Annotated in this window: 98 protein-coding genes, 3 pseudogenes and 1 riboswitch; of the genes and pseudogenes, 69 read left to right on the plus strand and 32 right to left on the minus strand. The window is 71.4% G+C overall.

The window, feature by feature from the left end; translation table 11 throughout:
- Positions 1-272 precede the first annotated feature (272 nt).
- From murG to ACNAYW_RS10200, 11 genes are all read left to right on the plus strand, one after another.
- A complete protein-coding gene (gene murG / locus ACNAYW_RS10150) occupies positions 273-1,370 on the plus strand; it encodes an undecaprenyldiphospho-muramoylpentapeptide beta-N-acetylglucosaminyltransferase (RefSeq protein WP_415849580.1) in 1,098 nt (365 codons plus the stop codon).
- Positions 1,371-1,414: 44 nt separating this feature from the next.
- A complete protein-coding gene (murC, locus tag ACNAYW_RS10155) occupies positions 1,415-2,854 on the plus strand; it encodes a UDP-N-acetylmuramate--L-alanine ligase (RefSeq protein WP_415849712.1) in 1,440 nt (479 codons plus the stop codon).
- On the plus strand, positions 2,851-3,555 hold the full coding sequence (locus ACNAYW_RS10160; RefSeq protein ID WP_415849581.1) for a cell division protein FtsQ/DivIB: 705 nt from the start codon (positions 2,851-2,853) through the stop codon (positions 3,553-3,555). The genes murC and ACNAYW_RS10160 overlap by 4 nt, the downstream gene beginning before the upstream one ends.
- A 180-nt stretch (positions 3,556-3,735) precedes the next feature.
- Positions 3,736-4,896: a cell division protein FtsZ gene (gene ftsZ / locus ACNAYW_RS10165; RefSeq protein ID WP_415849582.1), complete on the plus strand. Its 1,161-nt coding sequence runs from the start codon at positions 3,736-3,738 to the stop codon at positions 4,894-4,896.
- Between the two features lie 60 nt (positions 4,897-4,956).
- Complete coding sequence (gene pgeF / locus ACNAYW_RS10170) at positions 4,957-5,700, plus strand: peptidoglycan editing factor PgeF (protein WP_415849583.1); 744 nt, start codon at positions 4,957-4,959, stop codon at positions 5,698-5,700.
- 122 nt (positions 5,701-5,822) lie between these two features.
- The gene (locus tag ACNAYW_RS10175; RefSeq protein WP_415849584.1) at positions 5,823-6,521 is read left to right on the plus strand and encodes a cell division protein SepF; all 699 of its coding nucleotides are present in this window, start codon (positions 5,823-5,825) and stop codon (positions 6,519-6,521) included.
- Between the two features lie 23 nt (positions 6,522-6,544).
- A complete protein-coding gene (locus ACNAYW_RS10180; protein ID WP_415849585.1) occupies positions 6,545-6,835 on the plus strand; it encodes a YggT family protein in 291 nt (96 codons plus the stop codon).
- 163 nt (positions 6,836-6,998) lie between these two features.
- The gene (wag31, locus tag ACNAYW_RS10185) at positions 6,999-7,826 is read left to right on the plus strand and encodes a DivIVA-like cell division protein Wag31 (protein ID WP_415849586.1); all 828 of its coding nucleotides are present in this window, start codon (positions 6,999-7,001) and stop codon (positions 7,824-7,826) included.
- A 35-nt stretch (positions 7,827-7,861) separates the two neighbouring features.
- On the plus strand, positions 7,862-8,452 hold the full coding sequence (locus ACNAYW_RS10190; protein WP_415849587.1) for a hypothetical protein: 591 nt from the start codon (positions 7,862-7,864) through the stop codon (positions 8,450-8,452).
- A gap of 273 nt (positions 8,453-8,725) precedes the next feature.
- On the plus strand, positions 8,726-11,842 hold the full coding sequence (gene ileS, locus ACNAYW_RS10195; RefSeq protein ID WP_415849713.1) for an isoleucine--tRNA ligase: 3,117 nt from the start codon (positions 8,726-8,728) through the stop codon (positions 11,840-11,842).
- 82 nt (positions 11,843-11,924) lie between these two features.
- Positions 11,925-13,280, plus strand: coding sequence for a DNA polymerase IV (locus ACNAYW_RS10200; protein WP_415849714.1), 1,356 nt, complete (start codon positions 11,925-11,927; stop codon positions 13,278-13,280).
- 56 nt (positions 13,281-13,336) lie between these two features.
- Here the strand turns inward: ACNAYW_RS10200 and ACNAYW_RS10205 are convergent, their stop codons facing one another.
- From ACNAYW_RS10205 to ACNAYW_RS10225, 5 genes are all read right to left on the minus strand, one after another.
- The gene (locus tag ACNAYW_RS10205) at positions 13,337-14,953 is read right to left on the minus strand and encodes an HNH endonuclease signature motif containing protein (RefSeq protein WP_415849588.1); all 1,617 of its coding nucleotides are present in this window, start codon (positions 14,951-14,953) and stop codon (positions 13,337-13,339) included.
- A 94-nt stretch (positions 14,954-15,047) separates the two neighbouring features.
- Positions 15,048-16,340: a hypothetical protein gene (locus ACNAYW_RS10210; protein WP_415849589.1), complete on the minus strand. Its 1,293-nt coding sequence runs from the start codon at positions 16,338-16,340 to the stop codon at positions 15,048-15,050.
- Positions 16,316-16,624: a hypothetical protein gene (locus tag ACNAYW_RS10215; RefSeq protein WP_415849590.1), complete on the minus strand. Its 309-nt coding sequence runs from the start codon at positions 16,622-16,624 to the stop codon at positions 16,316-16,318. The genes ACNAYW_RS10210 and ACNAYW_RS10215 overlap by 25 nt, the downstream gene beginning before the upstream one ends.
- On the minus strand, positions 16,621-17,022 hold the full coding sequence (locus tag ACNAYW_RS10220; RefSeq protein ID WP_415849591.1) for an SRPBCC family protein: 402 nt from the start codon (positions 17,020-17,022) through the stop codon (positions 16,621-16,623). Before ACNAYW_RS10220 ends, ACNAYW_RS10215 begins: the two co-directional genes overlap by 4 nt.
- A 9-nt stretch (positions 17,023-17,031) precedes the next feature.
- On the minus strand, positions 17,032-17,667 hold the full coding sequence (locus ACNAYW_RS10225) for a hypothetical protein (RefSeq protein WP_415849592.1): 636 nt from the start codon (positions 17,665-17,667) through the stop codon (positions 17,032-17,034).
- A 378-nt stretch (positions 17,668-18,045) separates the two neighbouring features.
- Between ACNAYW_RS10225 and ACNAYW_RS10230 the strand changes: the two genes are divergently transcribed.
- The gene (locus ACNAYW_RS10230; RefSeq protein ID WP_415849593.1) at positions 18,046-19,194 is read left to right on the plus strand and encodes a CaiB/BaiF CoA transferase family protein; all 1,149 of its coding nucleotides are present in this window, start codon (positions 18,046-18,048) and stop codon (positions 19,192-19,194) included.
- Positions 19,195-19,201: 7 nt separating this feature from the next.
- On the opposite strand, the gene ACNAYW_RS10235 is transcribed toward ACNAYW_RS10230, so the two are convergent.
- The 3 genes from ACNAYW_RS10235 to ACNAYW_RS10245 are packed head-to-tail and all read right to left on the minus strand — an operon-like array spanning position 19,202 to position 22,200.
- Positions 19,202-19,876 (minus strand): potassium channel family protein, encoded by a 675-nt coding sequence (locus ACNAYW_RS10235; protein WP_415849594.1) that lies wholly within the window; start codon positions 19,874-19,876, stop codon positions 19,202-19,204.
- The gene (locus tag ACNAYW_RS10240) at positions 19,869-21,230 is read right to left on the minus strand and encodes a TrkH family potassium uptake protein (RefSeq protein ID WP_415849595.1); all 1,362 of its coding nucleotides are present in this window, start codon (positions 21,228-21,230) and stop codon (positions 19,869-19,871) included. Before ACNAYW_RS10240 ends, ACNAYW_RS10235 begins: the two co-directional genes overlap by 8 nt.
- Positions 21,231-21,255: 25 nt before the next feature.
- Positions 21,256-22,200, minus strand: a complete 945-nt coding sequence (locus tag ACNAYW_RS10245) for an asparaginase (protein ID WP_415849596.1) — start codon at positions 22,198-22,200, stop codon at positions 21,256-21,258.
- 102 nt (positions 22,201-22,302) lie between these two features.
- Between ACNAYW_RS10245 and ACNAYW_RS10250 the strand changes: the two genes are divergently transcribed.
- Positions 22,303-22,800, plus strand: a complete 498-nt coding sequence (locus ACNAYW_RS10250; protein ID WP_415849597.1) for a WKL family lipoprotein — start codon at positions 22,303-22,305, stop codon at positions 22,798-22,800.
- 29 nt (positions 22,801-22,829) lie between these two features.
- Here ACNAYW_RS10250 and ACNAYW_RS10255 read toward each other — a convergent pair whose 3' ends face one another.
- Positions 22,830-23,810, minus strand: a complete 981-nt coding sequence (locus ACNAYW_RS10255; RefSeq protein ID WP_415849598.1) for a hypothetical protein — start codon at positions 23,808-23,810, stop codon at positions 22,830-22,832.
- 27 nt (positions 23,811-23,837) lie between these two features.
- On the opposite strand from ACNAYW_RS10255, the gene lspA reads away from it, so the two are divergent.
- The 9 genes from lspA to dnaE all read left to right on the plus strand — a co-directional run bounded on the left by lspA (position 23,838) and on the right by dnaE (position 35,559).
- Positions 23,838-24,419, plus strand: a complete 582-nt coding sequence (gene lspA, locus ACNAYW_RS10260; RefSeq protein ID WP_415849599.1) for a signal peptidase II — start codon at positions 23,838-23,840, stop codon at positions 24,417-24,419.
- On the plus strand, positions 24,412-25,338 hold the full coding sequence (locus ACNAYW_RS10265) for an RluA family pseudouridine synthase (RefSeq protein ID WP_415849600.1): 927 nt from the start codon (positions 24,412-24,414) through the stop codon (positions 25,336-25,338). The genes lspA and ACNAYW_RS10265 overlap by 8 nt, the downstream gene beginning before the upstream one ends.
- Entirely contained in the window at positions 25,335-26,003 is a 669-nt protein-coding gene (locus ACNAYW_RS10270; RefSeq protein WP_415849601.1) for a hypothetical protein, read from the plus strand. The genes ACNAYW_RS10265 and ACNAYW_RS10270 overlap by 4 nt, the downstream gene beginning before the upstream one ends.
- A gap of 36 nt (positions 26,004-26,039) precedes the next feature.
- A complete protein-coding gene (locus ACNAYW_RS10275; RefSeq protein WP_415849602.1) occupies positions 26,040-26,264 on the plus strand; it encodes a DUF1731 domain-containing protein in 225 nt (74 codons plus the stop codon).
- Positions 26,265-26,355: 91 nt separating this feature from the next.
- A complete protein-coding gene (locus tag ACNAYW_RS10280; protein WP_415849603.1) occupies positions 26,356-26,994 on the plus strand; it encodes a TetR/AcrR family transcriptional regulator in 639 nt (212 codons plus the stop codon).
- The gene (locus tag ACNAYW_RS10285) at positions 26,991-28,724 is read left to right on the plus strand and encodes an ABC transporter ATP-binding protein (RefSeq protein WP_415849604.1); all 1,734 of its coding nucleotides are present in this window, start codon (positions 26,991-26,993) and stop codon (positions 28,722-28,724) included. Before ACNAYW_RS10280 ends, ACNAYW_RS10285 begins: the two co-directional genes overlap by 4 nt.
- A complete protein-coding gene (locus ACNAYW_RS10290) occupies positions 28,721-30,550 on the plus strand; it encodes an ABC transporter ATP-binding protein (protein WP_415849605.1) in 1,830 nt (609 codons plus the stop codon). Before ACNAYW_RS10285 ends, ACNAYW_RS10290 begins: the two co-directional genes overlap by 4 nt.
- A gap of 99 nt (positions 30,551-30,649) precedes the next feature.
- Entirely contained in the window at positions 30,650-31,924 is a 1,275-nt protein-coding gene (locus tag ACNAYW_RS10295) for a serine/threonine-protein kinase (protein ID WP_415849606.1), read from the plus strand.
- Positions 31,925-32,004: 80 nt separating this feature from the next.
- A complete protein-coding gene (gene dnaE / locus ACNAYW_RS10300; protein ID WP_415849607.1) occupies positions 32,005-35,559 on the plus strand; it encodes a DNA polymerase III subunit alpha in 3,555 nt (1,184 codons plus the stop codon).
- A gap of 21 nt (positions 35,560-35,580) precedes the next feature.
- Here dnaE and ACNAYW_RS10305 read toward each other — a convergent pair whose 3' ends face one another.
- Positions 35,581-36,111, minus strand: a complete 531-nt coding sequence (locus ACNAYW_RS10305) for a MutS-related protein (protein WP_415849608.1) — start codon at positions 36,109-36,111, stop codon at positions 35,581-35,583.
- Positions 36,112-36,608: 497 nt separating this feature from the next.
- Here ACNAYW_RS10305 and ACNAYW_RS10310 point away from each other — a divergent pair, with 497 nt between their 5' ends.
- A complete protein-coding gene (locus ACNAYW_RS10310) occupies positions 36,609-36,776 on the plus strand; it encodes a hypothetical protein (RefSeq protein ID WP_415849609.1) in 168 nt (55 codons plus the stop codon).
- Positions 36,777-37,062: 286 nt separating this feature from the next.
- Here ACNAYW_RS10310 and ACNAYW_RS10315 read toward each other — a convergent pair whose 3' ends face one another.
- Positions 37,063-38,577 carry a MutS-related protein gene (locus tag ACNAYW_RS10315; RefSeq protein ID WP_415849610.1) on the minus strand — a complete coding sequence of 505 codons (1,515 nt, stop codon included), beginning with the start codon at positions 38,575-38,577 and terminating at the stop codon, positions 37,063-37,065.
- 127 nt (positions 38,578-38,704) lie between these two features.
- A complete protein-coding gene (locus ACNAYW_RS10320) occupies positions 38,705-38,956 on the minus strand; it encodes a hypothetical protein (protein WP_415849611.1) in 252 nt (83 codons plus the stop codon).
- 80 nt (positions 38,957-39,036) lie between these two features.
- Between ACNAYW_RS10320 and aroC the strand changes: the two genes are divergently transcribed.
- From aroC to aroB, 3 genes are read left to right on the plus strand one after another with little or no spacing between them, the layout of a single operon-like run.
- Positions 39,037-40,242 (plus strand): chorismate synthase, encoded by a 1,206-nt coding sequence (gene aroC / locus ACNAYW_RS10325; protein WP_415849612.1) that lies wholly within the window; start codon positions 39,037-39,039, stop codon positions 40,240-40,242.
- Positions 40,242-40,859: a shikimate kinase gene (locus ACNAYW_RS10330; RefSeq protein WP_415849613.1), complete on the plus strand. Its 618-nt coding sequence runs from the start codon at positions 40,242-40,244 to the stop codon at positions 40,857-40,859. Before aroC ends, ACNAYW_RS10330 begins: the two co-directional genes overlap by 1 nt.
- Positions 40,860-40,862: 3 nt before the next feature.
- A complete protein-coding gene (gene aroB, locus ACNAYW_RS10335; RefSeq protein ID WP_415849614.1) occupies positions 40,863-41,975 on the plus strand; it encodes a 3-dehydroquinate synthase in 1,113 nt (370 codons plus the stop codon).
- Between the two features lie 9 nt (positions 41,976-41,984).
- Here aroB and ACNAYW_RS10340 read toward each other — a convergent pair whose 3' ends face one another.
- A complete protein-coding gene (locus tag ACNAYW_RS10340) occupies positions 41,985-43,667 on the minus strand; it encodes a DUF7373 family lipoprotein (RefSeq protein ID WP_415849615.1) in 1,683 nt (560 codons plus the stop codon).
- Positions 43,668-43,769: 102 nt separating this feature from the next.
- Positions 43,770-44,447, minus strand: a complete 678-nt coding sequence (locus tag ACNAYW_RS10345; RefSeq protein WP_415849616.1) for a TetR/AcrR family transcriptional regulator — start codon at positions 44,445-44,447, stop codon at positions 43,770-43,772.
- A gap of 110 nt (positions 44,448-44,557) precedes the next feature.
- Between ACNAYW_RS10345 and ACNAYW_RS10350 the strand changes: the two genes are divergently transcribed.
- From ACNAYW_RS10350 to nusB, 5 genes are read left to right on the plus strand one after another with little or no spacing between them, the layout of a single operon-like run.
- Complete coding sequence (locus tag ACNAYW_RS10350; RefSeq protein WP_415849617.1) at positions 44,558-45,025, plus strand: nitroreductase/quinone reductase family protein; 468 nt, start codon at positions 44,558-44,560, stop codon at positions 45,023-45,025.
- Positions 45,026-45,067: 42 nt separating this feature from the next.
- Complete coding sequence (locus ACNAYW_RS10355) at positions 45,068-45,604, plus strand: YceI family protein (protein WP_415849618.1); 537 nt, start codon at positions 45,068-45,070, stop codon at positions 45,602-45,604.
- A 46-nt stretch (positions 45,605-45,650) separates the two neighbouring features.
- Positions 45,651-46,733: a M24 family metallopeptidase gene (locus tag ACNAYW_RS10360; protein ID WP_415849619.1), complete on the plus strand. Its 1,083-nt coding sequence runs from the start codon at positions 45,651-45,653 to the stop codon at positions 46,731-46,733.
- Positions 46,734-46,748: 15 nt separating this feature from the next.
- Complete coding sequence (gene efp / locus ACNAYW_RS10365; RefSeq protein ID WP_224646583.1) at positions 46,749-47,312, plus strand: elongation factor P; 564 nt, start codon at positions 46,749-46,751, stop codon at positions 47,310-47,312.
- Positions 47,313-47,810, plus strand: a complete 498-nt coding sequence (gene nusB, locus ACNAYW_RS10370) for a transcription antitermination factor NusB (RefSeq protein WP_415849620.1) — start codon at positions 47,313-47,315, stop codon at positions 47,808-47,810.
- A 4-nt stretch (positions 47,811-47,814) separates the two neighbouring features.
- Here the strand turns inward: nusB and ACNAYW_RS10375 are convergent, their stop codons facing one another.
- Entirely contained in the window at positions 47,815-49,812 is a 1,998-nt protein-coding gene (locus tag ACNAYW_RS10375; RefSeq protein WP_415849621.1) for an FAD-dependent oxidoreductase, read from the minus strand.
- Between the two features lie 69 nt (positions 49,813-49,881).
- On the opposite strand from ACNAYW_RS10375, the gene pyrR reads away from it, so the two are divergent.
- The 15 genes from pyrR to ACNAYW_RS10450 all read left to right on the plus strand — a co-directional run.
- Entirely contained in the window at positions 49,882-50,472 is a 591-nt protein-coding gene (gene pyrR / locus ACNAYW_RS10380) for a bifunctional pyr operon transcriptional regulator/uracil phosphoribosyltransferase PyrR (protein WP_415849622.1), read from the plus strand.
- Positions 50,469-51,425 carry an aspartate carbamoyltransferase catalytic subunit gene (locus ACNAYW_RS10385; protein ID WP_415849623.1) on the plus strand — a complete coding sequence of 319 codons (957 nt, stop codon included), beginning with the start codon at positions 50,469-50,471 and terminating at the stop codon, positions 51,423-51,425. The genes pyrR and ACNAYW_RS10385 overlap by 4 nt, the downstream gene beginning before the upstream one ends.
- On the plus strand, positions 51,422-52,735 hold the full coding sequence (locus ACNAYW_RS10390; RefSeq protein ID WP_415849624.1) for a dihydroorotase: 1,314 nt from the start codon (positions 51,422-51,424) through the stop codon (positions 52,733-52,735). Before ACNAYW_RS10385 ends, ACNAYW_RS10390 begins: the two co-directional genes overlap by 4 nt.
- A complete protein-coding gene (locus tag ACNAYW_RS10395; protein WP_415849625.1) occupies positions 52,732-53,223 on the plus strand; it encodes a PH-like domain-containing protein in 492 nt (163 codons plus the stop codon). Before ACNAYW_RS10390 ends, ACNAYW_RS10395 begins: the two co-directional genes overlap by 4 nt.
- The gene (gene carA, locus ACNAYW_RS10400; protein ID WP_415849626.1) at positions 53,224-54,357 is read left to right on the plus strand and encodes a glutamine-hydrolyzing carbamoyl-phosphate synthase small subunit; all 1,134 of its coding nucleotides are present in this window, start codon (positions 53,224-53,226) and stop codon (positions 54,355-54,357) included. It begins immediately after the preceding gene.
- Complete coding sequence (carB, locus tag ACNAYW_RS10405) at positions 54,357-57,686, plus strand: carbamoyl-phosphate synthase large subunit (RefSeq protein ID WP_415849627.1); 3,330 nt, start codon at positions 54,357-54,359, stop codon at positions 57,684-57,686. The genes carA and carB overlap by 1 nt, the downstream gene beginning before the upstream one ends.
- Positions 57,683-58,477, plus strand: coding sequence for an orotidine-5'-phosphate decarboxylase (gene pyrF / locus ACNAYW_RS10410; RefSeq protein WP_415849628.1), 795 nt, complete (start codon positions 57,683-57,685; stop codon positions 58,475-58,477). Before carB ends, pyrF begins: the two co-directional genes overlap by 4 nt.
- A 56-nt stretch (positions 58,478-58,533) precedes the next feature.
- A complete protein-coding gene (locus ACNAYW_RS10415; protein WP_415849629.1) occupies positions 58,534-59,016 on the plus strand; it encodes a cation:proton antiporter regulatory subunit in 483 nt (160 codons plus the stop codon).
- Positions 59,013-60,224: a cation:proton antiporter gene (locus ACNAYW_RS10420; RefSeq protein WP_415849630.1), complete on the plus strand. Its 1,212-nt coding sequence runs from the start codon at positions 59,013-59,015 to the stop codon at positions 60,222-60,224. The genes ACNAYW_RS10415 and ACNAYW_RS10420 overlap by 4 nt, the downstream gene beginning before the upstream one ends.
- Positions 60,225-60,553: 329 nt before the next feature.
- Entirely contained in the window at positions 60,554-60,868 is a 315-nt protein-coding gene (gene mihF, locus ACNAYW_RS10425) for an integration host factor, actinobacterial type (RefSeq protein WP_068520860.1), read from the plus strand.
- Positions 60,869-60,874: 6 nt separating this feature from the next.
- Positions 60,875-61,471 carry a guanylate kinase gene (gene gmk, locus ACNAYW_RS10430; RefSeq protein ID WP_415849631.1) on the plus strand — a complete coding sequence of 199 codons (597 nt, stop codon included), beginning with the start codon at positions 60,875-60,877 and terminating at the stop codon, positions 61,469-61,471.
- 68 nt (positions 61,472-61,539) lie between these two features.
- A complete protein-coding gene (gene rpoZ, locus ACNAYW_RS10435) occupies positions 61,540-61,812 on the plus strand; it encodes a DNA-directed RNA polymerase subunit omega (RefSeq protein ID WP_415849632.1) in 273 nt (90 codons plus the stop codon).
- An 11-nt stretch (positions 61,813-61,823) separates the two neighbouring features.
- The gene (coaBC, locus tag ACNAYW_RS10440; RefSeq protein ID WP_415849633.1) at positions 61,824-63,062 is read left to right on the plus strand and encodes a bifunctional phosphopantothenoylcysteine decarboxylase/phosphopantothenate--cysteine ligase CoaBC; all 1,239 of its coding nucleotides are present in this window, start codon (positions 61,824-61,826) and stop codon (positions 63,060-63,062) included.
- Positions 63,063-63,100: 38 nt separating this feature from the next.
- The gene (gene metK / locus ACNAYW_RS10445) at positions 63,101-64,324 is read left to right on the plus strand and encodes a methionine adenosyltransferase (protein ID WP_415849634.1); all 1,224 of its coding nucleotides are present in this window, start codon (positions 63,101-63,103) and stop codon (positions 64,322-64,324) included.
- The coding region (locus ACNAYW_RS10450) for a primosomal protein N' (protein WP_415849715.1) at positions 64,321-66,127 on the plus strand (1,807 nt) is incomplete at its 3' end. The genes metK and ACNAYW_RS10450, both read left to right, overlap by 4 nt.
- A 215-nt stretch (positions 66,128-66,342) precedes the next feature.
- Here the strand turns inward: ACNAYW_RS10450 and ACNAYW_RS10455 are convergent.
- Both ACNAYW_RS10455 and ACNAYW_RS10460 read right to left on the minus strand, forming a co-directional pair.
- Positions 66,343-67,584: a DUF7373 family lipoprotein gene (locus ACNAYW_RS10455; RefSeq protein WP_415849635.1), complete on the minus strand. Its 1,242-nt coding sequence runs from the start codon at positions 67,582-67,584 to the stop codon at positions 66,343-66,345.
- A gap of 52 nt (positions 67,585-67,636) precedes the next feature.
- Complete coding sequence (locus ACNAYW_RS10460; protein WP_415849636.1) at positions 67,637-68,311, minus strand: TetR/AcrR family transcriptional regulator; 675 nt, start codon at positions 68,309-68,311, stop codon at positions 67,637-67,639.
- Between the two features lie 62 nt (positions 68,312-68,373).
- On the opposite strand from ACNAYW_RS10460, the gene ACNAYW_RS10465 reads away from it, so the two are divergent.
- Positions 68,374-68,946: an ester cyclase gene (locus tag ACNAYW_RS10465; protein ID WP_415849637.1), complete on the plus strand. Its 573-nt coding sequence runs from the start codon at positions 68,374-68,376 to the stop codon at positions 68,944-68,946.
- A gap of 10 nt (positions 68,947-68,956) precedes the next feature.
- Here ACNAYW_RS10465 and ACNAYW_RS10470 read toward each other — a convergent pair whose 3' ends face one another.
- Positions 68,957-69,259, minus strand: a complete 303-nt coding sequence (locus tag ACNAYW_RS10470; RefSeq protein WP_415849638.1) for a hypothetical protein — start codon at positions 69,257-69,259, stop codon at positions 68,957-68,959.
- A gap of 108 nt (positions 69,260-69,367) precedes the next feature.
- Between ACNAYW_RS10470 and ACNAYW_RS10475 the strand changes: the two genes are divergently transcribed.
- Positions 69,368-71,188, plus strand: a complete 1,821-nt coding sequence (locus ACNAYW_RS10475) for a neutral/alkaline non-lysosomal ceramidase N-terminal domain-containing protein (protein WP_415849639.1) — start codon at positions 69,368-69,370, stop codon at positions 71,186-71,188.
- Between the two features lie 21 nt (positions 71,189-71,209).
- Here the strand turns inward: ACNAYW_RS10475 and ACNAYW_RS10480 are convergent, their stop codons facing one another.
- From ACNAYW_RS10480 to pdhA, 3 genes are read right to left on the minus strand one after another with little or no spacing between them, the layout of a single operon-like run.
- Positions 71,210-72,529 carry a dihydrolipoamide acetyltransferase family protein gene (locus ACNAYW_RS10480; RefSeq protein WP_415849640.1) on the minus strand — a complete coding sequence of 440 codons (1,320 nt, stop codon included), beginning with the start codon at positions 72,527-72,529 and terminating at the stop codon, positions 71,210-71,212.
- Positions 72,526-73,530, minus strand: a complete 1,005-nt coding sequence (locus tag ACNAYW_RS10485) for an alpha-ketoacid dehydrogenase subunit beta (protein ID WP_415849641.1) — start codon at positions 73,528-73,530, stop codon at positions 72,526-72,528. The genes ACNAYW_RS10480 and ACNAYW_RS10485 overlap by 4 nt, the downstream gene beginning before the upstream one ends.
- Before the next feature lie 3 nt (positions 73,531-73,533).
- Positions 73,534-74,661: a pyruvate dehydrogenase (acetyl-transferring) E1 component subunit alpha gene (gene pdhA / locus ACNAYW_RS10490; RefSeq protein ID WP_415849642.1), complete on the minus strand. Its 1,128-nt coding sequence runs from the start codon at positions 74,659-74,661 to the stop codon at positions 73,534-73,536.
- 154 nt (positions 74,662-74,815) lie between these two features.
- Between pdhA and ACNAYW_RS10495 the strand changes: the two genes are divergently transcribed.
- The gene (locus ACNAYW_RS10495; RefSeq protein WP_415849643.1) at positions 74,816-75,307 is read left to right on the plus strand and encodes an Lrp/AsnC family transcriptional regulator; all 492 of its coding nucleotides are present in this window, start codon (positions 74,816-74,818) and stop codon (positions 75,305-75,307) included.
- Between the two features lie 56 nt (positions 75,308-75,363).
- On the opposite strand, the gene gdhA is transcribed toward ACNAYW_RS10495, so the two are convergent.
- Positions 75,364-76,707, minus strand: a complete 1,344-nt coding sequence (gene gdhA, locus ACNAYW_RS10500; protein ID WP_415849644.1) for an NADP-specific glutamate dehydrogenase — start codon at positions 76,705-76,707, stop codon at positions 75,364-75,366.
- 105 nt (positions 76,708-76,812) lie between these two features.
- Positions 76,813-77,898, minus strand: a complete 1,086-nt coding sequence (locus ACNAYW_RS10505; protein WP_415849645.1) for an alpha/beta hydrolase family protein — start codon at positions 77,896-77,898, stop codon at positions 76,813-76,815.
- Positions 77,899-78,009: 111 nt separating this feature from the next.
- Between ACNAYW_RS10505 and def the strand changes: the two genes are divergently transcribed.
- The 4 genes and pseudogenes from def (at position 78,010) to ACNAYW_RS10525 (ending at position 80,845) form a co-directional block, all read left to right on the plus strand.
- On the plus strand, positions 78,010-78,555 hold the full coding sequence (gene def / locus ACNAYW_RS10510; protein WP_415849646.1) for a peptide deformylase: 546 nt from the start codon (positions 78,010-78,012) through the stop codon (positions 78,553-78,555).
- The coding region (locus ACNAYW_RS10515; protein ID WP_415849716.1) for a hypothetical protein at positions 78,555-78,636 on the plus strand (82 nt) is incomplete at its 3' end. The genes def and ACNAYW_RS10515, both read left to right, overlap by 1 nt.
- 15 nt (positions 78,637-78,651) lie before the next feature.
- Positions 78,652-79,490, plus strand: a pseudogene (locus ACNAYW_RS10520) (methionyl-tRNA formyltransferase); the annotation flags it as partial.
- Positions 79,487-80,845, plus strand: coding sequence for an RsmB/NOP family class I SAM-dependent RNA methyltransferase (locus ACNAYW_RS10525; RefSeq protein ID WP_415849647.1), 1,359 nt, complete (start codon positions 79,487-79,489; stop codon positions 80,843-80,845). The pseudogene ACNAYW_RS10520 and the gene ACNAYW_RS10525, both read left to right, overlap by 4 nt.
- Positions 80,846-80,909: 64 nt before the next feature.
- Here ACNAYW_RS10525 and ACNAYW_RS10530 read toward each other — a convergent pair.
- Positions 80,910-81,628, minus strand: a 719-nt coding sequence (locus ACNAYW_RS10530) for an LGFP repeat-containing protein (protein WP_415849648.1), incomplete at its 5' end; no start/stop codon positions are given.
- 374 nt (positions 81,629-82,002) lie between these two features.
- Here ACNAYW_RS10530 and rpe point away from each other — a divergent pair.
- From rpe to ACNAYW_RS10575, 9 genes and pseudogenes are all read left to right on the plus strand, one after another.
- Positions 82,003-82,680, plus strand: coding sequence for a ribulose-phosphate 3-epimerase (rpe, locus tag ACNAYW_RS10535; protein ID WP_415849649.1), 678 nt, complete (start codon positions 82,003-82,005; stop codon positions 82,678-82,680).
- Between the two features lie 8 nt (positions 82,681-82,688).
- A partial coding sequence (locus ACNAYW_RS10540; RefSeq protein WP_415849717.1) for a hypothetical protein occupies positions 82,689-82,780 on the plus strand: 92 nt, incomplete at its 3' end.
- Between the two features lies 1 nt (position 82,781).
- Positions 82,782-83,675 (plus strand): annotated as a pseudogene (ribD, locus tag ACNAYW_RS10545) (bifunctional diaminohydroxyphosphoribosylaminopyrimidine deaminase/5-amino-6-(5-phosphoribosylamino)uracil reductase RibD); the annotation flags it as partial.
- Between the two features lie 45 nt (positions 83,676-83,720).
- Positions 83,721-83,879, plus strand: a riboswitch (FMN riboswitch).
- Positions 83,880-83,934: 55 nt separating this feature from the next.
- Positions 83,935-84,567, plus strand: coding sequence for a riboflavin synthase (locus ACNAYW_RS10550; protein ID WP_415849650.1), 633 nt, complete (start codon positions 83,935-83,937; stop codon positions 84,565-84,567).
- A 2-nt stretch (positions 84,568-84,569) separates the two neighbouring features.
- Positions 84,570-85,817 carry a bifunctional 3,4-dihydroxy-2-butanone-4-phosphate synthase/GTP cyclohydrolase II gene (locus tag ACNAYW_RS10555; RefSeq protein WP_415849651.1) on the plus strand — a complete coding sequence of 416 codons (1,248 nt, stop codon included), beginning with the start codon at positions 84,570-84,572 and terminating at the stop codon, positions 85,815-85,817.
- On the plus strand, positions 85,814-86,293 hold the full coding sequence (ribH, locus tag ACNAYW_RS10560; RefSeq protein ID WP_415849652.1) for a 6,7-dimethyl-8-ribityllumazine synthase: 480 nt from the start codon (positions 85,814-85,816) through the stop codon (positions 86,291-86,293). Before ACNAYW_RS10555 ends, ribH begins: the two co-directional genes overlap by 4 nt.
- Positions 86,290-86,455, plus strand: a 166-nt coding sequence (locus ACNAYW_RS10565) for a 6,7-dimethyl-8-ribityllumazine synthase (RefSeq protein ID WP_415849718.1), incomplete at its 3' end; no start/stop codon positions are given. The genes ribH and ACNAYW_RS10565, both read left to right, overlap by 4 nt.
- Before the next feature lies 1 nt (position 86,456).
- Positions 86,457-86,736 (plus strand): annotated as a pseudogene (locus ACNAYW_RS10570) (6,7-dimethyl-8-ribityllumazine synthase); the annotation flags it as partial.
- Between the two features lie 53 nt (positions 86,737-86,789).
- Complete coding sequence (locus ACNAYW_RS10575) at positions 86,790-87,242, plus strand: PH domain-containing protein (RefSeq protein ID WP_415849719.1); 453 nt, start codon at positions 86,790-86,792, stop codon at positions 87,240-87,242.
- Positions 87,243-87,246: 4 nt separating this feature from the next.
- On the opposite strand, the gene ACNAYW_RS10580 is transcribed toward ACNAYW_RS10575, so the two are convergent.
- From ACNAYW_RS10580 to ACNAYW_RS10610, 7 genes are all read right to left on the minus strand, one after another.
- On the minus strand, positions 87,247-88,734 hold the full coding sequence (locus ACNAYW_RS10580) for an aldehyde dehydrogenase family protein (RefSeq protein WP_415849653.1): 1,488 nt from the start codon (positions 88,732-88,734) through the stop codon (positions 87,247-87,249).
- Positions 88,731-90,308 carry a GMC family oxidoreductase gene (locus ACNAYW_RS10585; RefSeq protein ID WP_415849654.1) on the minus strand — a complete coding sequence of 526 codons (1,578 nt, stop codon included), beginning with the start codon at positions 90,306-90,308 and terminating at the stop codon, positions 88,731-88,733. Before ACNAYW_RS10585 ends, ACNAYW_RS10580 begins: the two co-directional genes overlap by 4 nt.
- Positions 90,309-90,443: 135 nt before the next feature.
- Entirely contained in the window at positions 90,444-91,898 is a 1,455-nt protein-coding gene (locus tag ACNAYW_RS10590; RefSeq protein WP_415849655.1) for a peptide MFS transporter, read from the minus strand.
- A 106-nt stretch (positions 91,899-92,004) separates the two neighbouring features.
- The gene (locus tag ACNAYW_RS10595) at positions 92,005-92,952 is read right to left on the minus strand and encodes a hypothetical protein (RefSeq protein WP_415849656.1); all 948 of its coding nucleotides are present in this window, start codon (positions 92,950-92,952) and stop codon (positions 92,005-92,007) included.
- 102 nt (positions 92,953-93,054) lie between these two features.
- Positions 93,055-93,651: an AAA family ATPase gene (locus ACNAYW_RS10600; RefSeq protein WP_415849657.1), complete on the minus strand. Its 597-nt coding sequence runs from the start codon at positions 93,649-93,651 to the stop codon at positions 93,055-93,057.
- Positions 93,648-94,028 carry a TA system antitoxin ParD family protein gene (locus ACNAYW_RS10605; RefSeq protein ID WP_415849658.1) on the minus strand — a complete coding sequence of 127 codons (381 nt, stop codon included), beginning with the start codon at positions 94,026-94,028 and terminating at the stop codon, positions 93,648-93,650. Before ACNAYW_RS10605 ends, ACNAYW_RS10600 begins: the two co-directional genes overlap by 4 nt.
- Positions 94,029-94,128: 100 nt before the next feature.
- Positions 94,129-94,785 carry a DUF4352 domain-containing protein gene (locus tag ACNAYW_RS10610; RefSeq protein ID WP_415849659.1) on the minus strand — a complete coding sequence of 219 codons (657 nt, stop codon included), beginning with the start codon at positions 94,783-94,785 and terminating at the stop codon, positions 94,129-94,131.
- Between the two features lie 333 nt (positions 94,786-95,118).
- On the opposite strand from ACNAYW_RS10610, the gene ACNAYW_RS10615 reads away from it, so the two are divergent.
- The 3 genes from ACNAYW_RS10615 to ACNAYW_RS10625 all read left to right on the plus strand — a co-directional run bounded on the left by ACNAYW_RS10615 (position 95,119) and on the right by ACNAYW_RS10625 (position 98,900).
- Positions 95,119-96,990: a DNA/RNA helicase domain-containing protein gene (locus tag ACNAYW_RS10615; RefSeq protein ID WP_415849660.1), complete on the plus strand. Its 1,872-nt coding sequence runs from the start codon at positions 95,119-95,121 to the stop codon at positions 96,988-96,990.
- A 54-nt stretch (positions 96,991-97,044) separates the two neighbouring features.
- Positions 97,045-97,977 carry an HNH endonuclease gene (locus ACNAYW_RS10620; protein ID WP_415849661.1) on the plus strand — a complete coding sequence of 311 codons (933 nt, stop codon included), beginning with the start codon at positions 97,045-97,047 and terminating at the stop codon, positions 97,975-97,977.
- Positions 97,978-98,366: 389 nt separating this feature from the next.
- Positions 98,367-98,900 (plus strand): Uma2 family endonuclease, encoded by a 534-nt coding sequence (locus ACNAYW_RS10625; RefSeq protein ID WP_415849662.1) that lies wholly within the window; start codon positions 98,367-98,369, stop codon positions 98,898-98,900.
- On the opposite strand, the gene ACNAYW_RS10630 is transcribed toward ACNAYW_RS10625, so the two are convergent.
- Entirely contained in the window at positions 98,872-99,762 is an 891-nt protein-coding gene (locus ACNAYW_RS10630) for an intradiol ring-cleavage dioxygenase (RefSeq protein WP_415849663.1), read from the minus strand. The genes ACNAYW_RS10625 and ACNAYW_RS10630 overlap by 29 nt on opposite strands.
- Positions 99,763-99,913: 151 nt before the next feature.
- Here ACNAYW_RS10630 and ACNAYW_RS10635 point away from each other — a divergent pair, with 151 nt between their 5' ends.
- From ACNAYW_RS10635 to ACNAYW_RS10650, 4 genes are all read left to right on the plus strand, one after another.
- The gene (locus ACNAYW_RS10635; protein WP_415849664.1) at positions 99,914-100,573 is read left to right on the plus strand and encodes a hypothetical protein; all 660 of its coding nucleotides are present in this window, start codon (positions 99,914-99,916) and stop codon (positions 100,571-100,573) included.
- A 63-nt stretch (positions 100,574-100,636) separates the two neighbouring features.
- Positions 100,637-102,295, plus strand: coding sequence for a long-chain fatty acid--CoA ligase (locus tag ACNAYW_RS10640; protein ID WP_415849665.1), 1,659 nt, complete (start codon positions 100,637-100,639; stop codon positions 102,293-102,295).
- A 59-nt stretch (positions 102,296-102,354) separates the two neighbouring features.
- Positions 102,355-103,533 carry a MucR family transcriptional regulator gene (locus ACNAYW_RS10645; protein WP_415849666.1) on the plus strand — a complete coding sequence of 393 codons (1,179 nt, stop codon included), beginning with the start codon at positions 102,355-102,357 and terminating at the stop codon, positions 103,531-103,533.
- Positions 103,534-103,598: 65 nt separating this feature from the next.
- Positions 103,599-103,946 (plus strand): hypothetical protein, encoded by a 348-nt coding sequence (locus tag ACNAYW_RS10650; protein WP_415849667.1) that lies wholly within the window; start codon positions 103,599-103,601, stop codon positions 103,944-103,946.
- Positions 103,947-103,980 lie beyond the last annotated feature (34 nt).

Genomic DNA, 103,980 nt, shown 5'->3' on the forward strand with positions numbered 1-103,980 from the left:
CGCCAGGGCCGTCCGGCGCCCGCTCGACGGCCCGCACCGAACGGGCGGACCGCGGCCTCGTCGAAGGGGCGCACTACGCCCGCGGCGCCGTCGCCGTACGATCGACACCCGTACGGTGACGAGAGCCTGGGCCGGAGCCGGGCACCCCGACGGGACCTCCCGCCCATGCGGCCGCAGCGCCGCGGCGGGGAGCCCTGGCGGGGCGAGCGCGCCGGACAGCAGCGGAACGCGCCGCAGCAGCGGCGCCGAGGACAGGAAAAGGGCAGACGGGCGTGGTGAGTTCTTCTCGAGCGGTTTCGGTGGTGGTGGCCGGTGGCGGCACCGCAGGACACATCGAACCCGCCCTGGCGGTGGCCGACGCCGTCCGGGCCCTGCGCCCCGACGCCGAGGTCACCGCTCTCGGCACGCCGAAGGGACTCGAGGGCCGCCTCGTCCCGGAGCGCGGCTACCCGCTGGCGATGATCCCGCCGGTCCCGCTCCCGCGGAAGCCCGGGAAGGACCTCGCGAAGCTGCCCTTCACCCTCGCCGGTGCGGTGCGCCGCACCCGGAAGGTGCTCCGCGAGACGGGCGCCGACGTCGTCGTCGGCTTCGGCGGCTACGTGGCGCTGCCCGCCTACCTCGCCGCCCGCAGCATGGGCGTGCCCATCGTGATCCACGAGGCCAACGCCAGCGCGGGCGTCGCGAACAAGGTCGGCGCGAAGCTCGCCACCAAGGTCTTCGCCGCGGTCCCCGGCTCCGGCGTGGCCGCCGAGGTCGTGGGCATCCCGGTCCGCGCCTCCATCACCGGGCTCGACCGCGCGGCCCTGCGCGGCGAGGCCCGCGCCCACTTCGGCCTGCCCGCCGACGGCCCCGTCGTGCTCGTCTTCGGCGGCAGCCAGGGCGCTGTGCGCCTCAACGACGGTGTCGTCGGCGCCGCCCGGGACTTCGCCGACGCGGGCGTGGGCGTGCTGCACGCCTACGGCCCCAAGAACTCCGTGGACGTCGACGTCCCCGGCTACGTCGCCGTGCCCTACCTGACTCGCATGGACCTCGCGTACGCCGCCGCCGACCTCGCCGTGTGCCGGTCGGGCGCGATGACGGTGGCCGAGGTCGCCGCCGTCGGGCTGCCCGCCGTCTACGTGCCCCTCGCGCACGGCAACGGCGAGCAGGCCCTCAACGCGCAGCCGGTCGTCGCCGCGGGCGGGGGACTGCTCGTCGACGACGCCGCCTTCACCCCGGACCTGGTGCGCGAGACCGTCGTTCCGCTCGCGGGCGATCCCGAACGGCTCGCCGCCATGAGCGCCGCGGCCGGCGGTACAGGGCACCGGGACGCGGCGGGCACCGTCGCCGCGGCGGCGCTCGCACTGGCACAGGAGAGGCGGACGTCGTGACGGAGTCGACAGGAGCGCTGCCCGATCGGCTGCAGCGCGTCCACATGGTGGGCATCGGCGGCGCCGGCATGTCCGGCATCGCGCGGATCCTGCTGGCCCGCGGCGGCCAGGTGTCGGGCTCCGACGCCAAGGAGTCGCGCGGCGTGATCGCGCTCCGGGCTCGCGGTGCGCAGGTCCAGGTGGGCCACAGCCCCGAGGCGCTCGACCTGCTGCCCGGCGGCCCGACGGTGGTCGTGACCACCCACGCCGCCATCCCCAAGGACAATCCCGAGCTGGTCGAGGCGCAGCGCCGGGGCATCCCGGTGATCCTGCGGCCCGAGGTGCTCGCCGACCTCATGGACGGCTATCGCACCCTGCTGGTGAGCGGCACGCACGGCAAGACCTCCACGACGTCGATGGCGGTCGTGGGGCTGCAGCACTGCGGCGCCAACCCGTCCTTCGCGGTGGGTGGCGAGCTCAACGAGTCGGGGACCAACGCCTTCCACGGCACGGGCGACGTCTTCGTCGCGGAGGCGGACGAGTCCGACGGCTCGCTGCTGCAGTACGCGCCGGACGTGGTCGTGGTCACCAACGTCGAGGCCGATCACCTGGACTTCTTCGGCTCCGAGGAGAAGTACGTCGCCGTCTTCGACGCCTTCACCGAGCGGATCCGCCCCGGCGGCACCCTCGTCGCGTGCCTCGACGACCCCGGTTCGGCGGCCCTCGCGCAGCGGACCCACGCCGCGCTGCGGGCCCGTGGCGTCCGCGTGCTCGGCTACGGCGAGGGCACCCACCGCGACCTCGCGCCCGACGTGACGCTGATCGCCCAACTGCTGGACTACAAGCCCCGCGCAGAGGGCGGCATGCTCAAAGTCCGCTTCTCGGACGAGAACCGGAAGGTCACCGAGCGGGCGATCCTGCTCTCGGTGCCCGGGAAGCACATGGCGCTCAACGCGATCGCCGCGACGATCGCCGTCGTGAGCACGGGCCGGCCGACCGCGAAAGTGATCGAGGGCATCGAGGCCTTCGGCGGCGTGCACCGCCGGTTCCAGCTCCGCGGCACCGAGCAGGGCGTGCGCGTCTTCGACGACTACGCGCACCACCCGACCGAGGTGCGCGCCGTGCTCACCGCCGCGGCGGAGATGGTGGCCAAGCAGGCCGGACCGGGGCGCGTGATCGTCGCCTTCCAGCCGCACCTGTACTCGCGGACCGAACAGTTCGCCGCCGAGTTCGCCGAGGCGCTCAGCCTCGCCGACGAGGTCGTGGTGCTCGACGTCTACGGCGCGCGGGAGGCCCCGCTGCCGGGCGTCACGGGCGAGCGGATCGCCGAGAAGGTGACCGCCTCCGTCCACTACGTGCCGAGCCAGTCCGAGGTGGCGGGCGTCGTGGCCGGCCTCGCGAGCCCGGGCGACGTGGTGATCACCATGGGCGCCGGCGACGTGACGATGCAGGGCCCGACGATCCTCAACATGCTGGCGCAGCGCGGCGCCGAGGCGGGCGCGTGAGTTCTCCCGCGACGCGCAGGCGCGTGCCGGGGCTGCGGCGTCTGCTGCTGATCCTGCTCGCGCTCGCCGTGGTGGCGGGACTCGCTGCGGCGGCGTACTTCTCGCCGGTGCTCTCGGCGCGCGACGTCTCCGTGACCGGCGCGACCAACGCGCCCGCGGACCAGGTTGCCAAGGTGGTGGAGCCGCTCAAGGGGCGTCCGCTGCTGCAGATCACGCCGGGCCAGCGCGACGCCTACGCCGCGCAGGTGATCGCGGTGAGCCCGTGGATCGACCGCGCCACCGTCACCGTGTCGTACCCGTCGACGCTGGTCGTCGAGGTCACCGAGCGCGAGGTCGTGGCCTACGCGCAGCGCCCGGCCGGGACCGTGCTCGTGGACGCCAAGGGAGTGCCCTTCATCAAGGTGGGGGAGCCGCCGATCCTCACGCCGAAGCTCGCCGTCGACGACCCGAAGACCGACGATCCCGCGACGACGGCGTCGATCGCGGTGCTCAAATCGCTGCCGCCGGACCTGCACGGCCAGGTCGTCGAGATCGGGGCCGATTCGCCGGCCAACGTGCGCTTCGTGCTGCGCGACAAGCGGGTCGTCAACTGGGGCGACGACCAGCGGGCGGCGGACAAGACCGCCGCGCTGCGGATGGTGCTGACCCGCCCCGGCAAGGAGTTCACCGTGATCAACCCGGACATGCCGACCACCCGCTGAGGGTGTTCTTCCCCTCACCGAGAACGTTTTTCCCGACACGCCCGCGCGCCTGCGGGGCAAGCGGCGCACCGCCCTCTACCTTGGTTTCAGACCAGCTACTTGACATAACTTTAAGCCTTCTGTTGAGGTTTAGGGTTCGTCTCAGAAGCAACAGACTTCACATCAGGGGAAAGGCGAAACATGACCGCCGCGCACAACTACCTCGCCGTAATCAAGGTCGTCGGCATCGGCGGCGGCGGCGTCAACGCCGTGAACCGGATGATCGAACAGGGCCTCAAGGGCGTCGAATTCATCGCGATCAACACGGACGCCCAGGCGCTCATCATGAGCGACGCCGACGTCAAGCTCGACGTGGGCCGCGACTCGACCCGCGGCCTGGGCGCCGGCGCCGATCCCGAGGTGGGCCGCAAGGCCGCCGAGGACGCCAAGGATGAGATCGAGGAGCTCCTCAAGGGCGCCGACATGGTCTTCGTCACCGCGGGGGAGGGCGGCGGCACCGGCACCGGTGGCGCGCCGGTCGTCGCGAGCATCGCCCGCAAGCTGGGCGCGCTCACCGTGGGTGTCGTGACCCGGCCCTTCACCTTCGAGGGCGCCCGCCGCGGCAAGCAGGCCGAGCAGGGCATCACCTCGCTGCGCGAGTCCTGCGACACGCTCATCGTGATCCCCAACGACCGGCTGCTGCAGCTCGGCGATGTCAGCGTCTCCGCGCTCGACGCCTTCAAGAGTGCCGACGAGGTGCTCCTCAACGGTGTCCAGGGCATCACCGACCTGATCACCACGCCGGGTCTGATCAACGTCGACTTCGCGGACGTCAAGAGCGTCATGTCCGGCGCCGGGAGCGCCCTCATGGGCATCGGCTCGGCCCGCGGCGAGGGGCGCGCGCTCAAGGCCGCCGAGGCGGCCGTGAACTCGCCCCTGCTCGAGACCTCGATGGAGGGCGCGCACGGCGTGCTCATGTCCATCGCGGGCGGCAGCGACCTGGGCCTGTTCGAGATCAACGAGGCCGCGTCGCTGGTGCAGGGCGCCTCGCACGAGGACGCGAACATCATCTTCGGCACCGTGATCGACGACAACCTGGGCGACGAGGTCCGCATCACCGTGATCGCCGCGGGCTTCGACGGTGGCGCCCCCGCGCGCCGTCCCGTGACCCGCATCGGCGGCCAGCACACGGCGGTCGAGCAGCCCGCGCCGGAGCCGCAGGAGTCGCGCGGGGGCAACCCGTTCGGCGCCCGCCCGGCGCGCGCCAATGACCCGTTCTCCGCCGGCCCGGCGGGCCGCGAGTCGCGCTCGGACGACGACTTCGATCTCGATGTCCCGTCCTTCCTGCAGAACCGCCGCTGAGGATCCTGATACCGACGGCGCTCCCGGCTCTGCCGGGGGCGCCGTCAGTAGTCTTGTGCCATGACTGATCCCGCATCCGCTCCTGTCGCCGCGCACCGCGTCCGGCGAGTGACCACCACTCGCGCGGGCGGTGCGTCGCAGGCCCCGTACGACACCTTCAACCTGGGCGATCACGTCGGCGACGACCCCGCCGCCGTCGCCGCGAACCGGCTCCGCCTCGAGCGGGAGATCGGCGTCGAGCCCGGGCACGTGGTGTGGATGGAGCAGATCCACAGCCGGAACGTGACCGTCGTCGACGGTCCGCGTGCCGAGCCCGTGGAGGCCACCGATGCGCTCGTGACGGCGGTGCCGGGCCTCGCCCTCGCCGTGCTCACCGCCGACTGCGTCCCGATCCTGCTCTCGGACGACGAGGCGGGCGTACTGGCCGCGGTCCACGCGGGCCGGGTCGGCGCTCGGATCGGCATCGTGCCGGCCGTGATCGAGACGATGCGGGAGCTGGGCGCGCGCCCCGAGAGGATCGGTGCCTTCCTCGGCCCCGCCGCCAGCGGCGCGAAGTACGAGGTGCCCGCGTCGATGGCGGCGGATGTCGAGCAGCACCTGCCGGGGAGCCGCTGCCGCACCGACAAGGGTACGGACGGGCTCGATCTGCGCGCCGGGATCCGTCGGCAACTCGAGGGCCTGGGCGTCGCCGGGGTCGCGGTGGACCCGCGCGACACCATCAGCGACCCCACGCTGTTCTCGCATCGCCGGGGCGCGCCGACGGGCCGCCTGGCCTCGGTGATCTGGATCGACACACCGAAATGACATCGATGGGATTCGTGCGCGTGTCGGAACCGCCATTCGCCCGTCTTCCCTACTAATCTCACTTCCATAACGACAGTCACAACCGTCACACCAGCCCATGCAGGCGCCGAGGAAGGGCAAAGATGAGCACTCTGCACAAGGTCAAGGCGTACTTCGGGATGGTTCCGCTGGATGCCTACGACGACGGATACGTCGACGAGGGCACCCCGCAGCCGCGCGGCCGCCGCAGCCTCGACGACGAGTTCGACGACTACCGCGGTGAGCGCGGCTACGCCTACGACGGACGCCGCGCGGACGACTACGACGGACGCCGCGCGGACGACTACGACGCCTACGAGCCCGCGTACGCGGACGGCTACGACGCCCGTGGTGCCGCCTACGACGATCGGTACGACGCCGGTTACGAGCGGGGCTACCGCGAGCCCGCCCGGGCCGCACTGCCGCGTCTGGAGCCGCTGCGGGACGTCTCGCGCTCCGTCGCCCCGTCCACCCGCGGCGCGCTGGCGATGGACACCCGCGCCGATGTGCTGAGCCAGGAGAACCCGATGTCCCGCATCACCACCCTGCGTCCCACCTCCTACGAGGAGGCGCGCACGATCGGTGAGCGCTTCCGCGACGGCATCCCGGTGATCATGGACCTCACCGCCATGGACAACGCCGATGCCAAGCGGCTCGTCGACTTCGCGGCCGGCCTGACCTTCGCGCTGCACGGTTCCTTCGACCGGATCACCACCAAGGTGTTCATGCTGGCCACGGCCGACGTGGACGTCACGGCGGAGGACCGGGCCCGGATCGCGGAGACCGGTTTCTACAACCGCTGACGCTTTCGGGCAGACTGGTACTCGTGCAAGCATTCTGGCTCGTCGTCTACACGCTCCTCTCGATCTTCTGGTTCCTCCTGATCGTCCGGCTCGTGGTCGAAGTGGTGAAGTCCTTCGCGCGGGAATGGTTCCCGAAGGGAATCGTGGCGCTGATCCTCGAAGGAGTGTTCACCGTCACGGATCCGCCGCTGAAGGCGCTCGATAAGGTGCTGCCCTCGCCGCAGTTGGGGCCGATCCGCCTGAATCTGTCGTTCATCGTCCTGTTTCTGCTGGTGGCGATCGCGCAGCGTATCGTCTACGGCCTGGCCGTGTAGGTCCGGTGCACACCGCTCCCGCCCGGGGAATCGGACATTTCATCGCGTGATTGTTGGGTGATGAGGAACAAACGGGTCTGGTGTGACAGGATGTGCACTAGTTACAGTGTTGGTCCGAGTGACTTGAGATCTGTCGAGCAGCCGAATTGAGGGGAAACGACCTATGAAGCTGACACCCGCCGACGTGCGGAACGTGGCGTTCAGCAAGCCGCCGATCGGAAAGCGCGGCTACAACGAGGATGAGGTGGATCAGTTCCTCGATCTGGTCGAGACCGAGCTCGCTCGGCTGATCGACGAGAACAACGATCTGCAGCAGCGCAACACCGAGCTCGAGCGCGAGCTCGGTGAGGCCCGCGCCGGTGGCGGCGAGCAGCCGTCGGCCGACAGCACCGTCGCCTTCGCGTCGCCGACGCCGAACGCGCCCGCTGTCGCCGAGCCGGCCCCGGCCGCCGCTGCCGCGGCGCCGGCCACCACCGAGGAGGCGCACGTGCGCGCCGCCAAGGTGCTCGGGCTCGCGCAGGAGACCGCCGATCGCCTCACGAACAACTCGCGTTCCGAGGCCGAGAAGCTCGTCTCGGACGCGCGTGCCCAGTCGGAGGCCATGGTCACCGACGCCCGGCAGAAGGCCGAGGCCATGGTGGCCGACGCCCGCCAGCGCTCCGATGCGCTGCTCGCCGATGCCCAGACCCGCTCGGAGAACCAGCTGCGCCAGGCGCAGGAGCGCTCCGACGCACTGCAGGCCGAGGCCGAGTCGAAGCACACCGAGATCATGACCACCATCAACCAGCAGCGCACGGTGCTGGAGGGTCGGATCGAGCAGCTCAAGACCTACGAGCGCGAGTACCGGACCCGGCTCAAGACCTACCTCGAGGGGCAGCTCGAGGAGCTGCAGTCGCTGCGCAGCGCCGCTCCGGTCGATCACGGCCAGGGTCGCGGTGGCGACTTCAACGACCCCGGCAACGCGGCCGGCGGCAACCAGCAGTACAAGTAGCCGCTGGTACCAGCCGGTACTAGGGCGGAGTTGTCATGCTGCTAGCCGCACTGGGGGCGACGGTCATCGGGTTCGTCCTGCTGATCGTCGCCCTGGTCACGGCCAATCTCTGGCTCGCCATCGCGTGCGTCGTGGTCTCGGTGATCGGCGTCGGCCTGCTGCTCGGCGACGTCCTCACCTACCGCCGCGGCGAACGGGACAAGGCCGACCGGGTCGCGCCCTGGAGCCCGGGTGACCGGGACGACGACGAGGATGCGGCGCCGTCGGACCGTCCCGCGCGCGCGGCCGCACCGTCTGCGACCGACGCCGAGGCGGAGGCCGCGGAAGCGCCCGTCGACGATGCGGCGCGCGAGGCGGGCACCGTCGGCCACGAGGAGTTCGGGCACCACGACGACGACGCGAACCCGACCACGCAGTTCGCGATGGGGCCGCTCGGCGGCCCGACGGGGTGGGAGCACGAGTCGCCGGCCGACACGGACGACGAGGCGACCCGCGGTCTGTTCGCGCCGGGGAAGTACGACCCGGACATGACCGATCAGATCCCGCAGATCAGGATCGATCAGGCCTGGGGTACGGAGTGGACTCCGCCGCAGGAGCCGGAATCGGAAGATCCCGGCAAGAAATGACGTTGCACGATTAGCTATCCTGGGTGATAGCACTGCGTCGATCCGGCCATCACCGGGGAGCATCCGGAAGAACGGGCGGGATCCGCCCCAGTAGAACCGGACGGGTGGGCCCGTCACAGCCCGGTTCAAGTGGCGCCGCCCCGGAACACCGGGGAGACGCAAGCGGGGTGGTACCGCGGAGTCCGGCTAGAGGGCCGGGCATCGTCCCCGTGCTGGTAGTAGACGGCACGAGGAGTCACCGTGAGCGAGAAGCGCCCCTATCCGCTGGTCGACATGACCCGCGACGACGACGGCCCCGCCCGGGCGGGCACCCCGTCGTTCCCCGATCTCGAGGAGCGCGTCCTCGCGTACTGGGCCGAGAACGACACCTTCCGGAGGACGATCGCGAACCGTGAGGACGCCGAGGAGTTCGTCTTCTACGACGGTCCGCCGTTCGCCAACGGCCTGCCGCACTACGGCCACCTGCTGACCGGCTACGTCAAGGACCTCGTCCCGCGCTACCAGACGATGCGCGGCAAGAAGGTCGACCGCCGGTTCGGGTGGGACACCCACGGCCTGCCCGCCGAGCTCGAGGCCGAGCGCCAGCTGGGGATCAAGGACAAGTCCGAGATCGAGACCATGGGCGTGGAGAAGTTCAACGACTACTGCCGCACGTCGGTGCTGCGGTACACGGAGGAGTGGCGCCAGTACGTCACCCGCCAGGCCCGCTGGGTGGACTTCGACAACGACTACAAGACGCTCGACCTGGACTTCATGGAGTCCGTCATGTGGGCGTTCAAGACCCTCCACGAGAAGGGCCTGATCTACCAGGGCTACCGCGTGCTGCCGTACTCCTGGTACGAGCAGACGCCGCTCTCGAACCAGGAGTCCAAGCTCGACGACGCCTACAAGATGCGCCAGGACCCGGCGGTCACCGTCGGGATGCCCCTGCGCACCAAGGGCACCCCCCTCGAGGCGCTCGACGGCGTCGAGGCCCTGATCTGGACCACGACGCCGTGGACGCTGCCGTCGAACCTCGCGATCGCCGTGCACCCGGATCTCGACTACGTGCACGTGACCGGCGCCGATGGGAAGGACTACCTGCTGGCCGAGGCGCGGCTGGGCCAGTACGCCCGCGAGCTGGGGGAGTCGCCGGAGGTCAAGGGGACGTACAAGGGGCGCGAGCTGGAGTTCGCCGCCTACGAGCCGCCCTTCGACTTCTTCGCCGGCCATCCGAAGGCGCACGTCACGCTGCTCGCCGATTACGTGACCACCGACTCCGGTACCGGCGTGGTGCACCTCGCGCCCGCGTTCGGTGAGGAGGACATGGACCTCGCGACCGGCAAGTACGGCATCGAGGTCGTGCAGCCCCTTGATCCGGGCGGGAAGTTCACCTCCGCCGTGCCGCCCTACGAGGGCCTGCAGGTCTTCGACGCGAATCCGGTGATCAGCAAGGACCTCAAGGCCAAGGGCCGGCTGCTGCGCCACGAGACGATCGAGCACAGCTACCCGCACTCCTGGCGCTCGGGCCAGCCCCTGATCTACATGGCCGTGCCCTCGTGGTTCGTCGAGGTCACCAAGATCATCCCGCGCATGCTGGAGCTGAACCAGGACATCACCTGGAACCCCGCGCACATCCGCGACGGCCAGTTCGGCAAGTGGGTCGAGGGCGCGCGCGACTGGAACATCAGCCGCAACCGGTACTGGGGCGCCCCCATCCCGGTGTGGGTGTCCGACGATCCGGCGTACCCGCGCGTGGACGTCTACGGCTCGCTGGACGAGTTGGAGCGCGACTTCGGGGTGCGTCCGACGAACCTGCACCGCCCGTACATCGACGAGCTGACCCGGCCGAATCCGGATGATCCGACCGGGAAGTCGACCATGCACCGCGTTCCCGAGGTGCTGGACTGCTGGTTCGAGTCGGGCTCGATGCCCTTCGCGCAGGTGCACTACCCGTTCGAGAACCAGGAATGGTTCGACAGCCACTTCCCGGGCGACTTCATCGTCGAGTACAACGGGCAGACCAAGGGGTGGTTCTACAACCTGCACGTGCTCGCGACGGCGCTGTTCGACAGCGCCGCCTTCCGCACGGTCGCGGCGCACGGCATCGTGCTGGGTCACGACGGTCTCAAGATGTCGAAGTCGAAGCGGAACTACCCGGACGTCAACGAGGTCTTCAACCGCGACGGTTCCGACGCCATGCGCTGGTTCCTCATGGCGTCGCCGATCCTGCGCGGCGGCAATCTCGTGGTCACCGAACAGGGCATCCGCGACGGCGTGCGGCAGACGCTGCTGCCGCTGTGGAACGCCTACTCGTTCCTGCAGCTGTACGCGGAGCGGCCGGCGACGTGGCGGACGGATTCCGAGGACGTGCTGGACCGGTACATCCTCGCGAAGCTGGCGCAGACTCGCGACGCCATGACCGAGGCGCTCGACACCTGCAACATCGCCGACGCGTGCGAGGAGCTGCGTCTCTTCGTCGACGCGCTGACCAACTGGTACGTGCGCCGCTCGCGGGCGCGGTTCTGGGACGGCTCCGACTCGGGCGCCTTCGACACCCTGTACACCGTGCTGGAGACCACCTGCCGGCTCGCGGCGCCGCTGCTCCCGATGGCGACCGAGGCCATGTGGCGCGGACTCACGGGCGGCGAGTCGGTGCACCTGACCGACTGGCCGTCGGCGTCGGACCTGCCCGCGGATCCCGAGCTGGTCGCGGCGATGGACGAGGTCCGCGACGTCTGTTCCGTGGCGTCGTCGGTCCGGAAGGCGAACAAGCTGCGCGTGCGGCTGCCGCTGCACACGCTCACCGTCGCCGGGCCCGGCGCGGAGAAGCTCGCGCCCTTCGCGTCGATCATCGCCGACGAGGTGAACGTCCGCGACGTGCAGGTCTCGGCCGACGCCGACCAGTACGGCCGGGTCGAGATCGCGGTCAACGCCCGCGCGGCGGGCCCGCGCCTCGGCAAGGACGTGCAGACGGTGATCAAGGCGGTGAAGTCCGGCGACTACGAGGTCGTCGACGGTGCCGTGGTCGCCGCGGGCATCGCGCTGCAGGACGGCGAGTACAGCCGCAAGCTGGTCGCCGCCGCGCCCGACTCCACCGCGGAGCTGCCCGACGGTGCCGGGCTCGTCGTGCTCGACCTCACGGTCGACGCCGAGCTCGAGGCCGAGGGCTGGGCCAAGGACCGCATCCGCGAGCTGCAGGAGGCGCGCCGGTCCGCGGGCCTCGACGTGAGCGACCGGATCGCGCTGGTGCTGGACGTGCCGGCCGAGAATCTCGCCGCCGCGCAGACGCACCGCGAGCTGATCGCGGGCGAGGTGCTGGCCACGTCGCTCGAGTTCGGTCCGCTCGACGGGGATGCCGACGCCGTGGACCTGGGCGACGGCGTCCGGGCCCGCCTGACGCGCGCCTGAGCGACGTCGCGCCGTGGCCGAGGCGGACCGGGCGGGGGCGGTCGATGCGGAGCGGAGTGCCCGGTGGGTGCTCCACTTCGACATGGACGCGTTCTTCGCGTCCTGCGAGCAGCTGACCCGGCCCACCCTGCGCGGGCGCCCCGTGCTGGTGGGCGGGCTCGGCGGTCGCGGGGTGGTGGCCGGGTGCTCGTACGAGGCCCGGGTCTTCGGCGCGCGCTCCGCGATGCCGATGCACCAGGCGCGCAGGCTCGTCGGCGCCGCGGCGGTGGTGCTGCCGCCCCGCGGCGCGCTGTACGGGACGGTGAGCCGCCGGGTCTTCGCAACCGTTCGCGAGCTGATCCCCGTCGTCGAGACCCTCTCCTTCGACGAGGCCTTCGGCGAGCCGATCGAGCTCGCCGGGGCGTCCACCGACGAGGTGACGGCCTTCGCCGAGGAGCTGCGGCGACGCATCCGCGAGGAGACGGGGCTGGTCGCCTCCGTCGGCGCGGGGGCGGGGAAGCAGGCCGCGAAGATCGCCTCCGGCCTCGCCAAGCCCGACGGGGTGTCCGTCATCCCGCCCGCCGCCCAGGAGTCGATGCTGTACCCGCTCCCGGTGCGCAAGCTGTGGGGCATCGGTCCCGTGGCGGGGGAGCGGTTGTCGCGGTTGGGGATCGACACCATCGGGCAGTTCGCCGCCATGAGCGAGGTCGAGGTGGTGTCGGTGCTCGGCGTCACGCTGGGCCCGGCGCTGCACCGGCTCGCCCGCGGTGAGGACGACCGGCCCGTGGCGGTGAACGGCGAGGCGAAGTCGATCAGCGCGGAGCACACCCTCGAGACCGACGTGACCACCATGAACGCGCTGCGGCGCGAGATCGACCGCAGCGCCGAGCACGCGCTGCGACGGCTGCGGCGGGACGGGCGCGGCGCGCGGACCGTCGTACTCAAGCTCAAGCGGTCCGACATGTCCCTCCTCACCCGGTCCGCGACGCTCCCGTCCGCCACCACCGACGGTGCCGTGCTCACTGCGACCGCCCAGCGCCTCGCACTGGACCCGATGGAGATCGGCGGCCTCCGGCTCGTCGGGGTCGGCTTCTCCGGGCTGAGCAGCGTCGAGCAGTTCACGCTGTTCGGCGAGGAGCCCGAAGATGCTCCCGAGGCCGCGGAGGTCGCCGACGGCGCCGTGGTGGACGCCGCTGCGGGCTCGGGCTCGGACGCGATGTCGGCTGCGGCCGTCGGCTGGCGGCCGGGCATGGACGTCCGCCACCCCGAGTTCGGCCACGGCTGGGTGCAGGGCGCCGGGCACGGGGTGCTCAGCGTGCGATTCGAGACCCGCACCTCGGGGGCCGGTCGCATGCGCAGCTTCAAGGCCGACGACCCCGACCTGCGCGAGGCCGACCCGCTCGACTCCCTCGACTGGCCCGCCGAGCATCTGCGGACCGACGAGGACGACGAGGACTGAGCCGCGCGGCGAACCCCGCGCCGACCCGCGGGGGGCTTCCCACGAAGCATCCGTCGTCATGCCGCGACGCTGAGGTCGGCGGGCATCTGGCAGTTCCACGGCTCGTCCGCGTCGTGTTCGGCGAGAAGGGATTCGAGGATCGGTGGGCCGTGCGGGCCGTCGAGGATGGCGGCGATGTCGTCGTGGATCGTGCCGATGCACTGCTCGTATCGGACGCGGAGTTCCTCGCTGCGCCACAGGTTCCGGAGCTCGGCGCACCGGGCGCGCCACCGTTCGAGGGCGTGTCGATAGAGCTCGTCGGCGTGGTGCGTGTGGTTCACCCGGTGCTCGTGCGACGGGTCCGCTGCGCGGCGCCACCCGGTGCGGCCGGCGAACTCACCCGCACGGACCGTGATTGTGTCCCAGCCGCGGGGGAAGTCGCCGGTCTCGGGCGCCACCTTGCCGTGGTGCGCGTCGCACGCGAGCGTCAGGCAGGCGATGTCGGTGGCGCCGCCGTCGGCCCACTCGGTGATGTGGTGGACCTGGCAGCGCGTGGCGGGGGCGTCGCATCCGGGTGCGGTGCACCCCCGCTCGGAGCCGTATAGCGCGATCCGCTGATCGGCCGACGCGAGGCGCTTCTCGCGCCCGAGGAACAGTGGCCTGCTCTGCAGGTCCAGCACCAGAACGTACTTCGGGTTGGCACCCATCATGCGGAGTGCGTCGGCGACGGGGAGCCTGCCGCCGGTCGCGGTGGTGGCGATGCCGGTCTCGGTCTCGAGTTGGTCGATGCCGAGCGTGATGATCGGAACACACGGCAGACCGCGGTGCTGCCCGAGACCGCCGGACGCGACCGCCAGTCGCAGCGCGGTGACGAGCGCGTCGTGATTGCGCTGCGCTGTCGTGCGCTGGTCACGTTTTGCTGCGGCCCGTACCGCGTCCTGGTCGGCGAGGTCCACGGGGTCGTCGGCGTCAGCCGGATTGTTGACCCCTGGGCGCGCGAGCTTCTCCAGGATCGTGTCCAGCAGCGCGCGCCCCTCGGGGGACAGGTCGCCGTCGACCGGCGTCATCAGGTCGTCGTCCTGCTTGCCCACGGTGAGGTTGCGGGCACGGTCGATGACATCGGACTGCGGCTCGGCCCCATCGGGATCGAGGTGCGCGAGCGCCCTGGCGCCGATGACGGAGAGGTCCTCCGGCGTGACGTCCGCCGCGGCGGTGACGAGGACGTCCTCGAGGATCGCGGCCTGGTCGGGCCGGATCGTCCTGCGGCACTTCGCGAAGACGTGCTCGATCGCGAGGGCGTGCCGGTCCGAGATGGCGCCGTCTCGCTGCGCCTCGGCGACGAGCGCGAACCGCGGTTCGGGACACACTCCGTGCCCGTGCTGCGGAGCGCGGTCCCGCGCGCCGTGGATCCGGTCCCGCGCCTCGCCGCCCGCGAGGCGGAGACGTTGCACCAGCAGTTCCTTCATGCCGGTGTACCCGAGCTGCGCCGGCACCCCCTGCTCCGCCGCGACCTGGGTGAGGAGGTGCTGGCTGTACGGCACCTTCCGGGCAGCTGCCTCCAGCCGCTCCAGTGCGCCGAGCACGTCCTGCGAGTCGAGCATGACGGGGTCGGCCTGCGCGAGCCGTCCGGCTGCCTGTTCGAATGAACTGAGCGCGTCGAGATACTCCGCTGCTGTGCAGGTAGAAGTGTTCATTGCGCCCCCTCGGCTACCTCGATTCTACCTCGGAGTTCGATGGAGGCGCAAGAATAATAGCTGATGTGTTCGATGAAATTTCGCAGTGAGAACGTCAGCGGCTCTGGAGGACAGCGCGCACGGCAGATGTGTGCAAAGTCGCGAGCCGGTGTTCTTCGTCGTCGCGGGCATGACGAGCCGGATCGACCGTGGCGAAGAGCGTCACCGCATTGCGCTGGCCGAACCACGAGGCGAAGCAGTACGCGCGCGTCGACCACCCCGTACGGCCAACGCCCGACCAGGTCACGATCCGGTCGCCGATCGTTCCCTCCTGGTGGGGCTCGTCCGACGGCATGATTGTTGCGCTGATCTCGGGGTGGTTCGCCCACGGAGCGCTGTGCATCCTCAAGAATCCGTCTGAGGTCGAATAGTCCCGTGCGGGTAGGTCGTGCGCGAGGGTGAGGGCGGAGACCAGTACGTGCGCGGGGCCGTAGGCGAGCATGACCGAACGGACCTCGGCCCCTTCGAAGGCGGCGAGATCGGCGATGGCGTCGCCGACGCGGGTGACGATGCCACCGTTCATGTCCGATGCCCTCAACACCTCCAGTACCGCGGAGACCTGTTCCGGCGTGACGACGGCCGGCGGAGACACATGCGCGTCGAAGTCTGTGGGAAGGTCATCGGCCCACCCCGCAAGGCGTTCCGCATTGAAGCGTTCGCCGTGGGGTAGCGGGACTCCGAGGTGTGCCGCTGCGTTCGCGAAGACGCCCGTGATCGCCGCCGTCAGTTCGAGCCGACGCTGGGCAGGCAGGTGCGGCTCGTCCGGCGGAGGCGGCGACGGCGGCGTGATGCCGAACACCGTGTCGATGATCCTCTGCTCCACCGCATCCCATATCGGCGTCGTCGAGCGCCACATGCCCTCCCAGTCCCACTCCCACACGGTCGTGGGGTCGGCGGCGTCGACATAGATCCCGCTGTACTGCCGATCGAGGTAGACGGCCAACAGTCGAGTCATGTCCGGCCAGTCCGCGCGGTCGAACTCCTCGATCTCCGCGCCGTCGAAGGCGTCGCGCCGGCCGACAGGAGCCCCCTTGTCCTCCATGTTGTACGGCTGGTCGCGGTCCCCGAGCATCTGCAGGTTCCCGGTCGCGAGGATCCCCTGCGGCTGAGTGTCGCCCCAGGGATCGTGCAGCCCGTCGTGCAGGCATGTGAGGAACCGGCGCACGTCCTCGGGTACGCGCTCCCAGGTGGCGGTCGACTCGGGCCACCATCCGCGCGTCCAGGTTCCCAGGGCCGGAGCAGCTGTCGGGTCGAGGGGCAGCGCGCCGAACAGCACGGTTCTCGCGGACGGGTCGCCGTCGCGGTTGAAGATCGATGCTGGGGTCAGTTCGAAGACGTAGGCGAGCACGACCTGCGGAGCAGGGAGGTAGCCCCCGTCGATCCGGCACGCGAAGACGTCGGCGCAGTGGTCTGCCAATTGTTCGCGGAGCCGCGGAAATTCGCCGGCATCGCTGCACCCCACATCGCTTCCGCACGCCGCGCAGCCGCGCGTCCGGTGAGTTCGGCGATGTCGAACCAGCTCTCGGGAGCGTTCGGGGCCACGGCGCGAAGCTCGTCCGATGACAGCAACTCAACGGTCTGCCTGCCGACGATCTCGTCGGCAAGCTGATCGCGTGACCAGTTCTCGTTCATGCGTCCTCGCCGGTCAGCAACTCGCGCAGGCGCTCGAGATCGGCGAGCACCGTCGCGCAGTCACGGTCGAAGTCCGCGTCGCTCGCGCCCAGCCGCCGCACCGTGAACAGCACCTCCGCGCCGTCCGGGTGCACCAGCACGCGCAGGGGATTGTTCACGACGGTGCCGTCGGGCAGCGTCACGTCGTGGTCGAGTACGCCGAAGGCGTTGTCCGGCGCGAACCGCACGCGCACCTCGCCCATCGGCGATTCGGTGATCAGGTCCTCGCCGTCGGTCCGCACGCCGGTCGTGAGCCCGGCCGCCCATCGCACGAGGTTCCCGGGATCACGGGCGAAGGCGAACACCTCCGCGGCCGGGCGGGGGATCACGACGCTGATATGGCGGGACTCCTCGGTCATTCCGCCACGCTACCGAGGGGCGCGGTCGTACTCCGCGAAAACCGTCCGCAGCCGGCCGAGTGCTTCCTCCTGCTCGCCCGCCTCCTCGTAGTAGCCGTTCGCGACCTGCTCGGCGATGAGCGCCTCCGGGGTGAACGTCTCGCCGAATCGGCATTCGCCCACCGCGTACTCGAATCCGACCTCGAAGGTGAAGCCCTCGGTCGAGAAGAGGGCGATGTCATGCGCGGCGCAGTAGTCGACCAGTCCCTGCGCGACGTGCCAGGCGGCACCGTCGAACCAGAAGACCCCGCTCGCGTGGGGCAGTGTCTCGCCCGCGCCGCCCTGGACGTTCAGGAACTCGTAGTTCTCGGGTCGGTCGGCGACCATCGCCACCAGCTCCGTGGGAACGCCGCCGAACACGGCGAGTTGTGCGGCGTAGTCGTCGTCGTAGAAGTTGAGCGAGCTCTCGTGTTCGTAGGTGAGCAGGGGGACGCGCCCGTCGTCGGCGAAGAACCAGCCCGACGATTGCCCGCCGCCGTCATTCCACGCGAACCGCACACCGCCGGGGATGTCGACGGCATCGATGTCGTTCCACGTATCGACGATCGCCGCCCGCCGCCGAACGTCGGCGATCGGCGTTCGCTGGAGATTCTCCCAGGTTCCCATGGGGCCATCATGCCATGAGTGGCGGAACGTGAATCGATTCTGCGTTATGGTGCAGAAGTGCGGGATCGGCTACGCAGCAGAACAGCCGGGTGCCGGAGCGTTTGCGCGACGGACGCTCGTGCGGACGTTGCCGGACAACAGGCTCCGGGCCGCCTCGATCCGCGTCAACCCGGGCTCCTTCACGGCGGGCCGGGTAGCGGAAGTGCTGGAGACTGCCGGCGCCACGCCGGAGGAGGCGAGGGAGGCGGTCCGCCGCGCGTGCGCGTACCAGGCGCACCTCGATCGGTCGGAGGGTGAGGGGGGCGGCACGAGCAACCGGCGATGCGCGGGGCACAATCCGAAGCGACGACACACGCGCGGCGAGGAGAGGCGGAGACGGTGGCACCGATACTCGACGGGATCGTGGTCGCCGACTTCAGTCGCGTGCTCGCGGGACCGCTCGCGACCGTGATGCTCGCGGACCTCGGCGCGGACGTCATCAAGCTCGAGCGCCCCGGCGCGGGCGATGACACCCGGGCCTGGGGGCCGCCCTGGACGGAGCGCACCAGCGCCTACTTCGAATCGGCGAACCGCTCCAAGCGCAGCGTCGAGCTCGATCTCGACGATCCCGCGGACCGCGCGGCGGCACGGGAGCTGGCGCGCCGCGCCGATGTCCTCGTCGAGAACTTCCGCAGCGGGTCGCTCGAGAAGAAGGGCTTCGGCTACGAGGAACTCGCCGCGATCAATCCGCGCCTGATCTACTGCTCGGTCACCGGATTCGGCTCGGGTGCGGGCGCGGAGCTGCCCGGGTACGACTTCCTGGTTCAGGCCCTCGGCGGGCTCATGAGCATCACCGGCGAACCGGTGGGCGACCCGATGAAGGTGGGCGTCGCCCTCGTGGACGTGCTCACCGCGAAGGACGCCGTCGCCGGGATCCTCGCCGCGCTCTACGAGCGGGAGCGGTCCGGCCTCGGTCAGCGCGTCGAGGTGAATCTCCTGTCGTCCCTCCTCGGTTCGCTCGCCAACCAGGGCGCGAACTTCCTCGCGACGGGCACGGCCCCGGCGCGAATGGGCAACACCCACCCGTCGATCGCGCCCTACGAGACCCTCCGGTGCCGCGACGGGATCCTCGCCGTCGCGTGCGGCAACGACGGCCAGTTCGCCCGCCTCGCGGCCACCGTCGGAGCCGCGGAACTGGCGGGCGATCCGCGCTTCGCCACCAATCCGGATCGCGTGCGTCACCGCGCCGTACTGGTCCCGCTGCTCGAGGAGCGCCTCGCAGGCCACGACGCGGGAGAGTGGTCCCGCCGGCTCACGGACGCCGGGGTGCCGGCCGGCACTGTCGGCGACGTCGCCGCGGGTTTCGCGCTCGCGGAACGCCTCGGCCTCGATCCTCGGGTCCGGGTGGGCGGGGGTGCGATGGACCAGGTGCGCAACCCGATCGGCTTCTCGCGGACCCCCGTCACCGACTACCGCCGGCCGCCGGTCCTGGGCGAGCACACCGACGAGGTCCGCGCCGCGCTGGACTCCCCGCATCGGCGCGACTGACGGGCCGTCAGTTCACGTCCGCGAACGCCTCGACGGCCTCGGCGCGGCCCGCGACGATCAGCACGTCGCCCTGTTGCACCACGGTGTCGTAGTCGGCGTGCGTGAAGTCCTCGCCGGGGTGCTTGATGGCCACCACGGTGATCCCGTACTTGTGACGCACCCCCGAATCCTTGAGCTCCTTCCCGACGATGCTGCGGGGCGCGTGCGCCTTGACCATCGCGTAGTCCTCCTCGAACTCGACGTAGTCGAGGATCTTGCCGCCCGTCACGAGATGCGCCACGCGCTCACCCATCTCGTGCTCCGGCAGCACGACGTGGTGCGCGCCGACCCGTTCGAGGATGCGGCGGTGCTGATGGCTGGTCGCCTTCGCCCAGATGTTGGGGATCCGGAACTCCGACAGCAACGAAGTGGTGAGCACACCGGCCTCCAGATCGGAGCCGATCGAGACGACGGCGTGCGCGAAATCGGGCACGCCCAACTGCTTGAGGGCCTCCTCGTCGGTGGAGTCGGCGACCGCCGCGAAGGTCAGGTCGTCGGAGATCCGTTGTACGCGGCGCTCGTCCACGTCCACACCGAGCACCTCGGCGCCCTGCGCGATGAGCTCGCGCGCCACCGACGCGCCGAACCTGCCGAGCCCGATGACGACGATGCGCATCCCCGTGCGCTTGAGTGACCTAGCCAACGATCGGACGCTCCTCCGGCAACTCGTAGCGGCGCTCGCGCTCGCGCAGGGCGAGCGCGGACGCCACGGTCACGGGGCCGAGCCGCCCCGCGAACATCAGGACCACCAGCAGTATCCGCCCGCCGAGGGGCAGATCGTCGGTGATCCCCGTACTCAGGCCCACCGTCGAGAAGGCCGATACCACTTCGAAGAGCACCGCGTCGAGTTCGAAGTGCGTCATCTGCAGCAGTGTCAGGGTGCCCACCATCACCGCGCCCACGCTCATCAGGGCCACCGTGATCGCCTGTCGTTGCACGTCGGTGGAGATGCGCCGGCCGAAGGCGTGCACCGTCGGCTCGCCGCGGACCTCCGCCCAGATGACGAACGCCAGGATCGCGAACGTGGTCACCTTGATCCCGCCGGCGACGCCACCGCTGCCCCCGCCGATGAACATCAGCACGTCGGTGGTGAGCAGCGAGGTCGGGTGCATCGCGCCCACGTCGATCGTGTTGAAACCGGCGGTGCGCGGCGACACCCCGGCGAACATGCCCGTGAGGATCTTGCCCGGCACGTCGCGCGGACCCAGCGTCGCCGGGTTCGACCACTCGAAGGCGGTGACCAGCGCGACCCCGGCCACCACCAGCGCGAAGTAGGTGATCAGCGTCAGCTTGGTGTGCAGCGACCAGCGGGTCAACGCGGTGTCGCGGTGCAACCGGCGGCGCATCGCCCGCGTCACCTCGTAGATCACCGGGAACCCGAGCCCGCCGATCACGATCGCCACCATGATCGGCACGACGATCCCCGGGTCCTCGGCGAACCGGGTCAGGCTGTCGGAGTACAGGGCGATGCCCGCGTTGTTGTACGCGGTCACGGCGTGGAACACCGCCAGGTAGGCGGCGCGGCCGATCGAGATGTCGTAGCCCAGGGAGAACCGCGCGAACAGGAAGAGCGCCGTCACCGCCTCCACGGTCAGGCTCATCCGAAGGACGCCCAACACCACCCGCTTGCTCTCGCCGAGCTCGAGGCTCTTGTTCTCCGCCTGCGCCACGATCTGCAGCCGCAGCCCGATCCGGCGCGCCACCAACAGCCCGAGCAAGGAGGCCAGCGAGATGATCCCGAGTCCGCCCACCTGGACCAGCAGCATGATCACCACCTCGCCGAAGGTGGACCAGTGCGTCTCCGTGTCGACCACCACGAGGCCGTTCACGCACACGGCCGACGTGGCGGTGAACAGGGCGGTGCTCAGGGCGGTCCGCTGGCCGTCGGTCGACGCGATCGGGAGCGAGAGGAGGACGGTGCCCAGCACCGTCGCCAACCCGAAACCCAGGACGATCAGGCGTGCCGGCTGCGTGGGACCGGCCATTCCGCGGGCCATCTGCCGAACCTACCGCGCTCGCGGATCACCGCCCGAGATACGCGCCGATCCACCGTGGGCCCACGCCCGCGGCCAGCAGTGCCAGCAGCACGATCCGCGCCTGTCCGGGCCGCAGCCGGCGCGAGAGCAGCGCCCCGGCGGCGACGAGGTCGGCCGCGCCGCCGCCCCCGCCGTACGCCGCGTCGACGGGGCCGGAGGCGATCCGGGTGGACACGACCACCACGACGCCGGCGTCCAGAGCGCGCCGCACCGCCTCGGCGAGTGCCACTGTCGTGTTCCCGCTCCCCGTGCCCGCCAGCACGATCCCGCGCGCGCCGGCCGCGACGGCGGCGTCGACGAGGGCACCGTCGGCTCCCGGGTAGGACGCGACGACGTCCACCCGGACGTCGCCGATGGGTGCGTGCTTGGTCAGCAGCCGGTGCGGCGCCGTGCCCTCCAGTTCGGCGACCGGGAGGCCTCCTGCGAAGGGCTGCGGCGCGACCGTGGAGAGCTTCGCGAGCCCGCGCACCGTCTGCACCTGGCCGGCGAAGGACAGCAGCACCCCGAGACCCCGGTACGCGGGGTCGGCGGCGACGGCGATCGCCTCCGCGAGGTTGGCGGGGCCGTCGGCGGCGGGGGAGTCGGCGGGGTGCTGCGCGCCGGTGAAGACCACGGGCCGCGGGTCCGCGTGCGTGAGGTCCACGAGGAGCGAGGTCTCCTCCATCGTGTCGGTGCCGTGCGTGACCACGACGCCCGCCACGTCCGGGTCGCCGAGGGCGTCCGTCACCGCCGCCCGGATCTCGTCGAGCTGGTCGAGCGTGAGGGCCGACGAGTCCGTGGCCGTCACGTCGCGGACCGTCACGTCGATCCCGGGCACCGCGCCGGCGGTCCGCACCAGCGTCGCGCCGGCGTCGGCGGGGACTGCGGCGCCGGAATCGTCGTGGCGGCTGGCGATGGTGCCGCCCGTGGCGAGCACGATCACTTCAGGCATGCGAGCAGCATCGCACGCCGGCCGCGGGCTGCGGTGGCGCACCGCGCCACGTTTGGCATAGTGGAGGCGGCGAAGCAGCGGCCGAACGGAGGTGAATTCTCGATGCGCGGACGGGTCCTCATGGCCCCCGTCGCGGTGCTCGTGGGCGTGGCCTGCGGTGCCTGCAGCGGGGAGAGCACCGAGTCGCGGTCGAGCGCCCCCTCGGCCGTCTCCGTGCAGGCCACGGAGGCACCGTCGCTCACACCGGACCGCGCCCCGTCGACCCAGCAGCTCGAGGAGATGCTGAGCCGGGCGGTCGACCCGAAGGTGCCGCTCGAGGAGAAGGTGCAGCTGGTGCAGGGCGCGACGCCCGCCGACGGGCCGCTGTTCGACGAGCTGGTCAAGCTGCGCAGCGACAACCCCCAGGTCAGCTGGCACATCGGCCGGCCCGTGCTGGAGCAGCCGGGCCTGGCGAAGGCGCAGTTCTCGGTGCTCATGGGCGGCACGAACCAGCTGGCCTACGCATCGCTCGCCTTCGACGACGGCCGGTGGAAGCTGCAGCGCTCCTACGCCTGCGAGATGATCGTCCAGGTCGGGCGCGACTCGCCCTCCTGTCACTGACCGCGCGCCACCGACCGCGCGGATCGCGCCTACTTCGGTCCGAACCGGTAGACGCTGCCCGTCTTCTGCGTGAGCTTCTTCGCCGGATCGTCGCCGACCAGCGTGCGCCCGCCCTCGAGCTGCACGCCGCCCTGCCCGAAGGCGCGCGCCGGATCGACGTCGATGGTGCCGTTGCCCTCCGACGTGTAGCTCTCGATCGTGAGCGTGCTGCCGCTGCCCGGCACGCGGAAGACGGAATCGTCGGGCGACTCGTCGACCTTCGCCTTCAGCTCCGGCCTGTCGGCGGTGCCGCCGAGCGTGACCCGCATCGTCTGGGTCAGGGTGCTGTCGGCCCGGATCGACCGGGTGGCCGTCCACGTCGCGCCGGGAGCGACCGGCTCCGCGGGCACCGGGACGAGGCGCAGGAAGGTCTGCAGCAGTGCCTGTTCGAAGGCGGACTGCGCCTCGGAGGAGACGCCGGGCGGCGCCGCCAGCGTGAACGAGCGCACCTCGCCGCTCGGGGCCAGCTTCACGCGCGCGACGGACCCGGCCTCGACCTCGAGCGCCTTCGTCGTGGCGGCGTCGGTGGACCGCGGCGCGTCGAAGAAGAGGTACACGTCGAGCGGGTCCGCGCACGCGGGCTGCGCGACCAGCGGCAGCGTGACGTCGCGGTTGCCGCCGGAGGGCTGCTCGCCGGCCACCTGGGAGACCTGCAGCGAGTTGGTGAACAGGGCGTACTCCGCCGCGACCGTCGGGCGGACCGTCAGCGCGCGGGGCGCGCCGGTGCCGGGGGAGTCGAGCACGACCGTCGCCTGCGGCACGTCGACGGTGACCGCGTGCCCGGGGAGCGCGGGCGGGTTCGCGGCGCACCCCGCCGTCGCCGCGGGAGCCGCGACCGACTGTCGCGCGGGCGCCGAGGACGAGGCGCCGGCGCCGGCGGAGTCACCGTCCCCGCACCCCGCGAGGGCGGCGACGAGCACCACCGTCGACGCCGCCACCACCGGGACCAGCCGCAACCGCTTGCCATGCACACCGCCACCGTAGTGGATGATGGAGTCATGGATTCCCCCGCAACCGCGCGGCCGAGCTGGTATCGGAACCCGCGCATCCTCCTGGCGGTGGTCGCGGTCGCGGTCTTCCTCATCGACCTGGCCGCCAAGACCACGGTGGTCCGGCACATGACCTACGGCGAGACGATCCACGTGCTGGGCCCGTTCAGCCTGCACTTCGTGAAGAACCCGGGCGCGGCCTTCTCCATGGCCACCGGATACACCTGGGTGCTCACGCTGATCGCGGTCGGCGTGGTGGTGTGGATCGTGCGGATGGGCTCGAAGCTGACCTCGCTGCCCTGGGCCCTCGGCCTCGGGCTGGTGCTCGGCGGCGCGCTCGGCAACCTCGCCGATCGGATCTTCCGCGCGCCCGGCGTCTTCCGCGGGCACGTCATCGACTTCTTCTCCGTGGGCGACTGGTTCCCCGTCTTCAACACCGCCGACTCCGCGATCAGCGTCGCCGCGGTGCTGCTCGTCGTCCTGACACTGTTCGGCCGTGACCCGTACGAGGGCTTCGGCGAGAAGCGCACGCCGACGAAGACCACGTCCGACACCACCCGCACCACCGGATCGGAGGCGACCGATGCGTGAGTCGCGCACCATGCCCGTCCCCGACGGACTCGACGGCCTGCGCGTCGACGCGGGCGTCGCCCGCCTGCTGGGCCTCTCGCGGACCGTCGTCTCCGAGTTGGCCGCGGAGGGCTCCGTCACGCTCGACGGGGTCGCGGTCGGCAAGTCCGACAAGCTGCACGCGGGCGCCCTGCTCGACGTCACGCTGCCCGAGCCCGCCCGGCCACTGGAGATCGTGGCCGAGCCCGTGCCGGGGATGAACATCCTGTACTCGGACGCCGACATCGTGGTCGTCGACAAGCCCGTGGGCGTCGCCGCGCACGCGTCGGTCGGCTGGACCGGCCCGACGGTGATCGGCGGCCTCGCCGCCGCCGGCTTCCGCATCTCCACCTCGGGCGCGCCCGAGCGCCAGGGCATCGTGCACCGCCTCGACGTGGGCACCTCCGGCGTCATGGCCGTCGCGGTCTCCGAGCGCGCCTACACGGTGCTCAAGCGGGCGTTCAAGCAGCGCACCGTCGACAAGCGCTACCACGCGCTGGTGCAGGGCCACCCCGACCCGATGTCCGGCACCATCGACGCGCCGATCGGCCGGCACCGCAGCTCCGACTGGAAGTTCGCCGTCACCAAGGACGGCAAGCCGTCGATCACGCACTACGACACGATCGAGGCCTTCCAGGCCGCGACGCTGCTGGACGTGCACCTCGAGACGGGCCGCACGCACCAGATCCGCGTGCACTTCGCGGCCCTGCACCACCCGTGCTGCGGCGACCCGACCTACGGCTCCGACCCGATGCTCGCGAAGAAGCTGGGCCTGGACCGGCAGTGGCTGCACGCCCGCACGCTCGGTTTCACGCATCCCACGCAGGGCGAGTACGTCGAGTTCACCTCGCCCTACCCCGACGATCTGCAGCACGCCCTGGACGTCCTGCGCGACGCGTGAGCCGCGCTGAGACCGCCCGCGGGGCAGCGGGCTGGGCGGTGCTCCTCGTCGCCGCCCTCGGGCTCGCCTACTGGCTCGGTTCGACGACGCCGGTGCGCGTCGCCCGGCCCGACGGTGACCGGCTCGGTCCGCAGTCCGGGCAGGCGGTCGCGGAGTACCTCGGCGAGGCGCGCGCGTCGCTGGCCGCGGCTCCCGCGGGGGAGCGGCGCTGGGCGCTGCTCTCCCCGGACGTGGCGTGGGCCCCCGACGAGGTGTGGACCCGCGCCGCCGGGCTGGACCGCGTGGGCCGCGTGCTGGTCCGGGTCCGGATCCCCGGCGTGCAGACCCCCACGGCGACGGTGCCGCCCGGCCAGAGCAGCCAGGGCCTGCGAGCGGTCAACGAGCTGGCCGCGCTGGCGATGCCGAAGCTGGTCGCGGACGGCGCCCGCGGCGATGCGATCGCGCGCGTCACGGCGTCCCGCCTGCGCGCCGGTGTGCCCGCGGTCGTCGGCGTCGTGGTCTGGGGCACCGGCGACGCCCTCCGCGCGGTCGCCGACCGGCCCGGGGTGCGGGCGGTCCAGGTCCTCCCGCGTGAGGGCGCCCGCTTCGGCGTCTCCGCCCTGCTCCCGTCGTCGAAGGTGACCGCCGCCCCCGGGCCCGACGACCGCCCCGTGCCCCGCGCCTGACCTGGCTCCCGCGGGGAGTTTTCGCAGACACCCGGGTTGCAACTCACTATTCGGTTAACAGTCCCCGCGGGAAGGCACCTGCGCCGGCCGCCCGCGCCGCCGACACCCGGGCCGGTCCTGGCGCTCGGCGCGATCGGGATGCGCAGCGACCCGGCGCTCGGTCTCACCGGCCGGCACGCCACCTCGACGGTGCTCCCGGCCGCCGGATTCGTCTTCCGGTACCCCGATCTCGACGGCGCGCTGGCGGACCTCCTCGGGTGACGCGCCGGTGCGCGTCCGCAATCGACCGATTCGCCGCGGGCGAACGGAAAATCAATTGTGAGTGCGCGCTCACTTCTGTAGTCTCGAAATCGTGCCCGCGGCTAACGACACCCGATCCCGCGCGCCGCACCTTCCCGCGGAGGAGCGGCGTGCGGCGCTGATCGCGGCGACGCGCGACGCCCTGCTGGAGCACGGCGCGGTGCCCACCACCAAGCAGATCGCCGCCGCCGCGGGGGTCGCGGAGGGCACCATCTTCCGCGTCTTCGACTCCAAGGAGGACCTGCTCGACGCGGTGATGGTCGAGTCCTTCGATCCCGCACCGCTCCTCACCGAGATCGACGCCATCGACCCCGCGCTGCCGCTCCGCGAGCGCCTCTACCGGTTCACCGAGCTCGTGCAGGCCCGGTTCCAGCGGATCTTCGGACTCATGGACGCCCTCGGCCTCGTCGCCCCGCCGCACGTGCGGGACCGGGACGCGCACCGTCGGGCGAAGGAGGGCGGACCGGCGCTCGTGTCCCGGCTCCGCGGCGTGATCGGCGACGACGCCGACCTGCTCTCCGTCCCGCCGGAGGAGGCGATCCACCTGCTGCGCCTGCTCACCTTCTCCGGCAGCCACCCCCACATCAGCGACGGGCACGTCCTGTCGCCGCAGCGCATCGTCGACGTCCTGCTCGACGGCATCTCGGCCCAGCCCACCACCGCATCCGCGCGAAGGAACAGCCTCCCGTGACCCTGCTCAGACTCATCGCCGCGCATCTGCGGCCGTACCGGCCCTGGCTGCTCGCCGTGGCCGCCTTCCAATTCGTCAGCGTCGTCGCCAACCTGGTGCTGCCCAGCATCAACGCCAAGATCATCGACCTCGGGGTGACGCCGGGCGACACCGGCTACATCTGGCGCATGGGCGGGATCATGCTGGTGATCACGCTGTTCCAGGTGATCGCGGCGGGCGGCGCCACCTACTTCGCGTCCCGCAGCGCCATGGCCTTCGGCCGCGACACCCGGCGATCCCTGTTCGGCCGGGTCCGCACCTTCTCCGGCCGCGAGGTCTCCGGATTCGGCGCGGCGTCGCTCATCACCCGCAGCACCAACGACGTGCAGCAGGTCCAGCTCCTCGTGCTGATGACCCTGTCGATGATGATCCAGGCGCCGTTCATGGCGGTCGGCGGCGTCGTCATGGCGGTGCGGGAGGAGCCCGGCCTCGCCTGGCTCATGGTGGTGGCGGTCCCCGTCCTCGGCGCGGTCCTGGGCGTGGTGATCAGCAAGATGATCCCCGGCTTCCGCGTGGTGCAGACCCGGCTCGACGCGGTCAATCAGGTGCTCCGCGAACAGCTCACGGGCGTCCGGGTGATCCGGGCCTTCGTCCGCGAGCCCGTCGAGCGGGAGCGGTTCGACGGTGCCAACAGCGCCCTCACCGACGCCTCGATCCGCGTCATGCGGCTGATGGCGGTCATGTTCCCGTGGGTGATGCTGGTGCTCAACCTCTCCACCGTCGCGGTCTGGTGGTTCGGCGCGCACCTCATCGCCGACGGCACCGCCCAGATCGGCTCGGTCACCGCCTACATGCAGTACATGATGCAGATCCTCATGTCGGTGATGATGGCGACCTTCATGGTGATGATGGTGCCCCGCGCATCCGTCGCCGCCGAGCGCATCACGGACGTGCTCACCACCCGATCCACGGTCGCGCCGCCGGAGCACCCGGACCCCTTGCCCGCGATCACCGGCGTCGTCGAGCTGGACGACGTCACCATGTGCTACCCCGGCGCCGCGAAGCCGGTGCTGCAGAACGTGAACCTGACGGCCCGTCCGGGGGAGACCGTCGCGATCATCGGGTCCACCGGCTCGGGGAAGTCGACGCTGATCAACCTCCTGGCGCGCCTGTTCGACGCCACCGCCGGCGCGGTGCGGTACGACGGCGTCGACGTGCGGGACCTGCGCGCCGACGCCCTGTGGGGGCACGTCGGGCTGGTGCCGCAGCGCGGCTACCTGTTCAGCGGCACCGTCGCGAGCAACCTGCGGTTCGGCAACCCGGACGCGACCGACGACGAGCTCGCCGAGGCGCTGCGCATCGCACAGGCGGACGACTTCGTCGCCGAGCTCGGCGGCCTCGACGCGCCGATCGCCCAGGGCGGCAGCAACGTCTCCGGCGGGCAGCGCCAGCGGCTCGCGATCGCCCGCGCTCTCGTCGCGAAGCCCGCGGTGTACCTCTTCGACGACAGCTTCTCCGCGCTCGACCTCGCGACCGACGCGAAGCTGCGTGCCGCGCTGCGGCCGTACACACGCGAGGCCACGGTCTTCATCGTCGGGCAGCGCATCTCGACGATCGCGGGCGCCGATCAGATCCTCGTGCTCGAGGACGGCGAGGTGGTCGGCCACGGCACCCACGCCGAGCTCCTCGAGACCTGTCCCACCTACCAGGAGATCGCCGGCAGCCAGGCGACGGCGGGGAGTGCAGCATGACCGGACCCGGAGCACGGGCCGCCGCCGCGGCGACGGCGGGCTCGCCCAACCAGAAGCCGATGACCTTCTGGCCCTCGCTGGGGCGCCTGCTCGGGCGGCTGAGCGAGCAGCGCTCGGCGATGACGGCGGCGGTGCTGCTGTCCGTCGGCTCGGTGACCGCCGCGGTGATCGCCCCGAAGGTGATCGGCACTGCGGTGGACGCGATCTACGACGGCTTCCGCTCGCAGCTCCAGCACGGGCCCGGCATCGACTTGTCCCGCGTCGGCACCATCCTCACGTGGGTGATCGGGCTGTTCGTGGCGAGCGCGGCGCTGCAGTACGCGCAGGGCTTCCTGCTCAACGGCGCGGTCCAGCGGGTCATGTACTCGCTGCGCCGCGAGGTCGAGGAGAAGCTGAACCGGCTGCCGCTGAGCTACTTCGACAAGCAGCCCCGCGGCGAGCTGCTCTCCCGCGTGACCAACGACATCGACAACCTCGGCCAGTCGCTGACGCAGGCGCTGAGCCAGCTCATCGTCTCGGCGTTCACCGTGATCGGCGTGCTGATCATGATGCTCATCGTCTCGCCGCTGCTCACCGCGGTCGCGGTCGTGGTGATCCCTCTCATCGTGATCTTCGCGGGGCAGATCATGAAGCGCAGCCAGAAGCACTTCGTCGCGCAATGGCGCTCGACGGGCTCGCTCAACGCGCAGGTCGAGGAGGCCTTCACCGGCCACGACCTGGTCACCGTCTACGGCCGCGGCGACGCGCTGCAGGAGCGCTTCGCCGAGGAGAACGACGCGCTGATGAACGCGAGCTACAAGGCGCAGTTCCTCTCGGGCCTCGTCATGCCGATCAGCATGTTCGTGGGCAACCTGCAGTACGTCGCCGTGTGCGTCGTCGGCGGCCTGCGCGTGGCCGCGGGCGGGATGAGCCTGGGCGATGTCATCGCCTTCATCCAGTACTCGCGGCAGTTCACCCAACCCGTCACCCAGATGGCCTCGATGGTGAACATGCTGCAGTCCGGCGTGGCCTCCGCCGAGCGCGTCTTCGCGATCCTCGACGCCGAGGAGCAGACCGTCGAGCGCGCCGGCGCCCTCCCGGTGCCGACCCGCGGCCGCGTCGCCTTCGAGGACGTCTCGTTCGGATACAAGAGCGACGAGCCGCTCATCGACGGACTGAACCTCGTGGCCGAGCCCGGCCGCACCGTCGCCATCGTCGGCCACACGGGCGCGGGCAAGACGACCCTGGTCAACCTGATCATGCGGTTCTACGAGCTCAGTGGCGGCCGGATCACCATCGACGGCGTCGACATCGCCGAGGTCGAGCGTGCGGACCTGCGCCGGCGGATGGGCATGGTGCTGCAGGACACCTGGCTGTTCGAGGGCACCATCCGGGAGAACATCCGGTACGGCCGTCTCGACGCCACCGACGAGGAGGTCTACGCCGCCGCGCGGGCCACCTTCGTCGACCGCTTCGCGCACTCGCTGCCCGACGGGTACGACACCGTGCTCGACGACGAATCCGGCAGCGTCTCCGCGGGCGAGCGCCAGCTCATCACGATCGCGCGGGCCTTCCTCGCCGAGCCGGCCGTCCTCATCCTCGACGAGGCGACCAGCTCGGTGGACACCCGAACGGAGGTGCTGCTGCAGCAGGCCATGCACGCGCTGCGGGCCGACCGCACGAGCTTCGTCATCGCGCACCGGCTCTCGACCATCCGCGACGCCGACGTCATCGTCGTGATGGACCACGGGCGGATCGTCGAACAGGGCTCGCACGACGAGCTGCTCGCGGCGGGCGGCCACTACGCGGGCCTGTACCGGGCCCAGTTCGAGGGCGTCGAGATCTGACGCGCGAGTCGGCCCGGACCTCGCCACCGGGGCGACGGTGCGCGAGCGGGTTACGCTGGTGCTCGACGGAACGGACGATATGGGGCAGAAGCGACGGACATGAGTGACGAACTCGCACCCGGGACGGTGATCGGCGGTTATCGGATCGAGCGACGCCTGGGATCCGGCGGCATGGGCTCCGTCTACCTCGCCAAGCACCCCGAGCTACCCCGGTACGACGCGCTCAAGGTGCTGGGCGCCGGCTATTCGGGCGACGAGGCCTTCCGCAAGCGCTTCCTGCGGGAGGCGGAGCTCGCCGCCCGCCTCGACCACCCCAACGTCGTCACCATCTACAACCGCGGCACCGAGGGCGCCCGGCTGTGGATCGCGATGCAGTACGTCGAGGGCGACGACTGCTCGGTGCTGCTCAAGCGCAACCCGGGCGGCCTGGCTCCGGCCGTCGCCGTGGAGATCGTCGGCCAGATCGGGCGGGGGCTCGACCGCGCCCACCGCGCCGGCCTGCTCCACCGCGACATCAAACCCGCCAACATCCTCGTCGCCGCCGCGGATGACGACGACGGCGAGGAGCGGCGGGCGCTGCTCACCGACTTCGGCGTCGCGAAGGGCGGTGAGGACACCTCGCAGCTCACCGCCGTCGGCACCGTCCTGGCGACGCTCGCGTACGCCTCCCCGGAGCAGCTGTGCGGTGAGGAGCTCGACCCGCGCTCGGACCAGTATTCGCTGGCCGCGACCTTCTTCCACCTGGTCACGGGCAAGGTGCCGTACACCGGCGCGAGCACCGACGCGGTGATCGACGCGCACTTCAACGCGCCGCCGCCCCGCATCTCGCAGATCCGGGAGGGCGTCCCGCCCGCCGTCGACGCCGTGGTCGCACGCGGCCTCGCGAAGACCCCGGCCGAGCGGTTCGCCACGTGCAAGGAGTTCGCGACCGCCCTGAAGTCGGCGCTGACGGCCCCCGTCGGCCGGCCCGCGCCGCGCCCGATGCCGCGCCCCGCGCCGCCCGGCTACGTCCCCGGGCCCGGGCACCCGTCCGGCCCGCAGCCGCCCGCGACCGCGGGGCGTCCGTCCGTTCCCGTGCAGCGGACCGTCGCGCCCGGCATCCGCGGGCAGGCGAACCGGGCCGGTCACCCGCCGGCTAGGCCCGCGCAGCCGTCCCCGCCGCAGCCCGCCGTGCCGCCGCAGGCCGTCGGCCCGCAGCCGCTGTACGGCGCGAGCTCGGGCGCCCGGTCCGGGGCGATGCAGCGCCCGCCGGCGCCACGCGCGCAGCCCGCGAAGGCGCCCGCCGCGGGCGGCATCTCGCCCGCGGTCCTGGTGCTGGTGGGGGTGGCGGTGGTCGCGTTGCTGGTGTTGATCCTGGTCATCGCCTTCGGCTGACGATCCGCGGGACGTGTCGGTGGAGGGGCCTACACTGCCTAATGACAGCGTTGAGATTCTTCACCGGAGGTGAGTAGCCCATGACGTCCGCCGCCGGCTCCTTCGTGCATCTGCACAACCACACCGAGTACTCGATGCTCGACGGTGCGGCCAAGGTCGACCCGTTGTTCGCGGAGGCCAAGCGGCTGGGCATGACCGCGGTGGGCATGTCGGACCACGGCAATATGTTCGGCGCCTCGGACTTCTACAACACCGCGGTGAAGTACGACATCAAGCCGATCATCGGCATCGAGGCGTACATCGCGCCGGAGTCGCGGTTCAACACCAAGCGCGTCAAGTGGGGCGATCCGTCGCAGAAGAGCGACGACGTCTCGGGCTCGGGTGCGTACACCCACATGACGATGGTGGCGGAGAACGCCACGGGCCTGCGCAACCTGTTCAAGCTCAGCTCGCTCGCCTCCATCGAGGGCCAGCTGGGCAAGTGGTCCCGCATGGACGCGGAGATCATCGCCGAGCACGCCGAGGGCATCATCGCGACCACGGGCTGCCCGTCGGGCGAGGTGCAGACCCGGCTGCGGCTCGGGCACGAGCGGGAGGCGCTCGAGGCGGCCGCCAAGTGGCAGGAGATCTTCGGCAAGGACAACTTCTACCTGGAGTTGATGGACCACGGGATCGACATCGAGCGCCGGGTCCGCGAGGGGCTGCTGAACATCGGCCGCCAGCTGGGCATCAAGCCGCTGGCCACGAACGACTGCCACTACGTCACCAAGGACAAGGCGGAGTCGCACGGCGCGCTGCTGTGCATCCAGACCGGCAAGACGCTCTCGGATCCCACGCGTTTCCAGTTCGACGGTGACGGCTACTACCTCAAGTCGGCCGACGAGATGCGGGCGCTGTGGGACTCGCAGGTGCCGGGCGCGTGCGATTCGACCGTCGAGATCGGGGAGCGGGTCCAGTCCTACAAGGAGGTCTGGGAGCACAAGGACCGCATGCCGCGGTTCCCGGTGCCCGAGAACCACACGCAGGAGTCGTTCCTCGAATCCGAGGTGATGGACGGCCTGAACCGGCGTTTCCCCGACGGTCCGCCGGAGGACTACGTCGCGCGGGCGAAGTACGAGCTCTCGGTCATCAACGAGATGGGTTTCCCGGCGTACTTCCTGGTGGTCGGTGACCTCATCGCGCACGCGCACGAGGTCGGCATCCGCGTGGGCCCGGGCCGTGGTTCCGCGGCGGGTTCGCTCGTCGCGTGGGCGTTGGGCATCACCAACATCGACCCGATCCCGCACGGTCTGCTGTTCGAGCGGTTCCTCAATCCCGAGCGCGTGTCGATGCCCGATATCGATATCGACTTCGATGATCGTCGCCGCGGCGAGATGATCACCTACGCCTCGGAGAAGTGGGGCTCGGACAAGGTGGCCCAGGTCATCACGTTCGGCACCATCAAGACGAAGGCCGCGATCAAGGACTCGGCCCGTGTCATCTACGGCCAGCCGGGGTATTCGATCGCCGACCGCATCACCAAGGCGCTCCCGCCGCCCATCATGGCCAAGGACATCTCGGTCAAGGGCATCACGGACCCCTCGCACGAGCGGTACAAGGAGGCCGTCGAGGTCCGGCAGTTGATCGAGACCGATCCGGACGTCTCGAAGATCTACGACATGGCGCTCGGGCTCGAGGGCCTGATCCGCAACGCGGGCGTGCACGCCTGCGCAGTGATCATGTCGTGTGATCCGCTCACGGATGCGATCCCGGTGTGGAAGCGCGCGCAGGACGGCGCGATCATCACCGGCTGGGACTACCCGTCGTGCGAGGCCATCGGCCTGCTGAAGATGGACTTCCTGGGCCTGCGCAACCTCACCGTCATCGGTGACGCGCTCGGCAACATCAAGCACAACCGCGGCATCGAGCTGGACATGGATCAGCTCCCGATCGACGACGAGACGACGTACGAGCTGCTGCAGAAGGGCAACACCCTCGGCGTCTTCCAGCTCGACGGCGGCCCCATGCGGGACCTGCTGCGCCGCATGCAGCCCACCAAGTTCGAGGACATCGTGGCCGTGGGCGCCCTGTACCGCCCCGGTCCGATGGGCGTGAACGCGCACAACGACTACGCGGACCGCAAGAACGGCCGCCAGCAGGTCAAGCCGATCCACCCGGAGCTCGAGGAGCCCCTGGGCGAGATCCTGTCGGAGACCTTCGGTCTCATCGTGTACCAGGAGCAGATCATGCAGATCGCGCAGAAGGTCGCCGGGTACAGCCTCGGCCAGGCCGATCTGCTGCGGCGCGCGATGGGCAAGAAGAAGAAGGAGATCCTCGACGAGGCCTACGGCGGCTTCCAGCAGGGGATGCTCGACAACGGCTTCTCGCAGGCCGCGATCACCGCGCTGTGGGAGACGGTCCTCCCGTTCGCCGGCTACGCGTTCAACAAGTCGCACGCCGCCGCGTACGGCCTCGTCTCCTACTGGACCGCGTACCTCAAGGCGAACTACCCGGCCGAGTACATGGCCGCACTGCTCACCTCCGTCGGCGACGACAAGGACAAGGCCGCCATCTACCTCGGCGACTGCCGCCGCCTCGGGATCACCGTGCTCCCGCCGGACGTCAACGAGTCCTTCCACGCCTTCACCTCGGTCGGCGAGGACATCCGCTTCGGCATGGGCTCCGTGCGCAACGTCGGTGAGGGCGTCGTCGCGTCCATCGTGAACACCCGCAAGGAGAAGGGGAACTTCACCTCCTTCTCGGACTACCTCGCCAAGATCGAGGTCGCGGCCTGCTCCAAGAAGGTCACCGAATCCCTCATCAAGGCGGGCGGTTTCGACTCGCTCGAGCATCCCCGCAAGGGACTGCTCCTGGTGCACGCCGACGCCATCGAGTCGGTGCTCTCGACCAAGAAGGCCGAAGCCGTGGGCCAGTTCGACCTCTTCGGGTCCATGGGTGAGGAGGACGGTGCCGCCGGCCCCATCGACGACGTCTTCACCATCAAGGTCCCCGACGAGGAGTGGGACGGCAAGCACAAGCTCGCCCTGGAACGGGAGATGCTGGGCCTGTACGTCTCCGCGCATCCGCTCGACGGGGTGGAGCACGTGATCGCGGCGCAGACCGACACGCCCATCCCGGCGATCGTCGAGGGCGACGTGAAGGACGGCACCCAGGTCACCGTCGGCGGCATCCTGCAGTCGGTGAACCGGCGCGTGAACAAGAACGGCGCCCCGTTCGCGTCCGCGCAGATCGAGGACCTCTCCGGTGGTATCGAGGTCTTCTTCTTCCCCCAGGCCTACGCCGCCTACGGCGCGGAGGTCGTGGAGGACGCGGTGGTGCTCATCAAGGCACGCGTGAACTTCCGCGACGACAAGGTGACTCTCATCGCGAACGACATCGCGCCGATCGACCTGTCCCAGATCGGGGTGGCGAAGCCGCTCTCGCTCACGATGCAGACGCGGGTGTGCACGCAGGACAAGGTCTCCGCGCTCAAGCAGGTGCTGCAGCGCCACCCCGGCGTCTCCGACGTGCACGTCAAGCTGGTCAGCGGCGACAAGGCCACGACGCTGCGGCTCGACGACACCCTCCGGGTGAACCCGTCGTCCTCGCTGATGGGTGACCTCAAGGCGCTCCTCGGCCCGAACTGCCTGGCCTGACGGTCCTCGGACGCCGGCCCCTCACACGCCGGCCGCGGTGCCGAAGATCCGCTGGAACAGGTCCTCCCCGTGGCTGGTCGGCAGGGGCCGACCGGGGAGCACCCGAAAGGTGCGGTCGCCGGAGTCGAGACGCTCCGCACGGAGGAACGCGTGCCGCGGGTCCTCCGCGTCGGCGAGCCCGCGCGCGAGCTCGTACATGTGGGTCACGTAGACGACGGTGATCCCGCAGTCCCGCAGGGTCTCGACGACCTGCCGCGCCAGCGCCGCGCCCTCACGCTCGTTCGTCGATGCGAGCGACTCGTTGCACAACAGGAGTGCGCCCGGCCGGATCACGTCGGCGATGGCGCTCATCCGGGCCAGCTCCTCCTCCAGCCGCCCCGCGGTGTCGCCGCCGTCGCGCTCCTCCCCGCCGAAATGCGTGAGCACCTGCGAGTGGACGGGGCCGCGGTACTCCCGCGCGGGCACCGGCATGCCGCAGCGCAGCATGAGCTGGGCGGTGCCGATGCTGCGCAGCAGCGTGGTCTTCCCGCCGTGGTTCGCGCCGGTGATCATCGTGACCGCGGCGTTCTCGGTCTGGATGTCGTTGCCGACAACGGGTTCCCGCGCCTGAAGGGCGAGCGCGGGGTGGTAGAGGCCACGGCACGTCAGGCCCCGCTCCGACGGTTCCGGTAGGCACCAGGGGGGCGCCGCGTTCGTCCAGCGCGCCGAGGAGGTTCATGACGGCGCGGTAGAAACCCAGCTCGTCGGCGATGGTCCGGAAGTACGCGGCCACGTGCTCGGCCGCCTGCGCGACGGCGTCGGCCGCGGTCCGGATGCCGCGACCCGCCAGCACCGTCAGGGCCTCCGCGGCGGCCGGGTCGTCGACGTCGAGGTCGATCGCCCCGTCGCGCCCGCGCAAGCGGCGCCACCCGGAGCGATCCGCGTGCCGCAGTACGTGGTCCGTGCCGTGCGCCCCCGCGCCCAGCCGCACGCTGATCAGCTCGCCCTTCGCGAACCGCAGCCCCTCGAGGTGCTCCCGGACCGTCGTCAGGTAGGCGTCGTCGAGGTCGGTGGCGATGCAGGTGAAGAAGGTGTCGAAGCCCGCCGAGGCGAAGCCGCCGCGCCATCGGTCGCAGGCCGCGCGCAGCTCGGTGAAGGCCTCCAGGAACATGTCCAGGACGTCGAGCGACCGGTACAGCACCTTGTCCGGCGTGGCGCGGGTGAACAGTCCGAAGTAGTTGTGCCGCTCCCGGTCGACCGCCTTCGCCGCGATCCGTCGGAGGTCGTCGACCGCGTCGGGGTGGGCGAGGCAGTCCCGCAGGACCTCGTGGCGGTAGCGGATGTCCTCGGCGGAGGCGACGTCGCCGAGCAGCACCGCCTCCGCGACCCGGTGGAGTCCGTCGTCGCCGGCGGCCATGACCGGGAGCAGCCGATCCAGCCCGAGGTTCCGGCGCAGCTCCTCGGACCGCGGTGGCGCGGGTGGGGCGTCGCGCAGGTCGCGGTCGCGGTAGAGCAGGCGCGTCCTCATGACGCGATCCTCCGGCGCAGGGCCTCGGCGTCGAGGCCGTGCCGGCGCGCGAGGGCGGCCGCGTGGGCGAGGCCCTGCGGCCGGCCCCGGCGCACTCGGAAGGTGCGGGCGGACGGCTCGGCGGGGACGTCGGCGGTCATGCTGACCACCCCGCCGCCGAGCTGGGCGATCTCGTCGACGAAGGTGACGTAGATGCAGCGCGCGCCGCGCTCCACCAGCCGGTGCACGACGGCGGCACCGAGCCGGGCGCCGTCCTCCAGCGACGTCGACGCGAAGGTCTCGTTCATCACTACGACGCTGCGGTCGGTCGCCGCGGTGAGGATCTCGCGCATGCCCACGATGTCCGCCTCCAGCCTGCCGCGCCGGTCGTCGGCGGACTCGGGCCGCTCGAACTGCGTGAACAGCTCGTCGAAGAGCCCGATCACGGCGGCTGTGCCGGGCACGGGGAGGCCCAGCGCCGCCAGATGGTGGGTCTGCCCGAAGGCTCGGGCGAGCGCGGTCTTGCCGCCGTGGTTCGGACCGGTGACCACGAGCACGCGCTCCTCGGCGTCCAGCCGGAGGTCGTTGCCGATCACGGGTGCCCCGCGGCGGACCAGGTCCATCGCCATCGCCAGGTCCGCGACGCCGCGTGCGTCGAGGACGGGATCGTCGGCGATCGTGGGGAACGCGAACGGCACGCCGGCCGCTTCCAACCGCGCCACCAGGTCTAGGTAGCCCAGGTACCAGCGGAGCTCGAGGTCGGCGCGGGTCACCGTCGGGTCGCCGTACCCGGCGTGCCGCTCGCGGAACCGGGCGAGCGTCCGGAAGGTGTCGGGGAACAGGGCCGTGACGTCGGTGAGGATGGCGGCCTCGACCCCGTCGAGGCCCGGCCGCACGGGAACGTCCTCCGCGCGCCGGGCGGCCCCGTCGACCCGGAACCGCTCGAAGACGGCGGCGACCTCGGCGCCGTAGTCCGCCTCCCCGTGATACCGCCCCACCCGGACGTCGGACTTCTTGATCCGCACGGTGTACTCGACACCGTCCATCAGGGCCGCCGCCTCCGCCGCGTCGCCCGACAGCTCCCGGTGGGCGCGCGAATCTGCCAGCGCATCGAGGTGCGCGCGCAGATCGCGCAGCGCCGCGGGCGGGTCCGCGGCAGCGGCGAGCGCGTCCCGCAGGCCGGCGACGGCGGCGAGGTATCGGCGCGCACCGTCGAGGAACCAGGCGTCGCGCTCTGGGGCGAGCCGCAACCGCTCCGCGTTCGACCGTGCCTCCCGCGTCGCAGCCATCGTCGCGCAGAACGACCGCAGCGCGGCGGTGAGCGAGGCGTCCCGCCGCAGGGCGCGGCACAGGTCCTGCCGGTACCGCGCGACCGCCGGCGTCGGCGCGGGCACGCGGAACAGGGGAGCGATGTCGGGGTCCTGCGCGGCGGCCGCGCCGACGATGTGATCCAGACCCAGATCGGCGAAGTGGTCCGGGTCGCGTTCGGGCGGGTCGACCGCGGGCGTGCCCAGGAGGGAAGGGGATTCCACACGCACCTCCGCTCGTCGCCCGTGTCGTCACGGCCGGACCGGCGGGTGGTGTCGGCGGCGTCCACATGGACCGCCGGTTCCTCGACCGTACGTCCGTGGAGAACGCCGGGCAAGGCTGCAGGGGCGCTTATCCCTGGTTGTGCAGGGCGCGAGCGGCCCACCAGACCGCGACGCCCGCGCCGGTGGCGGCGAGGATCGCGGGCGCGAACGACGCTGCGCCGGTGGCCAGCGTGAGCACCGCGCCGAGGGCCAGGACGACCAGCGCGGCGAGCAGCGACTCCACCTTGTAGCGGGGCCAGGCGACACCGAAAACGTCGACGGTGGACCGCTGCGCAGAGGCGCGGCGGTCGGAAGTCGAGGATGCGGTGACGGTGGTCATGGGGTTCACCATACCCTGCGACCAAGGTTTCGGCCACCCGAACTCACGGTCCGGCGGGGCGATCTGGGATGATGGGACGCGTGTTGCGCTGGATCACCGCAGGAGAATCGCACGGCCCCGCCCTCGTGGCCCTCGTGGAGGGCATGGTCGCGGGCGTCGAGGTCACGTCGTCGGACATCGCCGCCCAGTTGGCGCGGCGACGCCTCGGCTACGGCCGTGGTGCGCGCATGAAGTTCGAGGCCGACAAGGTCACCATCCTCGGTGGTGTCCGGCACGGCCGTACCCAGGCGGGCCCCGTCGCCATCGAGATCGGCAACACCGAGTGGCCCAAGTGGGAGCAGGTCATGTCGGCCGATCCCGTCGACCAGGAGCTGCTCGACGGGATGGCCCGCAACGCGCCCCTCACCCGGCCGCGGCCCGGCCACGCCGACTACTCGGGGATGCTCAAGTACGGCTTCGAGGACGCGCGTCCCGTGCTGGAGCGCGCCAGCGCCCGCGAGACGGCCGCCCGCGTCGCCGCCGGCACCGTCGCCCGGAACTTCCTGCGCCAGGCCTTCGGCGCCGAGGTGGTCAGCCACGTCATCTCGATCGGCGCGTCGGAGCCCTACGTCGGCCCGACCCCGTCGGGCGCCGACATCGACCGGATCGACGCCTCGCCCGTGCGCGCCTTCGACGAGGCCGCCGAGCAGTCGATGATCGCCGAGATCGAGGCCGCCAAGAAGGACGGCGACACGCTCGGCGGCGTCGTCGAGGTCGTGGTCACGGGCCTGCCCGTGGGTATCGGCTCCGTCGCCTCGGGCGAGAGCCGTCTCGACGCGCGGCTCGCCGCCGCCCTCATGGGCATCCAGGCGATCAAGGGCGTCGAGGTGGGCGACGGCTTCGAGACCGCGCGCCGCCGCGGCAGCGCCGCGCACGACGAGATGCTGCCCGACAAGGGCGGCGTGCTCCGCTCGACCAACCGCGCGGGCGGCGTCGAGGGCGGCATGACCAACGGCGAGGAGCTGCGCGTGCGCGCGGCGATGAAGCCGATCTCGACGGTGCCGCGCGCGTTGCGCACCATCGACATGCAGACCGGCACCGAGGCCGTGGCGATCCACCAGCGCAGCGACGTCTGCGCCGTGCCCGCCGCCGGCGTGGTGGCCGAATCCATGGTGGCTCTCGTCGTCGCGCAGGCGGCGCTCGAGAAGTTCGGCGGCGACAGCATCGCCGAGACCCGCAGCAACATCGAGCGGTACTCCGAGCAGGTGGCGGCGCGGTTGCAGCGGGTGACGCCCGAGGCGATCTGATGGGCACCGCGCCCGGCCGCGAGCCGGGGCCCGCGGCGATCCTGATCGGCCCGCCCGGGGCGGGGAAGACGACCATCGGCCGTCGGCTGGCGCGCGCGCTGCGGGTCGAGTTCCTCGACGTCGACGAGGAGATCGAGCGCCGCGAGGGCCGCTCCATCCCGCAGATCTTCGCCGGTGACGGCGAGCCCGCCTTCCGGGCCATCGAGGAGACCGTCGTCGCCGACGTGGTCGCGCACCACCCCGGGGTCGTGTCCCTCGGCGGCGGCGCCGTGCTCTCCGAGACGACCCGCACGCTGCTCCGCCGGCACCAGGTCGTCTACCTCGAACTGACCGAGGAGGAGGGGATCCGGCGCACGGTGAACCCGGCCGCGTCGAACCGCCCGCTCCTGAAGGGGAACGACCCCGCCGCGGCGTACCGCGCGCTGATGGCGCGGCGCACACCGATCTACCGTGAACTCGCGACGATCCGCGTCTCGACCGTGGGGCGCGCCCCGTCGTCCGTCGTCCGGCAGGTGCAGCGGCGCCTCAAGGACACCGCACCCGGGCGGGAGCGCCGCGGCCCCTGGCCGAAGCTGCCCGCCGTCCTCCGCACGTCCGCCAAGAATCGATCGGAGTAGTAGATGAGCGAGAACCCGGTGAAGGTCCGCGTCGACGCGGGCAGCCCGTACGACGTGGTGATCGGTCGTGGGCTGCTGGACGAGACCGTCGCGGCCGCCGGCGAGGCGACCAAGGCCGCGATCTTCTACCAGCCCACCCTCGCCGAGACCGCCGAGGCGCTGCGACAGGCCCTGGCGGACAAGGGTATCGACGCTCACCGCATCGAGCTGCCCGACGCCGAGGCCGGTAAGGATCTCCAGGTCGCCGGGTTCTGCTGGGAGGTGCTCGGCCGCATCGGCCTGAGCCGCCAGGACGTGATCTACAGCCTCGGCGGCGGCGCCGCTACCGACGTCACCGGCTTCGTTGCCGCCACCTGGATGCGCGGCGTGCCCGTCGTGCACATCCCCACCACGCTGCTGGCGATGGTCGACGCGGCCGTCGGCGGCAAGACCGGCATCAACACCGACGCCGGCAAGAACCTGGTCGGCTCCTTCCACGAGCCGCGCTCGGTGATCGTGGACCTGGTGACGCTGGAGACGGTGCCGCGCAACGAGATCGTCGCCGGCATGGCCGAGGTCATCAAGACCGGCTTCATCGCCGACCCGGTGATCCTCGAGCTCATCGAGAAGGATCCCGAGGCGGCGCTCGACCCCACCGGCGACGTGCTTCCGGAGCTGGTCCGCCGGTCCATCGAGGTCAAGGCGAAGGTGGTCTCCGCCGACCTCAAGGAGTCCTCGCTGCGCGAGATCCTCAACTACGGCCACACCCTGGCTCACGCGCTGGAGCGCCGCGAGCGCTACCGCTGGCGTCACGGCGCCGCCGTCTCCGTCGGCCTGATCTACGCCGCGGAGCTGGGGCGCCTCGCCGGCCGCCTGGACGACGAGACCGCCGACCGGCACCGTCGGGTCCTCGAATCCGTGGGCCTGCCCACGAGTTACGACGCCGACGCGTTCGGCCAGCTCCTCGAGTACATGGGCAAGGACAAGAAGAACCGCGCCGGCATGCTGCGGTTCGTCGTGCTCGACGGCCTGGCACGGCCCGGCCGGCTCGAGGCGCCCGACCCCTCGCTGCTCGTCGCCGCGTACTCCGCCGTCGCCAAGGAAGGCACCCAGCCCTCCGGGGCCGTCCTGCTCTGATCGGCGGGTCTACTTCGACGCTGCGCGGACCATCGCGGCGGTGAGTTCTGCAGTGGCATCGTTGTCCGCCGCAGTCGCGCTGCACTGTCGCGAGGCGACGATCATGTTCCGTACCCGCTCGTACGCGTTCGTGCAGACGGCGGCCGGGCCCGTCATCGTCCAGGCAAGGTGGTCGGCGTCGCTCGCCGCGACGTTCAGGGTGAATTCCTCGCCGCCCACCGTGAAGCTCCTGCACGCATCCAGCGAGCTCTTGACCCTTCGGAAGACGGTTCCCGCAGAGGTCGTGGAGTCGAACGTTGCGGCGCGAGCGCTGATGGCTTTGGGTGCTTCCCGGCCCGAGACCAGTTTCGTGTACTTGTCGCCGGCGTTCGCCACGGCACCGTCCCACGTCGACGTCGACGTCGGTTGTGCGGCGGCGAGGCAGGATCGCGGCGCGACCTCCGAGTCAGGATCCTTGTCGTGCGTTCGTGTCGCCATCGCCAGCGGCTGTCCGGATACGCGCGCCACGTCCTCCTGCGTCGGCAGGATCATTGCGGGGGCGATCCGCACGAGCGTGTCGGTCTTCGCGGCGACGCTCGACTCGGTGGCGACGTAGGCGATCGTCTTGACGCCCGCGGCGACCTTCTGTTGCGCATCGGCGAGTGACCTTGCGTAGGCCTCGACGAGGTGACGTCCGGACGTCGCTGCGCAGCGGTAGTGCGTGGTCTCACGGTCACCGTTGGTCGTCATGCGCGAGGTGCAGCCGCTGTCCGTGAGGCCGGGAATCGAGGCTTCTCGCTTGAACCCCTCGGGGAGTGACGCCGGAAGAGCGTGACCGAACAAGAGTCGTGCCCCGTCGGCGGACCGCGTCCGATAGACGATGTTCGCGGCGGACCCGACTGCTTCGACCCCCGCCCGCTCATAGGTCTCGACCGCGGTCGTCCACGAGAATTCTTCGTGGTTGTGTATCCAGGCGCGGGGTGTATAGGCGCCTGAGTCCCGTTCTGACGCGGTGCCTGCGCTGTCTCGGGCGATCGGGATCGTCAGAGCGAGGACCCCTTCGGGGTCCGGCGCGGGCGGATTCGCGAACAGTGCCGAACCGGTGAATTCGTCGAGACTTGCTGACTGGCGAGTCATCAGCGCGGGCGGAGTGCTCGTGCTGACATCGCGACTGCTGACGATCACGACGAATTCACGGTGGGCGAGCATCCAGGTGTCGAACGATTCGAAGCCGTTGGGTGCCGGGACCGCGATCGATCGGGGGTGACCGGCGAGTGCGCTTCTCTTCGAGTACTCGTCGGTCCGTGCAGTCGAGATCGCGTCGACCGCGCGATTCGCCTCGTCTGGTGTGGAGTACCGGAATGCCGCGACGAGTGCGGATGCGGTCGTGCGCGCGCTCCGGCGCCCCGTCGCGTAGCCCGCGAGCAGGCCCTGCGCGAGCGGGTCGAACTGCACGCCGAAGAAGAAGCGAAGGTCGGAGGCATCAATGGCTTGATCGGGCGCACCGTTGTACTCAGTGAGGGCGCCGTCGATCTCGGTCGGGCTGACCAGCGCGTCTGCGAGGTTCAACGACGACTGAACGCGCTGGCCGTCGATGGTCGCTGTGATGGAACGAGGCGCCGTGGGGTAGTTCCCCGAGTCCGCGGTGATCGACGGACCGCCTTCGGGACTTCCTGCGATCGGTGTGGCACACCCGCCACTGACGATCGCCACGCAGCAGATCATTGCTGTGACCAGTGATATCCGCCCCCGCGTCATGCCCGAACTCTAGCCCGCCTCCGAACTCGGAACTGGGATCCCAGGTCCCCGGTGCGGTCAACCCTCATCGCGAAGCCCCAACAGGTCGGCCGTCCTCTCGAGCGTGTAGTCGAACATCGCGTCCGCGGGTTCGAGCGTGTTCGCGAACTGGCCGAACAATTCGAAGCCGACGGCGCCGAACAACTGGGTCCAGGCCAGGAGCGCCAGCGCGAGCTGCGCGGGCTCGGCGTCCGGCGCCACGGCGTCCGCGACGACGCGCAGCTGCTCGGCGTAGACGCCCGACGGTGCCGGTGCCCGCCCGTGCCCGAGCGCGGCGATCCGGGCCAGCGTGCCCGATGTGCGGATCGCGGCCGCGGTCGTCTCCGCCGGCGCGTGGTACCCGGGCACGGGCGAACCGTAGAGCAGCGTGTACTCGTGCGGGTGCGCCACAGCCCAGGTCCGGACGGCGCGCCCCGCGGCCAGCCAGCGTGCCCGCGGGCCGTCGGCCGCCGCGTCCGCCGCCTCCACGGCGTCGCCCAGGGCGTTGTAGGCGTCGGTGATCAGCGCGGTGAGCAGAGCGTCGCGGCTCGGGAAGTAGCGGTACACCGCCGACGACGCCAGGCCCAGGTCCCGGGCGACGGCGCGCAAGGACAGCGCCGCGGCGCCGACCTCGCGGAGCTGGTCCCGTGCGCTGCGGATGATCTCGGCGGTGAGCTCGGCGCGGGCGCGCTCGCGCGCGGTCTGGGAGGCGTTCACCCCTCGATCATTGCACCGATCCGTAACGAGAGCACTGCTCTTGACAACGGCGAGCCCGCGGCGGAGCATGGAATCGAAACGAGAGCACTGCTCACTATTTGGAGGAACTCATGACCGCACCCGCCGCCGACCGCGTCCGCCCCGGCCGGACCGCCACCGCGTTCAACACCGTCGTCGCCTGGCTCGCCCGGCGCGGCGTCTCCGTCTACGGCAGCCGCGAACTCGCCGTCCGCGGTCGCACGTCGGGGGAGTGGCGCACCGTCCCGGTCAACGTCCTCGTCGTCGACGGTGCCGAGCACCTCGTCGCGGCGCGCGGCGTCACGCAATGGGTGCGGAACATGCGCGCCGCGGGGGCCGGCGAGCTCCGGCTCGGGCGGACCGTCGAGCCGTTCACCGCGACCGAACTCACCGACCCGGCCGCCAAGGTGCCGGTGCTGCGCGCCTACCTGCGCAGGTGGGCCTGGGAGGTGGGCGCGTTCTTCCCGGGCCTCTCCGCCGACAGCACCGACGGCGAGCTCGCGGCCGCCGCCGCCCGGTACCCGGTGTTCGTCGTCGCGCGGACCTGCGCGCGCCGCTGAGTGGGCCTGCCCGACCGGCGGAGCGCCGGTACATTCGTCATCGTGAGCGAGACCAGGACCATCGATCAGTCCAGCGGCGTGCTGGAGGTGCACACCGGCGTGGCGGGGCGGTCCGCCCGCCTGGGCCATCGGCTCGTGCTCGCGCCCACCGCGTGGCGGGCGGCCGTCGAGGTCGACGGCGGACAGCCCGTCTCCGTCGTGGTCACCGTCGACGCGGCCTCGCTGGAGGTCGTCTCCGGTGAAGGCGGGCTCACGCCGCTGACCGCACCCGAGCGCGCGGTCGCGACCGCGAACGCGCACCGATCGCTCAAGGTCAAGGCGAATCCGACGATCGAGTACCGCTCCACTACCGTCGAGCCCTCCGAGAACGGCTTCCGCGTGCGCGGCGAGCTGGCGATCTGCGGTACCACCCGCCCGTGCGATTTCGCCCTCGCGTACGAGGAGGCCGAACCGGCACCCGCGCTGGCCACAGCTGTGCCCGTGCGGCAGACCGACTTCGGGATCAAGCCCTTCTCCCTCATGATGGGCACCCTGCAGGTGGCCGACGAGGTGACGGTCATCGCGCGCGCGACGGTCTGACGCCGCGCGGCGGCGCGCGACCGCCGCGCCGCGATACCGTGGCAGGATGCCGCAGACGACCACCGACCACGCCCGCAGGCGGGACGCGCTCCGCGCGGCTCTCGCCCGTCACGAGCCCACCCTCGACGCGCTGCTGGTCACCGACCTCGACAACGTCCGCTACCTCGCGGGCTTCACCGGCTCCAACGGCGCTCTGCTCGTCGCGGCGGACCCCGCCGCGGATGCCATCGCCACCGACGGCCGCTACCTCACCCAGGTGGCGGAGCAGTCCGGCGACCTGCGCGCGATCATCGAGCGCGACGTCGCGAAGGCCCTCCTGACGGAGGCGGTCGGCACCGTCGGCTTCGAGGCGACGGCGCTCAGCTACGCCGACCACGCCCGGCTCGCGCCCGAGGCGCGGCTGGTCCCGACCACCCGCCTCGTCGAGGCGCTGCGCGAGATCAAGGACGAGGGCGAGATCGACCTGCTCCGGGAGGCCTGCGCGATCAGCGACCGCGCCCTCGCCGAACTCGTGGCGGAGGGCGCGATCCGCCCGGGCGTGACCGAGGTCCAGGTGGCCCGCCGGCTCGAGAACCTGATGCACGAGTTCGGCGCCGAGGCGGTCGCCTTCGAGACCATCGTGGCCGCCGGCGCGAACTCGGCGATCCCGCACCACCGGCCCACCACCGCATGGCTCGCGGCCGGCGACTTCGTCAAGATCGACTTCGGCGCGCGGTTCCGGGGGTATCACGCCGACGAGACCAGGACCTTCGTCCTCGGCGAGCCGGCCGCCTGGCAGCGCGAGATCTACGACGTGGTGCGCGCCGCCCAGACCGCCGGCCGGGAGGCTCTCGTGCCGGGCGCCGACGTGCGCGCGATCGACGGCGCGGCCCGCGCCGTGATCGAGGCCGCGGGGTACGGCGAGCAGTTCCTGCACGGTCTCGGCCACGGCGTCGGCGTGCAGATCCACGAAGCCCCGACGCTGGGCAAACTCGGCAGCGGTACACTGTCCGACGGTGCTGTGGTCACCGTGGAGCCGGGTGTGTACCTCCCGGGTCGTGGTGGAGTCCGCATCGAGGACACCCTCGTGGTCCGTGCGGACGGGCCGGAACTGCTGACGCGCACCACCAAAGACTTGATCGCACTCTAGGAGAATCGACACAACGTGGCATCGACTGCTGATTTCAAGAACGGCCTGGTCCTCAACCAGGAGGGCCAGCTGTGGCAGATCATCGAGTTCCAGCACGTCAAGCCGGGCAAGGGCCCTGCCTTCGTGCGGACCAAGCTGAAGAACGTGGTGTCCGGCAAGACGGTCGACAAGACCTTCAACGCGGGCGTCAAGGTCGAGGTCGCCACCGTCGACCGGCGCGACTTCGACTACCTGTACCACGACGGCTCGGACTACGTCTTCATGGACGCCGAGACCTACGACCAGATCAACCTGGACGACGCCAAGGTCGGCGACGGCGCGAAGTTCCTGCTCGAGAGCATGCGCGTGCAGATCTCCATGCACGAGGGCGAGGCGCTCTTCGTCGAGCTCCCGCTGTCGGCCGAGTACGTCGTCCAGCACACCGATCCGGGCCTGCAGGGCGACCGCTCGACCGGCGGCACCAAGCCCGCCACGCTGGAGACCGGCGCCGAGATCAACGTCCCGCTGTTCATCAACACCGGCGACAAGCTCAAGGTCGACACGCGTGACGGCGGCTACCTGGGGCGCGTGAACTCCTAAGTGCCCGAGCAGTCTGACAACCGGCGCCCGAAGAAGTCGGGTGCCCGACACCGGGCGCGCAAGCGCGCCGTCGACCTCCTGTTCGAGGCGGAGGCTCGCGGCCTCACCGACCTGGACTCCCTCCTCGCCGAGCGGCGCCGGCTCGCCGCCGACGACGCGGCGGTCGCCCCGGTGTCCGAGTACACCGCCACGCTGGTGACCGGCGTCGGCGTCGATGGCGAGCAGGTCGATTCGGTGATCTCCTCGCACCTGACGGGCTGGACGCTGACGCGCCTCCCGGCCGTGGACCGGGCCATCCTGCGGATCGCGGTCTGGGAGCTGTTCAACGCCGTCGACGTGCCGCCGGCCGTCGTGGTCGACGAGGCCGTCGAGCTCGCCAAGGAGCTCTCGACCGACGAGTCGCCGACGTACCTCAACGGGGTGCTCGGCAAGGTGGCGACGCTCGCACCGCAGGTGCGGGCCGCGGCCGCGGCGCAGCCCGCCGACCGTACGGAGTAGTCGCTCAGCCCTTGAGGCGCGCGGCCAGCGCCCGGGCGTTGCGCAGCGCGAGGGCCTGTACCACGCCGATCGGGTGCACGCCGCTCGCCGTCGGCAGGGCCGAGGCGTCGGCGATCATCACGTTCGGCACGTCCCACAGCGCGCCCTCGGGGTCCGCTGCGCCGCGGCGCTCCGAGGACGCCATCCGGACGGTGCTCATCGGGTCGTGCGCGCCGAGCGCGATCTCGCCGACGCCGTACCCCGCCGCGTGCGAGAGCTCGAGGAACCGCTCGACGGGACGGTCGCCGGGCACGTGGTCGCCCCCGCGCTGCTGGCCGGTGAAGATCCGCCGCGCCCCGGCGGCCTCGAGGATGCGGACCGCGGTGTCCACGCCGGTCCGGAGGTTCGCCCGGTCGGCCTCCGCCAGGTCGTAGCGCACCGACGGCTCGCCGGAGGCGTCCATCACCACCTCGCCGGCCCCCCGGTCGCGCAGCACCACCCGCACGATCGACAGGTGCGGGAACTGGCGCATCACGTTCAGGTGTTCGACGGGGTTGCGCCAGGGCACGAAGCTCGACGCCAGCGCCGGCGTGAGCGGCGCGGTCTCGTAGCGCACGCCGAAGCCCTTGCCGTCGAGGTTCGCGTGCGCGTCGCTGAAGCGGGTCGACGGTGCCCCGAGCCAGGGGTCGACGGTCTCGCCGAACAGGCCGACCGCGGTCGCCGTCGGGTGCAGATGCAGGTGCTTGCCGACGTGCTGGCCGCCGATGCCCGAGCGGGTGAGCAGCGCCGGGGTCTCGAAGCCGCCCGCGGCCACGACGACGGCGCTGCAGCGCACCGTCAGCCACGAGCCGCCCGAGGTCCGCGCGATCACGGTCCGTGCGCGCCCGCCCTGCGTCTCGATCGACCGGGCCTGCGCACCGGTCACGATGCGCGCGCCCTTCTTCTCGGCGTCGCGCAGCCAGGTGCGACCCGCGTCCTGTTTCGCCGCGACGCGGCTCGACGGGCCCCAGCGCCCCTCCGTCTCGAAGTCGTCCGCGAGGCTCACCGGGCGCACCGGCAGGTCGAGCGCGCGGCAGCCCTTCTCCAGGATCACGTCGCGAGCCGAGGGTGTCGCGGCACCGTCCGAGACGCCCGAGCGCTGCCACACCTCCGCGAGGGCGGCGTCCAGCGCCGGCCCGGTCTCGATGCCCCGCGCCGCCCAATCGGCGCGCACCTCCTCGGGCGGGAGGAAGTAGCCGCCGTGCGAGACGGCCGTTCCCCCGCCCAGGCAGCGCGAGGTGAGCAGGTACGACTGCGCGTTCTCGGTCCAGAACGGTCCCGGCGAGTACAGCTGGGCCAGGTTGTCGAGGTCGGTGTCGCCCACTTCGGTGGGCGAGACGTAGTCGCCGCGTTCGAGGACCAGTACGTCGAGCCCGGCCTCGGCGAGGGCCGCCGCGGCCACCGCGCCGCCCGCGCCGGAGCCGATCACCACCACGTCGCACGCGGTCGAGGCGTCGATCTCGTAGCGCGACGGGGAGAGGGGCCGCTGCGCGCGCAGCGCGCGGGCACGGGGCTTCTTCATCGGCGCCTGCCGCGGGTAGCCGATCGCGGCCATCAGCTCGGATCCCGGGCCGTGCTCGCCGTCGGCCCCGCCCGCCGCGTAGTAGGCGAGCAGCGCGATGTTGCGCAGGCGCTTGAACAGCATGCGCTTCTGGACGAACCGCGACCGGGACAGGTCGATCAGGGCGCGCTCCCGCTCGGCGGGCGAGAGATCGGCGAACCGCTGTCCCCGGGTGCCCAGCACAGTGGTGCAGAACACGCGGTTGTCGAAGAGTGACAGGGATTGCGCGAGCGAGACGCCGTCGCTGTCGCGCGGGCTGCGTTCGGCGTAGGAAACGGCCAGGTCACCCGCCCTGAGGTCGCTCGCGGAGGGGATGGCGACGCCGTCCCCGGGGGCGAAGGAGTCGACGATGGCGGACAGCGTCGTGCGTTGCCTGGTCGACAATTCCATGACCTGAACGTACTGGTATGCTTCGTGTCGCATCAAGGCATCCTTTTCAGTCCGTCCAGCGAGGCGGAGCGAGCCGTCCGGAGAGGCGGAGAAGGAGGTCACGTGGCTCGGGAACTCATGTCCGCGGCCGATGTCACCCGAACGGTGGCGCGGATCGCGCATCAGATCATCGAGAAGACGGCCTTAGACACCAGGGCCGCGGGTGATGAATCGCATCCCCGCGTCGTCATCTTCGGCATCCCTACGCGCGGTGCGGTTCTCGCCGCCCGGCTGGCGGCCGACATCGAGGAGTTCTCCGGCGTGGCGGTGCCCGTCGGCCACCTCGACATCACCCTCTACCGCGACGATCTGCGGCACAAGCCGCACCGGCCCCTCGAGCGCACCACGGTGCCGCCGCAGGGGGTCGACGGTGCGCTGGTCATCCTCGTCGACGACGTCCTGTTCTCGGGCCGGACGGTGCGCGCCGCGCTGGACTCGCTGCGCGACATCGGCCGCCCCGCCGCGGTCCAGCTCGCGGTCCTCGTCGATCGCGGCCATCGGCAGCTGCCGATCCGCGCCGATTACGTGGGCAAGAACATCCCCACCTCCCGCCAGGAGGACGTGCAGGTGCGGCTGCAGGAGAAGGACGGCGAGGACGCCGTGGTGATCTCCGAACTTCCCGAGCCGGAGGCGGCGACGGGGGGCGGGCTGTGACCAAGCACCTGCTCTCCGCTGCGGACCTCGGCCGCGCCGAGGCGGAGGAGATCCTGGACGAGGCGGACCGGCTGCAGCAGGCGCTCCTGGGCCGCGAGGTCAAGAAGCTGCCCACGTTGCGCGGGCGCACCGTCATGACGGTGTTCTACGAGAACTCCACCCGTACCCGCGTCTCGTTCGAGGTCGCGGGCAAGTGGATGAGTGCCGACGTGATCAACGTCTCCGCGTCCGGCAGCTCCGTCGCCAAGGGCGAATCGCTGCGCGACACGGCGCTCACCCTGCACGCGGCGGGCGCCGACGCGTTGATCGTCCGGCACCCGGCATCCGGTGCGGCGCAGCAGATCGCGGCGTGGACCAACTCGGCCGCCGCACTCGACGGCCTGCCCGGGCCCGTGGTCATCAACGCCGGCGACGGCATGCACGAGCATCCCACCCAGGCCCTGCTCGACGCGCTCACGCTGCGGCAGCGGCTCGGCGGCATCGAGGGCCGCCGCGTCGTCATCGTCGGCGACGTGCTGCACAGCCGGGTGGCCCGGTCGAACGCGCTGCTGCTGTCCACGCTGGGAGCCGAGGTCGTTCTCGTCGCGCCGCGCACGCTGCTGCCGGTGGGCGTCGAGACCTGGCCGGTCACCGTCGCCGATTCCCTGGAGGCCGAGCTCCCCGGCGCCGACGCGGTGATGATGCTGCGCGTGCAGGCCGAGCGGATGAACGGCGGCTTCTTCCCCAGTGAGCGCGAGTACTCGGTGCGCTTCGGTCTCAACCCGCAGCGCGCGGCGCTGCTGCCCGACCACGCGGTGGTGCTGCACCCCGGACCGATGCTGCGCGGCATGGAGATCGGCTACTCGGTGGCGGACTCCGCGCAGGCCGCGATCCTGCGGCAGGTCAACAACGGCGTGCACGTCCGCATGGCGGTGCTCTTCCATCTACTCGCCAAGGAAGGATCTCCCGAATGAGCCTGCTGCTCACCAACGTCCGGCCCTACGGCGAGGGCGATCCGGTCGACGTCGCGATCGCGGGCGGCGAGATCACCGCCATCGGGGCCGATCTCGCGGCCGCCGACGGTGCCGAGGTGATCGACGGCGGCGGCAAAGTGCTGCTTCCCGGCTTCGTCGATCTGCACACGCATCTGCGCGAGCCAGGCCGCGAGGACACCGAGACCATCGAATCAGGTTCCGCCGCCGCCGCACTCGGCGGTTACACCGCGGTCTTCGCGATGGCCAACACCAGCCCGGTCGCCGACTCCGCGGTCGTCACCGACCACGTGTACCGCCGCGGCCAGGAGGTCGGCCTCGTCGACGTGCACCCCGTCGGCGCCGTCACCGTCGGCCTGCAGGGGGAGAAGCTCGCCGAGATGGGCATGATGGCCGCCGGGCCCGGCCGGGTGCGGGTGTTCTCCGACGACGGCGTCTGCGTCGCCGATCCGCTGCTCATGCGCCGTGCGCTGGAGTACTCCGCCTCGCTGGGCGTGGTCATCGCGCAGCACGCCGAGGAGCCGCGCCTGACCAGGGGCGCCGTCGCGCACGAGGGCCCCGAGGCGGCACGCCTCGGCCTCACCGGCTGGCCCCGCGCCGCCGAGGAGGCGATCGTCGCCCGTGACGCGCTGCTCGCCCGCGATGCGGGGGCGCGCGTGCACATCTGCCACGCCTCGACCGCGGGCACCGTCGAACTGCTGACGTGGGCCAAGGGCCAGGGCATCGCGATCACCGCCGAAGTGACGCCGCACCACTTGCTGCTCGACGACTCGCGCCTGCAGACCTACGACGCGGTGAACCGGGTGAATCCGCCGCTGCGCGAGGCCTCCGACGTGGCCGCGCTGCGGAAGGCGCTGCGGGACGGTGTGATCGACTGCGTCGCCACCGACCACGCACCGCACGCGGAGCAGGACAAGTGCTGCGAGTTCGCGGCCGCGCGGCCCGGCATGCTGGGGTTGGAGACGGCGCTGGCGATCGTCGCGCAGGTCTCGGTCGAGACCGGCGACCTGAGCTGGCGCGACGTGGCGCGGGTGATGAGCGAGAAGCCGGCGCAGATCGCCCGGCTGGACGATCACGGCCGCCCCATCGGCGTGGGCGAGCCCGCCAACCTGACGCTGGTCGATCCCGACCTCGGCTGGACGGTCCGCGCCGACGAGCTCGCGAGCCGCTCGCGCAACACCCCGTTCGCCGAGCTGGACTTCCGGGCCAAGCCGGTGCTGACGGTGCTCCGCGGCCGGATCACGGCCCGCGACGGGGTGGCCGCGGCGCCGGGGACCGGGGCGCGGGCGTGAGCGTCAGCGACTTCGCCACGCTGCTGCTCGTGCTCGTGGTGCTCGCCGGCCTCTTCGCGCTGATGGCGCTGGGCTGGCGCCGCCGCGGGCAGCGCCAGGCGGCGTCGGTGGGCGAGATCCCCAGCACCCCCGTGCAACTCAGCGAGCTGGTCTTCGGGCCGGTCTCCGGCGTGTACGTCGGCAGCACCGTGGCGCCGCACTGGCAGGACCGGGTCGCGGTGGGGGACTGGGGCTACCGGGCCGTCGTGAACCTGAGCCGCTACGCCGACGGTTATCTCCTGGAACGAGGCCGGGGGAACCCCATGTGGATCGGCGACGAGCACCTGGTGGAGGTGCGCCGCGCCTCCAAGCTCGCGGGCAAGGTGATGCCGGGTGACGGCCTCCTGGTGTTCCGCTGGGAGCTGCCCACGGGCACCGTCGTGGACACGGGCTTCCGCGCCGACGACAAGACGACGTATCGAAAACTGATGGACGTGAGGGAAAGTTAGATGGCTGCCGACAACAAAGCACTCCTGGTTCTCGAGGACGGAACCGTGCACCGCGGGGTCGAGTTCGGCGCCGTCGGGCAGACCCTCGGCGAGGCCGTCTTCTGCACCGCGATGACGGGTTACCAGGAGACGCTCACCGACCCGTCGTACGCGCGGCAGATCGTGGTCGCGACCGCCCCGCAGATCGGCAACACCGGCTGGAACGACGAGGACGACGAGTCCCGCGGAGATCGCATCTGGGTCGCCGGCTACGCCGTGCGCAACCCCACCCGCCGGGTCAGCAACTGGCGCGCCGCCGGCACCCTCGAGGGCGAGCTGGTGGACCAGGGCGTCGTCGGCATCGCCGGCATCGACACCCGCGCGCTGGTGCGTCGCCTCCGCGACCACGGCTCCATGCGCGCCGGCGTCTTCTCCGGCGAGGCGCTGGCGCCCGAGGCCGAGCTCCTCGACCGGGTGCGTGCCCAGCCGTCGATGAAGGGACAGAACCTGATCGGCGAGGTCTCGACCACCGAGGCCTACACCATCGAGCCCGAGGGGGAGGCGCGCTTCACCGTGGTCGCCGTGGATCTCGGCATCAAGACCAACACCCCGCGCATGTTCGCCGAGCGCGGCATGCGGGTGCACGTGGTGCCGTCGACGATCACGCTCGACGAGGTGCGCTCCTTCAACCCGGACGGCTTCTTCCTCTCCAACGGCCCCGGCGACCCCGCCACCGCCGCGCACGAGGTGGAGCTCACCCGCGGTGTCCTCGACGCCGGCCTGCCGCTGTTCGGCATCTGCCTCGGCAACCAGCTGCTGGGCCGCGCCTTCGGCCTCGAGACCTACAAGATGAAGTTCGGCCACCGCGGCATCAACATCCCGGTCGTGGAGCACGCCACCGGCCGGATCTCGATCACCGCGCAGAACCACGGCTTCGCCCTCGAGGGCGAGCGCGGTGCCGAGTTCGACACCCCGTTCGGCCGCGGTCGCGTCAGCCACGTGTGCGCCAACGACGGGGTCGTGGAGGGCGTCGAGCTGCTCGACGGGCGCGCCTTCTCCGTCCAGTACCACCCGGAGGCCGCGGCCGGTCCGCACGACGCCGCCTACCTCTTCGACAAGTTCGCAAGCATCATGAGCACCACAGGAGACAAGTAATGCCACGGCGCACCGACATCCAGCACGTCCTGGTGATCGGCTCGGGCCCGATCGTGATCGGCCAGGCCTGCGAGTTCGACTACTCCGGCACCCAGGCCTGCCGCGTGCTGCGCGCCGAGGGGCTGCGCGTCTCGCTGGTGAACTCGAACCCGGCGACCATCATGACGGACCCCGAGTTCGCCGACGCCACGTACATCGAGCCCATCACCCCCGAGTACATCGAGAAGGTCATCGTCGCCGAGCGCGACAAGGGCTTCCCGATCGACGCGGTGCTGGCCACCCTGGGCGGCCAGACCGCCCTCAACGCGGCGGTCGGCCTGCACGAGCAGGGCATCCTCGACAAGTACGGCATCAGCCTCATCGGCGCCGACTTCGACGCCATCCAGCGCGGCGAGGACCGGCAGAAGTTCAAGGACATCGTCGCCAAGATCGGCGGCGAGTCCGCGCGGTCCAAGGTGTGCTTCACCCTGGACGAGTGCAAGGAGACGGTGGCCGATCTCGGCTACCCGGTCGTCGTGCGACCGTCCTTCACCATGGGTGGCCTCGGCTCCGGTATGGCGTACGACGAGGCCGACCTGATCCGCATCGCCGGCGCCGGCCTCGCCGCCTCGCCCACCGCGAACGTGCTCATCGAGGAGTCGATCCTCGGCTGGAAGGAGTACGAGCTCGAGCTCATGCGCGACGGCCGCGACAACGTGGTGGTCGTCTGCTCGATCGAGAACGTCGACCCGGTCGGCGTGCACACCGGCGACTCGGTGACGGTGGCGCCGGCGATGACCCTCACCGACCGCGAGTACCAGATCATGCGCGACCAGTCGATCGCCATCCTCCGCGAGGTGGGCGTCGACACCGGCGGCTGCAACATCCAGTTCGCCCAGGACCCGCGCGACGGCCGCCTGGTCACGATCGAGATGAACCCCCGCGTCTCGCGCAGCTCCGCCCTGGCGTCGAAGGCCACGGGCTTCCCGATCGCCAAGATCGCCGCGAAGCTGGCCGTGGGCTACACGCTCGACGAGATCCTCAACGACATCACCGGCGAGACCCCGGCGTGCTTCGAGCCGACGCTCGACTACGTCGTCGTGAAGGCCCCGCGGTTCGCCTTCGAGAAGTTCCCGGGCGCCGACGACACGCTCACCACCACGATGAAGTCTGTGGGCGAGGCCATGAGCCTCGGCCGCAGCTTCGCCGAGGCCTTCGGCAAGGTGATGCGCTCGCTCGAGACCAAGCGCCACGGCTTCTGGACGGGCGCACCCGTCGAGGGCACGCTCCAGGAGCTCCTCGAGGAGATCAAGGTCCCCAAGGACGGGCGCTTCTACCTCATCGGGCGCGCCTTCGAGCTGGGCGCCACCGTGGAGCAGGTCTTCGCGTCGACCGCGATCGACCCCTGGTTCCTCGAGGAGATCAAGGCCGTCATCGACCTCGGCGCCCACGTGCGGGACGCCGATCTGACGCCGGATCTGGTGCGACTGGCGAAGACCCACGGTTTCTCGGATCTGCAGATCGCGGACCTGCGGGGCGTCGGCGAGGACGAGATCCGCGCCTACCGGCACGAGCACGGTGTGCGGCCGGTGTACAAGACCGTCGACACCTGCGCCGCCGAGTTCGAAGCGAAGACCCCGTACCACTACAGCAGCTACGAGCTCGACCCGTCCGCCACCAGCGAGGTGGCACCGCAGACGGAGCGGCCCAAGGTGCTCATCCTCGGCTCGGGCCCGAACCGCATCGGCCAGGGCATCGAGTTCGACTACTCGTGCGTCCACGCCGCGCTCACGCTGAGTGAGGCCGGCTACGAGACCGTGATGATCAACTGCAACCCGGAGACGGTCTCCACCGACTACGACACCGCGGACCGCCTCTACTTCGAGCCCCTGACCTTCGAGGACGTCCTCGAGGTCTACCACTCGGAGCAGCGCTCGGGCGAGGGCGGCCCGGGCGTCGTCGGCGTCATCGTGCAGCTCGGCGGGCAGACGCCGCTCGGCCTGGCCGCGCGCCTCAAGGCCGCGGGCCTGCCCATCGTCGGCACCTCGCCCGAGGCCATCGACCTCGCCGAGGACCGCGGCGAGTTCGGCCGGGTGCTGACCGAGGCGGGCCTGCCGGCGCCGAAGTTCGGCACCGCCACCACGGCCGACGGTGCCCGCGAGGTCGCCGCCGGCATCGGATACCCGGTGCTCGTGCGTCCCTCGTACGTGCTCGGCGGCCGCGGCATGGAGATCGTGTACGACGAGCAGGCTCTGCTCGACTACATCTCCCGCGCCACGGAGCTCGCCCCCGACCGCCCGGTCCTGGTTGACCGGTTCCTCGAGGACGCCGTGGAGATCGACGTCGACGCCCTGTGCGACGCCACCGGCGAGGTCTTCATCGGCGGCATCATGGAGCACATCGAGGAGGCCGGTATCCACTCCGGCGACTCGGCCTGCTCCCTGCCCCCGACCACGCTGGGCCGCGCCGACATCGACGCGGTGCGCGCCGCCACCGAGGCCCTGGCCCGCGGCATCGGCGTACACGGCCTGATGAACGTGCAGTACGCGCTCAAGGACGACGTGCTCTACGTGCTCGAGGCCAACCCCCGCGCCTCGCGCACGGTGCCCTTCGTCTCGAAGGCCACCGCGGTGCAGCTCGCCAAGGCGTGCGCCCGGGTCATGCTCGGCCAGACGATCGCCGAGTTGCGCGAGCAGCAGATCCTGCCCGCCGAGGGCGACGGCTCGCACATGCCGATCGACGCGCCGGTCTCCGTCAAGGAGGCGGTGCTGCCCTTCAACCGGTTCCGCCGCGCGGACGGCACCGGCGTCGATTCGCTGCTCTCGCCCGAGATGAAGTCGACCGGCGAGGTGATGGGCGTGGACCGCGACTTCGGTACCGCCTTCGCCAAGTCGCAGACCGCGATCAGCGGCTCGTTGCCCGCCACCGGCAAGGTCTTCGTCTCCGTGGCGAACAAGGACAAGCGGGCGCTGATCTTCCCGGTCAAGCGGCTCGCGGACCTCGGCTTCACCATCGTCGCGACCGCGGGCACCGCGGACGTCCTGCGCCGCAACGGCGTCGAGGCGGAGACGGTGCTCAAGCACTCGGACGTCATCCCCGAGGGGGAGCAGTCCATCGTCGAGAAGATCAAGGCCGGCGAGGTGGGCCTGATCATCAACACGCCGTACGGCAACGCGGGGCCGCGCATCGACGGCTACGAGATCCGCACCGCCGCGGTGCAGGCCTCCGTGCCGTGCGTGACCACCGTGCAGGGCGCCTCGGCGGCGGTGCAGGGCATCGAGGCCGCGCTCCGGGGCGGCATCGGCGTCAAGAGCCTGCAGGACATGCACGCGGCTCTGGTGAACCGGTGACCTTCGCCGCACGCGTCGCCACCGCCGCCTCCGCCCGGGGGCGGCTGGTGGTGGGCATCGACCCGCACCCGCCGCTGCTCGCCGCGTGGGGCCTGTCCGACGACGCCGAGGGCGTGCGGGCCTTCGGCCTGCGCTGCGCCGAGGCCTTCGCGGGCGAGGTCGGCTTCGTCAAGCCGCAGGTCGCCTTCTTCGAGCAGTTCGGCGCCGCCGGCATGCTCGCCCTCGAGGAGGTCATGGCCGCCTGTCGGGAGGCCGGCGCGGTCGTGATCGCCGACGCCAAGCGCGGCGACATCGGCTCCACCATGGCGGGTTACGCGCGCGCCTGGCTCGGCGACTCGCCGCTCTCGGCCGATGCGGTGACCCTGTCGCCGTACCTCGGCTACGGCTCGCTGCGGCCCGCGATCGACGCCGCCCGCGCCGCCGGGCGCGGCGTCTTCGTCCTCGCCCGCACCTCCAACCCCGAGGGGGCGCAGGTGCAGGCCGATGGTGTGGGGCAGCGCATCGTCGACGACGCGCGGGCCGACAACGCCGACGGTGCCGGCACCGTCGGCCTCGTCGTGGGCGCCACGCGCGAGCACGGACTCGACCTCGACGGCCTGAACGGGCCGATCCTGGCGCCCGGGCTCGGCGCGCAGGGCGCGACCCCCGCGGATCTCGCGGCGATCTTCGGCAGGGGTTCAACGGTGCTGCCGAACTCGTCGCGCCAGGTGCTCGGCGCGGGCCCGGACGCGGCCGCGCTGCGGTCCGCGGCGCTCGCGGTGCGGGACGAGGTCGAGGCCGCGCTGGGCTGACCGCGTCCTCGCCCGATCGCGTCCTCGCCCGATCCGTCGGGGCTATCGTCGACGGGGTGAACGTCGATGTGACACCGCTTCCCGGCATCGGAGTGCGCAAGGATTTCGAGCTCGCCACGGGCAGGCGCGTCGGAGTGGTGGCGCACCGCGACGGCACCGTCGAACTGTTCCTCTCGGAACGCGACGATCCCGACGCGTGCGCCGCGCAGGTACCGCTGTCCGGTGAGGAGGCCGGCGTGCTCGCCAACCTCCTCGGAGCGCCACAGCTGGTCAACCAGCTGCGCGCGGATCAGCGCGAGCTCGAGGGCATCAACACCCGCCAGCTGCCGATCCACGCGGGCTCGCCGTACGACGGGCGGACGCTGGGGGAGACGCAGATGCGGACCCGGACGAAGGTCTCCCTCGTCGCGGTCATGCGGGCGGGCGAGGTGCAGCCCTCACCGGGCCCCGAGTTCGTGTTCACCGCGGGCGACCTGCTCGTGGTGGTGGGGACGGCCGAGGGGCTCGAGGCCGCCGCGCAGATCCTGACGAACGGGTGACCCTCCACCTCGATGAGAACACCGTCGCGCTGATCGAACTCGGCGCCGTCTTCTTCGTCCTGGGCTTCCTCGGCCGCGCCGCCAGCAAGGTGGGCGTCTCGCCGATCCCGCTGTACCTGATCGGCGGCCTGGCCTTCGGGGTCGGCGGCGTCATCCCGCTCGGCGAGGCCTCGGATTTCAGCCGTACCGCCGGGGAGATCGGCGTGATCCTCCTGCTGCTGATGCTGGGCCTCGAGTACACCGCGGCGGAGCTCACCACGGGCCTGCGGCAGTCCTGGCTGGCGGGAGTGCTCGACATCGTGCTCAACGCCACCCCGGGCGCGATCGTCGCTCTCGCGCTCGGCTGGGGGCCCAAGGGGGCCCTCGTGCTCGCGGGCGTCACCTACATCTCGTCGTCGGGCATCGCCGCGAAGGTGCTGACCGATCTCGGCCGGCTCGGCAACCGCGAGACGCCCGTCGTGCTCTCGGTACTGGTCTTCGAGGACCTCGCGATGGCGGTCTACCTGCCGATCCTCACCGCGGTCCTGGCCGGGATCGGGCTCGCGGGCGAGCTCTCCGCGGTGACGATCGCGGTCGTGGTCGTCACCGTCGTGCTGATCTCCGCCGTCAAGTACGGGCATCGCGTCTCGGCGCTGGTCTACAGCGACGACCGCGAGGTCTTCCTGCTCAAACTGATCGGCGCGGCCCTCCTTGTGGCTGGCGTCGCCTCGGCGCTGCAGGTCTCCGCGGCGGTCGGCGCCTTCCTGCTCGGCATCGCGATCTCCGGATCGATCGCCCACGAGGCCACCCGCCTGCTCGAGCCCCTGCGCGACCTCTTCGCCGCGCTGTTCTTCGTGGTCTTCGGGCTCAACACCGATCCGCGGGCCATTCCGCCCGTGCTCGGGTGGGCGGTGCTGCTCGCGGTGCTCACCACCGCCACGAAGCTCGCGACCGGTTGGTGGGCGGCCCGGAGGGTCGGCGTGAAGCGGATGGGGCGGGCGCGTGCGGGCGCGGCGCTGGTGGCGCGCGGAGAGTTCTCCATCGTGATCGCGGGGCTCGCCGTGGCGGCGGGCGCCGTCGACGGCCGTCTCGCCGCGCTGGCGACCACGTACGTCCTGATCATGGCGGTGGCGGGGCCGGTCATCGCGCGCGTCGTCGAACCCGTCGTCCGGGCGGGGGAGCGGACGGTGCGGCGCGTGCGCTCGGGCGCCTCGCCGTCGGCGGGGTGACGCGCGCGGCCTGCGGAGGGTGCTCCGACACGCCCGGGGCCGCCGCGAAGTCCAGGTATTTTCCCAGGTCACTTGAGTTTCACCCGTCACATCGAAGAGTTGCGTCTGGTGCGGTGATACCGAGTTGAAAGCATTGCGGTACAACGGTTCTCGATTGCAACGCACACGGTGTGCAGCAGCGCGCGTCGCCGTGGTCCGGGGACGCCTACATCACGGTCAAACCGCAGGTGAGAGGGGGGTGGGGTTCCCATCCCGAGCGAAACGTGGGTACCGTCGCAGGAGTCGCAAGTTCGCGGCAAAGACCTAAGTACATCGAAGACGGAGGAATCGTGGCCCTTCCCCAGTTGACCGACGAGCAGCGCGCCGCTGCTCTGGAGAAGGCAGCTGCCGCTCGCCGCGCACGCGCCGAGCTGAAGAACCGGCTGAAGAGCGGCGGCACCACCCTGCAGCAGGTGCTGAAGGACGCGGAGACCGATGAGGTTCTCGGCAAGATGAAGGTCTCGGCACTGCTCGAGGCCCTGCCCAAGGTGGGCAAGGTCAAGGCTCAGGAGCTGATGACCGAGCTGGAGATCGCCCCCACTCGCCGCGTGCGCGGCTTGGGCGACCGGCAGCGCAAGGCGCTGCTCGAGAAGTTCTCCGCCTGACACGTAGTGTCCGGAGAAGTTCCCGCGGGCCGGAGGGGCCGACTGGTTGTACTGGTCGGCCCCTCCGCCGTCGGTAAGTCGTCTGTGGTCGGCAGGCTCCGCGTCGAGGTGCCCGACCTGTTCTTCTCGGTGTCCGCCACCACGCGCGATCCGCGCCCCGGTGAGGTGGACGGCCGGGACTATCATTTCGTCGGCGATCAGGGCTTCGATCGCCTCGTCGCCGACGGTGCCCTCCTCGAGTGGGCGGAGATCCACGGCGGCCTGCAGCGGTCGGGGACGCCCGCGCAGCCCGTGTACGAGGCGCTCGACGCCGGTCGGCCCGTGCTGGTGGAGGTGGACCTCGCCGGTGCGGCCAGCGTGAAGGCGGCGCTGCCCGAGGCCGTCACGGTGTTCCTGAGCCCACCGAGCTGGGACGAGCTGGAGCGCCGGCTCCGCGGCCGTGGCACCGAGAGCGCCGAGAAGATCGAGCGCCGGCTCGAGACCGCGCGGGCCGAGATGGCCACGCGCGACGACTACGACGCGGTCGTCGTCAACGACGACTTGGACCGCGCCGTGTCGGATTTGGTATCCTTGCTGGTCGGCGCTGGCGAGGAGCGGGCGTAGCCCGGTCTCGCCCAGCGCGTAGACTGAACGATGAAGCGAATTCGTGAACTTTGTGACGTAGGAGACGCGTGAGCACCACCACTGAGACCGTGTACGACCAGCCGCTCGGCATCACCAACCCGCCGATCGACGAGCTGCTCGAGCGCACCTCCTCGAAGTACGCCCTGGTGATCTACGCGGCCAAGCGCGCGCGCCAGATCAACGACTACTACAACAGCCTGTCCGACGGCATCCTCGAGTACGTCGGCCCGCTCGTCGAGCCGGGCCTGCACGAGAAGCCTCTGTCGATCGCCATGCGCGAGATCCACGAGGATCTCCTGGAGCACGCCGAGGGCGAGTGAGCTAACAGCCCATGATCATCGTCGGTGTCGGCGGCGGCATCGCCGCCTACAAGGCGTGCGCTCTGGTCCGGCACTTCACCGAACGCGGGCACGACGTGCGGGTCATCCCCACCGAGTCCGCGCTCAAGTTCGTCGGTGCCGCGACCTTCGAGGCGCTGTCGGGGAACCCCGTCCAGACGGGCGTCTTCGAGTCCATCCCCGAGGTGCCGCACGTGCGCCTCGGGCAGTCGGCCGACCTCGTCGTGATCGCTCCGGCGACCGCCGATCTGATGGCGCGCGCGGCGCAGGGGCGCGCCGACGACCTGCTCACCGGCACCCTCCTCACTGCGCGCTGCCCGGTCGTCTTCGCCCCGGCGATGCACACCGAGATGTGGGAGCACCCCGCGACCCGCGCCAACGTCGCCACCCTGCGCGAGCGCGGCGCCGTCGTGATCGAGCCCGCCTCGGGCCGGCTCACGGGCAAGGACACCGGCGCCGGGCGGCTGCCCGAGCCCGATGAGATCGGCGCCCTCGCCGACGTGCTGCTGGAGCACCCCGGCGCCCTGAACCGCGACCTCGAGGGCCGGAAGGTGGTCGTCTCCGCCGGCGGCACCAAGGAGGCGCTCGACCCCGTCCGCTACCTGACGAACCGCAGCTCCGGGAAGCAGGGCTACGCCCTGGCCCGGCTCGCGGCGCAGCGCGGAGCGCGGGTCACCCTCGTCGCCGGCAACACCGTCGGCCTCGCCGACCCGTCCGCCGTCGACGTCGTGCGCATCGCCTCCGCGCTCGACCTGCAGTCGGCGATGACCGAGCACGCGGCCGATGCCGACCTGGTGATCATGGCCGCCGCGGTCGCCGACTACCGGCCCGCCGAGGTCGCCACCACCAAGCTGAAGAAGGGCGCCGACGGCAAGAGCGAAGCGCTCGAATCGATCACCATGATCGAAAACCCCGACGTGCTCGCCGGCCTCGTCGCCGCGCGGCGCGACGGCGCACTGCGGCCCGACGCGGTCATCGTGGGCTTCGCCGCCGAGACGGGGGACGAGTCCGGCTCCGTCCTCGACTACGGACGGGCCAAGCTGCGCCGCAAGGGCTGTGACCTGTTGGTCCTCAACGCCGTCGGCGACGGTCGCGCCTTCGAGGTCGACGAGAACTCCGGCTGGCTGCTCGGCGCGGACGGCGACGAGACCGCTCTGCCCCTCGGGTCGAAGGCGGCGATGGCCGCGCGCATACTGGATGCCGCCGTCGTCCGGGTGCGCGCCGCCCGCTAGTCTTTCCAATCGCAAACATCATCGAGAGGACGTCCGAAGTGGTTTCCGGTTTCGCCAGTTCCGCCCACCGCCTGTTCACGAGCGAGTCGGTCACCGAGGGTCACCCGGACAAGATCTGTGACGCCATCTCGGACTCGATCCTCGACGCCCTGCTCGCCGAGGACCCGACGTCCCGCGTCGCGGTCGAGACCCTCGTCACCACCGGCCAGGTGCACGTCGCCGGTGAGGTCACCACCTCCGCCTACGCCGACATCCCGCACATCGTGCGCGACAAGGTGCTCGAGATCGGCTACGACAGCTCGGCCAAGGGCTTCGACGGCAACTCCTGCGGCGTGAACATCGCGATCGGCGCGCAGAGCCCCGAGATCGCGCAGGGCGTCGACCGGGCCTACGAGCACCGCGTCGACGGCGGCGAGGACGAGATCGACGCGCAGGGCGCCGGCGACCAGGGCCTGATGTTCGGCTACGCCTGCTCGGACACCCCGGAGCTCATGCCGCTGCCGATCTCGCTGGCGCACCGGCTCTCGCGCCGCCTCACCGAGGTGCGCAAGAACGGCACCCTGCCGTACCTGCGCCCGGACGGCAAGACCCAGGTCACCATCGAGTACGCGGGGGAGCAGCCCGTCCGGCTCGACACCGTGGTCATCTCCAGCCAGCACGCCGCCGACATCGACATCGACGGGATGCTCGCCCCCGACCTGCGCACGCACGTCCTGAACACCGTGATCGCGGACCTGAACCTGCCCACCCTGGACACCTCCGAGGTGCGGCTGCTGGTGAACCCGACCGGCAAGTTCGTGCTCGGCGGGCCGATGGGCGATGCGGGTCTGACGGGCCGCAAGATCATCGTCGACACGTACGGCGGCATGGCCCGCCACGGCGGCGGCGCCTTCTCCGGCAAGGACCCGTCGAAGGTGGATCGCTCGGCCGCGTACGCGATGCGCTGGGTGGCGAAGAACGCCGTCGCCGCGGGCCTCGCGGAGCGGATCGAGGTGCAGGTCGCGTACGCCATCGGCAAGGCGTCGCCCGTCGGTCTGTTCGTGGAGACCTTCGGTACCGAGCAGCTCGATCCGATCAAGATCCAGCAGGCCATCGCCCAGGTCTTCGACCTGCGCCCGCGCGCCATCATCAACGAGCTCGACCTGCTGCGGCCGATCTACGCGCCCACCGCCGCGTACGGCCACTTCGGTCGCACCGACATCGACCTGCCGTGGGAGCGCACCGACCGCGTGGACGCCCTGCGCTCCGCGGCCGGCCTCTGACCCCCGCCCCCGACGGTGTGACCGCACCCGGCCCCGCCGAGGCCGCGCAAGCGGCCGTCGAACTCCCGATCGCCCGCGTCCTGCCCCTGCTGCAGGTCAGTCACCTCGATCGGGAGTTCGACTATCTCGTGCCCCCCGAGTTGGACGAGGACGCGCGGCCCGGGGTGCGCGTGCGCGTCCGGTTCTCCGGTCGCCTCGTCGACGGCTACCTCCTCGAGCGTCTGCCGCGCACCGAGCACGAGGGCAGGCTCGCCCCGCTGCAGCGGGTCGTCTCCCCGCTGCCCGTCCTCACCCCGCCTGTGCTGCGGCTCGTCACCGAGGTCGCCGCGCGGTACGCCGGGACCCGGGCCGACGTGCTGCGGCTCGCGATCCCGCCGCGCCACGCGCGCGTCGAGAAGACGCTCCTCGAGCAGGAGCCCGTCGTTCCGGCGCGGCCCGAACCGCCCACCGGGGCCCTGGCGGAGTACACCCACGGCGGCCAGTTCGCGGCCGCCACGATCGCCGGGCGGTCGCCGCGCGCCGTCTGGCAGGCCCTGCCGGGCGAGGACTGGGCGACGCGCCTCGCCGAGCTCGCCGCCACCACCGTCGCGGCCGGCCGCACGGCCCTACTGATCGTCCCCGATCAGGCCGATCTCGATCGGCTCGGCGCCGCCTGCGCGCACCTCGACCCCGCGGTACTGGCCGCCGGTCTGGGGCCCTCGGCCCGGTACCGGCGGTGGCTCCTCGCGCTGCTGGGGCGCGCCCGCATCGTCATCGGCACCCGCAGTGCGGCCTTCGCGCCGCTTCCCGACCTCGGCCTCATCGCCCTCTGGGACGACGGCGACGAATCGCTCGTCGAGCCGCGCGCCCCGTATCCGCACACCCGGGAGGTGCTCGCGCTGCGGGCGCATCAGGAGGGCGCCGCGCTGGTGATCGGCGGCTTCGCGCGCACCCCCGAGTCGCAGGCGCTCGTCGAGGCCGGCTGGGCCGCGGAGATCACGGCGCCCCGCGAGCTGGTGCGCAGCCGCTCGCCCCGGATCTCCGGCACGGCTGACTCGGACATCGCACTGGCCCGCGACCCTCTCGCGCGCTCGGCCCGACTGCCCGCCGCCGCCTTCGCCGCGGCGCGGGAGGCGCTCGACGCCGAACGACCCGTGCTCGTGCAGGTCCCGCGCCGCGGGTACGCGCCCGCGCTGTCCTGTGAGCGCTGCCGGACCCCCGCCCGCTGCCGCCGCTGCCACGGCCCACTCGAACAGGCCGACGGCGGTGTCCTGCGCTGCCGCTGGTGCGCCCACGACGACGCCGGGTACCGGTGCCCCGCGTGCGGCGGCACCACCATGCGCGCCGTCATCGTCGGCACGATGCGCACCGCCGAGGAGCTGGGCCGCGCCTTCCCCGGTGCGGCCGTCACCGTCTCCGGGGGCGAGACGGTGCACGCCGAGGCGCCCGCGGGCCGGCGGATCGTGGTCGCGACCCCGGGCGCGGAGCCGGTGGTCGAGGGCGGCTACGGCGCGGCCCTCCTGCTCGACGGTTGGCTGCTGCTGGGGCGGGCCGACCTGCGGGCCGCCGAGGAGACGTTCCGGCGCTGGATGAACGCGACCGCGCTCGTCGCGGCGGACGGCGTCGTGGTCTGTGGCGCCGACGCCGGGATTCGCGCCGTGCAGGCCCTGATCCGTTGGGATGCAGCTGGTTTCGCCGCCGCCGAGCTGGCGGAGCGGGCCGAGGTCGGCTTCCCGCCGGCCACCCACCTGGCCGCGCTCGACGGTGCGGACGCCGACATCCGGGCCGTCGCGGACGCCGCGGACCTGCCCGACGGGGCCGAGGNGCTCGGCCCCGNCGACCTGCCGCCCGGGGTGCGCATCCCCGGTGCCCCCGACGAGGGCCCGCCGCCTCAGCGCCTGCTCGTGCGCGTCGCGCGGCGCGACGGCCGCGCGTTGGCCCGCGCGCTGTTCGTCGCGCAGGTGGGACGCAGCCTGCGGCGCGAGGGCAGCCCCGTCCGGATCCAGGTCGACCCCCTGCGGATCGGCTGACGACGGACGCTACGGTGCCTGCCGCAGGATCAGGTACTCGGCGGCGGTCGCCTGTTGGGCCTGGACGAGTGTGGGCATGGTGATGGTTGCGACGTAGCGTTCGACCTGGACCCCACACCGGTACTGAGGCGTCCGGGTGCCGCGCTCGTCGACGAAGTTGTCGATGAACGCGCATCGCGCGACGTCGGGCGCGAGGCCCGGCACCCCGCTCGCGCGAGCCTCGTCGGTGGGGGCGACGAACTTCAGGAGGAACAGGCGCGCGGCCGCCTGGTCGCGGGTCCGGACGACCGTGGTCAGGCGGGTGCTCGCGGTCGCCTCGATCCCGTACTCCGTGGCCGTGTCCGCGACGCGTGCGTGCGACACGGGGTAGCGGACGCCCTGCGCCGCCCTGGACCGGTATCCGTCGCCGAGCGACACCCCCGGCGACAGGCCGACCCGCTGGTCGTTGCTGTCGGATGTGGTGGTTGTGGGAATCGTCAGCGACATCAGCCCGCCGGCGTCCATCGGGACCGGCGGGATCGTGATGTTCGCGGCGCCTGCCGGGGTCTGGCGGTACGACGGCGCCTTCGCCACCTGCGCGCGCAGGGCGGCGGCCGACAGCGACTCCGCCCGCTTCGGGTCGTAGGCATCCGCCGACGCGACGATCAGGAGATTGCCCAGAGGGGCGATCGCCGCGACACGGGTCGCGTCGCGGGCGGCGCCGGTGAAGACGATGCGCGCACCGACGATGCCGTCGAAAGCGGATGGCGCCGTGCCCATGTCGCCCGCGAGGATGGCCGCGAGCCCACGGGTGGCGGCGCCGGCGTCCTCGTACCGGAGGATGCCGACGCGCAGGATCGCGGTCGTCGGGTCGGTGTCCCCGGCGATGGAGACGAATCCCGCCTGGAACGGTGCGCCGCGCATCGCAGTGACCTGCGTGGCGGTGAACAGCCCGGGACCGTCGGCCTCCGGCGCCAGCTGAGCAACGGACACCAGTGGATCGCCGGATTCGCCCGCGACGGACCGGTACAACCGGGGATCGATCTCCCACGGCCCGATGACCGCGTCCGCGATCCGCCAGGCCTCCTGCTGCCAGGCGTCCGCGGCGCGCAGGGCGGTCACGGTGCGAGGGGAGGTCGGGTAGTTGCCCGTCTGCAGGCGTTGCGTGCTCGGCCCGGCGACCGGCGTGCCCGCGATGCCCGTCGAACAGGATGCGACCACTGTCGACGCGATCAGGACCGTCAGGGCCCCACCGATGATCCGATCCCCCATGGTCGCCGACAGTAGCGGAAGCCGCGGGTGCTGGGAGCCCGTCCGGACCGGGTCAGGGCCGGGGTAGCCGGGCCTCGACGGCGCTGATCGACAGGCCGATCATGTACTCGAACTCGGCGTCGGCGTCGAACCGGGCGAGGTCGGCGGCCACGGCCTCGACGGCGGGGAGGCCGCACGCGGCGAGGCCGGCCTCGCGGCGCGCGATGGCCTCGGCGTCGGTCATGCCGAACGTCGGCGCCGCCTCGAACTCGCGGAGCAGGGTCCCGATGAGGGCGGCGAGCTGGGAACGCATGAGGTGCACGGCCTCGGCGGGCGGGAAGCCGGCGGTGAGCAGCACTTCGAGTATCGACTGGGTCGGCGCGAGCGCGGCCACGGACTGCACCTGCCGGGTGAGGACGAGCGTCGCGGCCCGGGGGTGCGCCTGGGCGGCGGTGCGGAAGGCGCGCGCCACGCCGGCGAGGTCGGTGCGGAGGTCGCCGGTGGGCACGTGCACGACGATCGAGCGGAGCAGGTGCTCGGTGACGGCGTCGAGGAGGTCGTCCTTATCGCGGACGTGGTTGTAGAGGCTCTTCGGATCGACGGACAGGTGTCGCGCGATGGACCGCATCCCCACCTCGGCCACACCGTCGCGGTCGATCAGCGCGAGCGCCGCTTCCACGACCGCGGCGCGCGAGAGCCTCGGCGCCCCGAGGGCGGGACGCCCTCGTCGGGGCCGCGGTGTGGTCATGAACCCCATCATCCCCTACTTTCGGCACCCGAAAATATCCACAATGTGGGTAAAATGGCGGCATGATCGCCCACACGTCCCGCTTCGTGATGCCGCCGGCGTCCGTCCTCCGCGCCCGCGAGAAGCTGGTCCTCGACCACTTCCACGACGAGGTGCGCCAGGACTGGGACGCCACGCTGGAGACCTTCCCGCACCCGCACTACGAGTTGATCGCGCAGATGACGGTGCACGACGGCGACGACGAGGTGCGCGGGTACTACGCGGACACGCGCGTCGCCTTCCCCGACCAGGATCACGAGCTCATCGCGCTGCGGCACAGCGTGGACGCGGTGATCGTCGAGTTCTGGCTGCTCGGGACGCACCGCGGCCCGCTCGGCGCGATCCCGCCCACCGGCGGCAGGCATCGCACCCGCATGACCGCCTACTTCGTCTTCGACGAGGAGGAGAACCTGGTCGCGGAGCGGATCTACTTCGACCAGCTGACCATCCTGCGGCAGCTCATCGCGGGGCTGAATCTGCGCAGCCCGAAGGGCCTGCTGACACTGGGGAGGGCCCTGCTCGGCGCGCTCCGGATGTCCGCCGGCGAGCCCGACCCGCGGTTGACGCGGACCACGCCGCCCCGGCTGGACGGCTGACCCCCTCGGGTCACTCCTCCTCGTCGGCCGCGGTGGCCTCGGTCAGATCCTCCGCCGTTGCGGCCTCGGGATCCGGGCGCGGCTCGTCCGCGGACTCGGGCTCGGCGGCGGGTTCGATCGGCTCCGCACCGGTTTCGGGCTCGGCGGCCGGTTCGATGACGCCCGCCGACTCGGCCGGGGCGCCGACCTCGCGGGGCGAACCCCCGGAGTCGATGGTGGCGGTCGTGGGCTCGTCGGTCTCCTCGGCGGCGGCGATCCCGGCGCCGGAGAGGGTGATGGCCGCGGTGGCGACGATTGCTGCGAGAGTGCGCATGTCGATGTCCTGGTCTCGGCTGCGGTGGCTGGCGACCGTTCCTTCATCGCGCGACCGACCCTACGCCGATCGACGCCGTCGCGCAGCGCAGGTTCTACCCTCGACCCCGTGACTGCGACGGGTTGGCGGGCCGGATGGGCGAAGACGGACATCACGGGAGAGCCCTGGGGCGTCGGCCTGATGGGCTACGGCATGCCCGGTCAGCGCGGCCGCGGCCTGCTCACCCGGCAGTGGGCCCGCGCCTTCGCCGTCGCGACGAACTCGCATCGCGTGGTGTACGTGGCCGCCGACATCGGGATGTTCTTCCAGGCGGCGGTCGACGAGATCACCGACCGGCTCGCCGTCGCGACCGCCGGGCGATTGTCCGCCGAGAACGTCGTGCTCACCGCCACCCACACGCATTGCGGTCCGGGGGGCCACGGTCGGCATCCGCTCTACAACATCACCACGCTGGGGCAGCACCGTCGCACCTTCCACCGGCTGGTCGACGGGGTGGTGCGCGCGGTCCTCGACGCCGAGGCCGCGCTGGCGCCCGCCGAGCTCTCCCTGGCCCGCGGCGAGCTGCACGACGCCTCGGTCAACCGGAGCGCGAGCTCGTTCGACCGCAACCCGGACCGCGACCGGCTGCCGCTGCGCATCGATCCCGCCGTGACCCTGCTGCGCATCGAGCGCGCCGGGGAACTCGGTGCCGCGATCGACTGGTTCGCCGTGCACTGCACGTCGATGGGCAACGGCAACCGCCTCATCAGTTCCGACAACAAGGGCTGGGCCGCGTCGGCCTGGGAGGCCGCCGAGCGCGAGCGGCGTCCCGGTTTCGTCGCCGCCTTCGCCCAGACCAATTCCGGTGACATGTCGCCCAACCTGGGCGGCAGTGCCGGACGGGGGCCCACGGACGACGAGCGCGCCAACACCGCCGAGATCGGCCGGCGCCAGCTCGACGCCGCGCGCCGCCTCGCCGACGGGCCCGGCCGAGCGCTGGCGCCGGTCGTCGACCACCGGCTCACCTACGTCGACTTCGGCGCGGCGCACACCGCCTCCGGACCCACGGGGCGGGCGGTCCTCGGCGCCGCGTTCGCCGCGGGCACCTCCGACGGCCTGGGCGCGACGGCCTTCCACCAGGGGCTGGGCAACCGGATCGGGGCGATCAGCCGGGCGGTGTACCGGCGCGCCCCCGTCCTCGCGGCCCAGCAGGCTCCGAAGGAGATGCTGCTGCCCGTCGGCCCGCTGGGCTGGGTGCAGGAACGCCTGCCGGTGCAGGTGATCCGGCTGGGGGAGCTGCACCTGCTCTGCCTGCCCATGGAGGTCACCGTCACGGCGGGCGCCCGGCTGCGGGATGCGGTCGCCGCTGCGGCGGGGATCGCCGCGGACGACGTACTGGTCCAGGGCTACGCGAACGGGTACGGCCACTACCTGACGACGCCCGAGGAGTACGACGCGCAGCGCTACGAGGCGGGGGCCACGATGTTCGGCCGCAACCAACTGGCCGCCGTGAGCGAGGCGGCGTCCCGGCTCGCCGCGGACCTCGCCGCCGGCCGGCCCAGTGAGCCGGGCACGCCCCCGGCGCGGCAACGGCCCGCGCGGTTCGGGTCACCGTCGGGCTCGACGGTGCTGAGCCGTCCGCGCCCGGTCCGGGTCGCGGCGGTGCGGACACCGGGCCGCGACGGCCGGCTCGCCGTCGATTTCGACTGCCCGCACCCGAACAGGGTGATCCCCGACAGCTACGCCAGGGTGGAGCGGCGCGACGGCGACAGCTGGACGCCCATCGCCGACGATGATGCGCCGATCACCGAGATCGCCTGGCGACGCAGGGGACCGGCGTTCACGGCGACGGTCACCGTGGACCTCGATGCGCGACCCGGTGCCTACCGCGTCGGGTACGCCGAAGCGGAGCCCGGCCGGTACACGTGGGCCGTCGTCCGGGTGCGGTAGGCGTGCACGGGGGGATTCGGCTCAGAGGTGTGCGAGCGCCCGGACGGGGTCCTCGACGTGATCGGCGAACAGCCGGAGGAAGCCGCCCGCCTCGCCGCCGTCGCACACGCGGTGGTCGAAGGCGAGGGAGACCTGGACGATCTTGCGGACGACGATGGCGCCGTCGACGACCCAGGGGCGGTCGATGATCCGGCCGATCCCCAGGATGGCCGCCTCGGGGTGGTTGATGATCGGCGCGGAGCCGTCGACGCCGAAGACGCCGTAGTTGTTGAGCGTGAACGTGCCTCCGGTGAGGCGCGCGGGTGGGAGCGCGCCGTCCCGGGCGAGGGCGGTCGTCTCGGCGAGGCGCTGCGCGAGCTCCACCGTCGTCAGGGTGTCGGCGTCCGTCACGACGGGGACCACGAGTCCGCGCGGTGTCTGCGCCGCGATCCCGAGGTGCACGCGGCCGTGCTGGACGATCTGCCGTCGATCCGCGTCGACGGACGAGTTGAGCTGGGGATAGCGCCGGAGCGCCGCGACGGTCAGGCGGGCGAGCAGCGCGAGCAGGCTCACCCGCTCCGCGTCCGGCAGCGTCGCGTTCATCGCGGCCCGCGCCGCCAGGAGGGCGGTGGCGTCCACATCGACCCACGTGGTGGCCTCCGGGATCTCCCGCCGGCTGGTGGTCAGCTTGTCCGCCACGGCCTTCCGGACCCCGTTGAGCGGGACGCGGACGTCGCTCCTGCTCGCCGCCGGCCCCGCCGGACCCGCCGCGGGCGAGGCCGTGCGGGCGGCGAGGGCCGCGTCGACGTCGGCCCGGCGGATGACGCCGCCCACGCCGGACGGCCGCACCGTCGCCAGGTCCACGCCGTGCTCGCGGGCGAGGTCGCGCACGATCGGCGAGATGACCCGGCTCACGGCCGGCGCCGCCTGCTCGCGGGGCGGGGCCGCCTGCTGCCCTCCCGGAGTCGCCTCCTGCGCTCCCGGTTCCGCCGCGGGCGACGCGGTGCGCCGCGGGGCCGCCGCGCGTCGCCGGCGGGCGGGCCTGTCCGCGCTGGTCCCGTAGCCGATGAGCACGTTCCCCGAGGGCGCGTCGAGGGGCGGCGCTGCGGTGGTCGTCGGGCTCGGGGCGCCCACCGAGATCAGCGGTGCGCCGACGCGCAGCGTCTCGCCCGGCGCGCCGTGCAGGGCGGTGACGGTGCCGGCGAACGGCACCGGCACCTCGACGGCGGCCTTGGCCGTCTCCACCTCGACGACCACCTGGTCGACGGCGACGGTATCGCCGACGCCCACGCGCCAGGACAGGATATCGGCCTCGGTCAGTCCCTCGCCGAGGTCGGGGAGCAGGAACACCTGGTCGCTCACGCGGTCACCACCCAGCGGGGGTCGACCCGGTCGTCCCACTGCAGCCGGTCGACGGTGTCCAGGATCCGGTCCACCCCGGGGAGGTACAGGCGCTCGAGCTTCGGTGGGGGATAGGGGATGTCGAGGCCGCTCACCCGCAGCACGGGCGCGTGCAGGTGATGGAAGCAGCGCTCCTGCACGCGGGCGGCGATCTCGGCGCCGACACCGGCGAAGCCCTGCGCCTCCTGCACCACCACGCACCGGCCGGTGCGCCGCACCGACGCCGCCACCGTCTCGTCGTCGAACGGGACGAGCGTGCGCAGATCGACCACCTCGAGCGAGATCCCGTCCTCCGTCGCGGCCGCCGCGGCGTCGAGCGCGACGTCGACGGACGGTCCGTACGCGACCAGCGTCGCGTCGGTGCCCCCGCGCCGGACGACCGCCCGGCCCAGCGGCGCGCCGATGGTGAGATCGGCCTCCGCCGAGGCGAAGTAGAGGCGCTTGGGTTCGAGGAGGACCACGGGATCGGGATCGTCGATCGCGCGCCGCAGCAGCGTGTACGCGTCGTCGACGGTGGCGGGTGCCGCGACCTTCAAGCCGGGCGTGTGCACGTAGTACGCCTCGCTCGAATCGCAGTGATGCTCGACGCCGCCGATGCCGCCGGCGTAGGGCACGCGGATCACCATCGGCACCGAGAGCGCACCGCGGGTCCGATTGCGCAGCTTGGCGACGTGGGAGACGATCTGCTCGAACGCGGGGTAGGCGAAGGCGTCGAACTGCATCTCCACCACGGGCTTGAAGCCCGCCATCGTCATGCCGACCGCGAAGCCGACGATGCCCGACTCGGCGAGCGGAGTATCGAAGCACCGGTCGGCGCCGAATTCACGGGTCAGGCCGTCGGTGACCCGGAAGACACCGCCGAGCGTGCCGACGTCCTCGCCGAAGACGACCACGTCGGGGTCCGCGGCGAGGGCGTCGCGCAGGGCGGTGTTCAGGGCCTGGGCCATGGTGTGCCGGGGCATGTCTCAGTCCTCCTCGGTGGCCGCCGCGGCGGCGATCTCGGCCTCGACCAGCGCCCGCTGCTCGCGCAACTGCGGCGTCGGTTCGGCGTACACGTGCCGGAACAGATCTGCGGGGTCGACGGGGCGGTCGGCGTTCATCCGGGCGCGCAGGTCCGCGGCCGCGGCCTCGGCCTCGTCGGCCACCGCGGCGACGGCGGCGTCGTCGATCCGGCCGCGCGCTCGCAGGTGGGTCTCGAGCCGGGTGATCGGGTCGCGCCGGAGCCACTCCTCGACCTCCGCGGACGTGCGGTAACGGGTCGCGTCGTCGGCGTTGGTGTGCGCGTCGATGCGGTAGGTGTGGGCCTCGACGATGACCGGCCCGTTGCCCGAGCGCACGAAGTGTGCGGCCTCCTGCATCACGCCCAGCATGGCGATCGGGTCGTTGCCGTCGACCTGCTCCGAGCCGATGCCGTACCCCACGCCCTTGTGCGCCAGGCTCGGTGCGGCGGTCTGCCGGGAGAGCGGCACGCTGATCGCGAAGCCGTTGTTCTGCACGAGGAAGATCACGGGCGCGTGGAAGACGGCGGCGAAGTTGAGCGCCTCGTGGAAATCGCCCTCGCTGGTGCCGCCGTCGCCGCATAGCGCGAGCGCGATCGTGTCGGTGCCGCGCAGGTGCTCGCCGTGGGCCACGCCGGCGGCGTGCAGCAGCTGCGTGGCGAGCGGCGTGCACTGCGGCGCCGTCCGCACCGCCGTGGGGTCGTAGCCGCAGTGCCAGTCGCCGGCCAGCAGGGTCAACACCTGGACGGGGTCGACCCCGCGGGCGGTGAGCGCGACGGAGTCGCGGTACGTCGGGAACATCCAGTCCGTGGGGCGCAGGCACATCGCCGCGGCGATCTGGCAGGCGTCCTGCCCGTGCGAGGACGGGTAGACCGCGAGCCGCCCCTGCTTCGTCAGCGCCGTGGCCTGCGCGTCGAATCGTCGCCCCAGCACCATGCGGCGGTACATCTCCACCATCCGGTCGTCGTCGGGGTGCGGGTAGCGGGCGTGCGAGTCGGTGAGCTCGCCCGCCTCGTCGAGGTACTGCACGGGCGTGTCGGCCGGAAGGAACTTCCGGTACGTCGGCTCGCCCGCGAGGTCACTGGTGGTGGTCACATCGCTCTCCCTGGTCCGGCTGCTCTTCGAGCGTGGCACCGCGCGGACGGGATTCCTGTAGAACCGGTCAGTAGCGAGACGATCGTCGTAAAGTGCCTCGTAGAACGAGCCGATCGTCCGGGATCAGAGCGTCATGCGGGACGGAGGTGGACGGATGGCGGACGGTGCCGAGCACCCCGATCTGGACGAGTTCGACCGGCGGATCCTGCAGGTGCTCGCGGAGGACGGCCGGATCTCGATGCGTGCGCTCGCCGAGCGCGTGCACGTCTCGCGGGCCAACGCCTACGTGCGCGTCGAGCGGTTGGAGCGCAGCGGGGTGATCCGCGGCTACGCGGCCCGCGTCGACCACGAGCGGGCGGGCTTCGGCACGTCGGCGTACATCGGGCTGTCGATCCGCCAGGACGCGTGGAAGGGCGTCGCCGAGCACCTGCGCGAACTGCCCTACGTCGAGCACTTCGCCCTGGTCGGCGGCGACTTCGATGTGGTGCTCCTGGTGCGGACCCCGGACAACGCCGCGTTGCGCGACGTGGTGCTCGTCCGGTTGCAGGCGCTCGACGGCGTCCGCTCCACCCGCACCTGGCTGATCTTCGACGAGGCCGCCGGACCGGGCGCGCTCGGGCCGCCGGATCCCGGCACCGTCGGATAGACGACGGCCCGGCCACCGCGGAGGTGAGCCGGGCCGTTCGCGGGCGATCGCTCCTGCTAGACGACGCCCAGCGCGAGCATCGCGTTCGCGACGCGGATGAAGCCGGCGATGTTCGCACCGGTCACGTAGTCGCCCGGGCTGCCGTACTCGTCGGCGGTCTCCAGGCAGCGGTCGTGGATGCCGCGCATGATGTCGGCGAGCCGGTCCTCGGTGTAGTCGAACGACCACGAATCGCGAGAAGCGTTCTGCTGCATCTCCAGTGCGCTGGTCGCCACGCCGCCGGCGTTGGCCGCCTTGCCGGGCGCGAAGGAGACCTTCGCTTCGGCGAAGAGCTTCACGGCGTCCGGCGTGCACGGCATGTTGGCGCCCTCGGCGACGAAGTTCGTGCCGTTCTTGATGAGCCGGTCGGCGGCGTCACCGTCGAGCTCGTTCTGGGTGGCGCAGGGGAGCGCGATGTCGCACGGCACGTCCCAGACGGACCCGCCGGGCACGAAGATCGCGCCGCGCTCGGCCGCGTAGACGTCGATGCGCGCGCGGCGGCGCTCCTTGATGTCCTTGAGCAGCTCCAGGTCGATGCCCTTCTCGTCCACCACGTAGCCCGAGGAATCGGAGCACGCGATGACGGTCCCGCCCAGCTGCTCGACCTTCTCGGTGGCGTACACGGCGACGTTGCCGGAGCCGGAGACGACGACGCGCTTGCCGTCGAAGGAGTCGCCCTGCGTCTTGAGCATCTCGTTCAGGAAGAAGACCGCGCCGTAGCCGGTGGCCTCGGTGCGCACCTGCGAGCCGCCCCACGTGAGGCCCTTGCCGGTGAGGACGCCCGACTCGTAGCGGTTGGTGATCCGCTTGTACTGGCCGAACAGGTAGCCGATCTCGCGGCCGCCCACGCCGATGTCGCCCGCGGGGACGTCGGTGTACTCGCCGATGTGGCGGTAGAGCTCCGTCATGAAGGACTGGCAGAAGCGCATGATCTCGCCGTCGCTGCGGCCCTTGGGGTCGAAGTCCGAGCCGCCCTTGCCGCCGCCGATCGGCAGGCCGGTCAGCGAGTTCTTGAAGATCTGCTCGAAGCCGAGGAACTTCACGATGCCCAGGTACACCGACGGGTGGAACCGGAGGCCGCCCTTGAACGGGCCGAGCGCGGAGTTGAACTCGACGCGGAAGCCGCGGTTGAGCTGCACGTTGCCCTGGTCGTCCTGCCACGGCACGCGGAAGATGATCTGGCGCTCCGGCTCGCAGAGGCGGCGGATGACGGCCGCGTCGACGTATTCGGGATGCTTGCTGACCACCGGCGCGAGCGAGTCGAGGACCTCTTTCGCGGCCTGGTGGAACTCGGTCTCTCCGGGATTCCGCCGGAGCACCTCGTCGTACAGCGTCCCCAGCGTGCCCTCAACGTGCGCCATTGCACAGTCCCTTCTGTCCGTAATGACCGTCAGGGGCACATTACGGTGTACGCGATTGCAGCAGGTCCGCCGCCCTGCGCCCGACGGGATCGTGATCCGTCATCGTCATCCGCGCGGCCGGAACTCCTCGACGTAGCCCAGGATCGCCTTCTGGACGACGGGCCAGTACCGGTTCTGGGACTGCGAGGGGAGGTAGATGTTGTGGCCCGCACCGGGCAGCAGCACCGTCTCGCCGCGCCCGCCCTTGGCCTTCAGCGCAGCGACGAAGGCCTCGCACCCGGCGGGCCGGACGATGCGATCCGCGGTGCCGTTGAAGCACGTCACCGGGACCTTCGGATTGATGTTCTGGATCGGGTCGGCCACGGCGAACTGCTGCGGGAACTCGTCCGGCAGGCCGAGGAAGAGCCGGGTGTTGACGTTGCCGTCGGCCACCGCGCGGCGCATGTCGAGCACGCCTCCCATGGAGACGACGGCGGCGGGCGTCACCGCGGGCACACTGCCCATCGCGCCCGGCGTGAGCATCGACCGCGCGGAGGCCCACACGGCGAGCTGTCCGCCCGCGGAGTGTCCTGCGACCACCACGTCGTCGAGGTCCAGGTTCGGCGCGTACTGGGCCTTCACGGTCTGCAGGAAGTCGATCGCCGCGGCGGTGTCGGTGAGGGTGACGGGGTAGCCGCCGCCCGCCCCGATCCGGCGGTACTCGACGTTCCACACCGCCACGCCGTGGCTGACCAGCGAGCGGGCCATCTCGGACATCGACCCCGCCGCCGACGGCGTGCGCCAGCCGCCGCCGTGGAGCAGCACCACGACGGGGATCTGGGCGGGGAGCTGGATCGTCGTGCGGGCGCTGAGCGGGCCGCCCGACGGGTTCTGCTGCAACGCCGGATTGGCCGGCAGGTAGAGCTCGCCGTAGTTCTGCTCGGGATCCGGGGCGCCGTCCGGGGTGGGGTAGACGATGCGCTGCGGCTGCGTCACCGGGAACTTGCCGACCAGCGACGCCGCGTTCATCGGGGGGTACGAGGCCGAGGGGGACGCAGGCGCCGACGACGACGGAGCACTCGTTCCACCGTGCACGGTGGTGGTGCAAGCCGTGCCGAAGAGCACGGAAAGGCAGACGGCGGCGCCGATCAGCGGCCGCCGGGCGCGCGCGAACTGCACGTCGACCCTCTCTCGCCCGGCGGGGCGGTTCATGGCGATTTCCGTCCGAATCCTATGGCAACCCCGGCTCGAACTGCCAGTGCGACGCCGGGGCTGTGACCGGTGCGGCTGTCCGGGACCCGGTTCGAACTGGATAATGGGGGAATGAGTGTGCTCCCCGTTCGCATCTATCCCGACCCCGTGCTGCGGACTCCCGCGGACGAGGTGACGGTCTTCGACGCCGACCTCGCGCGCCTGGTGGACGACATGGTCGACACGATGCACCACCACAACGGCGCCGGCCTGGCCGCGCCGCAGGTGGGAGTGAGCAAGCGGGTGTTCGTCTACGGCTGCGGCGGGCGCGAGGGGCACCTGATCAACCCGGTGTGGCGGGCCGTCGGCGACGAGATGCAGACCGCGGCCGAGGGCTGCCTGTCGATCCCGGAGGTGCGCGGCGACTGCACGCGGCACATGCACGTCGTGGCAGAGGGCGTCGACGTCACCGGCGCCCCGGTGACCCTCGAGGCCACCGAGATCCTGGCCCGCTGCATCCAGCACGAGAGCGACCACCTCGACGGCGTGCTGTACCTGAGTCGGCTCGAGCCCGAGGAGCGCAAGGCCGTGATGAGGGTGATCCGCAGTTCGCCGTGGTTCACCGACCCCGCCGCCACGCTCGCTGCCGGCGCCGCCGGCGCGGGGGGCCGCGCCTGATGCGGCTCCTCTTCGCGGGCACCCCCGAGCCCGCCGTCCCGGCGCTGCGCGCGCTCCTCGCCTCCGATCACGAGGTCGTCGNCGTGCTCACCCGCNCCGACGCCCGCTCCGGCCGCGGCCGCGGCGTGCGGCGCTCGCCCGTCGGGCAGGTGGCCGACGAGGCCGGGATCCCCGTCCTCACCCCCGCCACCCTGCGCGACCCGGAGGCCCGGGCGGCGATCGTCGACCTCGCGCCGGACTGCTGCCCGGTGGTGGCCTATGGCGGGATGATCCCGCCCGACCTGCTGGACGTCCCCACCCACGGATGGATCAACCTGCACTTCTCGCTGCTCCCCGCGTGGCGCGGCGCCGCCCCGGTGCAGGCCGCGCTCGAGGCCGGCGACGAGGTCACCGGAGCCTCCACGTTCCGCATCGAGGCGGGCCTGGACACCGGGCCGGTCTTCGGCGTGCTCACCGAGCGGATCCGGCCCGACGACACCGCGACGGTGCTGCTCGCGCGCCTCGCCGAGCACGGCGCGGAGCTGCTCACGCGCACCGTCGATGGCGTGGCCGCCGGTGCCTTGCAGGGCCGGCCCCAGTCCGCCGACGGCGTCTCACACGCGCCGAAGGTCACCGTCGACGCCGCGCGGGTGCGTTTCGATCTGCCGGCGGGCGCGGTGGACCGGCACATCCGTGCCATGACCGATGCGCCCGGCGCCTGGGTGCCCCTCGGCGAGGCGCGGCTCAAGCTGGGGCCCGCCGCGGTCGATCCCGCGGCCGAGCGCCTGGCCCCCGGCGAACTGCGCGTCACCAAGCGCGAGGTCCACGTGGGCACCGCCACGGCGCCCCTGCGGCTCGGCACCGTCCAGCCGCCCGGTAAGAAGCCCATGCCCGCCGCCGACTGGGCGCGCGGCGCCCGGGCCGAGTCCGGCACGATCCTCGGAGGCGACCAGTGACCGATCCCGCGCGGAGCGCTGCGCTCGAAACCCTCGCCGCCGTCCGCGAGCGGGGCGCGTACGCCAACCTCGTGCTGCCCGGCCTGCTCCGTGACAAGCGACTCAAGGGGCGCGATGCGGCCTTCGCGACCGAGCTCACCTACGGCACCTGCCGCGCCCAGGGCCTGCTCGACGCGGTGATCGAGGACGCCTCCGGGCGCCCGGTCGCCGACATCGACGGACCCGTGCTCGACGCGCTGCGGCTGGGGGTCTACCAGCTGCTGCGCACGCGGGTGGGTGCGCACGCCGCCGTCTCGGAGACGGTGGACGCGGTCAAGGCGACGTCCGGCCGCGGCGCTTCCGGCTTCGCCAATGCGGTGCTGCGGAAGGTGTCCAAGGACGACGAGGACACCTGGGTCGCCCGCGTCGCCCCGCCCGCCGCGGACGATCTGCTGGGGCACCTGGCGATGCAGTACGCGCACCCCCGATGGATCGCGGAGTCCTTCTGGGAGTCGCTGCGCGCCAACGACATCAAGTCAATGGGACAGTTGCAGGCGCTGCTCGCCTCCGACGATTCCCGGCCGCCCGTGCACCTCGTCGCGCGGCCGGGCGAGATCTCGGCGGAGGAGCTCGCGCTCGTCGTCGAGGGGGAGACCGGCCGGCTCTCGCCCTACGCCGTGTACCTGCCCGGCGGTGACCCCGGCGCGCTCGAACCCGTCCGCGACGGCCTCGCGGGCGTGCAGGACGAGGGGTCGCAGTTGGTCGCCCGTGCCGCGGCGGTCGCGCCGCTCGAGGGGGCCGACGGTGGCCGCTGGCTCGACCTGTGCGCCGGGCCGGGCGGGAAGGCCGCCCTGCTCGGCTCCCTCGCCGCGATCGACGGTGCCCGCGTCGACGCCGTGGAACCCGCCGAGCACCGCGCGGAACTGGTCCGCAAGGCCGTGAAGGGGCTGCCCGTCGACGTGCACGTCGCCGACGGCCGCTCGTCGGGGTTGGGACCCGGCTACGACCGCGTGCTGGTCGACGCGCCGTGCTCGGGAATCGGAGCTCTGCGTCGTCGGCCCGAGGCGCGCTGGCGCAAGCAGCCCTCCGACGTCGCGGACCTGACGGTGCTGCAGCGCGAGCTGCTGACCGCGGCTGCGGACCTCACGCGTCCGGGCGGCGTGGTGCTCTACGCGACGTGCTCACCACACGTCGCCGAGACGCTCGGCATCGTCGGGGACGACGAGCTCCTGGCACGGGTCGGGCTGGAGCGGATCGACACCCGCCCGCTGGTCCCGGAGACGGAACTGCCGCTGGGCGACGGCCCGCACGTGCAGCTCTGGCCGCACGTGCACGGCACCGACGGCATGTTCTTCCAGGCTCTGCGCAAGCAGTGAGACGACGGAACGGCCCGCCTCCCGATGTGGGGAGGCGGGCCGTTCCGCGTTCTGGGGTCGAGCGTCAGGCCTTGAGGACGCCGCCCTTGGTGAATTCCTGGGCGCCGTTCTTGACGTCGCTCTTCGGGTAGCCCATGCCGAAGGCGCCGCCGCCCTTGACCCACTGGTCCTTGATCTTCCCGGAGACGACGTGCGCGCCGTGCTCGGGCGACCAGACGATGGAGCCGTTCTGGAAGTCGTTGTACGCGCCGGCGACGGAGCCCGCGGTCGGGCCGCCGACGGACAGCTCGCTCATCAGCGGGAAGCCCAGTTTGCCGGTGGGGCCGCCCTCCTTGAGGTACAGATCGCGGATCGCGCCGGAGACGCCGGCCGCCTTGCCGCCGTTGACCTTCGGGTTCCAGTAGATCGTCCCGTTGGTGAACTCCTGCACCTTCGAGCCGCCCGCGACGTCCTTCTCGACGCCCAGGGGCTGGCCGTACTTCTTCTGGCCGCCGTCCTTGGTGAACGTGTCGTTGATCGCACCCGTGACCGCGAACTTCAGCGGCTCGTCCGGCTTGGTGTCGGCGGCCGGGGTGGTGGCCGCGGCCTGGCCCGCGAGCAGCTGGCCGAGGAGCTTCTGCGCGTTCGGATCGCTGCCGAACATCTTGACCAGGGTCGCCACGTCGGTGGTGGGCAGCTGCCCGGTCGCGAGGATCTGCTGGACGCCGGGGATCTTCGCCAGCTCGGTCAGCGCCGGCTGTGCGGACGCGGGCACCGCGTTCGCGGTGGAGACCAGCGGGGTGCNNGCCGCGGCGGGCGCCGCGGCNGCGNGAGCTGCGGGGGCGGCGGCGGGAGCCGCAGGAGCNGCGGCAGCAGGGGCCGCAGCGGGAGCGGCGGCAGGTGCCGCGGGGGCGACGGGGACCGCAGGCACGGCGGGATCGGCCAGGGCGGGGCCCGCGGCGAAGACGGTGGCCGCGGCGACCGCCACGAACGTGGTCAAGGTGGTGCGTGCGATCCGCATGACGACCTCTCAACAATCGACGGCACGAGAGTTACCCGTGTGACTAATGATGCTGATGTTACTAAAGTGATTAGTCGAATTCAATGCAGTGCCGATCCGGCGTGGCGCTCGGCGGCATCAGGGGACCGCTTCGCGGGCACGACCTACAATGCTGCGCATGTCTTCGCCGATGATCGCGCCGTCCATCCTCTCCGCCGACTTCGCCCGGCTCGGGGCCGAAGTGGAGGCCGTCGGCGGGCCGGAGGGCGCCGACTGGGTGCACGTCGACGTGATGGACAACCACTTCGTCCCGAACCTCACCCTCGGGCTGCCCGTGGTGGAGAGCCTGCTGAAGGCCACGGCGATCCCGCTCGACTGCCACCTGATGATCGACGATCCCGGCCGCTGGGCGCCGCCCTACGCCGAGGCCGGCGCGTACAACGTGACCTTCCACGCCGAGGCCGCCGACGATCCGGTCGCCGTCGCCAAGGACATCCGCGCCGCCGGCGGCAAGGCGGGGCTCGCGATCAAGCCGGGTACGGCCTTCGATCCCTACATCGAGATCCTCAAGAGCTTCGACACCCTGCTGGTCATGAGCGTCGAGCCCGGCTTCGGTGGGCAGTCCTTCATCGCCGACGTGCTCGACAAGGCCCGCGCCGCCCGCCGCCTGGTCGACTCCGGCGAGCTGCGCCTGCTCGTCGAGATCGACGGCGGCATCAACGCCGACACCATCGAGCAGGCCGCCGCCGCCGGCGTCGACTGCTTCGTGGCCGGCTCCGCCGTGTACAACGCCGCCGACCCCGCCGAGGCGCTGCGCAAGCTCCGCGCTCAGGCCGCCGCCGTCCCGCGCCCCTGACGGTGGACGTGCACGCCGCGCTCGCGCTGGCCGTCGAGGAATCGGCGGCCGCCCGCGGGATCAGCACCCCCAACCCGCCCGTCGTCGCCGTCGTCCTCGCNGCCGACGGCACCGTCGCCGGACGGGGTCGTACCGCCCCCGCGGGCGGTCCGCACGCCGAGGTGGTGGCGCTCGCCGAAGCCGGACGGGCCGCGCGCGGCGGCACCGCCGTCGTCACCCTCGAGCCGTGCGATCACACGGGCCGCACCGGCCCCTGCACGCAGGCCCTCATCGCCGCCGGGGTCGCCCGCGTCGCCTACGCCGCCGCCGATCCCAATCCCGTCGCCGCGGGGGGCGCAGAGACCCTCCGTGCGGCGGGCGTCGAGGTGGAGCACCTCGCCGTCGAGCCGTGGCCGCTCACCGAATGGCTCTTCCGGCAGCGGCACGGGCGCCCCATGGTCACCGTCAAACTGGCCGCCACCGTCGACGGCCGGATCGCCGCCCCCGACGGCACCAGCCAGTGGATCACCGGACCCGCCGCGCGCCGTCGCGCGCACGCCGAACGGGCACAGCTCGACGCCATCATCGTGGGCACGGGCACCGTCCTGGCCGACGATCCGGCCCTCACCGCCCGCGACGCCGACGGCGAGCCGCTCGAGCACCAGCCGACACGGATCGTGCTGGGGGAGCGGGAGATCCCGGCCGATGCGGCCGTGCTGACGGGCCCGGGGACGGCGACGCCGGTCCGCAGCCGCGACCCACACGCAGCGCTGGCCGCGGCGGGCGACGCCGTGCACGTCCAGGTCGAGGGCGGCGCGACGGTGATCGGCGCCTTCGTCGCCGCCGGGCTCGTGGATCGCGTCCAGGCCTACATCGCGCCCGTCCTCCTCGGGGCCGGGCTGCCCGCCGTGACGGTGCCCGGCGTGGGCACTCTGGCCGACGCGGCGCGGTTCCGCCTGGACACGGTCGAGCGGCTCGGCGACGACGTGCTGGTTACACTGTTGCGTTCTGTCTGAGCCCAACACTTGGGGCCGCGGCCGGCGAGTGCTACCTTCGGAAGCGGAAGTTCTCAGGGCGGGGTGCGATTCCCCACCGGCGGTGATGGACTCCGGGCGATCCCGGTGTTCGAGCCCGCGAGCGCCCCGCCGCGAGGCGGGGGTCAGCAGATTCCGGTGCGAACCCGGAGCCGACGGTCATAGTCCGGATGAAAGAGAACTGCACGGGTCGTTCCCGTGTCGTCGTGCCGCCCTGAGGCCGAAGTGGCAGGAGCGGCGGATGTTCACCGGCATCGTCGAAGAGCTGGGCGTGATCACCGCCCGCGAGGATCTCCCGGATGCGGCCCGGTTCACGGTCCAGGGCGATCTCGTCACCTCCGATGCGAAACACGGCGATTCGATCGCCGTCAACGGCGTCTGCCTCACGGTCGTCACCGTCGAGAGCGGGGTGTTCACCGCCGACGTCATGGAGGAGTCGCTCCGCCGCAGCTCGCTCAGCAAGCTCGGCCCGGGCGATCGCGTCAACCTCGAGCGCGCCGCCGCCGTGAACTCGCGCCTCGGCGGCCACATCGTGCAGGGCCACGTCGACGGCACCGGCCACGTCCTGAGCCTGAGCCCGTCCGAACACTGGACCGTGGTGCGGCTCGCGCTCCCGGAGCAGCTGGCCCGCTACGTGGTCGAGAAGGGCTCCATCACCATCGACGGGGTCTCGCTCACCGTCTCCGCGCTCGGGCAGGGGGTGACCGGCGACGACGCGCAGCACTGGTTCGAGGTCTCGCTCATCCCCACCACCCTCGAGCTCACCAATCTCGGCGGGGCCGAGCCCGGCACCGTCGTCAACCTCGAAGTGGACATCGTCGCGAAGTACGTCGAGCGCCTGACCGGATTCGCCGGGCGCGAGGAGGAGAAGTAGCCATGACCAGGTTCGATTCCATCGAGCGCGCCATCGAGGACATCGCCGCCGGCAAGGCCGTCGTCGTGGTCGACGACGAGGACCGGGAGAACGAGGGCGACCTCATCTTCGCCGCGGAGAAGGCGACGCCCGAACTGGTGGCCTTCATGGTGCGGTACACCTCCGGGTACCTGTGCGTGCCGCTCGACGGCGCCACCTGCGACAAGCTGGGGCTGCCGCCCATGTACTCCACCAACCAGGACAAGCACGGCACCGCCTACACCGTCACCGTCGACGCGAAGGCGGGCGTGGGCACCGGCATCTCCGCCGCCGACCGCGCGACCACCATGCTCAAGCTCGCCGACCCGAGCTCGACGGTCGACGACTTCACCCGGCCCGGCCACGTCGTGCCGCTGCGCGCCAAGGACGGCGGCGTGCTGCGCCGCCCCGGCCACACCGAGGCCGCCGTCGACCTCGCCACCCTGGCCGGGCTCGCCCCCGCCGGCGTGATCTGCGAGATCGTCTCGGAGAAGGACCCGGGCGGCATGGCCAAGTCCGACGAGCTGCGCGTCTTCGCCGACGACCACGGCCTCGCCATGATCTCCATCGCCGACATGATCGCCTGGCGCCGCAAGAACGAGAAGCACGTGGTGCAGGTCGCGTCCGCGCGCATCCCCACCCGCTACGGCGACTTCCAGGCCGTCGGCTACACCTCGATCCACGACGACGTCGAGCACGTCGCCCTGGTCAAGGGCGACGTCACCGCCGACGACGGTGCCGACGTGCTCGTCCGCGTGCACAGCGAGTGCCTCACCGGCGACGTCTTCGGCTCGCTGCGCTGCGACTGCGGCCCCCAGCTGGACGCCGCCATGGAGATGGTGGCGCAGGAGGGCCGCGGTGTCGTGCTCTACATGCGGGGGCACGAGGGCCGCGGCATCGGCCTGATGCACAAGCTGCAGGCGTACCAACTGCAGGACGGGGGCGCCGACACCGTCGACGCGAACCTCCAGCTCGGCCTGCCTGCCGACGCCCGCGATTACGGACTCGGCGCGCAGATCCTGGTGGACCTCGGCATCACCTCGATGCGCCTGCTCACCAACAACCCGGCCAAGCGCGTCGGCCTCGACGGCTACGGCCTGCAGATCACCGAGCGCGTGCCGATGCCGCTGCGCGCCAACGCCGAGAACATCCACTACCTGCGCACCAAGCGCGATCGCATGGGTCACGACCTGCGCGACCTCGACCACTTCGACCAGGGAGGTACCGCGTGAGCGGCGCTGGAATCCCCGACATCGCGCTCGACGGTGCCGCCGACCTGCGGCTGGCGATCGTCGCATCGCGCTGGCACGACACCGTCTGCGAGGCGCTCCTCGCGGGCGCGCTCCGGACCGCGGAGAGCGCGGGCGTCCGGCAGGTCACCGTCGAGCGGGTCGCGGGCGCCGTCGAGCTGCCCGTCGTGGCGCAGGAGCTCACGCGCAGCCACGATGCGGTCGTGGCGCTGGGCGTCGTGATCCGCGGCGGCACACCGCATTTCGAGTACGTCTGCGACGCGCTCACCGCGGGCCTGCTGCGCGTCTCGCTCGACGCCGGCGTGCCCGTCGGCAACGGCGTGCTGACCACCAACACCGAGGCGGAGGCCCTCGACCGCGCGGGGCTGCCCGACTCGGCCGAGGACAAGGGCGAGCAGGCCGCGTCCGCGGCGCTCGACACCGCGCTCACGCTGCGCAGGCTGCGGGGCGACCGGTGAGCCGCATCGCCCTCGTCCAGGCCACCTGGCACCGGAACATCGTCGACCGGGCCCGCGACGGCTTCATCGAGGAGTGGCAGCGCCTCGGTCACGACGGTGCCGAGGTGGACGTCTTCGAGGTACCCGGTGCCTACGAGATCCCGCTCACGGCGAAGCGGCTCGNCGCGACCGGGCGCTACGCGGCCGTGGTCGCGGCGGGGCTGGTCGTGGACGGCGGCATCTACCGCCACGAGTTCGTCGCGACCGCCGTCATCGACGGCCTCATGCGCGTGCAGCTGGACACCGACGTCCCGGTGTTCTCGGTGGTGCTGACCCCGCACCACTTCCACGAGCACGACGAGCACACCGCCTACTTCGAGCGGCACTTCGTGGGCAAGGGCGCCGAGGCCGCGCGCGCCGTCGACACCACCCTGACGGTGCACGCGGCGCTGCCGACCGCCTAGGTCGTGCACGTGCTCGGCGACCCGCGGTCCGGTTTACGTAGAATGGCCCCGTGATGACCGACGCCACCACGCAGCCCGTGCTCGACGTGACCCCGCGCAAGATCAAGATCTACGCCTGGTCCTTCGCGGTGGTGCTGGTCCTGGGCCACGCCTTCGTCGCCTGGTTGCTCAAGGCCGGCGGCGACTCGGGGCTCACCTTCCGGCTCTCCGACCAGATCGGCATGGTCGTGATCGGCCTGATCCTGGCGTGCGGTGCGCTGCTGTTCGCGCGCCCGCGGCTGCGCCTCGGCCCCGACGGGGTGACGGTGCGCAACCTCCTGAACGAGAACACCTACCCGTGGGACATCGTCGAGGGCTTCTCGTTCCCCGAGGGCGCGCAGTTCGCGCACCTCGAACTGCCGCGCGACGAGTTCGTCGCGATCTGGGCCATCCAGGCCCGGGACGGCGAACTCGCGGTGCAGTCGTTGGACCGCGCCCGCGAGGTCGCCGCCGCGTACCAGCGCTGAGGCGTTACTTGATGGTGCCGCCGCGCCCGTGCAGCAGGGTCATCAGCTGCGTGAGCTGACCCTCCTGCGCCGCGGTGCGCGCGAAGCTCGTCAGGTTGAGCAGCGGATTGAAGCGCTTGCGGGCGATGCCCTTGGCGTAGGTGAACTCGCGCAGGCCGTCGGGGCCGTGGATGCGCCCGAATCCCGATTCGCCGACCCCGCCGAAGGGCAGGTTCGGCACCCCGGCGAACGTGATGATGCCGTTGACCGCCGCCATGCCGGAGCGGATCTTATCCGCCAGCTCCATGCCGCGGGCCTTGGAGAAGACCGTCGCCGCGAGGCCGTACTTCGTGGCGTTGGCGAGCTCGACGGCCTCGTCCATGGTGTTCACCTTGGCGACCGTCACCGTCGGTCCGAAGGTCTCCTGCGTGACCGCGATCGAGTCCTCCGGGACGTCGACGAGCACGGTCGGCTGGACGAACCGCTCGCCGACCGCGTCGACGCCGCCGACGAGGGCGCGGCCGCCGCGGGCCAGGGCGTCCTCGATGTGCGACTTGATGATCGCCAGCTGGCTCGGCATGGTGATCGGGCCGATCTTGGAGTCGGCTGAGTCGTTCGCGGTGACCTCGCGGGCCTTGGCGACCAGCTTCTCCAGGAACGGGTCGTAGACGTCCTTGTGCACGTAGACGCGCTCCACGCCGACGCAGGTCTGGCCCGCGTTGGCGAACGCGCCCCAGGCCGCGGCGTCGGCGGCGGCGTCGAGGTCGGCGTCCCGGTCCACGAGGAAGGCGTCCTTGCCGCCGGCCTCGATCACCACGGGGGTGAGCGTCTCGGCGCACGCGGCCATGACCTTCTTGCCGGTGTTGGTGGAGCCGGTGAACGCGACCTTGTTCACGCCCGAGGTGCACAGCGCGTTGCCGGTCTCGCCGAGTCCCGTGACGGCCTGCAGCACGGGGCGGCCGACGGCCTCCTCGAAGGTGCGGGCCAGCCACACGCCGACGCCGGGCGTGTACTCGGAGGGCTTGAAGACGACGGCGTTGCCGGCGGCGAGGGCGTAGGCGATCGAGCCCATGGGGGTGAAGACGGGGTAGTTCCACGGGCCGATGACGCCGACGACGCCCAGCGGGTGGTAGCGCACCGTCGCCGACTGGTTCGCCATGACCAGGCCCGAGCCGACGCGCCGCGGCCCGAGGACCTTCTTGGCGTGATTGGCCGCGTAGGCGAGGTGGTCGATGCCGAGCGCGGCCTCGAGGAGGGCGTCGCCGTGCGGCTTGCCCGTCTCGTCGTGCACGATCTGCGCCAGCTGGTTGATCCGCCGGGTGATGACGCCCTTCCACGTGTTGAGGGCCTGCTTGCGGCCCTCGAAGCCGATCTCCTGCCACCAGTCGGCCTGCTCGCGGGCCCGCGCGACGACGGCGTGCACGTGGTCGGTCGAGTGGATCGGGTAGGTCTCGACGACGTCGCCCGTGCGGGGGTTGAGGGAGTCGAAGGTCTTCGTGTTCGCTGCGGTCATGCTGACTTCCTGATCTCGTCGGCCGCCTTCTCGGCGATCATGATGGTGGGGGCGTTCGTGTTGCCGCGGGGCACCGTCGGCATGACGGACGCGTCCACGACGCGCAGCCCCTCGACGCCGCGGACACGCAGCTGCGGATCGACGACCGCGTCGTCGTCGGTGCCCATGCGGCACGTGCCGACGGGGTGGAACAGGGTCTGCGTGTAGTTCGCGATGAGCGTGCGGATCTCGTCCTCCGACGGGTCCTCCGCGATGTGCCAGGGCGTGCCCAGGTACCGGGCGAGCGGGCCCTGCCGGGCGATCTCCATCACCGCACGCACCCCGGTGACCATCGCGTCGGCGTCCTGCGCGGCGTCGTAGTAGTTCGGTTCGAGCGCGGGCTTGAAGTTCGGGTCGGCGGAGCGCAGCCGCAGCGTCCCGCGGCTCGCGACATCGACCAGGGTGGGGCCGAGCATGATGCCACGACGGTGCGTCTCGTGCAGGAGGTTGTCGTAGACACCCGCCGGCATGACGTGGATCTGCAGGTCGGGGTGTTCGAGATCGTCCCGCGAGCGGAAGAACGCCCCCGATTCCGCGCCGTTCGACGCGAGCGGTCCGGTGCCCGTGAGCTTCCAGCGCAGCAGGTTCCCGACGTCCTGCTTCTCCAGCAGGTCGTAGCTGCCGTGCACGTCGAAGTCGACGGGGACCATCGGGTGATCGTGCAGGTTCGCGCCGACCCCCGGCAGGGCGGAGCGGACGTCGATGCCGTGTTCGGCGAGGTGCTCGGCCGGGCCGATACCCGAGAGCATGAGCAGCTGAGGCGAATTGATCGCGCCGCCGCTGACGATCACCTCGCGGCGCGCGCGCACGGTCTGCTCGGCACCGCCAGTGCGGATCGTGACACCCGAGGCCCGGTCACCGTCGAACTCGATGCGCTGCGCCGTGGCCCGGATCGCGACCGTGAGGTTGGGGCGCCCGCGGTTCGGTTCGATGTACGCCTTGTCGGTGGACCAGCGGCGCCCGCCCTTGCACGTGACCTGGTACAGGCCCGCGCCGTCCTGGGAGGCGCCGTTGAAGTCGTCGGTGGGCCCCAGTCCCCACGCGACCGCGGAGTCGACGAAGGCGTGCGTCAGCGGGTGGTTGAACCGCCGGTCCTCGACGGTGAGCGGGCCGTCCGTGCCGTGGAACGGACCGCCCAGACGGGTGTTGCCCTCCGCCTTGCGGAAGTACGGGAGGACTTCGTCGAACGACCAGCCGTTCGCGCCCTGCGCGGCCCAGCCGTCGTAGTCGGCGTGGTTGCCGCGGATGTAGATCATCGCGTTGAGCGACGAGCAGCCACCCAGTGCCTTCATCCGGGGCCAGTACGCCGGGCGGTCGGCCAGATGTTTCTGCGGGGTGGTGGTGTAGTTCCAGTCCCACTTGGTCTTGAACATCGCGGAGAAGGCGAGGGGGATGTGGATCTCGTCCGCATCCGCCTCGCCGCCCGCCTCGAGGAGCAGGACGGAGACGCCCGGATCCTCCGACAGTCGCGCCGCCATGACCGCGCCGGCGCTGCCGGCCCCCACCACGATGTAGTCGTACTCGTCCGCCGGCAAACCCGCTCCTCGCGTCGTTCCACTGCTTGCCCACGAAGTTACTCGCAAGTCTCGTGGGCGTGGAGGGAATGAACAGGTTCGACGGTGCCCGCGCGGCCCCGGCCCGGCGGGTGGCGCCGGGACGGGGCGGAGCCGTCAGGCGACTGCGGGGGCGAGGCGCTTGATCAGCGGCGTCAGGGCGACCACGACCAGGCCGACCCCGATGGCGGTGCCGCCGAGGATCAGGAAGTACGGCGCCTCGTCGTTCTGGTCGTAGAACGTCGCGAGCCGGCCTGCCAGGGCCGTCCCGAGGCTGATCGAGAGGAAGTTGAGGGCCACCATCTGGGCGGCGAACGCGTGCGGGGCGAGTTTCGTGGAGACACTGAGGCCGACGGGCGAGATGCAGAGCTCGGCGAGCGCGAAGATCAGCATGATCCCGAGCAGGCCGATCAGCGGCGCGGTGTTCACGCCCGCGGGCATGAGCAGGAAGGCGAGGAAGGCGAGGCCGATGCCCATGGTGCCGATGGCGAACTTGATCGGGGTGCTGGGCTGGCGCGGTCCGAGCTTGGTCCACAGCGCCGCGAAGACGGGCGCGAAGATCAGGATGTACACCGGGTCCACGGACTGGATCCACGAGGCGGGGAACTCCCAGCCGCCGAGGGTGCGGTCGAGCCGCTCGTCGGCGTAGACCGCGACGAACGTGAACATCTGCTGGAACAGCGCCCAGAACGCGACCTGGGAGAGGAACAGCGGGATGAATGCCTTGACTCCGTTGCGCTCGGCACCGTCGACCCGGTCGCTGCGGAGGAGGAAGACGAAGTAGGCCAGGGAGATCAGGGCGACGGTGATGATCACGGCGTCCACCAGGTTCTTCGCGGTGATCACGCCCAGCAGGATCAGCCCGACGAAGATCGCGAGCGCGACCGCGGCGCCGGCGACGACGCGCTGGATGTCGGTGCGGGAGGCCGGGTTCGGCACCTCCTGGCTGATCCGGGGCAGCATCTTCCGGGTGAGCCCGTACTGGAGGAGGCCGAGGGCCATGCCGACCGCGGCGAGGCCGAAGCCCCAGTGGAAGCCGACGTTGTCCTGGAGGTAGCCGGTCAGCAGCGGGCCGATGAAGGCGCCGAGGTTGACGCCCATGTAGAACAGCGAGAAGCCCGCGTCGCGGCGGGTGTCGCCGTCCGGGTAGAGATCGCCGACCACCTTGGTGGCGTTGCCCTTCACGCCGCCGGAGCCGACCGCGACGAGCACCAGGCCGATCGCGACGCCTGCGGCGCCGGGGACGGCGGCGAGGGCGATGTGCCCCGCCATCACCAGGCACGCGGAGTAGAAGAGCGTGCGCTCCGCCCCGAGGAGGCGGTCCGAGACCCAGGCGCCCGCGATCGTCGAGAGGTAGACGAAACCGCCGTAGGCGCCGACGATCCCGAGCGAGGTCGTCTTGTCGAAGCCGAGGCCGCCCTCGGACGCCGAGTAGTACAGGTAGTACGCGAGGATCGCCTGCATCCCGTAGAACGAGAAGCGCTCCCACATCTCGACGCCGAACAGGTTCACCAGCGGCCACGGGTGTCCGAAGAAGCGGGTGTCGGGTTTGTAACCGGGGGTGGTGGTCATTCGTTGATGTAATCATGCCGGGGACGCCCGTGTGGCGGCTCAGCGCAGCCCGGGGCAGAGGTACGTCAGAGAGTCTCAGCCGACCGCGCCCGGGTCGCGGGTGCGGTCAGCGCAGCAGGTTGGTCCGCGCCACCTGCTCACGGAGGAAGTGGAACTGGGCGTCGAGGCTGGCTTGCAGGTCGCGCAGCTCGTCGGCGTGGTGCTGGAAGCGCAGCGCGTCGGCCTCGTTGCCGACGGCGTCGCGGTACAGCTGGTCGAGCAGCTCGCGGTGGGCGCTGCTGTTGGTGCGGTCCAGGATCTGCAGGTCGCCGAGGAGCCGTTCGACGGGCCGCAGCTCGCCCAGGTACTCGGCGAGCGCCGCCACGTGGTCGCGGAGGGCGTCCTCGGCCATGCGGGCGGCGTGGGTGTACTCGTCGATGTGCTGAGCGAGGGCGGGGGCGACCGGCGAGGCGTTCGAGGGCCGAGGAGTGTCGGTGCGCATGCGCCACACCCGGTAGGCGCGGTGGCTGATGTCCTGCAGCGTGGCGTCGAGGTTGATCCGGACGCGGTGCTGATCGAGGAGCGCGTTGTTCCACGCGGGGGAGCGGCGGATCTCCTCGGTGAGCAGGACCGCGACGCCGAGGAGCCGCGTCTCCACGCGGGTCTGGCCCGGTTCGGCGTCGGGGTTGTAGGCGGGCGTGCGCTCGGCCCGGAACGGCCACGGGTTCGCGTCGAGACGCGCCTGCTCCCGCTCGGCGAGTGCCCGACGGTGTCTGTCGACCCGCCGCATATGAACGCCGATCACTCCCGCCAGAGCGAGCAGCAGCACGAGGAACGCGCCCACGCCGACCGTCGCGATCGCATCGCTGACCAGGAACGCGCTGACGAGCATCGCGATGGCGACGACCGCGCCCTTCTTGATCTGGGGCGGCGGCCCGTACTGCAGATGCGCGAGGTAGCCGGGGGTGTTGCTCGCGGTGAACCGCCGGTAGGCGTCGTCGATCGCCGTCGCGCGCAGGTTCTGCAGGTAGTGGGCGGCGTCGTGCGCCGCGGCCTGTGCCTGCTTCCGCCCCACAGGTACGAGCTCGGCCGAGTGGACGACTCGCGCCGCGATTTCCTGAGGAACTGTTTCCGCCATCTCGAACCCCCTCGTGCTACCTCCGAATGTACCGGCGCTTCAGGCGTCCGCGCCGCCGCGCGCTGCCCACAGTGCCGTGAGCTCCGCCGGTGACCACGCCGGCCACCGGGCACTCCCTGCGGGCTGACCGCTTGAGAATCGGGCGACGATCCGCGGGCCGGACGAGTGCGAGTTGTCGTAGCAGGTAGCGGTATACGTGAGAGGGATCGCTTCGGCGGCGAGCTGCCACAGTCGTCGGTACCGGTCCCGGATCTTCGCCTCGGGAACGGAATGCCCTCCCGCTTGGACTCGGGTGACGACGCGATTCACCGCAATGTCTTCGGGAACCATGACGATGTGCAGGTGAACGTCGAATCCGCTTCCCACAGCGGTGTGTACGAATTCGACCTTCGACGGGTGGGAGAACACGGTCTCGGCGATGAAGGGCGTGCGTGACGCGATGAGGTCGGTGCGCTGCGCCTCTGCGATCCGCGCCGCCTCGTAGGATCTGGCCTCGGCTTCGTTCGGCCAACGTTCCTTGGCGATCTCGTCGGCGTTGACGAACGGAAGACCAGGATGAAGTGGCGCGAGAAAACGGGAGATGAAGGTCGACTTTCCTGCGCCGTTCGAACCGATGACCAAGTGAAGGATGCTCACTCGGTGTCCCTCGTCAATTGCCTGACAGTGCCGTCGGGTCGCCGCTCGATCAGACGATCTTCATCGTCGATCGACACCGTGGTGACTCCGGCTGCAGACAGTTCAGCGCCGAGATCGGTCGAGGCGAGCATGTCCTCCAACCGCACGGCGGCCTCGGCCTCGAACAGCCGGCCTTCGGATCGGCTCAGCTCCGCGATGGGGAGGTCTCCCGCGGCGGCGGCTTCGATGCGGCGGCGCATCGCCGAATCGTGAATCGTCATGTTCCTGCCGACACGAGCCCAATAGTTGATCTGCTCGGCCACGGAGCGACCATCCGAGGGGGCTTCGGCGCGTGCGTCGGCGACGATGTCATCGGCGATGCGGGTGGGGTGCGGCATGGTGCCTCCTCGGCGGGTCCACTATCTCTGTAGCACAATGCTACGCCGGGGTCGGCGCTCCGGCCACCAGGGTTTTCGGTGGCCGGAGCTCCGGTGGCGGCTACTTCAGCGAGACCTTCGCGCCGCCCGAGAACATCGAGTCGTGCAGCTCGATGGTGGCGGGTGCGGCGTCCTTGGGCATGTCGAAGACGACCTTGACCTGCACCGTGTTGCCGGGGTTGATGTTGTCCCACACGGGCACGTCGGAGTCGCCGAGCGCGATCTGCGCCATGGAGTCCGACTCGAACGAGCGACCCTGCGCGTCCTTCACCTTCTGCGACGACGGGCTGAAGTCCTGCGGCTTGGTGCCGATGTTCTTCACGGTCATCGCGACGATCACGAACTGGCCCTGCGCCTTCTTCGCGAGGTACGGGTTGTCGCCCACCTCGGCGAGCCCGGTCTGGACGCCCGTGACGACGAACTCGAACTTGCCGTCGCGGACGGGGGTGTTCAGGCCGGCGGCCTTCGGATCCGACTTCGCGGCGGCGGCAGTGGTGTTGCCGGCGGCGGTCGCCTCGTCCTTGTCGCCGCCGCCGGTCGCGACGGACACGACCACCAGGAAGGCGATCACCGCGAGCACGATCCACGGCCACTTGCGCTTCTTCTTGGCAGGGGGAGGCGGCGGGGTGCCGTACGGCGCGGGCTGGCCGGGGTTCGGCTGCCCGGCGTAGGGCTGGCCGGGCTGCTCGGGCTGCAGCGGGAAGGGCTGCTGAGACATGACGAATCCTCGATTCTTGGGATCAGTGAAGTCGACGGGAGGCGGGAAGTGCCTCACGTCGTGAGTGGAGCCCTCGGCTCCGGTGGATCAGGTCGACGGTGCGCGGACGGCGCCCGTCAGAAGTGGTGACTGTTAGTTCACGTCAGAATGCGTGTGCGTGCGGTCATTTCATCCTCCCCAGGACCTGATGGATGAAGCATCGCATCGCGCACCGACAAGTTTCTGCGGGCGGCCTTCGGCATCGCGGTAGTCTCGGGTCAGCGGTTCGACGGAACTCTCGCTCAGGGCAGATCCCCTCCGCACGATCATTCGTGCTGTCCAGGGGGATCTGGAGTGACATTGCTGCGGGTCACCGCGAACCGGCTGATCGAGGAGTACACCTCGGAGTCGCTCGTGGAGAAGCTGCTGGAACGCATGCTGTTCGACCGCGGCGTCCGCGTGGGTGACGCCGAACAGCGATCGTGGGGCAACAGCCTGCCGCACTTGGCGCGCGATCTTCGGCACGGCGGCCTCGGCGACGTCGAGATGCTCATCGAGTACAAGTTGCCGCTGTCCTCGCGTCGCGTCGACGTGGTCCTCGCGGGTGTGCACCCGGCCACCGGTGCGCCGTCCTACGTGGTGGTCGAGCTGAAACAGTGGTCGTCCGCGGCCCTGTTCGAGGGCGATCCGAGCATGGTGACCGTCCCTCATCTCGGCGGTCCGGTGCTGCATCCGGTGGCCCAGGTGGCGGGGTACTGCGAATACCTCGCGGACTTCGCCCGCGCGTTGCGCGACCAGGCGGATCCCCTCACGGGCATCGCCTACCTGCACAACGTCCACGACCCCGGCGCGGTGGCCGATCTCGATGCCTACCCGGCGACGCCCGCGGGGCGCCTGTTCACGGGGGCCGACACCGACGCGATGCTCGCCTACCTCCGCACCCGGTTGACGGCCGGGGCGCCGTCGGGTTACGCGGCCGATGCCCTGTTGAACTCGCCGGCGGCACCGTCGCAACAACTGCTGGCGGTCGCGGCCGAGGAGGTGCGCGAGCGGCAGGTCTTCCACCTGATCGGCAACCAGCGGCTCGCGGTCGACCTGGTGCTGCACGACGTGGAGCGGGCCCGGGCCGCCGATACGAAGCGGGTGCTCGTGGTGACGGGTGGGCCCGGGAGCGGTAAGAGCGCGATCGCACTCGCCCTGCTGGGCGATCTCGCCCGACGGGGCCGGACGGTGCTGCACGCGACCGGATCCCGGTCGTTCACCACCACCCTGCGGCAGGTAGCGGGCGCGAGGTCGCCCCGCGTCAAGGCGATGTTCAAGTACTTCAACCAGTTCGTCACCGCGGACCGGAACGGGCTCGACGTACTCATCCTCGATGAAGCGCATCGGATTCGAGAGACTTCTGCCAACAGGTACACACGCGCGATCGACCGCACCGGGCGTCCACAGGTGGACGAGCTCATCGCCGCCACGCGCGTTCCACTCTTCCTTCTCGACGAGCATCAAGTGGTGCGTCCAGGAGAACTGGGGTCACTGACGCAGATCCGCGCCTACGCGGCGTCCCTGGGGCTGGAGACGGTGCACATCGCCCTCGACGACCAGTTCCGGTGCGGTGGCAGCGAGCGCTACGTCGAATGGGTGCTGGACCTCGTCGGGCTCGGCGAGCGCGCGCCCTTGACGTGGACGGGGGACGACGGTTTCGACGTGCGGATCGCGGAGTCGCCGTGGGAGTTCGAGCGGATGCTCGGCGAGCAGCGGGACAAGGGCTACTCCGCCCGCATGACCGCCGGCTACTGCTGGCCGTGGAGCGATCCCACCCCCGAGCGGACGCTGGTGCCCGACGTGGTGATCGACGATTGGGCCCGGCCGTGGAACTCCAAGTCCGAGCGACGGATGGGCGATGTTCCGCCGTCGCAGCTGTGGGCGACCGAGGACGGCGGCTTCGGGCAGGTCGGCTGCGTCTACACGGCACAGGGATTCGAGTACGACTGGAGTGGCGTCATCCTCGGGCCGGACCTCGTCTGGCGCGACGGTCGATTCGTCGTGCGCCGCGACGAGAACCGCGACCCCGGACTGAAGTCCAAGAAGAGCCTCACGGACGTGCGGTTCGACCTGCTGATCCGCAACACGTACAAGGTGCTGCTCACCCGCGGCATGGTCGGCACCGTTCTGTACTCCACTGATGAAGAGACCCGCGAGGCGCTGCGGCGCCTCGTGCAGCAGTAGCAACGAAACGAGCTCGGCCCGACAGGCTTCCGCGTAAGGACATGCCTCCACCCGATGCGAACCTTGAAGGGCGCATGGGCAATGGCGGCATGGTTGATAACTATCGGCGAGGACTATCCGCAACACCTTCAGTACGCGCTTGAGAAAGGCTATTGGGATTTCGCCGATAGCCGGAGGAAGGTCCCGATCCTCGCGGAGGACTATTTGGTTTTCCGATATGCCGCAGGTTCCGTCGCCGGCATCTTCCGCGCTCGCGGAGGGACCTTTTCTCTCCGGGACAGCGATGGGCACGCGCTGTACTCGGACCGGGATCCCATGTGGGATACGCCCAAGGAATTCGAATACTACTATCGCGTGCACATGGATCCCGTCAGCGTCACGCCGATACGCGAAGTCACGACTGCAGAGATTCGTGCAGTGTTGGGCGCAGACCCTCGAGCTTCGTACATGTTCCAGTCCCCGACGAGGTTCGTCGGGGATGCCGAGGCCCTGTTGGTAGAGGCATTCTATGCACCCGCCGTCGACCTTGCACCGGGCTGGGACGGCCCGCTCGTCGGCGACAATCTCGAGCACGATGGAGGCGGCGACGCGACGAGATCGAAGCGACTGGCTTGGGTCGCCTCCCGTGAAGGTCAGGACGAGTTCAGGGGCCGCCTACTCAGGTCCTACGGGGGGAGGTGCGCCCTGACTGGTACCGCGGTCGAGGATTCTCTGGAGGCTGCACACATCATTGAATGGCGGTCCGGCGGCGTGAATGACACCTGGAACGGAATACTGTTGCGTGCAGATGTTCACAGGCTTTTCGATCGCTCGTTGATTCGAATCAGATCGCGGAACCGCGTGGATGTGGACCAGAGTCTTGTCGGTACGGAATATGCTTCTCTCTCCAAGTTGATCGTTCCCGCCGACGTCAACGATCGCCCCGCTCCGCACGCCCTGCGATGGCGGTGGGAGAAGAAGAACAAGCGCTCGATCGAGGCATTCTGACGCGTTGACGATTGCCGGTGCGACAGCAGTCGGGGTGGCGCGCAGTGCAATGGAGGGCGCCGTCGACGTCGGTCTCGCGTGTGTCCGGCGTGCGTGGCGTTGGTGGGCGTGGGCGGACACGAAGGCCGACCGCAGCCTTGACGAGGAGGCGCTGCGCCGGCTCCTCTCGTCAACGACCGCTCCCTCGCCGGTCTCCCGTTCGCCGCATCCCTCGGGGCGCCCGTCACAATCGGAATGTCGGGAACGCGGCCGGTGGCGGCGCTGCGCGTGGTGTGAGGGCCGCCGATGCGAGCGAGCCGCGACTGATCGTATGAACCGTGGATAGAGCGATCGCACAGCAGTCCTAGCAGGCGCGCACGCACGTCGCGACTCCGTCCTAGACTCGAGCCATGACCGCTGCGACCCGACCACACCTCCTTTCGCTGGAGGAGTGGCGTGCCTTGGGGGAGGACACGGCGTCGCGCGTGGAGCTTCAGGAGGGGGTCCTGATCGTGTCGCCACGGCCGAGCTCGAAGCATTCGCTGGCACTGTCTCGGCTATGGGCCGTTCTCGATGCCGCCGCCCCTGAGCAGTACGCCGTGCGCGAGGAGATCGACGTGATCCTCGACCCACGGACACCGGCCACCGTCCGCGTTCCCGACGTGGTGGTGCTACGCGAAGGAGCGCAGGAGCCGTACTCCGCGGCCGATGTGCTGCTCGCCGTCGAGGTGCTGTCGCCCGGCACGCGTCGGGTCGACCTCGTGATGAAGCGGAGCGAGTACGCCGACGCAGGCATTCCCCACTACTGGATCGTCGACCTCGACACGTCCACGCTCGAAGCGCTCGTTCTCTCCGGCGACGGCTACGAATCCGTCACGGCGACAGGGACGTACGCGGTCTCCGAGCCGTTCGCGGTCACCGTCGACCTGGCCCGCCTCGCGTAGCAGGCTCGGTCCGGGTGTCCACGCCGACGGGGAGCGACACCCGGTACCCGGCGGTCACATCACCGGTGACGGTGGCCAATTGGTGGGCGGCGCCGTCCTCGCCGAAGACGCCGTCGGAGGTCAGCGACACTCGGCTCAGAGTCCTGATGGACGATTCGTATCCGGCGGTGGCGTAGACGGCGTCGCACACGTCCTTCGGGAACGCCAGCTGCGAGGTGGCGATCGCCTTCGTGGAATCGGTGATGTCCGCGCGGTCGCGGTAGACCTCGAAGTGAATGTGCGGCCACCGGCCCTCGTAGCAGGCGGGGAAGACACTGGTGAACCGAACGACACCGGCACTGTCGGCGATCTGGACGCCGCGCAGGTAGTTCTGATCGGTCGCGCCCTCGGTGTACAGCGAGTACCGACCCTCCCGGTCGCAGTGCCAGACGTACACGGCCACGCCGGCGAAGGGCACGCCGCCGTTCGCGAGGTCGCGCACCGTCAGCTCCAGGTCGATCGCGACGCCCTCGGCGGTCCCGCGCATGTCGCCGAAGCTGGACCTGATGTCGCTGCGGATCACGCCGGCCTGCTCGAGGACGTCGGGCCCGTTCGACCCGTCGCCGGGGTAGGGGCCGGCGGTCTCGTCGGGGATCTCCGCCAGTGCCGCCGTGCCCGCCGCGGACGCCGACGAGGACGAGGCCCCGGGCGTCGTGGTCGCGTTCGTCCCGCACGCGGCCAACCCGAGCCCGAGAGTGCCGATTCCGAGCATCGAGAGCATCCGCCGTCGGCTGGTCAGGGTTCCGAGGTCGAAGCCGAGTCCCTGATCGACGACCTCCTCGTCCGGTCGGGGCAGAGTGCGTCCCTGGTACTTGCGGCGCATGACGATCCTTTCGGGCGGGGCCGATCCCCGCGTCGAAATGAACGCTAACGACCGTTTCGTCCCTTCGTCTCCGATGTCGCTGTGAACCCGCTGGGAGCCGGAAGATGTCGGACCTCGGCGATAGCGTGCGGGCAACGTCGAAGGGGGAGCGATGTCGGACCTGCAGCCACTGCTCACTGCGCAGATCATCCCGCCCGAGCGGGCGTCGGACTACCTGCGCGCGATGGACATCGAGGTCGAGGACCTCTACGCCGCGGTCGCCGAGGGCGTGCGCTGCGCGGAGGAGCTCGATCACTTCGCTCCGCCCACGGCGCCGGGTCTCGTGCGCTGGATCGGTGTGGTCGCTGCGCTGCGCCGCCGGCTCGCGGCCACGGAGCGCTGGTTCCCGGACGATCGTCGCGGCCAGCCGATCAGCCGACACATCGAGAGCCGCCGCACCCTCGCGGTCATGAGCGGTGACTGGGCCACGGGGAGTCCGCTGTCGGCGTTCGGCCCGCACACCGCCCGGCGCAAAGGGCGCGCCACCGCCGATTCCTTCCGTCCCGACGAGGTGCTGTTCCCGCTGTCCGACTTCGGCCCCGTCCCGCAGGCCGACGGTGCGCTGTCCGGAACGTGGGTGCTCCTGTACCGCACCGACGGTGAGGCGATCCATCTGGAAGTGTCGCAGCCCGCGGGGTTCGACTCCGACGCCGGACAGTTCACCGGTTGGGCGGTCCGGGTGATCCTCGACGACTGGTGGCCGGGGGAGCGCCGCCCGGTGAGCGGGCTGGGGGCCGCCGTCGACCTGCAACTCGTCCGGTCGGTCGCCTGAGCGATCCCGGTGGGCTGGCCGAAACGGGGCCGCGCACCGTCGGACATGCGGTACGCATGGTCCATGCCTGAGCGGATCCTGCCCCTGACCTCCACCATGCAAGACGAGCACCTGTCGCTGGCGACGCTGCTCCGCCACGCCACCACCTGGTACGCGGATGCGGCGGAGGTGGCCACGTGGACGCCCGAGAAGACGACCCGGATGAGCTTCGGCGAGATGGGGCGCGAGGCCGCCCGCCTCGCCAACGCGCTGAAGGCGCTCGGAGTGGTCCCGGGCGATCGGGTGGGCACGTTCCAGTGGAACAACAACGAGCACATGACGGCGTACGTCGCGATCCCCGCGATGGGCAGTGTGCTGCACACCATCAACATCCGACTCTTCCCGGACCAGATCACCTACATCGCCAATCACGCTGCGGATCGCGTGATCATCGCCGACGGCAGCCTGATTCCGCAGCTCAACGCCGCGATCGGCGGCATGACCACCATCGAGCACGTGATCGTGGTGGACGGCGACCCGAGCCTGGTCGACGCGCCGTCGGGCGTGCAACTGCACGCCTATCGCGAGCTGCTCGACGCGCAGGGCGACGAGTACGACTGGCCCGACATCGACGAGCGCGCGGCGGCCGCCGCCTGCTACACGTCCGGCACCACCGGCGACCCCAAGGGCGTCATGTACAGCCACCGGAGCATCTGGCTGCACTCCACGGCGGTCTGCGCGAGTTACGGCCTGGGGATGGGGCCGAACGACACCGTGCTGCCGATCGTGCCGATGTTCCACGCCATGAGCTGGGGCACGCCGTTCGGGGCGCTCATGTCCGGCGCCTCGCTGATCCTGCCGGACCGCTACCTGCAGCCCGAGCCGATGACGCGCCTCCTCGCCGAGGAGAAGCCGACCATCTCCGCCGCCGTGCCGGCGGTGTGGATCGGCATCGTCAACCACCTGGACGCGCATCCGCAGGACATCAGCCACCTGCGGCACATCGCGTGCGGCGGCTCGGCGGTGCCGCTCAGCCTGGCCAAGGCGCTCGACCGGCACGGGGTACAGATCGTGCAGGCCTGGGGCATGACGGAGACCTCCCCGCTCGCCAGCATCGCCTGGCCGCCGCGCGGGGTGACCGGCGAGGACGCGTGGGCCTACCGGAACACGCAGGGCCGCTTCTTCCCGGGCGTCCAGGGCAGGCTCGTCGACGACCTGGGTGCCGAGGTGCCCGCCGACGGCGCGACGCAGGGCGAGGTCCAGGTGCGCGGACCGTGGGTCACCGGGAGCTACTACAGCCCCGAGGGGGCCGAACCGGTGGGCGCCGACAAGTTCGAGGACGGCTGGCTGCGCACCGGCGACATCGGCAAGCTCTCCGCGGACGGCTACGTGACCCTCGTCGACCGCTCGAAGGACGTCATCAAGTCCGGCGGCGAGTGGATCAGTTCCGTCGAGCTCGAGAACGAGGTGATGGCGCACGCCGCGGTGCTCGAGGCGGTGGCGATCGGCGTGCCCGACCCGAAGTGGGACGAGCGGCCCCTGGTGGCGGTCGTGCTCCAGCCGGGCGCCGCGGTCACCGTCGCTGAGCTGCAGGAACACCTCGCCGGGAAGTTCGCGAAATGGCAGATCCCCGACAATTGGGCGTTCATCGCGGAGGTGCCCAAGACCTCCGTGGGGAAGTTCGACAAGAAGGTTCTCCGGGCCCGGCACGCCGCGGGCGAAGTCTCGGTCGTCCACGAATAGATACTCGGACGGGCGTGTCAGAACACCTGGGGTTGACACGATGATGCATTCTGAAAGGCATGCCCGAGCAGTCTCACGATCCACGCTGGGTCGCCGCTGCTAATTGGGCGGCGGCCGGCGGCTTCGGTGTGGGCGCGATCGCCCAACGCGAAGGGGTCACCCGGATCGACGCGCTGCTGGCGGTCGCGGATGAGTGGACGCGGTATCCGCACCTGTTCACCACGCCGCCCGCCGCGGTACCGCCGGTCGGCGTGGAGCAGTGCCCCGAGTGCGGGATCTGGTTCTCGGACGTCGAGGCGCACCGCGTGGTGCACCGACGGAGCCGCCAACGACCCAAGCCCGCTCGCGCCCGCCGCGCGACCCGGCAGCGGACCGTCGAGCCGGGGCGGACGAGGCCCGCGCGCCCACGTGCCTCTCCGACGGCCCTGGACGGCGCCCTGGAGCCTCCGCCGCCCGGCCGGGGGGTCCCGTTGACCGAACTGCCTCCCGACGCGCCCTGGAGCAGCTGGGCCGAGGCGGCCAATTGGGCCGCGGCCAACGGGCTCGGGCCCAGTCGGCTCGCGGACCGGGTGGGCACCGACGCGGCCTCGGTGACGGTGGCGATCATCGATGCGTGGAGTCATGACCCCACGGCGTTCACCGTGCCGTCGGCCGTCAACGCGCCGGGCGGTGCCCTCAAGCAGTGCCCGGCGTGCGGCCTGTGGTTCGCGAGCGTGGACAACCACGTCGCCGCGCACGGTCGGATCAGCGGCCGGCGGCGGGGCTCATCGCGCACGCCGTCACGGTGGGGTGCTCGGCCCGAGCACGACGGGCACGCCGCGCCGCGCACCGCCTTCGAGCACGCGATGGAGCGCGAGGGACTGCTCGATCACTACCTCGAGCTGCGCCGCTGCGTCCTCGAGCACCTGAGCCCGGCGCAGTTCCGCACCCGCATCGACTCCACGGATCAGCGCGTCGCCGACCTGCTGGACCGGATGGCGGCGTTCGACGACTACGCCGACTCGCTGGGCGACCTGCTGCGCTCGCGCCCCGGCCGGCTCGACGACGACGGGGACCGGGTGCAGTGCCACCTGTGCGGGCTGTGGATGGCGATGCTCGCGCCGCACCTGGCGTCGCACCGGATCGATGCGCAGGGCTACCGCGATCGGTTCGGCCTGGCGGCCGACGACGCACTCGTCTCCCGCAGCATGGTCCCGCAGCGCCCGCGCGCGCCCCGGCGGGCCGCCGGAACCGCCTGACGGGTCCCAGCGAACCCCCAGGCGGCGCCATGCTCGGGCGCAGGCGGGAGCGTCAGGCTACTGGCATGACGAAGATGAAGAAGTTGATCGGATCCGCTCTGCTCGGCACGACCGCGATCGGGGGACTCGCCACCGTCGGCGCCGGGGCCGCGGCGGCGGCACCCGACCCCGGCCGGCCGGCCGCACCGAACGCCGGACAGGGCTCCCGCCCCGCCACCGCGCCCGCCGCGCGCCCCGCCCGGCCCGCGGCCAACCAGGTCCCGCGCACGGCCGCGCCCCGGCCCAACGGCCAGAACCCGGCGTGGCGACCGGGCCCCGTCTACCGGCAGGGCGCGTGGCACACGCCCGTCTGGGACCAGGGACGCAACCACTGGGGCTTCTGGCTCGGGCCCGTCTGGATCCCGGTCGGCTGACCGCCGACACCCGCCTGCACCCGAACCTGTCGGG

Source organism: Tsukamurella ocularis (assembly GCF_965138335.1).
Classification (GTDB): domain Bacteria; phylum Actinomycetota; class Actinomycetes; order Mycobacteriales; family Mycobacteriaceae; genus Tsukamurella; species Tsukamurella ocularis_A.

Bases quoted from the DNA above. Each gene is read 5' to 3' on its own strand.
- murC (WP_415849712.1), top strand. From the start codon at position 1,415: ATGGTGGGCATCGGCGGCGCCGGCATGTCCGGCATCGCGCGGATCCTG.
- ftsZ (WP_415849582.1), top strand. From the start codon at position 3,736: ATGACCGCCGCGCACAACTACCTCGCCGTAATCAAGGTCGTCGGCATC.
- pgeF (WP_415849583.1), top strand. From the start codon at position 4,957: ATGACTGATCCCGCATCCGCTCCTGTCGCCGCGCACCGCGTCCGGCGA.
- ACNAYW_RS10175 (WP_415849584.1), top strand. From the start codon at position 5,823: ATGAGCACTCTGCACAAGGTCAAGGCGTACTTCGGGATGGTTCCGCTG.
- wag31 (WP_415849586.1), top strand. From the start codon at position 6,999: ATGAAGCTGACACCCGCCGACGTGCGGAACGTGGCGTTCAGCAAGCCG.
- ACNAYW_RS10190 (WP_415849587.1), top strand. From the start codon at position 7,862: ATGCTGCTAGCCGCACTGGGGGCGACGGTCATCGGGTTCGTCCTGCTG.
- ileS (WP_415849713.1), top strand. From the start codon at position 8,726: ATGACCCGCGACGACGACGGCCCCGCCCGGGCGGGCACCCCGTCGTTC.
- ACNAYW_RS10200 (WP_415849714.1), top strand. From the start codon at position 11,925: ATGGACGCGTTCTTCGCGTCCTGCGAGCAGCTGACCCGGCCCACCCTG.
- ACNAYW_RS10205 (WP_415849588.1), bottom strand. From the start codon at position 14,953: ATGAACACTTCTACCTGCACAGCAGCGGAGTATCTCGACGCGCTCAGT.
- ACNAYW_RS10215 (WP_415849590.1), bottom strand. From the start codon at position 16,624: ATGAACGAGAACTGGTCACGCGATCAGCTTGCCGACGAGATCGTCGGC.
- ACNAYW_RS10220 (WP_415849591.1), bottom strand. From the start codon at position 17,022: ATGACCGAGGAGTCCCGCCATATCAGCGTCGTGATCCCCCGCCCGGCC.
- ACNAYW_RS10225 (WP_415849592.1), bottom strand. From the start codon at position 17,667: ATGGGAACCTGGGAGAATCTCCAGCGAACGCCGATCGCCGACGTTCGG.
- ACNAYW_RS10240 (WP_415849595.1), bottom strand. From the start codon at position 21,230: ATGGCCCGCGGAATGGCCGGTCCCACGCAGCCGGCACGCCTGATCGTC.
- ACNAYW_RS10245 (WP_415849596.1), bottom strand. From the start codon at position 22,200: ATGCCTGAAGTGATCGTGCTCGCCACGGGCGGCACCATCGCCAGCCGC.
- ACNAYW_RS10250 (WP_415849597.1), top strand. From the start codon at position 22,303: ATGCGCGGACGGGTCCTCATGGCCCCCGTCGCGGTGCTCGTGGGCGTG.
- lspA (WP_415849599.1), top strand. From the start codon at position 23,838: ATGGATTCCCCCGCAACCGCGCGGCCGAGCTGGTATCGGAACCCGCGC.
- ACNAYW_RS10265 (WP_415849600.1), top strand. From the start codon at position 24,412: ATGCGTGAGTCGCGCACCATGCCCGTCCCCGACGGACTCGACGGCCTG.
- ACNAYW_RS10290 (WP_415849605.1), top strand. From the start codon at position 28,721: ATGACCGGACCCGGAGCACGGGCCGCCGCCGCGGCGACGGCGGGCTCG.
- ACNAYW_RS10295 (WP_415849606.1), top strand. From the start codon at position 30,650: ATGAGTGACGAACTCGCACCCGGGACGGTGATCGGCGGTTATCGGATC.
- dnaE (WP_415849607.1), top strand. From the start codon at position 32,005: ATGACGTCCGCCGCCGGCTCCTTCGTGCATCTGCACAACCACACCGAG.
- ACNAYW_RS10305 (WP_415849608.1), bottom strand. From the start codon at position 36,111: ATGATCACCGGCGCGAACCACGGCGGGAAGACCACGCTGCTGCGCAGC.
- ACNAYW_RS10320 (WP_415849611.1), bottom strand. From the start codon at position 38,956: ATGACCACCGTCACCGCATCCTCGACTTCCGACCGCCGCGCCTCTGCG.
- ACNAYW_RS10330 (WP_415849613.1), top strand. From the start codon at position 40,242: ATGGGCACCGCGCCCGGCCGCGAGCCGGGGCCCGCGGCGATCCTGATC.
- aroB (WP_415849614.1), top strand. From the start codon at position 40,863: ATGAGCGAGAACCCGGTGAAGGTCCGCGTCGACGCGGGCAGCCCGTAC.
- ACNAYW_RS10350 (WP_415849617.1), top strand. From the start codon at position 44,558: ATGACCGCACCCGCCGCCGACCGCGTCCGCCCCGGCCGGACCGCCACC.
- ACNAYW_RS10360 (WP_415849619.1), top strand. From the start codon at position 45,651: ATGCCGCAGACGACCACCGACCACGCCCGCAGGCGGGACGCGCTCCGC.
- ACNAYW_RS10375 (WP_415849621.1), bottom strand. From the start codon at position 49,812: ATGCGACACGAAGCATACCAGTACGTTCAGGTCATGGAATTGTCGACC.
- ACNAYW_RS10390 (WP_415849624.1), top strand. From the start codon at position 51,422: ATGAGCCTGCTGCTCACCAACGTCCGGCCCTACGGCGAGGGCGATCCG.
- carA (WP_415849626.1), top strand. From the start codon at position 53,224: ATGGCTGCCGACAACAAAGCACTCCTGGTTCTCGAGGACGGAACCGTG.
- carB (WP_415849627.1), top strand. From the start codon at position 54,357: ATGCCACGGCGCACCGACATCCAGCACGTCCTGGTGATCGGCTCGGGC.
- coaBC (WP_415849633.1), top strand. From the start codon at position 61,824: ATGATCATCGTCGGTGTCGGCGGCGGCATCGCCGCCTACAAGGCGTGC.
- ACNAYW_RS10455 (WP_415849635.1), bottom strand. From the start codon at position 67,584: ATGGGGGATCGGATCATCGGTGGGGCCCTGACGGTCCTGATCGCGTCG.
- ACNAYW_RS10460 (WP_415849636.1), bottom strand. From the start codon at position 68,311: ATGACCACACCGCGGCCCCGACGAGGGCGTCCCGCCCTCGGGGCGCCG.
- ACNAYW_RS10465 (WP_415849637.1), top strand. From the start codon at position 68,374: ATGATCGCCCACACGTCCCGCTTCGTGATGCCGCCGGCGTCCGTCCTC.
- ACNAYW_RS10470 (WP_415849638.1), bottom strand. From the start codon at position 69,259: ATGCGCACTCTCGCAGCAATCGTCGCCACCGCGGCCATCACCCTCTCC.
- ACNAYW_RS10485 (WP_415849641.1), bottom strand. From the start codon at position 73,530: ATGCCCCGGCACACCATGGCCCAGGCCCTGAACACCGCCCTGCGCGAC.
- ACNAYW_RS10495 (WP_415849643.1), top strand. From the start codon at position 74,816: ATGGCGGACGGTGCCGAGCACCCCGATCTGGACGAGTTCGACCGGCGG.
- gdhA (WP_415849644.1), bottom strand. From the start codon at position 76,707: ATGGCGCACGTTGAGGGCACGCTGGGGACGCTGTACGACGAGGTGCTC.
- ACNAYW_RS10505 (WP_415849645.1), bottom strand. From the start codon at position 77,898: ATGAACCGCCCCGCCGGGCGAGAGAGGGTCGACGTGCAGTTCGCGCGC.
- def (WP_415849646.1), top strand. From the start codon at position 78,010: ATGAGTGTGCTCCCCGTTCGCATCTATCCCGACCCCGTGCTGCGGACT.
- rpe (WP_415849649.1), top strand. From the start codon at position 82,003: ATGTCTTCGCCGATGATCGCGCCGTCCATCCTCTCCGCCGACTTCGCC.
- ACNAYW_RS10550 (WP_415849650.1), top strand. From the start codon at position 83,935: ATGTTCACCGGCATCGTCGAAGAGCTGGGCGTGATCACCGCCCGCGAG.
- ACNAYW_RS10555 (WP_415849651.1), top strand. From the start codon at position 84,570: ATGACCAGGTTCGATTCCATCGAGCGCGCCATCGAGGACATCGCCGCC.
- ACNAYW_RS10575 (WP_415849719.1), top strand. From the start codon at position 86,790: ATGACCGACGCCACCACGCAGCCCGTGCTCGACGTGACCCCGCGCAAG.
- ACNAYW_RS10580 (WP_415849653.1), bottom strand. From the start codon at position 88,734: ATGACCGCAGCGAACACGAAGACCTTCGACTCCCTCAACCCCCGCACG.
- ACNAYW_RS10590 (WP_415849655.1), bottom strand. From the start codon at position 91,898: ATGACCACCACCCCCGGTTACAAACCCGACACCCGCTTCTTCGGACAC.
- ACNAYW_RS10605 (WP_415849658.1), bottom strand. From the start codon at position 94,028: ATGCCGCACCCCACCCGCATCGCCGATGACATCGTCGCCGACGCACGC.
- ACNAYW_RS10610 (WP_415849659.1), bottom strand. From the start codon at position 94,785: ATGTCTCAGCAGCCCTTCCCGCTGCAGCCCGAGCAGCCCGGCCAGCCC.
- ACNAYW_RS10620 (WP_415849661.1), top strand. From the start codon at position 97,045: ATGCGAACCTTGAAGGGCGCATGGGCAATGGCGGCATGGTTGATAACT.
- ACNAYW_RS10625 (WP_415849662.1), top strand. From the start codon at position 98,367: ATGACCGCTGCGACCCGACCACACCTCCTTTCGCTGGAGGAGTGGCGT.
- ACNAYW_RS10630 (WP_415849663.1), bottom strand. From the start codon at position 99,762: ATGCGCCGCAAGTACCAGGGACGCACTCTGCCCCGACCGGACGAGGAG.
- ACNAYW_RS10635 (WP_415849664.1), top strand. From the start codon at position 99,914: ATGTCGGACCTGCAGCCACTGCTCACTGCGCAGATCATCCCGCCCGAG.
- ACNAYW_RS10640 (WP_415849665.1), top strand. From the start codon at position 100,637: ATGCCTGAGCGGATCCTGCCCCTGACCTCCACCATGCAAGACGAGCAC.
- ACNAYW_RS10645 (WP_415849666.1), top strand. From the start codon at position 102,355: ATGCCCGAGCAGTCTCACGATCCACGCTGGGTCGCCGCTGCTAATTGG.
- ACNAYW_RS10650 (WP_415849667.1), top strand. From the start codon at position 103,599: ATGACGAAGATGAAGAAGTTGATCGGATCCGCTCTGCTCGGCACGACC.